This is a genomic window from Micromonospora sp. NPDC005206, assembly GCF_040608175.1.
GTDB lineage: Bacteria > Actinomycetota > Actinomycetes > Mycobacteriales > Micromonosporaceae > Micromonospora.
The window spans coordinates 284419-398139 of the sequence record NZ_JBEXHU010000001.1; the positions used below are offsets into that span (position 1 = coordinate 284419).

Annotated in this window: 108 protein-coding genes and 6 pseudogenes (2 of these 114 cut by a window edge); 55 read left to right on the forward strand and 59 right to left on the reverse strand. The window is 72.0% G+C overall.

The window, feature by feature from the left end:
* A protein-coding gene (locus ABZU69_RS01320) for an FAD-dependent oxidoreductase (RefSeq protein WP_354962421.1) crosses the window boundary here: on the forward strand, nt 1-165 show its end. Its footprint begins 1230 nt before the window's first position; 165 of the gene's 1395 nt are visible here — the last part of the coding sequence; its start codon lies off the left edge, out of view; it ends in the stop codon at nt 163-165.
* On the opposite strand, the gene ABZU69_RS01325 is transcribed toward ABZU69_RS01320, so the two are convergent.
* The 3 genes from ABZU69_RS01325 to ABZU69_RS01335 are packed head-to-tail and all read right to left on the reverse strand — an operon-like array spanning nt 162 to nt 2813.
* The gene (locus tag ABZU69_RS01325) at nt 162-938 is read right to left on the reverse strand and encodes a nucleotidyltransferase domain-containing protein (RefSeq protein ID WP_354962422.1); all 777 of its coding nucleotides are present in this window, start codon (nt 936-938) and stop codon (nt 162-164) included. The genes ABZU69_RS01320 and ABZU69_RS01325 overlap by 4 nt on opposite strands.
* 55 nt (nt 939-993) lie before the next feature.
* The gene (locus ABZU69_RS01330; RefSeq protein ID WP_354962423.1) at nt 994-2334 is read right to left on the reverse strand and encodes a hypothetical protein; all 1341 of its coding nucleotides are present in this window, start codon (nt 2332-2334) and stop codon (nt 994-996) included.
* Nucleotides 2335-2339: 5 nt separating this feature from the next.
* A complete protein-coding gene (locus ABZU69_RS01335; RefSeq protein ID WP_354962424.1) occupies nt 2340-2813 on the reverse strand; it encodes a hypothetical protein in 474 nt (157 codons plus the stop codon).
* A gap of 101 nt (nt 2814-2914) precedes the next feature.
* Between ABZU69_RS01335 and ABZU69_RS01340 the strand changes: the two genes are divergently transcribed.
* Together ABZU69_RS01340 and ABZU69_RS01345 are read left to right on the forward strand one after the other, a co-directional pair.
* On the forward strand, nt 2915-3766 hold the full coding sequence (locus ABZU69_RS01340; RefSeq protein ID WP_354962425.1) for a copper resistance protein CopC: 852 nt from the start codon (nt 2915-2917) through the stop codon (nt 3764-3766).
* A gap of 80 nt (nt 3767-3846) precedes the next feature.
* Nucleotides 3847-5976 (forward strand): ricin-type beta-trefoil lectin domain protein, encoded by a 2130-nt coding sequence (locus ABZU69_RS01345; RefSeq protein ID WP_354962426.1) that lies wholly within the window; start codon nt 3847-3849, stop codon nt 5974-5976.
* Nucleotides 5977-6053: 77 nt separating this feature from the next.
* Here the strand turns inward: ABZU69_RS01345 and ABZU69_RS01350 are convergent, their stop codons facing one another.
* The gene (locus ABZU69_RS01350) at nt 6054-6440 is read right to left on the reverse strand and encodes a DUF2267 domain-containing protein (protein ID WP_354962427.1); all 387 of its coding nucleotides are present in this window, start codon (nt 6438-6440) and stop codon (nt 6054-6056) included.
* A gap of 170 nt (nt 6441-6610) precedes the next feature.
* On the opposite strand from ABZU69_RS01350, the gene ABZU69_RS01355 reads away from it, so the two are divergent.
* The 3 genes from ABZU69_RS01355 to ABZU69_RS01365 all read left to right on the forward strand — a co-directional run bounded on the left by ABZU69_RS01355 (nt 6611) and on the right by ABZU69_RS01365 (nt 8794).
* A complete protein-coding gene (locus ABZU69_RS01355) occupies nt 6611-7417 on the forward strand; it encodes an SAM-dependent methyltransferase (RefSeq protein WP_354962428.1) in 807 nt (268 codons plus the stop codon).
* Between the two features lie 173 nt (nt 7418-7590).
* Nucleotides 7591-7923 carry a nuclear transport factor 2 family protein gene (locus ABZU69_RS01360; protein WP_354962429.1) on the forward strand — a complete coding sequence of 111 codons (333 nt, stop codon included), beginning with the start codon at nt 7591-7593 and terminating at the stop codon, nt 7921-7923.
* Nucleotides 7924-7957: 34 nt separating this feature from the next.
* Nucleotides 7958-8794 (forward strand): oxidoreductase, encoded by an 837-nt coding sequence (locus tag ABZU69_RS01365; protein ID WP_354962430.1) that lies wholly within the window; start codon nt 7958-7960, stop codon nt 8792-8794.
* Between the two features lie 96 nt (nt 8795-8890).
* Here the strand turns inward: ABZU69_RS01365 and ABZU69_RS01370 are convergent, their stop codons facing one another.
* The gene (locus ABZU69_RS01370; protein ID WP_354962590.1) at nt 8891-10441 is read right to left on the reverse strand and encodes a molybdopterin-dependent oxidoreductase; all 1551 of its coding nucleotides are present in this window, start codon (nt 10439-10441) and stop codon (nt 8891-8893) included.
* A gap of 30 nt (nt 10442-10471) precedes the next feature.
* The gene (locus ABZU69_RS01375) at nt 10472-11107 is read right to left on the reverse strand and encodes a fasciclin domain-containing protein (RefSeq protein WP_354962431.1); all 636 of its coding nucleotides are present in this window, start codon (nt 11105-11107) and stop codon (nt 10472-10474) included.
* Nucleotides 11108-11304: 197 nt separating this feature from the next.
* On the opposite strand from ABZU69_RS01375, the gene ABZU69_RS01380 reads away from it, so the two are divergent.
* Nucleotides 11305-11637, forward strand: a complete 333-nt coding sequence (locus ABZU69_RS01380; RefSeq protein ID WP_354962432.1) for an STAS domain-containing protein — start codon at nt 11305-11307, stop codon at nt 11635-11637.
* Nucleotides 11638-11666: 29 nt separating this feature from the next.
* The gene (locus ABZU69_RS01385; RefSeq protein ID WP_354962433.1) at nt 11667-12065 is read left to right on the forward strand and encodes an ATP-binding protein; all 399 of its coding nucleotides are present in this window, start codon (nt 11667-11669) and stop codon (nt 12063-12065) included.
* A 10-nt stretch (nt 12066-12075) separates the two neighbouring features.
* Here ABZU69_RS01385 and ABZU69_RS01390 read toward each other — a convergent pair whose 3' ends face one another.
* Both ABZU69_RS01390 and ABZU69_RS01395 read right to left on the reverse strand, forming a co-directional pair.
* Nucleotides 12076-12618 (reverse strand): PP2C family protein-serine/threonine phosphatase, encoded by a 543-nt coding sequence (locus tag ABZU69_RS01390; protein WP_354962434.1) that lies wholly within the window; start codon nt 12616-12618, stop codon nt 12076-12078.
* A 37-nt stretch (nt 12619-12655) separates the two neighbouring features.
* On the reverse strand, nt 12656-13621 hold the full coding sequence (locus ABZU69_RS01395) for a hypothetical protein (protein WP_354962435.1): 966 nt from the start codon (nt 13619-13621) through the stop codon (nt 12656-12658).
* 158 nt (nt 13622-13779) lie between these two features.
* Between ABZU69_RS01395 and ABZU69_RS01400 the strand changes: the two genes are divergently transcribed.
* Entirely contained in the window at nt 13780-14184 is a 405-nt protein-coding gene (locus ABZU69_RS01400; RefSeq protein WP_354962436.1) for a nuclear transport factor 2 family protein, read from the forward strand.
* Nucleotides 14185-14217: 33 nt separating this feature from the next.
* Here the strand turns inward: ABZU69_RS01400 and ABZU69_RS01405 are convergent, their stop codons facing one another.
* From ABZU69_RS01405 to ABZU69_RS01455, 11 genes are all read right to left on the reverse strand, one after another.
* Nucleotides 14218-14754 (reverse strand): SUKH-4 family immunity protein, encoded by a 537-nt coding sequence (locus tag ABZU69_RS01405; protein WP_354962437.1) that lies wholly within the window; start codon nt 14752-14754, stop codon nt 14218-14220.
* Nucleotides 14751-15311, reverse strand: coding sequence for an SUKH-4 family immunity protein (locus ABZU69_RS01410; RefSeq protein WP_354962438.1), 561 nt, complete (start codon nt 15309-15311; stop codon nt 14751-14753). The genes ABZU69_RS01405 and ABZU69_RS01410 overlap by 4 nt, the downstream gene beginning before the upstream one ends.
* On the reverse strand, nt 15308-15838 hold the full coding sequence (locus ABZU69_RS01415; protein ID WP_354962439.1) for an endonuclease: 531 nt from the start codon (nt 15836-15838) through the stop codon (nt 15308-15310). The genes ABZU69_RS01410 and ABZU69_RS01415 overlap by 4 nt, the downstream gene beginning before the upstream one ends.
* A complete protein-coding gene (locus ABZU69_RS01420; RefSeq protein ID WP_354962440.1) occupies nt 15831-16325 on the reverse strand; it encodes a hypothetical protein in 495 nt (164 codons plus the stop codon). Before ABZU69_RS01420 ends, ABZU69_RS01415 begins: the two co-directional genes overlap by 8 nt.
* Nucleotides 16326-16329: 4 nt before the next feature.
* Complete coding sequence (locus ABZU69_RS01425; RefSeq protein ID WP_354962441.1) at nt 16330-16659, reverse strand: hypothetical protein; 330 nt, start codon at nt 16657-16659, stop codon at nt 16330-16332.
* Nucleotides 16656-17078, reverse strand: coding sequence for a YbaB/EbfC family nucleoid-associated protein (locus ABZU69_RS01430; RefSeq protein ID WP_354962442.1), 423 nt, complete (start codon nt 17076-17078; stop codon nt 16656-16658). The genes ABZU69_RS01425 and ABZU69_RS01430 overlap by 4 nt, the downstream gene beginning before the upstream one ends.
* Before the next feature lie 30 nt (nt 17079-17108).
* Complete coding sequence (locus ABZU69_RS01435; RefSeq protein ID WP_354962591.1) at nt 17109-17915, reverse strand: nucleotidyltransferase domain-containing protein; 807 nt, start codon at nt 17913-17915, stop codon at nt 17109-17111.
* 20 nt (nt 17916-17935) lie between these two features.
* Nucleotides 17936-18634: a nucleotidyltransferase domain-containing protein gene (locus tag ABZU69_RS01440; RefSeq protein ID WP_354962443.1), complete on the reverse strand. Its 699-nt coding sequence runs from the start codon at nt 18632-18634 to the stop codon at nt 17936-17938.
* Nucleotides 18635-18729: 95 nt separating this feature from the next.
* Nucleotides 18730-19200: a molybdenum cofactor biosysynthesis protein gene (locus tag ABZU69_RS01445; RefSeq protein WP_354962444.1), complete on the reverse strand. Its 471-nt coding sequence runs from the start codon at nt 19198-19200 to the stop codon at nt 18730-18732.
* 124 nt (nt 19201-19324) lie between these two features.
* Nucleotides 19325-21430, reverse strand: coding sequence for a PQQ-dependent sugar dehydrogenase (locus ABZU69_RS01450; RefSeq protein ID WP_354962445.1), 2106 nt, complete (start codon nt 21428-21430; stop codon nt 19325-19327).
* 37 nt (nt 21431-21467) lie between these two features.
* Nucleotides 21468-22424, reverse strand: a complete 957-nt coding sequence (locus tag ABZU69_RS01455; RefSeq protein WP_354962446.1) for a LamG-like jellyroll fold domain-containing protein — start codon at nt 22422-22424, stop codon at nt 21468-21470.
* Nucleotides 22425-22555: 131 nt separating this feature from the next.
* Between ABZU69_RS01455 and ABZU69_RS01460 the strand changes: the two genes are divergently transcribed.
* The 3 genes and pseudogenes from ABZU69_RS01460 to ABZU69_RS01470 form a co-directional block, all read left to right on the forward strand.
* Nucleotides 22556-23590 carry a LacI family DNA-binding transcriptional regulator gene (locus tag ABZU69_RS01460; RefSeq protein ID WP_354962447.1) on the forward strand — a complete coding sequence of 345 codons (1035 nt, stop codon included), beginning with the start codon at nt 22556-22558 and terminating at the stop codon, nt 23588-23590.
* A gap of 63 nt (nt 23591-23653) precedes the next feature.
* A complete protein-coding gene (locus ABZU69_RS01465; RefSeq protein WP_354962448.1) occupies nt 23654-24058 on the forward strand; it encodes a hypothetical protein in 405 nt (134 codons plus the stop codon).
* Nucleotides 24059-24074: 16 nt separating this feature from the next.
* A pseudogene (locus ABZU69_RS01470) lies at nt 24075-24920 on the forward strand (methyltransferase); the annotation flags it as partial.
* A 99-nt stretch (nt 24921-25019) separates the two neighbouring features.
* On the opposite strand, the gene ABZU69_RS01475 reads toward ABZU69_RS01470, so the two are convergent.
* Entirely contained in the window at nt 25020-25871 is an 852-nt protein-coding gene (locus ABZU69_RS01475) for an alpha/beta hydrolase (RefSeq protein ID WP_354962449.1), read from the reverse strand.
* Nucleotides 25872-25995: 124 nt separating this feature from the next.
* Between ABZU69_RS01475 and ABZU69_RS01480 the strand changes: the two genes are divergently transcribed.
* Complete coding sequence (locus ABZU69_RS01480; RefSeq protein ID WP_354962450.1) at nt 25996-26862, forward strand: metallophosphoesterase; 867 nt, start codon at nt 25996-25998, stop codon at nt 26860-26862.
* 45 nt (nt 26863-26907) lie between these two features.
* Here the strand turns inward: ABZU69_RS01480 and ABZU69_RS01485 are convergent, their stop codons facing one another.
* Together ABZU69_RS01485 and ABZU69_RS01490 are read right to left on the reverse strand one after the other, a co-directional pair.
* On the reverse strand, nt 26908-29295 hold the full coding sequence (locus ABZU69_RS01485) for a discoidin domain-containing protein (RefSeq protein ID WP_354962451.1): 2388 nt from the start codon (nt 29293-29295) through the stop codon (nt 26908-26910).
* A 201-nt stretch (nt 29296-29496) separates the two neighbouring features.
* On the reverse strand, nt 29497-31371 hold the full coding sequence (locus ABZU69_RS01490; protein ID WP_354962452.1) for an adenylyl cyclase: 1875 nt from the start codon (nt 31369-31371) through the stop codon (nt 29497-29499).
* A gap of 205 nt (nt 31372-31576) precedes the next feature.
* On the opposite strand from ABZU69_RS01490, the gene ABZU69_RS01495 reads away from it, so the two are divergent.
* On the forward strand, nt 31577-32026 hold the full coding sequence (locus ABZU69_RS01495; RefSeq protein WP_354962453.1) for a hypothetical protein: 450 nt from the start codon (nt 31577-31579) through the stop codon (nt 32024-32026).
* A 10-nt stretch (nt 32027-32036) separates the two neighbouring features.
* On the opposite strand, the gene ABZU69_RS01500 is transcribed toward ABZU69_RS01495, so the two are convergent.
* Nucleotides 32037-32792 carry an alpha/beta fold hydrolase gene (locus ABZU69_RS01500; RefSeq protein WP_354962454.1) on the reverse strand — a complete coding sequence of 252 codons (756 nt, stop codon included), beginning with the start codon at nt 32790-32792 and terminating at the stop codon, nt 32037-32039.
* Nucleotides 32793-32858: 66 nt separating this feature from the next.
* Between ABZU69_RS01500 and ABZU69_RS01505 the strand changes: the two genes are divergently transcribed.
* Nucleotides 32859-35900, forward strand: a complete 3042-nt coding sequence (locus ABZU69_RS01505) for a BTAD domain-containing putative transcriptional regulator (protein ID WP_354962455.1) — start codon at nt 32859-32861, stop codon at nt 35898-35900.
* Nucleotides 35901-35907: 7 nt separating this feature from the next.
* Here ABZU69_RS01505 and ABZU69_RS01510 read toward each other — a convergent pair whose 3' ends face one another.
* The 5 genes from ABZU69_RS01510 to ABZU69_RS01530 form a co-directional block, all read right to left on the reverse strand.
* Nucleotides 35908-36462 (reverse strand): dihydrofolate reductase family protein, encoded by a 555-nt coding sequence (locus ABZU69_RS01510; RefSeq protein ID WP_354962456.1) that lies wholly within the window; start codon nt 36460-36462, stop codon nt 35908-35910.
* Between the two features lie 125 nt (nt 36463-36587).
* Complete coding sequence (locus ABZU69_RS01515; RefSeq protein ID WP_354962457.1) at nt 36588-37130, reverse strand: hypothetical protein; 543 nt, start codon at nt 37128-37130, stop codon at nt 36588-36590.
* 83 nt (nt 37131-37213) lie between these two features.
* Entirely contained in the window at nt 37214-38578 is a 1365-nt protein-coding gene (locus ABZU69_RS01520) for a cellulase family glycosylhydrolase (protein WP_354962458.1), read from the reverse strand.
* Nucleotides 38579-38700: 122 nt separating this feature from the next.
* Entirely contained in the window at nt 38701-39564 is an 864-nt protein-coding gene (locus ABZU69_RS01525) for a hypothetical protein (RefSeq protein WP_354962459.1), read from the reverse strand.
* 102 nt (nt 39565-39666) lie between these two features.
* A complete protein-coding gene (locus tag ABZU69_RS01530; RefSeq protein ID WP_354962460.1) occupies nt 39667-40428 on the reverse strand; it encodes a maleylpyruvate isomerase family mycothiol-dependent enzyme in 762 nt (253 codons plus the stop codon).
* A gap of 85 nt (nt 40429-40513) precedes the next feature.
* Between ABZU69_RS01530 and ABZU69_RS01535 the strand changes: the two genes are divergently transcribed.
* Nucleotides 40514-41491: an aldo/keto reductase gene (locus ABZU69_RS01535; protein ID WP_354962461.1), complete on the forward strand. Its 978-nt coding sequence runs from the start codon at nt 40514-40516 to the stop codon at nt 41489-41491.
* 46 nt (nt 41492-41537) lie between these two features.
* Here the strand turns inward: ABZU69_RS01535 and ABZU69_RS01540 are convergent, their stop codons facing one another.
* From ABZU69_RS01540 to ABZU69_RS01550, 3 genes are read right to left on the reverse strand one after another with little or no spacing between them, the layout of a single operon-like run.
* Nucleotides 41538-42281 (reverse strand): DUF2071 domain-containing protein, encoded by a 744-nt coding sequence (locus ABZU69_RS01540; protein ID WP_354962462.1) that lies wholly within the window; start codon nt 42279-42281, stop codon nt 41538-41540.
* A 19-nt stretch (nt 42282-42300) separates the two neighbouring features.
* Nucleotides 42301-43461: a winged helix DNA-binding domain-containing protein gene (locus tag ABZU69_RS01545; protein ID WP_354962463.1), complete on the reverse strand. Its 1161-nt coding sequence runs from the start codon at nt 43459-43461 to the stop codon at nt 42301-42303.
* Nucleotides 43458-44591, reverse strand: coding sequence for an epoxide hydrolase (locus ABZU69_RS01550; RefSeq protein WP_354962464.1), 1134 nt, complete (start codon nt 44589-44591; stop codon nt 43458-43460). The genes ABZU69_RS01545 and ABZU69_RS01550 overlap by 4 nt, the downstream gene beginning before the upstream one ends.
* 62 nt (nt 44592-44653) lie before the next feature.
* On the opposite strand from ABZU69_RS01550, the gene ABZU69_RS01555 reads away from it, so the two are divergent.
* From ABZU69_RS01555 to ABZU69_RS01570, 4 genes are all read left to right on the forward strand, one after another.
* The gene (locus ABZU69_RS01555; RefSeq protein ID WP_354962465.1) at nt 44654-45622 is read left to right on the forward strand and encodes a YafY family protein; all 969 of its coding nucleotides are present in this window, start codon (nt 44654-44656) and stop codon (nt 45620-45622) included.
* A gap of 96 nt (nt 45623-45718) precedes the next feature.
* Nucleotides 45719-46642, forward strand: a complete 924-nt coding sequence (locus ABZU69_RS01560) for a sigma-70 family RNA polymerase sigma factor (RefSeq protein ID WP_354962466.1) — start codon at nt 45719-45721, stop codon at nt 46640-46642.
* A gap of 113 nt (nt 46643-46755) precedes the next feature.
* Nucleotides 46756-47640: an alpha/beta hydrolase gene (locus ABZU69_RS01565; protein ID WP_354962467.1), complete on the forward strand. Its 885-nt coding sequence runs from the start codon at nt 46756-46758 to the stop codon at nt 47638-47640.
* 120 nt (nt 47641-47760) lie between these two features.
* Complete coding sequence (locus ABZU69_RS01570) at nt 47761-48222, forward strand: DUF5709 domain-containing protein (protein WP_354962468.1); 462 nt, start codon at nt 47761-47763, stop codon at nt 48220-48222.
* A gap of 57 nt (nt 48223-48279) precedes the next feature.
* Here ABZU69_RS01570 and ABZU69_RS01575 read toward each other — a convergent pair whose 3' ends face one another.
* The 3 genes from ABZU69_RS01575 to ABZU69_RS01585 all read right to left on the reverse strand — a co-directional run bounded on the left by ABZU69_RS01575 (nt 48280) and on the right by ABZU69_RS01585 (nt 52403).
* Complete coding sequence (locus ABZU69_RS01575; RefSeq protein WP_354962469.1) at nt 48280-49860, reverse strand: DHA2 family efflux MFS transporter permease subunit; 1581 nt, start codon at nt 49858-49860, stop codon at nt 48280-48282.
* 299 nt (nt 49861-50159) lie between these two features.
* Nucleotides 50160-50963, reverse strand: coding sequence for an IclR family transcriptional regulator C-terminal domain-containing protein (locus tag ABZU69_RS01580; RefSeq protein ID WP_354962470.1), 804 nt, complete (start codon nt 50961-50963; stop codon nt 50160-50162).
* Nucleotides 50964-50966: 3 nt separating this feature from the next.
* Nucleotides 50967-52403: an amidohydrolase family protein gene (locus ABZU69_RS01585; protein WP_354962471.1), complete on the reverse strand. Its 1437-nt coding sequence runs from the start codon at nt 52401-52403 to the stop codon at nt 50967-50969.
* A 198-nt stretch (nt 52404-52601) separates the two neighbouring features.
* Between ABZU69_RS01585 and ABZU69_RS01590 the strand changes: the two genes are divergently transcribed.
* The 7 genes from ABZU69_RS01590 to ABZU69_RS01620 all read left to right on the forward strand — a co-directional run bounded on the left by ABZU69_RS01590 (nt 52602) and on the right by ABZU69_RS01620 (nt 59347).
* On the forward strand, nt 52602-53738 hold the full coding sequence (locus tag ABZU69_RS01590) for a CoA transferase (protein ID WP_354962472.1): 1137 nt from the start codon (nt 52602-52604) through the stop codon (nt 53736-53738).
* The gene (locus tag ABZU69_RS01595) at nt 53723-54493 is read left to right on the forward strand and encodes a citryl-CoA lyase (RefSeq protein ID WP_354962473.1); all 771 of its coding nucleotides are present in this window, start codon (nt 53723-53725) and stop codon (nt 54491-54493) included. The genes ABZU69_RS01590 and ABZU69_RS01595 overlap by 16 nt, the downstream gene beginning before the upstream one ends.
* A gap of 31 nt (nt 54494-54524) precedes the next feature.
* Complete coding sequence (locus tag ABZU69_RS01600; RefSeq protein WP_354962474.1) at nt 54525-55391, forward strand: extradiol ring-cleavage dioxygenase; 867 nt, start codon at nt 54525-54527, stop codon at nt 55389-55391.
* Nucleotides 55388-55750, forward strand: a complete 363-nt coding sequence (locus tag ABZU69_RS01605) for a hypothetical protein (protein ID WP_354962475.1) — start codon at nt 55388-55390, stop codon at nt 55748-55750. The genes ABZU69_RS01600 and ABZU69_RS01605 overlap by 4 nt, the downstream gene beginning before the upstream one ends.
* Complete coding sequence (locus ABZU69_RS01610) at nt 55747-56712, forward strand: zinc-binding dehydrogenase (RefSeq protein ID WP_354962476.1); 966 nt, start codon at nt 55747-55749, stop codon at nt 56710-56712. Before ABZU69_RS01605 ends, ABZU69_RS01610 begins: the two co-directional genes overlap by 4 nt.
* A gap of 84 nt (nt 56713-56796) precedes the next feature.
* The gene (locus tag ABZU69_RS01615; RefSeq protein ID WP_354962477.1) at nt 56797-58221 is read left to right on the forward strand and encodes an aldehyde dehydrogenase family protein; all 1425 of its coding nucleotides are present in this window, start codon (nt 56797-56799) and stop codon (nt 58219-58221) included.
* Nucleotides 58222-58513: 292 nt separating this feature from the next.
* On the forward strand, nt 58514-59347 hold the full coding sequence (locus ABZU69_RS01620; protein ID WP_354962478.1) for a helix-turn-helix transcriptional regulator: 834 nt from the start codon (nt 58514-58516) through the stop codon (nt 59345-59347).
* A gap of 6 nt (nt 59348-59353) precedes the next feature.
* Here ABZU69_RS01620 and ABZU69_RS01625 read toward each other — a convergent pair whose 3' ends face one another.
* Both ABZU69_RS01625 and ABZU69_RS01630 read right to left on the reverse strand, forming a co-directional pair.
* Nucleotides 59354-60175, reverse strand: a complete 822-nt coding sequence (locus ABZU69_RS01625; protein ID WP_354962479.1) for an alpha/beta hydrolase — start codon at nt 60173-60175, stop codon at nt 59354-59356.
* A 117-nt stretch (nt 60176-60292) separates the two neighbouring features.
* Complete coding sequence (locus tag ABZU69_RS01630; protein WP_354962480.1) at nt 60293-61150, reverse strand: AraC family transcriptional regulator; 858 nt, start codon at nt 61148-61150, stop codon at nt 60293-60295.
* Nucleotides 61151-61200: 50 nt separating this feature from the next.
* Here ABZU69_RS01630 and ABZU69_RS01635 point away from each other — a divergent pair, with 50 nt between their 5' ends.
* On the forward strand, nt 61201-61623 hold the full coding sequence (locus ABZU69_RS01635; RefSeq protein ID WP_354962481.1) for a DUF2000 domain-containing protein: 423 nt from the start codon (nt 61201-61203) through the stop codon (nt 61621-61623).
* Nucleotides 61624-61675: 52 nt separating this feature from the next.
* Here the strand turns inward: ABZU69_RS01635 and ABZU69_RS01640 are convergent, their stop codons facing one another.
* Both ABZU69_RS01640 and ABZU69_RS01645 read right to left on the reverse strand, forming a co-directional pair.
* Entirely contained in the window at nt 61676-64195 is a 2520-nt protein-coding gene (locus ABZU69_RS01640; protein ID WP_354962482.1) for an FtsX-like permease family protein, read from the reverse strand.
* 8 nt (nt 64196-64203) lie between these two features.
* Complete coding sequence (locus tag ABZU69_RS01645; RefSeq protein WP_354962483.1) at nt 64204-64962, reverse strand: ABC transporter ATP-binding protein; 759 nt, start codon at nt 64960-64962, stop codon at nt 64204-64206.
* A 146-nt stretch (nt 64963-65108) separates the two neighbouring features.
* Here ABZU69_RS01645 and ABZU69_RS01650 point away from each other — a divergent pair, with 146 nt between their 5' ends.
* From ABZU69_RS01650 to ABZU69_RS01665, 4 genes are read left to right on the forward strand one after another with little or no spacing between them, the layout of a single operon-like run.
* Nucleotides 65109-66308 carry a histidine kinase gene (locus tag ABZU69_RS01650; RefSeq protein WP_354962484.1) on the forward strand — a complete coding sequence of 400 codons (1200 nt, stop codon included), beginning with the start codon at nt 65109-65111 and terminating at the stop codon, nt 66306-66308.
* Nucleotides 66305-66943 (forward strand): response regulator transcription factor, encoded by a 639-nt coding sequence (locus ABZU69_RS01655; RefSeq protein WP_354962485.1) that lies wholly within the window; start codon nt 66305-66307, stop codon nt 66941-66943. The genes ABZU69_RS01650 and ABZU69_RS01655 overlap by 4 nt, the downstream gene beginning before the upstream one ends.
* 43 nt (nt 66944-66986) lie before the next feature.
* Complete coding sequence (sthA, locus tag ABZU69_RS01660) at nt 66987-68390, forward strand: Si-specific NAD(P)(+) transhydrogenase (protein WP_354962486.1); 1404 nt, start codon at nt 66987-66989, stop codon at nt 68388-68390.
* A gap of 23 nt (nt 68391-68413) precedes the next feature.
* The gene (locus tag ABZU69_RS01665; protein WP_354962487.1) at nt 68414-68974 is read left to right on the forward strand and encodes a hypothetical protein; all 561 of its coding nucleotides are present in this window, start codon (nt 68414-68416) and stop codon (nt 68972-68974) included.
* On the opposite strand, the gene ABZU69_RS01670 is transcribed toward ABZU69_RS01665, so the two are convergent.
* Nucleotides 68930-69322: an MmcQ/YjbR family DNA-binding protein gene (locus ABZU69_RS01670; protein ID WP_354962488.1), complete on the reverse strand. Its 393-nt coding sequence runs from the start codon at nt 69320-69322 to the stop codon at nt 68930-68932. The two genes, ABZU69_RS01665 and ABZU69_RS01670, sit on opposite strands and share 45 nt — an antisense overlap.
* 200 nt (nt 69323-69522) lie before the next feature.
* Between ABZU69_RS01670 and ABZU69_RS01675 the strand changes: the two genes are divergently transcribed.
* From ABZU69_RS01675 to ABZU69_RS01725, 11 genes and pseudogenes are all read left to right on the forward strand, one after another.
* Complete coding sequence (locus ABZU69_RS01675) at nt 69523-69903, forward strand: YciI family protein (RefSeq protein ID WP_354962489.1); 381 nt, start codon at nt 69523-69525, stop codon at nt 69901-69903.
* A 55-nt stretch (nt 69904-69958) separates the two neighbouring features.
* A complete protein-coding gene (locus ABZU69_RS01680; protein WP_354962490.1) occupies nt 69959-71203 on the forward strand; it encodes a DUF6596 domain-containing protein in 1245 nt (414 codons plus the stop codon).
* 91 nt (nt 71204-71294) lie between these two features.
* Nucleotides 71295-72290 carry a WGR domain-containing protein gene (locus ABZU69_RS01685; protein ID WP_354962491.1) on the forward strand — a complete coding sequence of 332 codons (996 nt, stop codon included), beginning with the start codon at nt 71295-71297 and terminating at the stop codon, nt 72288-72290.
* Between the two features lie 136 nt (nt 72291-72426).
* Nucleotides 72427-72966 carry a GNAT family protein gene (locus ABZU69_RS01690; RefSeq protein WP_354962492.1) on the forward strand — a complete coding sequence of 180 codons (540 nt, stop codon included), beginning with the start codon at nt 72427-72429 and terminating at the stop codon, nt 72964-72966.
* Between the two features lie 439 nt (nt 72967-73405).
* Complete coding sequence (locus ABZU69_RS01695) at nt 73406-74080, forward strand: uridylate kinase (RefSeq protein ID WP_354962493.1); 675 nt, start codon at nt 73406-73408, stop codon at nt 74078-74080.
* Between the two features lie 140 nt (nt 74081-74220).
* A pseudogene (locus ABZU69_RS01700) lies at nt 74221-74373 on the forward strand (GNAT family N-acetyltransferase); the annotation flags it as partial.
* A 63-nt stretch (nt 74374-74436) separates the two neighbouring features.
* A complete protein-coding gene (locus ABZU69_RS01705) occupies nt 74437-74892 on the forward strand; it encodes an NUDIX domain-containing protein (RefSeq protein WP_354962592.1) in 456 nt (151 codons plus the stop codon).
* 516 nt (nt 74893-75408) lie between these two features.
* The gene (locus tag ABZU69_RS01710; protein WP_354962494.1) at nt 75409-78159 is read left to right on the forward strand and encodes an AAA family ATPase; all 2751 of its coding nucleotides are present in this window, start codon (nt 75409-75411) and stop codon (nt 78157-78159) included.
* A gap of 47 nt (nt 78160-78206) precedes the next feature.
* On the forward strand, nt 78207-78467 hold the full coding sequence (locus ABZU69_RS01715; RefSeq protein WP_354962495.1) for a hypothetical protein: 261 nt from the start codon (nt 78207-78209) through the stop codon (nt 78465-78467).
* 14 nt (nt 78468-78481) lie between these two features.
* Complete coding sequence (locus tag ABZU69_RS01720) at nt 78482-79048, forward strand: hypothetical protein (RefSeq protein WP_354962496.1); 567 nt, start codon at nt 78482-78484, stop codon at nt 79046-79048.
* A gap of 17 nt (nt 79049-79065) precedes the next feature.
* Nucleotides 79066-80502: a hypothetical protein gene (locus ABZU69_RS01725; protein WP_354962497.1), complete on the forward strand. Its 1437-nt coding sequence runs from the start codon at nt 79066-79068 to the stop codon at nt 80500-80502.
* A gap of 55 nt (nt 80503-80557) precedes the next feature.
* On the opposite strand, the pseudogene ABZU69_RS01730 reads toward ABZU69_RS01725, so the two are convergent.
* The 13 genes and pseudogenes from ABZU69_RS01730 to ABZU69_RS01790 form a co-directional block, all read right to left on the reverse strand.
* Nucleotides 80558-81861 (reverse strand): annotated as a pseudogene (locus tag ABZU69_RS01730) (endo-1,4-beta-xylanase).
* 119 nt (nt 81862-81980) lie between these two features.
* Entirely contained in the window at nt 81981-83294 is a 1314-nt protein-coding gene (locus ABZU69_RS01735; protein ID WP_354962498.1) for a PHB depolymerase family esterase, read from the reverse strand.
* Nucleotides 83295-83539: 245 nt separating this feature from the next.
* Nucleotides 83540-85624 carry an alpha-glucuronidase gene (locus ABZU69_RS01740; RefSeq protein ID WP_354962499.1) on the reverse strand — a complete coding sequence of 695 codons (2085 nt, stop codon included), beginning with the start codon at nt 85622-85624 and terminating at the stop codon, nt 83540-83542.
* On the reverse strand, nt 85621-85794 hold the full coding sequence (locus ABZU69_RS01745; protein ID WP_354962500.1) for a Beta-galactosidase C-terminal domain: 174 nt from the start codon (nt 85792-85794) through the stop codon (nt 85621-85623). The genes ABZU69_RS01740 and ABZU69_RS01745 overlap by 4 nt, the downstream gene beginning before the upstream one ends.
* A 10-nt stretch (nt 85795-85804) precedes the next feature.
* Nucleotides 85805-86059, reverse strand: a pseudogene (locus ABZU69_RS01750) (AAA family ATPase); the annotation flags it as partial.
* Nucleotides 86060-86123: 64 nt separating this feature from the next.
* Nucleotides 86124-86759 (reverse strand): TetR/AcrR family transcriptional regulator, encoded by a 636-nt coding sequence (locus tag ABZU69_RS01755; RefSeq protein WP_354962501.1) that lies wholly within the window; start codon nt 86757-86759, stop codon nt 86124-86126.
* A gap of 61 nt (nt 86760-86820) precedes the next feature.
* Entirely contained in the window at nt 86821-87588 is a 768-nt protein-coding gene (locus ABZU69_RS01760; RefSeq protein WP_354962502.1) for an SDR family oxidoreductase, read from the reverse strand.
* Between the two features lie 198 nt (nt 87589-87786).
* Nucleotides 87787-89073, reverse strand: a complete 1287-nt coding sequence (locus tag ABZU69_RS01765) for an ABC transporter substrate-binding protein (RefSeq protein ID WP_354962503.1) — start codon at nt 89071-89073, stop codon at nt 87787-87789.
* An 84-nt stretch (nt 89074-89157) separates the two neighbouring features.
* Entirely contained in the window at nt 89158-90270 is a 1113-nt protein-coding gene (locus tag ABZU69_RS01770) for a branched-chain amino acid ABC transporter permease (protein WP_354962504.1), read from the reverse strand.
* Nucleotides 90267-91145 (reverse strand): branched-chain amino acid ABC transporter permease, encoded by an 879-nt coding sequence (locus ABZU69_RS01775; protein WP_354962505.1) that lies wholly within the window; start codon nt 91143-91145, stop codon nt 90267-90269. The genes ABZU69_RS01770 and ABZU69_RS01775 overlap by 4 nt, the downstream gene beginning before the upstream one ends.
* A gap of 30 nt (nt 91146-91175) precedes the next feature.
* Entirely contained in the window at nt 91176-91883 is a 708-nt protein-coding gene (locus ABZU69_RS01780; RefSeq protein ID WP_354962593.1) for an ABC transporter ATP-binding protein, read from the reverse strand.
* Between the two features lie 71 nt (nt 91884-91954).
* Nucleotides 91955-92740 carry an ATP-binding cassette domain-containing protein gene (locus tag ABZU69_RS01785; RefSeq protein ID WP_354962506.1) on the reverse strand — a complete coding sequence of 262 codons (786 nt, stop codon included), beginning with the start codon at nt 92738-92740 and terminating at the stop codon, nt 91955-91957.
* A 139-nt stretch (nt 92741-92879) separates the two neighbouring features.
* Nucleotides 92880-93573, reverse strand: a pseudogene (locus ABZU69_RS01790) (alpha/beta hydrolase).
* Here ABZU69_RS01790 and ABZU69_RS01795 point away from each other — a divergent pair.
* On the forward strand, nt 93533-93796 hold the full coding sequence (locus ABZU69_RS01795; protein ID WP_354962595.1) for a hypothetical protein: 264 nt from the start codon (nt 93533-93535) through the stop codon (nt 93794-93796). The pseudogene ABZU69_RS01790 and the gene ABZU69_RS01795 overlap by 41 nt on opposite strands.
* A gap of 192 nt (nt 93797-93988) precedes the next feature.
* Nucleotides 93989-95119, forward strand: a pseudogene (locus ABZU69_RS01800) (catalase); the annotation flags it as partial.
* Between the two features lie 119 nt (nt 95120-95238).
* Here the strand turns inward: ABZU69_RS01800 and ABZU69_RS01805 are convergent.
* Nucleotides 95239-96114, reverse strand: a complete 876-nt coding sequence (locus ABZU69_RS01805; RefSeq protein WP_354962507.1) for an LLM class F420-dependent oxidoreductase — start codon at nt 96112-96114, stop codon at nt 95239-95241.
* A 187-nt stretch (nt 96115-96301) separates the two neighbouring features.
* Between ABZU69_RS01805 and ABZU69_RS01810 the strand changes: the two genes are divergently transcribed.
* Genes ABZU69_RS01810 through ABZU69_RS01820 form a run of 3 tightly spaced genes read left to right on the forward strand, consistent with a single transcriptional unit; the run spans nt 96302 to nt 99611 of the window.
* A complete protein-coding gene (locus ABZU69_RS01810) occupies nt 96302-97453 on the forward strand; it encodes an acyltransferase (protein ID WP_354962508.1) in 1152 nt (383 codons plus the stop codon).
* Nucleotides 97450-98592: an alanine racemase gene (gene alr, locus ABZU69_RS01815; protein WP_354962509.1), complete on the forward strand. Its 1143-nt coding sequence runs from the start codon at nt 97450-97452 to the stop codon at nt 98590-98592. The genes ABZU69_RS01810 and alr overlap by 4 nt, the downstream gene beginning before the upstream one ends.
* Nucleotides 98589-99611, forward strand: a complete 1023-nt coding sequence (locus ABZU69_RS01820; RefSeq protein ID WP_354962510.1) for a D-alanine--D-alanine ligase family protein — start codon at nt 98589-98591, stop codon at nt 99609-99611. The genes alr and ABZU69_RS01820 overlap by 4 nt, the downstream gene beginning before the upstream one ends.
* A 16-nt stretch (nt 99612-99627) precedes the next feature.
* Here the strand turns inward: ABZU69_RS01820 and ABZU69_RS01825 are convergent, their stop codons facing one another.
* The 4 genes from ABZU69_RS01825 to ABZU69_RS01840 all read right to left on the reverse strand — a co-directional run bounded on the left by ABZU69_RS01825 (nt 99628) and on the right by ABZU69_RS01840 (nt 103355).
* Entirely contained in the window at nt 99628-100137 is a 510-nt protein-coding gene (locus ABZU69_RS01825; RefSeq protein WP_354962511.1) for a hypothetical protein, read from the reverse strand.
* The gene (locus tag ABZU69_RS01830) at nt 100134-101600 is read right to left on the reverse strand and encodes a HAMP domain-containing sensor histidine kinase (protein WP_354962512.1); all 1467 of its coding nucleotides are present in this window, start codon (nt 101598-101600) and stop codon (nt 100134-100136) included. Before ABZU69_RS01830 ends, ABZU69_RS01825 begins: the two co-directional genes overlap by 4 nt.
* The gene (locus tag ABZU69_RS01835) at nt 101597-102292 is read right to left on the reverse strand and encodes a response regulator transcription factor (protein ID WP_354962513.1); all 696 of its coding nucleotides are present in this window, start codon (nt 102290-102292) and stop codon (nt 101597-101599) included. The genes ABZU69_RS01830 and ABZU69_RS01835 overlap by 4 nt, the downstream gene beginning before the upstream one ends.
* A gap of 61 nt (nt 102293-102353) precedes the next feature.
* On the reverse strand, nt 102354-103355 hold the full coding sequence (locus ABZU69_RS01840; protein ID WP_354962514.1) for a phosphatase PAP2 family protein: 1002 nt from the start codon (nt 103353-103355) through the stop codon (nt 102354-102356).
* Nucleotides 103356-103703: 348 nt separating this feature from the next.
* On the opposite strand from ABZU69_RS01840, the gene ABZU69_RS01845 reads away from it, so the two are divergent.
* On the forward strand, nt 103704-104219 hold the full coding sequence (locus ABZU69_RS01845; protein ID WP_354962515.1) for a winged helix-turn-helix domain-containing protein: 516 nt from the start codon (nt 103704-103706) through the stop codon (nt 104217-104219).
* 74 nt (nt 104220-104293) lie between these two features.
* On the opposite strand, the gene ABZU69_RS01850 is transcribed toward ABZU69_RS01845, so the two are convergent.
* Nucleotides 104294-108664, reverse strand: coding sequence for a S8 family serine peptidase (locus tag ABZU69_RS01850; RefSeq protein ID WP_354962516.1), 4371 nt, complete (start codon nt 108662-108664; stop codon nt 104294-104296).
* 324 nt (nt 108665-108988) lie between these two features.
* Between ABZU69_RS01850 and ABZU69_RS01855 the strand changes: the two genes are divergently transcribed.
* Nucleotides 108989-109540: a winged helix-turn-helix domain-containing protein gene (locus ABZU69_RS01855; RefSeq protein WP_354962517.1), complete on the forward strand. Its 552-nt coding sequence runs from the start codon at nt 108989-108991 to the stop codon at nt 109538-109540.
* Between the two features lie 51 nt (nt 109541-109591).
* Here ABZU69_RS01855 and ABZU69_RS01860 read toward each other — a convergent pair whose 3' ends face one another.
* Entirely contained in the window at nt 109592-110488 is an 897-nt protein-coding gene (locus ABZU69_RS01860) for a diiron oxygenase (RefSeq protein WP_354962518.1), read from the reverse strand.
* A 48-nt stretch (nt 110489-110536) separates the two neighbouring features.
* On the opposite strand from ABZU69_RS01860, the gene ABZU69_RS01865 reads away from it, so the two are divergent.
* From ABZU69_RS01865 to ABZU69_RS01885, 5 genes are all read left to right on the forward strand, one after another.
* Nucleotides 110537-111265 (forward strand): TetR/AcrR family transcriptional regulator, encoded by a 729-nt coding sequence (locus ABZU69_RS01865; RefSeq protein WP_354962519.1) that lies wholly within the window; start codon nt 110537-110539, stop codon nt 111263-111265.
* A 40-nt stretch (nt 111266-111305) separates the two neighbouring features.
* Nucleotides 111306-111668 (forward strand): DUF4873 domain-containing protein, encoded by a 363-nt coding sequence (locus ABZU69_RS01870; protein ID WP_354962520.1) that lies wholly within the window; start codon nt 111306-111308, stop codon nt 111666-111668.
* Complete coding sequence (locus tag ABZU69_RS01875; protein WP_354962521.1) at nt 111634-112476, forward strand: alpha/beta fold hydrolase; 843 nt, start codon at nt 111634-111636, stop codon at nt 112474-112476. Before ABZU69_RS01870 ends, ABZU69_RS01875 begins: the two co-directional genes overlap by 35 nt.
* 40 nt (nt 112477-112516) lie before the next feature.
* The gene (locus tag ABZU69_RS01880) at nt 112517-113134 is read left to right on the forward strand and encodes a TetR family transcriptional regulator (RefSeq protein WP_354962522.1); all 618 of its coding nucleotides are present in this window, start codon (nt 112517-112519) and stop codon (nt 113132-113134) included.
* Between the two features lie 70 nt (nt 113135-113204).
* Nucleotides 113205-113721 carry the 5' portion of an MDR family MFS transporter gene (locus ABZU69_RS01885; protein WP_354962523.1) on the forward strand. It continues 1061 nt past the right edge of the window, so the window shows 517 of its 1578 coding nt (coding positions 1-517); its start codon is at nt 113205-113207; its stop codon lies beyond the right edge, outside the window.

Consider the following 113721-nt stretch of genomic DNA (forward strand, 5'->3'; position numbering starts at 1 on the left):
GCGCTGCTCGGCGCCGAGGCGGGTGAGGTGATCACCTCGGTGCAGCTGGCCATGCTCGCCGGGATGCCGTGGACCGCCCTGCGGGACGCAGTCATCACCCACCCGACCATGACCGAGGGGCTCAACCTGCTCTTCGCCTCGCTCCAACCCCGCCCGGTCCGCTAGTCGGGCTGGCCGGCGATCTCGGCGCGGACCCGGTGCTGGAAGGCGCGCGCCTGGGCGCCGGTGGGCGGCGGCCCCCCGTGCCGCGCGGCGACGGCCCGGCCGATCACCTCGGCCGGGTCGCCGGCGTCGATCAGCCGCTGCCCGGCCGCCACCTTGGACAGCCAGACGCCGTCGCGGTGCCGCACCAGGGACCGGCAGGCGCCGAGCACCGCGTCCTCCGCGCCGGGCGCGGGTCGGTCGTCCGGCGGCGTGGGCAGCGCCAGCCACCACGACAGCGCCTCGATCAGCAGGCGGCGCAGGTCGGCAGGGGCCAGATCGGCGAAGACCTCCCCCGCCGGCGGCCCGAGCAGCGGCAGCCCGCTCTGGTGCAGGATGCTGCGGTCCAACCCGTACCAGAACCGGCCGTCGGTCGCCGGGCGGTCGGCGGGGTCGAGGGTGCACCGGAACGGCATCCCGGAGCCGGTGTTCAGCTCGACCTCGAAGCCGGGCTCGGGGCTGCCGGAGGCGGCCACCTCCCGCCGGTAGGCGACCAGCTCCAGCCCGCGCGTCGGGCAGGGCAGCGCCTCGTGCCGCAGACGCGCCACCAGCGCCCGCTTGTCGGCCTCGGTCAACGGCCCGGCGCAGAGCAGCGCCACGTCCACGTCGCTGCGGCCGGCCTGGTACGCGCCGAGCCCCACCGAGCCGGCCCCGTACGCGCCCACCAGGTCGTCGCCGAATACGTCGCGGGCGGCGTCGACCAACTCGTCGAGATAGCGCCGAAGATCGGAATCCACGCCCCATCCTCACCCGGTGGCCCGTGGCACCTCCGATCTGGGTCCCGGGTTGGCCCTAGCCGGCGTAGAGCAGCAGCAGGCCGGCGACGGTGTAGGCGACCATCAGCGCCAGTAGCGGGAGCTGGCCGGCCACGGCCCGGGCCCGGGGGAACAGGTACAGGGCGCGGTCGTGGGCGAGCAGCGTGCCGAGCAGGTGCCCGAGGATGATGACGGTGATCTGGAGGGTGGCCACCCCGGACGGGGTGACCAGACCGGTGTGCGGTTCCCAGTCGGCGGTGCCCAGCCAGTTCGCGCCGGTGTCCAGGGGGTCGGAGAGCAGCGCGACGGTGCGCTGGCCTTCCAGGATCAGCAGCGAGTAGTAGTGGGCCACGAGGTAGCCCACCGCGATCGGCACGATCGAGTGGGCGAGTTCGCCGGGCAGCCCGGGGGCGTCGGCGGGCCCGGCGCGGCCGATCCGGGTCGCCGCCCCGGTGGCGGCGAGGTACGCCGCGGCGACGGCGGCGATGACCAGGAGCAGCCCGGCGCTGCCGGTGACCGCCGGGGGCAGGCCGTTCTCCTGGGTGAAGCGCAGCCAGGCCGGCGCGTTGGAGAGGCTGTCGAACATGGTCGAGCCGAGCAGCACGATCACGACGGCGACCAGCCCGGGGCGGGGCCGCAGCCCGGCGATCCCGTCGAGCGGGTTGCGCCACACCAGCACGCCGTCCGCCGCCCGGCCGACCGGCGCGAGGTGGCCGACGAGCCCGCTGTACACCTCGAACGGGTCGGCCCGGTCGAACCAGCCCGCGCCGAACAGCGCCGCCCCGGCCAGCATGACCACGGCGTACCCGCCGAGCCAGGCGGTGATGACCGGCAGCGTGGCCCGGTCAGGTGCGACCAGCTCCAGCCAGACGAACCCGAACAGGGCGACGGCCGCTGGCCAGAGCCCCAGGCCGACCGGCAGCTCGCGGAGGCCACGCTCCGGGTCCCGGCGTGCCGCCAGCGCGGCGAGCAGATGAACGGTGCGCAGCGGGTTGACGGCCCGCCAGACGGGGCCGAGCAGCAGCGACACGGGCACCAGCCCGACCCAGAGCAGCACGTAGAGCGCCCCCGTCGTCGGGTTGTCCGGGGTGTCCGGCCCGGCCAGCAGGCCCACGCAGAACCAGCCGGCGGCGAGCAGACCCAGCCCGCGCAGTGCCCACCGGAACGCGGGCGCGTCGACGAGCCGGGCCAGCGGCTCCGGCACCGGCCGTCCGCCGGTCGCGTCCCGGTCGAGCCGCGGCTCGCGCCACAGCAGGCCCAGCGCGAGGAACGTGACGACCAGGGCCAGGGCCGCGGCGACGACGAGCTGCGGCAGCGTGATCGGCAGGTCCTGGCGGCCACCGACGCCGTGCGCCAGCACCACCGGGGCGCCGGTCATGGTGCTCAGCGGACGACGAGCTGGAACAGCACCAGCTCGGTCTCGTGCGTCTCCACCTCGAACAGCCCGGTCTTCTCGGCGCGGAACTCCACCGAACCGGGCGTGCCGGCCGGCAGCCGGGCGCCCAGGTCGTAGCCGTGCACGTGCAGCTCGTCGGAGACGTCCGAGGTGACCGTGATCCGGACCAGCTCGCCCTTACCCACGGTGACCCGCCCGGTGGGCGGGTCGACCCGCCGCTTCGCGATCGTCACGGTGATCTGCCGGTCCACCGCCGGTGTGCTGGCGCTGGCGCTGGGTGTCGGACTGCCCGACGAGGTCGGCGCCGTCGTGGCGCTGGGCGGCACGGCGGCCGTCGCCGGCGTCGAGGGGGTGGCCACGGACGGGTCGTCGTCCCGCCCGCAACCGGTGGCGAGCAGGGCGGTGACGAGGACGACGGTGAGGACGACGGGAACGCGGGAACCGGGGGCACGGACGAACACGGGCGGACTCCGAACGACGCGGGGGACGGGTGTCGAACTGATCGTCGGGGAGGAGAACTCTACGTCTTGTTCGGCGGCGGGGAAATGACCATGATGAACGGATGCGATCGAGGCTGGTCACTGCCCGTCACCTCTGGAGCCGAGCGGCGGCGGCGCTGGCCGCGACCCTGGCGGTGTCGCTGCTGCTGCCCGCCGCTCCGGCGTCCGCGCACGGCCAGTTGGCGACGTCCACCCCGTTGACCGGCACCGTGGTCCGCGAGCCGCTGACACAGCTGGGGTTGTACTTCACCGAGAAGCCGGCCTCCAACGCCCACTTCACCGTCACCGGGCCGAACGGGTCCCGGGTGGACAGCGGCTGGTCCTACGGCGAGCCGAAGCGGCTGGACAAGCCGGTTCAGGAGTACTTCATGGTCAACGGCGTCTTCGAGCCGCGGTTGTACCACACCGGTTTCCCCGCCATGGTGTCCGTCGCGCACTGGCCGGCGAAGGGGCGGTACACGGCGAGTTATCTCTCCGTCGCCTCCGACGGCGAGGCGGTGCGTGGCACCGTCACCTTCAACTACCAGGGGGCCAGTACGGCGGCGCCGGCCGGATGGACGCCACCCACGGACGGGCCGGCGCCGGCCCTGCTCGCCCTGGTCGAGGGCAACCCGTCGGCGAGCCCCGGCGTGGCCGGCGCGAGCGCCGACGCGGGCGCGACCGCCGCCCCGGCGAGCGCGCCGAGCGGCGCCACGGAGGAGACGCGAGGCGGCGGGTGGCCACCCTGGCTGGTACCGGCCTTGATCGTCGTGGTGGTCGCCGCCGTCGTGCTGGTGGCGGCCCGCCGCCGGCCCGCCGCGCGTGGCACGTCCACCTCGACCCGCCGGACCACCGGTCCGGCCCGCAGATCCGGTACCGCGGCCCGCAAACCCGGCAACCGGGGCGGTGGTCCAGCCCGGCGCGGACGGCGGTAGGCCGGGCACCTTCGCACCGGGCATTCCGCTACACGCTGACCAACCTGCGGCCCACCGGCTTCCAGCCGAAGGTCACCGGAATGGACTGGCTGGCCGACGGCCGATTCGTCATCTCCACCTGGGGCGGCAGCGACCAGTCCGGCACCTCCCAGGACGGCGAGGTCTGGATCATGGGCAACACCGGCGGCGCGACCGGGCCGGGCACCGTGACCACCAAGAAGATCGCCGGCGGCCTCAAGGAACCGATGGGACTCAAGATCGTCGACGGGGTGGTCTACGTCTCGGAGAAGCAACGGCTGACCCGGCTGGTGGACACCACCGGCGACGAGGTGGCCGACCAGCTCCAGACGGTCGCCACCTGGCCGTACGGCGGGAACTTCCACGAGTTCGCGTTCGGCCTGCTCTACCAGGACGGATTCTTCTACCTGAACCTGTCGGTGTCGATCAACTCCGGCGGCGCCACCACCAACCCGCAGCCGGCCGCCAACCGCGGCACCACCCTCAAGGTCAACAAGGACACCGGCGCGGTCAGCCACGTCGCCGGCGGGCTGCGGACCCCGCACGGCATCGGCTGGGGCCCGGAGGGCGGCATCTTCGTCACCGACAACCAGGGCGGCTGGCTGCCCTCGTCCAAGCTGGTGCACATCAAGCAGGGCCGGTTCTTCAACCACTACCTGAACCCGGCCGGCCCGTTCGACGCCAACCCGGTCACCCCGCCGGTGCTCTGGATGCCGCAGAACGAGATCTCCAACTCGCCCAGCACGCCGCTGTACCTCACCAGCGGCCGGTACGCCGGTCAGTTCGTCATCGGCGACGTGACCTACGGCGGCCTGCAGAGGGCCAGTGTGGAGAAGGTCAACGGCGAGTACCAGGGCGCCCTGTTCCGGCTCACCCAGGGCCTGGAGGCGGGCGTCTCCGAGGTCAACGTCGGCCCGGACGGCGCGATCTACGTGGGTGGGCTCGGCGCGGGCGGCAACTGGGGCCAGACCGGCAAGCTGTCGTACGGCCTGCAGAAGCTGACCCCGACCAGCACCACCACCTTCGAGATGCTGGCCATGCGGGCCACCACCGCCGGGTTCGAGGTGGAGTACACCCAGCCGGTCTCCGCGGAGACCGCCGCCAACCTGGCCGCGCACTACAAGATCAAGCAGTGGCGGTACCAGCCGACGGCCAGCTACGGCGGCCCGAAGATCGACGAGGAGACGCTGACCGTCACCTCGGCGACCCTGTCGACGGACGGGAAGAAGGTCACCCTCGCGGTCAACGGGCGCAAGGCCGGCCACGTCGTCCACCTGCGCTCGCCACGCCCGTTCACCTCGACCAGCGGGCAGTCGCTGTGGAGCACCGAGGCGTGGTACACGCTCAACGCCATCCCGGGCGTCACCCCGCCGCCGACCGGCGGGATCAACCTGGCGCTCAACAAGCCGGCCACCGCGGACAGCTCCTGCTCGGCGACCGAGGGCCCGGCCAAGGCCGTCAACGGCAGCGTCGCCGGCGGCAACGGCGACAAGTGGTGCTCGAAGGGCACGGCGAAGTACCTCCAGGTGGACCTCGGTGCCAGCTACGCGGTGAACCGGGTGGTGGTCAAGCATGCCGGCGCCGGCGGCGAGAACACCGCCTGGAACACCCGGGACTTCACGGTCGCCTCCAGTGCCGACGGCACCGCCTGGACGACCCGGGCCACGGTCACCGGCAACACGGCGAGCACCACCACGCACGACGTCACCGCGCCCGGAACACGCTACGTGCGGTTGGCCATCACCGCGCCGACCAGCACCGGCGATCCGGCCGCGCGGATCTACGAGCTGGAGGTGTACGCGGGCACCGCTGGCGGGTCGGGCCGCATCACCGGCGTCGGCGGCAAGTGCCTGGACGTGGACAACGCGGGCACCGCCGACGGCACCAAGGTGCAGCTCTGGACCTGCAACGGCACCGGCGCCCAGTCGTGGAGCCGCGTCGGGGACACCTACCGGGCCCTGGGCAAGTGCCTGGACGTGGACAACGCCGGCACCGCCGACGGCACCAAGGTGCAGCTCTGGACCTGCAACGGCACCGGTTCCCAGGTGTGGCAGCCGGAGCCGGACGGGTCGATCCGCAACCCGCAGTCGGGCAAGGTGCTGGAGGCCGCCGGCGCCGGCACCGCCGACGGCACCCAGATCCAGATCGGCACGTACGCGGGCGGCGCCCACCAGAGGTGGGTGGTCAGCTGACGCTGGACGTGGGGCGGGGTCTGACCGGCAACCCGGTCAGGCGCCGCCCCAGGCCCCTCGTACGGCCGCGGCGTCGGTCAGGGGCCCTGCGGCAGCGGCTGGGCCAGCTCCTTCAGATCCGCCGGGAGCTGGGACAGCGCGTCCTCGAACTCCCGGTGGCCGACCACCCGGTGCATGGTCTGGAGCACGGCCCGGGAGCCCCGCTCCGCGGTGGGTCGGTCGGTCCCCGCGCGCTCGGCGACACGCCGCAGGAACTCGTCGTAGCCGAACACCTCGGGCGCCTCGGCGACCTTCACCAGCAGCGGGCTCAACTCTGTGGCCAGGTGGGGTGCCAGCGTGGCCGCCTCGCCGCCGCTGAGCCGCTCGGTGAGGGTACGCAGAACCGCCTCGGTCAGCGGTCGCGCCTGCTCGGGCGGGACACCCGCCCGTGCCGCAACCTTGTCGACGAACGCCAGCTCAGCCATGCCCCCGCCCTTCGTTCCGGAGATGCATGGCTACCCGGGCCGACCGACGGCAAACCCGGGACCGGTCCCGGTGCGATCCGACGGCAGGGGTGTCCGTTTTGCGGACGGGAGCGCTGTGCGAGCATGAGTGTCCTCTGTGTCTTCCCCCACCCCTCAGCGGAAGGACGCCCGTGGCAGAAACCGCCCCTGACCCGGCCACCGACGGCACCAAGATCGACACGAGCGTCCCGCACTCCGCCCGGATCTGGAACTACTGGCTCGGTGGCAAGGACAACTTCGAGGTCGACCGGCTGGCCGGCGAGCAGGTCCGCGAACTCTTTCCCGCGATGATCGAGACGGCACGCGAATCCCGCGCGTTCCTGTCCCGCGCGGTGCGCTTCCTCGCCGGCGAGGCCGGGATCCGGCAGTTCCTCGACGTCGGCACCGGGCTGCCCACCGCCGACAACACCCACCAGGTTGCCCAGCGGGTCAACCCGCAGAGCCGGGTCGTCTACGTCGACAACGACCCGATGGTGCTGGCACACGCGCGAGCGCTGCTGGTCGGCAGCCCGGACGGGCTGACCCGGTACATCCACGCCGACCTGCGTGACCCGCAGGCGGTGCTCCGGCAGGCCGACGAGCACCTCGACCTCAGCCAGCCCGTCGCGGTCCTGCTGTTCGGGGTGCTGGGCCACGTCGGCGACGACGACGAGGCGGTCGCCATCATCCGCGCCCTGCTCGACGCGGTCCCGTCCGGCAGCTATCTGGCGCTGTCCGACGGCACCGACACCAGCGCGGCGGTCGTCGAGTCGCACCGGCAGTACAACGAGAGTGGCGCGCTGCCGTACCACCTGCGCAGCCCGGAGCGGATCGCCCGGTTCTTCGACGGCCTGGAACTGGTCGAGCCCGGCCTGGTGCGGTTCACCCACTGGCGGCCCGAGCAGGATGGCCCGCCGGCGGACCTGGACGGCTACTGCGCCGTCGGCCGCAAGCCCTGACCCGCGCCGACCCTGAGCGGTGTCCGGCGGGCGGGCTGCCGCCGGACACCCGCGACGATGGGTCGACGACGGGTTCTGTCGGTTGGTCCGCGAAGCACCGGCACCGTCTCGTACCGTGAGGTCGGACGGGGAATCCGGCTGCCCGAGGGCGGCCCGCGCCGCAGGAGGAGCCGATGGGAGTCGACCTGCCCGAGGTGATCGACCGGTACTTCCGGGCCGTCGGCGACGGTGACCTGGAGGCCTTCGTCGCCTGCTTCGCGGACACCGCGAGCGTGGCCGACGAGGACCGGGTGCACGAGGGACGGGCCGCGATCCGCGCCTGGCGGCAGCGGACGATGGCGACCTACTCGTACACCGCGGAGCCGGTGACCGTCACGCCGCAGGCGGGCGACTCGTACCTGGTCCTCGCCCGGGTGTCGGGCAGCTTTCCCGGCAGCCCGGTCGAGCTACGGTACCGGTTCACGCTGCGCGACGACCTGATCGGTGCCCTGAACATCCGCCCGTAGCGACCGTCTGATTGAGCCGGCAGGAGGAGACGACGTGCCGCGTGTCTGGCTCATCACCGGCAGTTCCCGGGGTCTCGGCCGGTCGCTCGCCGAGGCGGTGCTGGCCGACGGCGACCGGCTGGTCGCCACCGCCCGCGATCCGGCGCAGCTCGGCGACCTGGCCGACCGGCACGGCGACCAGATCCGGACGGTGGCCCTCGACGTCACCGACCCCGCCGCCGCCCGCACCGCCGTGCACAGCGCTGTGGACGCGTTCGGGAGCCTGGACATCCTCGTCAACAACGCCGGGTACGCCGACGTCGCCGCGATCGAGGACATGCCGGAGGACGACTTCCGGGCCCAGATCGAGGCCAACTTCTACGGGGTGGTCAACCTGACCCGCGCCGCCCTGCCGGTGATGCGCGAGCAGGGGCGCGGGCACATCGTCCAGGTCTCCAGCGTCGGCGGGCGGGTCGGCGGGCCCGGGCTGGGCGCGTACCAGCCCGCCAAGTGGGCGGTCGGCGGCTTCTCGGAGGTGCTTGCCAAGGAGGTCGCGCCGTTCGGGATCCGCGTCACCACCGTCGAGCCGGGCGGGCTGCGGACCGAATGGGCCGGCTCCTCGATGCGCACGCTGCCGATCAGCGAACCGTACCGGCCGGTCATCGAGCCGGTCGTCGAGCGGCTGCGCCAGGCCAGCGGCAGCCAGCCGGGCGATCCCGTCCGGGCCGCCCAGGCGATCATCCGCATCACCCGGGTCGACGACCCGCCCGCGCGGTTGCTGCTCGGCGCCGACGCCGTGGCGGTCGCCTCGGCGGCCGCCGAGTCCCTCGCCGCGTCCGACGCGCGGTGGCGCGAGCTGAGCGAGTCGATCGTCTTCGACCCGGCTCCGTGACCCTGCCCGACCCGGCGACGGCGACGCGGTGGGCACGATCGCCGCCGACTCTGCCGATGCCTGGCTCTGGCCGGGTCACCGGGGCGGGGCGACGGCTCAGGTGACCGTGACGGTGACGCTGTGCCAGCCGGTGGCCCCGTCCGGAAAGGGCGTGGCGCGGGCCTCGGTCTGCATCGCCCCGATGCCGTCGACGGCGCGGACCCGGACGGTGTGGCTGCCCGGTCGGGCGTCCCACCGGTAGGTCCACTGCCGCCACAGGTCCGCCGACGGGCCCGCGCCGAGCCGGGCCGGCTGCCAGCGGCCGTCGTCGACCTGGACCTCGACCGCGCTGATGCCGCGCCGCTGCGCCCAGGCGACACCGGCGATCATCAGCGGGCCGGCCGGGCGACGCGCGAACGGCTTCGGGGTGTCGATGCGCGAGGCCGTCTTCACCGGCGCGTCGGCGGCCCACCCGCGCCGCACCCAATACGGGTCGACCTCGTCGAACGTGGTCACCCGCAGCTCGGTGAGCCACTTGCAGGCGCCGACGTAGCCGTACAGGCCGGGCACGAGCATCCGGACCGGGAAGCCGTGCTCCACCGGCAGGGGCTCACTGTTCATGGCGACGACCAGCATGGCGTCGCGGCCGTCGAGGATCGCGGTCAGCGGGGTGCCGATCGTCATGCCGTCGACCGAGCGGCTGAGCAGCTGGTCCTGCCCAGGCCGCAGGCCGGCCTCGCGCAGCAGCGGGGCGAGCGGCACTCCCGTCCACCGGGCGGTGCCCACGTACGGGCCGCCGACCTCGTTGGACACGCAGTTGAGGGTGATGTCGCGCTCGACCAGGTCGCGGGCGAGCAGGTCGGCGAAGCTCCAGGTGCGGGGCCGCTCGACCGCGCCGGCGAGCCGCAGCCGCCAGGTGTCGACGTCGATCTGCGGGACGGTGAGCGCGGTGTCCACCCGGTAGAAGTCGCGGTTGGCGGTAACGAACGCCGGACCGCCCTCAACCGCGACATCGGGTGGCAGTGGCGGGGCCGGGGTGGCCGGGGGCGGGATGCGTACCGCCGACCGGGACCGTGTGCCGGCGGCCCGGCGCCCGCCGACGGCCTGCCCGCCGGTGGTCGCCGCCACGGCGGTGAGGGTGGCGGCGGCGGCGGTGGTGAGGAACTGCCGGCGGTTGAGTAAGTGGGGCCGTCCGGAGGCGACGGCTGGCCCGGGTCGGGCGTCGCGCAGCAGCGCGAGCAGGGCACCCGCGCCGGCGGCGACGCCGACGAGGGCGGGGACGGCGTCCGCCACGGTCGCGGCGGGGCGGGCGAGTACGGCGGCGACGAGGACAGCGCCCAGCCCGACGAGGCCGGTCAGACCGGCTCCGGTCCGGCGGATCGCGGCGATGCCGAGCACGACCGCGACCAGCACCAGGACGGCGAGCACACCACCGAGTAGGACGATCTTGTCGGCGGTGCCGAAGGTGCGGATGGCGAACGCCTTGACCGGCTGGGGTGCCAGGTCGATGGCGGTGGCGCCGACGGCGAGGACCGGATCTCCCACCGGGTCGGTGAGCGCGGCGGCGAGGTGGGCGACGCCCAGCGTGACGGCGGCGGTGAGCAGGCCGACGAGGGCGCCGGTGCGGTTGGGGCGCGGGACGGGGGGCCGCCCCGGCCGGGGGTCCACCGGCCGAGGCGTGGTCGTGGTCGGCACGGTTCAGCTCTTCGGCATCAGCACGGTGTCCACGATGTAGACGGTGGCGTTGGCGGTGGAGACGTTGCCGCAGACCACCATCGAGGCGCCGTCGACCGTGAACGAGTTACCGCTGCCGGTCACCGTGATCTCGTCGCCCTGGAGGGTCTTGTGCGTGCCGGCCAGGGTGTCCGGGGAGAGGTGGGTCGGCACCACGTGGTGGGTGAGGACCTTCTTCAGCATGGCGTCGTCGGCGAGGACCTTGCCGAGGTCCGCCTTGGGGATCTTGGCGAACGCGTCGTTGGTCGGCGCGAACACCGTCACCCCCTGCGCACCGTTGAGCGAGTCCACCAGATTCGCCTTCTGCACGGCGGAGACCAGGGTGGACAGCAGCGGGTTACCGGAGGCGGCGGTGGCCACCGGCACCTTCGCCATGGCCTGGCAGCTGCCCGCGTCGGCGGGATCGGTCGGCACCACGGCGCAGCCCGGCCCGAACTGCGCGGTCATCATCGACGAAGTAGCCGACGGCATCGGTGCGTCGGCCGAGGCGCTGGCAGCGGTCCCGCCGCTGGCGGTGCTGTCGGTGTCGCTGTCGCCGCAGCCGGCGGCGAGGGTCAGGATGGCGATCGCGCCGATGGTGACGAACAGACGCCGGTTCATTCGAACTCCTCAGGTAGGTGACCGCGGTGGTGCTCGTACCGGTGATTCGGTGCGGTCGAGCCGGCGGATGGGTCGGATCGTCGACAAGCTGACGGCACGCCCCCGATCGCCGCCGAACGGAGGACACGGCCGGCAGGCTGGTGGGTGACATGATGTGCCGACAACGGCTGTCACGACGAGGAAGGTGCTGCTGCCCGATGGCGCACTTCGAGGCCCGGACGTCCACGGCGCCCGGCCAGATCGTCGTCACGCTGTCCGGCGAGTGCGACCTGGCCACCCGGGAGGAGCTGACCACCGTGCTGTCCGCGGCGGTCCGCGGCGCGCCCGTGGTCGTGGTCGACGTGGGCGGGTTGCGCTTCCTCGACCCCAGCGGCCTGCACGGTCTGGTGACCGCCCACCAGACCGCCCGCGCCGCCGGTCGGCGGTTGTACGCCGTCAACGCCAGCGGGCCGGTCGCCGCCGTGCTGGACATCACCGGCGTCGGCACCCTGCTGCAACCGCCCGCCGACGACCCGCGGCTGGCGGGCTGATGGCGGCCGGCCGGAGGGAGACCCGGATCGTGGCCGAGCAGTCGGTGTCCACCCGCGCCCCGGACACGATGGCGTACCAGGTGGCGACCGACCTGCGAGCGCTGCGCGCGTTCGTCTGCACCGCGGCCCTGGCCCGGGGCCTGCCCCCGCACCGGGTGGAGCTGCTGATGTTGGCCGTCAGTGAGCTCGCCACCAACACGTTGCAGCACACCACCGGCGGCGGCCGGGTCCGGGTGTGGGCCGAGGCGGACCAGTTGTTCTGCGACGTCATCGACCAGGGGCCGCCGGTGCGCGCGTTCGGCCGGGACATGCCGCCGGCCGACGCGGTACGGGGGCGGGGGCGGGCGATCGTCGAGCAGGTCTGCGACGAGGTCGCCGTGCTGACCGAGCCGGAGGGAACGGTGGTGCGGCTCCGGCTGGGCCTGTGAGCCGGGCGGCTCAGGGCAGCACGCGTACGGCCAGCGCGCAGGTGTCGTCGTCCGGGCTGGGCTGGTGCAGCAGGTCGCGCAGACGGCCGAGGGTCTGCTCCCCCGGCTCGGCGGAGAGCGCCGAGAGCACCGACCGCACCTGTTCCAGCCGGTCCTCCTCGGGCGCGCGCCGCTCCACCAGCCCGTCGGTGTAGAACAGCACCAGGTCGCCCGGACGCAGTCGCGGGGTGAGCACCGGGTACACCGAGTCGTCGGCGGCGCCGAGCAGCAGGCCCGGCGGCCGGTCCAGCGGGCCGGTCCCGCCGTCGCGGGACAGCAGTGGCGCCAGGTGCCCGGCGCGTCCCCAGCAGAGCAACCGAGTCACCGGGTCGTAGACCGCGACCACCGCGGTCCCGGTGATCGCGAGCTGACCGCAGAGTCGGTTGAGGTGCCCGAGCAGCACCGCCGAGTCCCGGATGCCGATCGACAGCCAGGCCACCAGCGCGAAGCGCAGATGGGCCATCCCGCTGGCGGCGCTGAGGCCGTGGCCCGCCACGTCACCGACCGCGAGCACGACCGACCCGTCCGGCAGGGTCTACGCGTGGTACCAGTCACCGCCCACCCGCACCGCGCTCTCCGCCGGCAGGTAGTTGACCATCGCCTCCAGGCCGGCCAGCGGAAACGGCTCGCGGGGCACCGGCTGGATCAGGTTCTGCAACTGACCGGCCAGCCGGTGCTCGGCCAGCGCCGTCATCTCCCGGGTGCGCAACTGGTCGCTGAGCTGCTCGATGGCGGTCCGCGAGTCCACCCTGGCCGTCACGTCCTGGCACCACGGCGTGGATCTTCAACGGTGTGCCGTCCGCGTCCCGCGAAACGTCGGACAGAATCCGTAGGTACTTCACCAAGCCCGCCGCCCGGAACCGGACCGTCACGTCCGAGGAGGCTCCACTGTCCAGCGTCTGCCAGGCCGCCTCGCGCAGCATGTGGTCGTCCGGCAGCAGGGCGGCCGACTGCTCGGCTCGCGACAGCGGGCCCAGCGCCGGGTCACGCTCGAAGATCCGGTACATCCCGGGTGACCACTGGCTGACCCCGCTCGCCAGGTCGTACTCCGCCCAGCCGAGGCTGCCCAGCAACTCGGTGCGCTCCAGTCGACGCAGGTCCTCGTCGAGCCGTTGCCAGGTCACCAGCAGGCCGCCCAACACCCGGTGCACGTGCACGTCGAACAGCGAGTCGGCGACGACGCCGCTGCGCTTCTCCACGTACCGGAAGTCGGCCAGCCGGCCGGGCGCCCCGGTGGCCAGCACGTCGAGGTACAGCCGCCAGAGCGGACCGTCGACCATGCTGGGGTACAGCTCGGTGAGCCGCGCGCCCACCCGGTCGGTCCCCCGGCCGTAGATGTCGTGGCCGTCGCCGCTGGTGGCCGCGATCCGGAAGTCCGCGACCGCCCGACCGTCGTCCGGCACCGGCAGCAGCCACGTGCAGCCGGCCGGAACGACCGCCAGGATCTCCCGCACGACCTCCTCGACCGGCCGCGCCGCCCCGGCGGCGTGCGTGGCACGCCCGCCCTGGTCCGCCATGCCAGCAGCCTAGCCACCGGCCGCCCCGCGGCCCACAGCCACCGCGTTCATGCGACGCGCGTCCGCCGCCGGACGCGACCCGCCGCCGGCCGATCCGCACCCGTTCGGACCGCGCCGGCTGCCACAATGCGGACAGCCCCGGTGGACGGTGGCGCCGGGTGAACCCCGATCAGGAGGACGGCACCATGCCGGACAGCGAACGCGAGGCGGAACTGCTCGATGCCGAGCGCACCCTGCAGGCGGCGCAGCGGGCCGGCGACGTGGCGGCCCTCGACCAGTTGCTCGTCGACGAGCTGATCGCCATCGGCCCGGAGGGCGGCAGGCACACCAAACGGGACGACCTGACCGCGCACCGGGACCGGACCTCGGTCATCGAGGAACTCGTCGAGGAGGAGCTGGAGCTGCTCGTCGCCGGGACGACCGGCGTGACGTTCTTCCTCGGCCGGGTGGCTGGAGTGTTCGACGGCACGCCGTTCGCGGCTCGCCTGCGGTACACCCGTACCTGGATCCATGACGACGCGCACGGTTGGCGGGTGCTCGCCGCGCACATCAGCCCGGTCTGACCCGCAGGCCGGGTGACCGCTGGCGCGACCAGCTCAGGTGGTGGACTCCAGCTCGTCGAACGCCAGGGTCCACCAGGACTCCGGCTCGGCGAACGCCGTCGGGTCGACCTCCCGCAGGCCGGCGCGAATCCGTGCGGCGCGGGCCGCCCGCTCCCGCCCGCCCGGGTCGGTGGCGATGAGCTGGCCCAGCCGGTACAGGAACTCCACGAACGCGGCGAAGCTGCTGTTGACCGTCTCCAGGTTCGGCGTCTGGAGATCCAGCAGCAGCACCTCGCCGGTCGCCGCGTCCAGGCAGAACAGCAGCATCGGGTCCTCGGGCGAACTGCCCAGCACGATGTACGCGCGCGGCGCCTCGTCGCCCACCTCGATGCGCAGGGTGGAGAAGAGCTCCACGTCGGGCGCCGACACGTCGACCGTGAACAGGATGGGCACCTCGACCGGCAGGGCGCCGTACGGCGGGAACACCTCCGGCCCCAACGGGCCGAGGATCGCCTCGAAGCGCTGGTCCGGGAAGTAGATGACGCCCCGCTCGCCCCACAGCGCGACCAACTCCTCGCGGGTGACGGTCACCGCCCGTCCCTCGCGTCGGCGTCGTCGTCCGGCTCGTCGTCGTCCTCGTCGTCGAGCAGGCCCTGCTGGTCGAGGAAGGCGTGCCACTGGTCGTCGGCGGGGGTCAGGTCGGCGTAGCCCGGGCCGAGCAGGTAGTAGTGCACGAAGGAATCCAGGTCGGGGGCGAGCTCCTCGAAGGCGTCCGCCATGAACCACTCGGTGCCGGTCGGCGGGAAGTACCAGATGGCGCCGGTGCCCCGGTCCATGAAGATCGGCTCGTCGCTGCGGGTGCCGATCACCAGCCAGCCCGCCCGGTCCTCCGGGATGGCGGAGAAGTCCGGCGCGTAGTCCAGGTGGTACTGGATGCCGGTGAGGGTGGACGTGGACGCCAGCTCGATCCGGCCGGCGCGCAGCCCGTCGGCCACCAGCAGGAGATCCCGCAGGTCGGCCGGGAGGTCCGCCGGCACGGCGTCGGTGGCCGCGCCGTCGCCGAACTGGGCATACCCCAGGCTCGCCGGCTGGTCCTCGGCCAGGTCGGCCCGCAGCTCCTCGATGAGCTGGTGCAGCTCGGGGGTCAATCCACCACCTCTATTCGGATCGGGGTCCCGTCCGGCAAGGTCTGGATCTGCCCCCAGATCTGCGAACCGATGTCCGTGTTGGTTCTACCATGCAGCAACTTGAGGTTGTCGACGGTGTCCGGGCCGCCGAGCTGGAGTTCCCATACGTGGTCCGGGTGGTAGCTGCTGAGGCGTTGGCTGAGCCGGTTGGCCAGATCCTTGTCGTGCGGCCAGTACTTGTCCCAGATCTTCTGGCGGATCCGCTCCTTGTAGCCGTCGGTGAGGCTCTTGTCCCGCTCGACGGGGTTGGTGGCCTTGTAGAGCTTGCCCTCGTCGCTGAGCTTCTTCAGCGCCGCCATCTTGCGCCGGAACTGCGAGGTCGCGTGGAAGTCCTTGCGCTGGACCCGGATCACCTTCGTCGGCAGGCTGTGATCCGGCCCGGTGACCCGGACGATGGGCTTCTCCAGCTTCTCGACCGCCTTGCGGACGATCTTGCCGGCCGCCGGCTTCGCGGCGACGCCGCGCGCCTTCCTCGGCTTGCTAGGCATCGAGCAGCTGCCCGATGACCTGGTCGATCAGCAGACCCACGATCTCCCGGGTGATCATCTGGAAGATCGGGATCTCGGCCAGCGAGGCGCCGAAAGTGGCCACCGCGGTCACGATCGCCTGCGCCACCTGAAACGCGAGGATGGCCAGCTGCACGATCAGCTGGATCTTCAACGCCAGGACGATCACCGCACAGACGATCAGGCCGGCGCCGAGGATGACGGCCGCCTGGGCGCCGTCCCGGAGCACCAGCGGACCGTGCTGCTCACCGGTCCACCAGCCCTGGAACGCCTGCACCGCCGGGCCGACGTTCTGCGACCACACCTGGGCCGCGCCGGCGTCCGCCTCGCCGGCCGTGGCGCCGATCCGACCGGCGAACTCGATCCAGGCCTGGCCCATCTCGAAGAGCTTCTCCTCGTCGCCCTCCGGCCAGGTGTAGCCGATCCAGCCGAGCGCGGTGACCAGCTCACCAGGCAGCTGCAGACCCATCGCGCTACCCCAGCCCGCCGGCCAGCGAGCGCATCGTGCCCGCGCCGTCCTCGTCGACCCGGTCGTACGCGTCGGCCATGGAGCTCAGGTCGCCACCGGCCGAACCGATCTCCTCCACCGCGAGCCCGAGGCAGTCGAAGACGTACGCGGCGACCTCGGTGTAGGCCACCCCGATCAGCGAGCCAATGTCGTCGGCGCCCCAGGGCTGGCCGTGACCGGCCATCTGCGCCTCGAAGCCGTCCAACTCGTCGAGGAAGCGGCCCGCGAGGTCGGAGACCGTCGTGCCGGCGTCGCGCAGCGTCTGCGGCTCCACCTCGAACCCGTTGCCGCTCATCGCGGGCCACCTCGGGCCAGCCGGTCCTGCGCCTCGGTCAGTGCCGCCAGGAACGACCCGAGCCGCGGCACCGCGGTGTCCCGGACCTCCGCCAACTGCTCCCGCAGCTGCGACAGGTCACCGGCCTGCGGCGGGGTCGTGGCGCCCCGCATGGCGTCGATCGCCGCGTTGACGGCCGTGGTGATGTGCTCGGTCAGCTCCTCCGAACCGAGCCGCATCAGCCGGGGCTCCACCCAGAGCGACCGCAACCGCCCGTCCGGGCCCAGCTCGGCGCGGACCTGACCGTCCGCGGCCTCGCCGGCCGGCGGCTCGGCCGGCTCCCCGTCGGCGCCGGCGGCCGGTGCGCTGACCGCCCCCAACGCCTGCATCGTCGCGTCCAACATGCGGGTGAAATCGCCACTGACCGGATCCGCCGCCATCTGCCCTCCCCAAGGCCGAACGGGCCGAGCCTAACGGACGGGTACCACGACTTCACCACGCCCAGCCGGCGTTCGAACACCGTCCCGCGTGGACGGCAGTCGGGCCGCGACCACGAGGTCGTTGAGCTCAACCGACCCGGCGGGCTGTTCGGGCAGCCTACTGTCGTGCTGTGCCTGGTCGAGCCGGGCGGCCAACTCGGCCAGGTCGCGGTCGAGGGTCGCGCCCGGGACGAGGTCGTCCAGTACGCCGTGCTCGGCGGCCCGCTTCGCGGCGATCAGGTCGGGCAGGTAGGCCGGCGCGGGTTCGGTGTCGAGCAGGGCCGGCAGGTTCGCCTGCATCCGGCCGGTACGCAGCAGGTGAACGCCGGTGAGCAGCGACCGGAAGGTGTACAGCAGCGGCTTGAGTTCACCGGTGGCATCGAACAGCCGCCGCTGGCCCGCGGCGAAGCCACGGTAGTGATGACCGTGGTGCCGGGTCACCGTGAGCGGCGCCAGCTCGATCAGCGCCGCGTGCACCGCCGTGGTGTGCACCACCAGGGGTGACAGCAACTGTTCGAGCACGTAGCCGTTCCGACGCAGCATCAGCCGTACGAACTTGCGCAGGTCGTGCGTGACCAGGTCCAGCTCCACCCCGTCGCGGTCGGTCATGACCGTGCGGGTCTCCGCCGGCTCCGCCAGCCCGATCACCTGCTCGACGGGCAGCAGGTGCGCGCCGCGCAGGTCGACGTCGGAGTCGGTGGACGGGAACCCGTACAGGTGGGCGCCGGAGACGGTGGCGAAGACCAGCGGGTGCGGCTGCTCGGCGACGATGCCCGCCAGGTCGACGCCGGCCGGCAGGCCAGCGCCCTCCCACGCGGTCACGACGGGCACCGCACGGAGCGGTCGCGGACCGAGATCAGCCACTGCTCGACCCGCGCCTCGTCGGGCCGGTCGGGCAGCGGACTGGTGGCCAGGTCCGCCGTCAACCGGGCGACCAGCCGGTCCCGCCAGGCGACGATGTCCTCCCAGGGCACCTCACCGGCCTTCACCGCCAGCAGTCGGTCCCGGTCGGCGCCGACGTCCAGCACCAACCGCCCGGTGCGGACCAGGTGACCGCCGGCGGCCAGCAGCCGGATCAGATGCATCACGTGCCGCCAGGTCGGGGTGCCGGAGCGGGCGATGCCGCGCTCGGCCTTGCCGAACTGTGCGGTGGCGTAGCGCAGGTAGGTGTCCGCCACCCGCCGGGACAGGAACGCCGGCGCGAGCGCCCGCAGTTCCTCGCCCACCGGGGTGCACGTCTCGACCAGCGGGGAGTGCAGCACCTCCAGGACGGTGGGGTTCGCCGCCAGCCCGAGCACGCAGACCCGCTCCACCTCCCAGCGCATCTGCTCCGGCAGCGGGCCGTCGTGGTGCCACGCTGGCTTGCGTAGACCCCAGAACGCCGAGGCGGGCAGGGCGTACACCCCGCGTCGGTCGGTGTCCGAGGCGGCGCCGGACAGGCCGAACGCGCGGGAGCCGACGACCACCTGCAGGATCGTCCGGTCGTCGACCAGTTGATCCGTCAGCGCGTGCTCCATCGCCGCCTCCCCCGAGCGTCGGGTCGGCGGCTCCGGCCGGTCGACATCCGGTGCACACCATGCCTGTTTCGCGGCGCGCCGTCGAGCCCGTTTCGTCAACTCACGGTGGCGTCGACCGGGCCGACGCGCAGCACGCCGTCGTTGAGCGGGGTGCAGCGGATGCCTCCGGTGGTGCGCAGCGCCTTCCACGTACCCGGGCCGACCGTGACGTCCATCCAGGCGCAGGGGCGGGCGGCCCGGTTCACCCGCAGGCTGACCGGGCCGTCGCCGGAGTCCAGCACCAGCACCTTGCCGATCAGCTCGTCCACCGCGATGCCGGTGGTGAGGACGTTGCGGCGGACCTCCGCCAACCCGATGCCGGCTGGCAGTGACTCCTGGGCGATCACCGTCACGCTGGCGTCGCGGTGTGCGGGCTGGCCGAAGTACCGGTCGCCGACGATGCCGAGACCGGCCCGGATACGCACCACGTCGACCAGCTCACCGGGCGGGGCCGGAACCGGGCCGTCGGCGGGCCGGCCCAGGAAGCGGTGCACGGGCGAGGCCAGCAACTCGACGATCTGCGGCATGGCACGGATTCTACGAACCGGATGACCCCCTCCGGGCCGGCTCTGCGTTCCCGGCCGGCGGGCGATTCGCGCATCCGGCAGCCAGTGGGGACGGCGGTGATCGTGCCGCCGGCCCCACCGGTGCTCAGGCCGGCGTGCCGGTGACGGTCAGGTTGCGCAGTCGGCCCACGTTGTCGAACGAGCCGAAGCCCACCCGCCCGGAGCCGAACGTGCTGTCCTTCGCGGTCATCAGCGGGTCCCGTCGCCCGTCGACGTAGACCGCGATCTCGCCGGTCGCCGGCAGGTGCACGACCCGTACGCGGTGCCAGTCGGCGTCGGTGATCGCCGGGTTGGCGCCGCGCGACCGGCCGTTCCACTGGTGGTCGATGCGTTCCCGGTCGGCGTTGTCGACCTTGAAGATGCCGTTGTGCGGGTAGATCGTGTTGTCGGTGGAGAGGTGGGCGTAGTAGAACTCCGTGTCCGAGCGCCAGCCGAAGACGATGATCACGTCCCGGTTGGTGACCTCCACCGGCGTGTCGAGCCGTACCCGCGCCTCGACCTCGACCGACGACCAGGCCGGTCCGGCGGTCAGGACGGCGTACTCGAACGGCCGGCGCGGGCCCGGCCGGCTGACCCCGGCCTCGGCGAGGATGACCTGGTCGTGGGTGAACTGCCACTTGGCCGGGGTGACCGGCGCCCAGTTCGATGCTCCCGCGGTGCGCCGCAGGGTGGTGTTCCCGACGTCTCCGCTGGCGAAGACCCGGGTGCCGGTGACCTTCCAGATCTTCCCGTTGGCCTTGGCGAGCACGTAGAGCTCACCGGCGGCGTCGGTGCCGAAGCGCAGGTCGACGCGGTTGGGATCGCCGGGCGCGCCGGGCCCAGAGAGGTCCCGCATACGGACCGGGGTTCCCTCGGCGTCGAAGAGGGCGAGCTGGTGGATCGGGGCCAGGCCCCGCCCGCGGCGCATCTCGTTCGCCTCGGTGTAGAGCACCCGACCGTCGACCAGGTCACCGAACACGTACTTGCCGCGCAGCGCCGGCACCGCGCGTCCCCGGTAGACGAACCCGCCGGCCACCGCGACGCCGACGTCCGCGGTGCAGTTCCAGTCCGCGGCGGGGTCGTGGTCGTACGCGGCGACGGGGTACGTGTATCCGTACCGGTCGTCGTCGGCGGGCAGCGGGAAGAGCCGGTCGCAGGGATTGGTGGCCGCCTTGTCGAAGACGAAGGATCCTTCGCGCTCGCTCCAGCCGAAGTTGTCGCCGGCGCGGACCTCGTAGATCGCCTCGATGGCGTGTTCACCGATGTGCCCGAGGTACATGCGGCCGGTCGCGCGGTCCCAGCTGAAGCGGTGCGGGTCGCGGAAGCCCAGGGCGTAGATCTCGCCGAGCGCGCCGGCGCGGCCGACGAACGGGTTCCTGGGTGGGATGCCGTAGCGCCCGTTGGCGGCGTTGGTGCCCCGGGGGTCGATCCGCAGCAGCTTGCCGTGCGGCATGCCCAGGTTCTGCGGGTCGGTGTTGCGCACGCCCAGACCGCCGTCGCCGACCGCCAGGTACAGCAGGCCGTAGTCGGGATCGTGGCGCTTCGCGGTGGGATTGAAGTTGATTTCCTGGATGCCGTGCACCTGGCCGCCGAACCCGATGCGCAGGACCTCCCGGCGGGTGCCGGCGAACGTGTCGGCGCTCGGGTCGGTCGCCGTCCACTCGGTGATGACACCGTGGTAGATCGTGCCGGCCTGGGCGTAGTCCGGCGTGGTGGTCGTCGCCGACGCCTGCTCGGTGTGGATGGTGTAGAACCGGCCGTTGGCGCCGAACTCGGGGTGGAAGGCGACGTACCCGAAGCCCTGGCCCAGGCCGCGGCCGGAGAAGAACTGCGGCGCGAAGGTCGCCGCCACGTCGAGGTAGACGTGCGGCACGCCATCTTCGACCAGGTAGAGGCTGCCGTTCAGGTCGGGCACCGCGCGCCGGCCGGAGCCGTCGGGCACCTCCATGATGGTGTTGATCCGGGCGGTACGCATGAGCCGCTGATCGGTCGGTGCCGGGTTCGGCTGCGACTGCGGGAAGCTGGCGTACTCGCTGAGGACCAGCCCGAGCCGGGACTGGATCGGCATCTCGGGGACCGGGTCGTACACCGCGGCGGCCGCGGCCCGGGCGGGCGTCGCGAGCACGGTGGACAGGATCAGCACCACGGCGGTGAGGCCGGCCGTCAACACGGACCTGCGGATACCGTGGGCGCTGTCGTGGAGGATGAGCACGCGTGTCTCCTTCTCGGTGGGACGGTGCCGAGGGTGGTCAGCGGGCCAGGTGGCGGTACTGCCTCCGCACATCGCTCGCGGAGACCACGCTGTCGAGGAACATCAGGCCGTCCATGCGGCAGTCACACGGGTTCCGCTCCACCGTGTCCTGGGGGAAGCTTCCGCCGATCTTGATGCCCCGGGGGTCGGACGCGGTGGTCACGTGCGGGCCCGGCCCGGACACGAGCCACGGGTCGTCGGTGCGGGTGTAGAAGCCGCTGACCGGTTCGCCGTTGCGGTAGAGGGCAAGGGCGCCGGTGCCGAAGTCGAAGGTGGCGGCGAGGTGCACCCACTCCCCCGCCGGCAGCAGGTCACGCCAGTCCTGGCTCGCCGCGAACGTCTGCGAGTTGCCGCCGTCGAGGCGCCGGCCGAGCGCGACGAGGCGCAGCTCACCGTCGACGTCGATCAGCTCGAGCAGGGCCCGGACGCCGTGGCCGTCGGAGTCGCCGGTCAGCACCCCGGCCAGGCCGATGGCGTTGTACCGGTCGTTCGGGTCGGCGGTGGTGGAGTTGGGCAGGGGGTTGTCCATCTCCAGCTTGAACCAGCCCATCACGGTGGTGCCCGCGGTCGCGCTGAAGGCGCGGAGGGTGCGCACCCCGCTGGCTGACCAGGTGCCGGCCTTCCAGTCGTCGTTGCCGGCCACCGCCGGGTCGACCTGCCGGGTCCGCACCGCGTTGCCGCTGCCCCGGTAGGCGTGGTCCCGTACCCGCATGGCGGCGCCGCCGTTGACCAGCTCGATCTCGGTGCCGGAGCGGCCCTGGTCGCGCTCCAGCGCGGCGTCGCCCGGCACCGGGTGGTCGAAGTCGTAGGCGGCGACCAGGTGCGCTCGCAGGGCGGGGTGGACGTCGGACGGGCGATGCCGGTCCGCCTGCGCCGGGGGCGCCCCCGCTCCGGTGAGCGCGCCGATCGCCAGGAGGGAGACGGTGGCGACGGCCGCTCGTCTGGCCCTGGACATCGGTTCACCTCATTTCACGGCACGCCGGTGCCGGGTACGTAAGCGCTTACGTAAGCGCTTACGTACCCTAGGCTTCGATCAGCGTCACTGGCAATAGATCGGGTGACATGGATGTTTCCGGGGAGTCGCGGATGCCCAGGGCTGGCCAGCGGCCGCGCCTCGTCGACGTGGCCGATCGCGCCGACGTCTCGCTGGCGACCGCCTCCCGGGCCCTCGCCGGCCGCGACGGCGTCAGCGCCGAGGTGGCCGACCGGGTCCGTCGGGTCGCCCGCGAGCTGGGGTACGTCGCCAACCCGTACGCCCGCACGCTCGCCGGCGGCGCCAGCTCCACCGTGGGCCTGATCGTCCACCAGGTCGACGACCCCTACTTCTCCGAGATCGCCGGCGGGGTCATCCAGCTCGCCGCCGAGCAGGGGCTGCTGGTGCAGATCTGTCAGTCCGGCCGGGACCCCGACTACGAGCTGCAACAACTCCGCCACCTCATCGCCCAGCGGGTCGGCATCATCCTGATCAGCGGTTCGGGGTACGACGACCCCCGGGTGGAGGCCGAGGCCAGGGCCGAGCTGGCGGCGTTCCAGGACCACGGCGGCCGGGTGGCCGCGATCGGGCGGCACGCGCTCGGCGTCGACGCCGTCCTGCCCGACAACGAGGCCGGCGGCAACGCGCTCGCCCACCACCTGATAGATCTCGGCCACCGGCGGATCACGGTCGCCGCGGGCAGCGCCGGTCTCACCACGGTCGCCGACCGGCTCGCCGGCGTCTCGTCGGCACTGCGGCAGCGCGGGCTGACCCCGGCCGACCTCGCCGTCGTGCACGGCGACTTCACCCGGGGCGGCGGGCGGGCGGTCACCGAGCAGATCCTGAACGAACACCCGGAGACGACCGCGATCATCGCGCTCAACGACGCGATGGCGATGGGGGTGCTGTCGGCGCTGCGGTCCCGCCGCGTCCCGGTCCCCGGGCGGATGTCGGTCGTCGGCTTCGACGACGTCTCCGTGGCGGCCGACCTCGCGCCCAGCCTCACCACCATCCGGCTGCCGATGACCGAGATGGGTCGTACCGCGCTCAGCCTGGCGCTCAAGCCCCGCTCGACGCGTCCCCGGCGGCGCTCCACCGGGCACCTGCTGGTCGTCCGCGACTCGACCGGTCCCGCCCCGACGCTGTGAGGCGGCGGGGCACGCTCGGTCGGAGTCTGTTCGAACCGCGCCACCGCAGGGGATGATCTCCGGATGACAGCGACGAGGGGTACACAACCACTGCGCGGGGCTCTGTTCCTGGCGGCGGCCACGGTCGGGGTGTGGTTGCTCTGGCTGGGCTGGGACACCGAGTACGACGTCGACCCGCAGACCGGTTCGCGCAGCGGCCCGTACGAGGCGTGGCAGGTGATCGGCTGCGTGCTGACGCTCGCGCTGCTCGCCGTGCTCGCCGGCACGCGGCTGAGCCCGTGGCTGGTGGCGCCGGTGATGACGGTGGCCTTCACGGCGGCCTGGTCGTGGGGGGCGTTGTCGTCCGACGACAGCGGGTTGTGGGCCGTCGGGGCGGTCCTGGTGCTGGTCGGGATGGCGATCGGCAGCACGGCGGTGAGCCTCGGCGCACGCTGGGCCAGTCGGCGGCTGGCCCGCCGACCCAGCTAGCCGGCGCCGACGTGCGCTGGCCGCGACCGCCTCGCTCGGCCTGCTGGAGAAGGCCGGCGACGGCTACCGCAACTCGGCGCTGGCCGAGCAGTTCCTGGTCAAGGGTGGCCCGTACTACTTCGGAGCCCAGGTCCGCTACTCCGACCTGCGTACCTACCTGCCCTGGCACCGCATCGGGGAGGCGCTGCGCACCGACCGGCCACTGACCTGGGACCCGCAGGCCCAGCAGTCGATGTTCGACACCACCGACCCGGAGATGCTGGCGCAGTTCTGGGACGCCATGTACTCCACGTCCAGCTTCACCGCCGGTGCGCTGGCCGACGCGTACGACTTCTCCGCGCACCGCCGGCTGCTCGACGTCGGCGGCGGTGCCGGAGCGTTCCCGATCGAGTTCTGCCGCCGCCTGCCGGGACTGCGGGCGACCATCCTGGACCTGCCGCACGTCTGCGCGCGGGCCGAGGAGCGGATCGCCGCGGCCGGCCTGACCGGGCGGATCGACACGCTGCCCGGCGACTTCCTCGCCGACCCGGCGCTGCCGGGCGGGCACGACGTCATCCTGCTCAGCATGATCCTGCACGACTGGGACGAACCGACGAATCGCGCGTTGCTGGCCCGGTGCCACGCGGCGCTCCCGCCCGGTGGGACGGTCGTCATCTGCGAGCTGCTGCTCAACGATGAGCGCACCGGGCCGCCGGAAGCCGCTCTGATGGGCATGAACATGCTGGTCGAGACCGAGGGCGGCCGGAACTACTCGGGCGCCGAGTACGTCGCCTGGCTCGCCGACGCCGGCTTCGTGGACGTCCACACGGTGCCGTTCGACGCCCCGGGCGCCAACGGCGCGGTGGTGGCCCGCCGGCCCTGACCGTCGACGCCGCCCGGCCCACGCGAGCCCGAGGGCCTGCGTGGGCCGGGTGTGGCGGCGGGACCGCCGCGCTGGCGTCCGATCAGATGCCGGTACGGATCAGGCCCGAGCCTTGGCCGGCTGCTTGATGAAGTTCAACACCGCCTTGTTGATGTCGTCGGCGTGTGTCCACGGGATGCCGTGCGGCGCGCCCTTGAGCGTGATGAGCTGACCGGTCGGCAGCATCGGCCCGAGCCGCTGGCCGGTCACCGGGAAGGGCAGCACGTTGTCCTTGTCGCCCTGGATGATCAGGACCGGCACGTCGATCTTCGGCAGGTCGGGCCGGAAGTCCTCCTGCCAGGCGGTTACGGAGTCGTGGGTGGCCTTGCCGGAGGCCATCGTGCCGATCTGCCAGTGCGCGTGGTACGCCTCCTCGCTGACCAGCTTGCCCTTGTTCTCGCTGTAGTTGAAGAACGCGTCGCAAAACTGGGTCAGGTAGGCGAAGCGGTCCTTGATGATGGCCTGCTGGAAACCCTGGAAGAGGCTCCTCTCGACGCCCTCCGGGTTGTCCTGGGCCTTGGCCAGCATCGGTTGCAGCGGGCTGAGCAGCACCGCCTTGCTCACCCGCTGCGAGCCGTAGTTGCCCAGGTAGCGGACCACCTCACCGGTGCCCATCGAGTGACCCACCAGGATCGCGTCGCGCAGGTCCAGTTCGTTCATCAGGATGTCGAGGTCCGCGGCGAACGTGTTGTAGTCGTACCCGAACGCCGGCTGGGCGGAGTTGCCGTTGCCGCGACGGTCGTAGGTGATCGTCCGGTATCCGGCGTTGAGCAGCGCCGTGGTCTCCTTCTCCCAGGTCGCCCCGTTGAACGGGAAGCCGTGGATCAGGACCACCGGCTGACCGGATCCGTGGTCCTCGTAGTACAGGTCGATGGGCGCGGAGTTCTCCGTACCCACGGTGATGAAAGGCATGTTCTTCTCCTGCTCCGGTTCGGGCTGTCGGACGTCAGCGCTTTCCCGCCGGATCGCCGGATATGCCGGCCCACCTGCCAGCCGCGTCCCCAACCTCTCTGGACAGAACACCTAGTCTCGGGGCGTGAGCCTTCCGCCCCGGCTGCGGGCCGTCAGCGACCTGCACATCGGCTATCCCGAGAACCGCTCGTTCGTGCGGGAGTTGCGCCCGGGCAACGACGGTGACTGGCTGCTCGTCGCCGGCGACGTGGCCGAGCGGTACGCCGACATCGAGTGGGCGCTCGGGCTGCTCAGCAGCCGGTTCGCGCGGGTGCTCTGGGCGCCGGGCAACCACGAACTGTGGACACCGCCCGACGACCCGGTGCGGCTGCGCGGCGAGGAGCGCTACCGCGAGCTGGTGCGGCTGTGTCGGCGGCTGGGGGTCGTCACGCCGGAGGATCCGTACCCGGTGTGGGAAGGCGAGGGTGGTCCGGCCACGGTCGCCCCGCTCTTCGTGCTGTACGACTACACGTTCCGGGTGCCCGAGGCGAGCACCAAGCAGCAGTCGCTGGACCTGGCGTACGAGGCCGGGGTGGTGTGCACCGACGAGGCCCTGCTGCACCCCGACCCCTACCCGAGCCGGGAGGCGTGGTGCGAGGCCCGGGTCACCGAGACCGAGCGCCGGCTGGCCGAGCGCGACCCGGACCTGCCGACCGTGCTGGTCAACCACTATCCACTGGTGCGCGCACCCACCGACGTCCTGTGGTATCCGCAGTTCGCCCAGTGGTGTGGCACCGTGCGGACCCGGGACTGGCACCTGCGCTTCGGTGCGGCCACCGTGGTCTACGGGCACCTGCACATTCCTCGTACGACGTTCCATGACGGGGTGCGCTTCGAGGAGGTTTCCCTCGGCTACCCGCGCGAGTGGCGACGGCGCGGGCCGGTGCCGGACCCGGTACGCACCATCCATCCGGCGGACGACCTGCGCCGGATGCAGCAGCCGACGGGCTGACACGGGGGCGGCCACCCGTCCTCTCCGATGGCCGCCCGCTCGCGGTCAGCTCGCGTACACCTCCAGCGCCGCCAGTTGCCCCGCCGGCCAGCCGGTGTTGCCGGTGACGGTGATCCGCAGGTAGCGGGTCTGCGCGGCGGTGAACGTGAGGGTCACCTGGTTGCCGGTGGCCGGGTTGAACGTGCGCCCGGCGGCAGCGACCAGCGTGCCGAAGCTGGTCCCGTCGGCGCTGCCCTGCACCGCGAGGGTCTGCGTCCGGGTCGCCCAGGCCGCCGCCGGCGGCAGTTTGAGCACCACCCGCCCGACGGTGCGCGATGCGCCCAGGTCGACCTGCACCCACTGTGGAAAGGCGCTGTTGACGCTCTCCCAGTAGCTGTTCGGGTCGCCGTCGACCACGTTGCCTGACCCGTAGCTCTGGGTGTGGCTGCTCTCGGCGGTGGGTCGGCCACGGGCGAGGTCCGCGTTGGCCGGCGCGTCCGTGGTGACCGTGACGGCGTTCGACGGCGCGGAGGTGTTGCCCGCGGTGTCCCGCGCCGTGACGGTGAAGCTGTAACCGGTGGTCGGGCTGAGCCCGTTCACGGTCGCCGTGGTGCCCGTGACGGTGGCGACGACCGTGCCGCCCTGGCGCACCTGGTAACCGCTGACCCCGGCGTCGTCGGTGGACGCCGTCCAGGCCAGCGACACGCTGGTCGCCGTCCGGCCGGTCACGGTGAGCCCGGTCGGCGCGGTGGGCGGGGTGTCCGGCGTGCCGGTCGCGGCGTACACCTCGACCTGGGCGAGCTGCCCGGCCGGCCAGCCGGTGTTGCCGCCGATGCTGAGCCGGACGTACCGGGCGGCGGTGGCCGGCAGCGTACGGGTGACGCTGTTGCCGGTCGCCGGGTCGAAGGTGAAGCCGGCGGCCGGGGCGATGGTGCCGAAGGAGTTGCCGTCGACGCTGCCCAGCACGGTGATGGTCTGGGTACGCTCCCCCCAGCCGGCGGGCAGCCGCACCACGAGCCGTCCGACCTGGTGACTGGCGCCGAGGTCGACCTGCCACCACTGCGGGAAGGCGCCGTTGCCGCTCTCCCAGTAGCTGCCGGCGTCGGAGTCCACCGCGTTCGACGCCGGGTACGGGCCGTTCTGGCTGCTCGCCGAGGTGGGTCGGCCGGCGGCCAGGTTTCCACCGGTCGGCGGGGGCCCACCGACCATCGGTGGCGTGGGACGCACCGGGGTGAGGGCGAGCTGCCCCTTGAGCATCCGACCGCCGTCGGCGGTGATCCGCAGGTAGTAGTCGGAGGAGCAAGCCACTCCGTCCTCGTCCAGGGCCCGGATGTTCGCGCCGGCCGGGGTGGTGGCCTGGGTCTCGGACGTCTTGGCGATCTGGTTGCCCTCGTTGTATTCGTCGAACATGGACACGTAGAGCCCCTGCGAGCCGAGTCGGACCATGTTGTAGATGTGCCGCCAGTAGAAGTCGCCGTGGCGGCGATGCCCCCCGGCGAGGTCACCGGGCATCACGCAGGGCTGGTAGTCGATGCCGCGCGCCGCGCAGTCGGCCAGGTCCGGAATGTTGACGTTGTTGTAGTACGAGTCGAGGCCCTCCAGGGTGGTGGTCCGGTAGACCATCCACGGCGAGATCATGTTGAACGCGTGGTAGACGTCGAGAAAGCCGGGGCGGGAGTCCTCGATCCCCTGTCGCCACCAGGTCGGCACCCCACCGATGACGTAACAGCCCTGCGCCTTGAACCAGTTGACGACCTCGAGGCAGGGCGCCGGCGCGAAGGGCCGGCTGGGTTCGCTGAAGCCGAAGCCCCAGATGCAGACGACCGGCTTGCCGTTCTGCCGGGCGTACGCGCTGGACACGGTGTGCGCGGACATCTTCGTCGTCCAGTCGGTCTTCAGCTCCGACTGCATGTTCAGCCAGTCGGTGACGTCGTACATGATGTAGAACTTGCGGCCGTGGCGCTCGGCGGCGGAACGCACCTTCTGCGTCGTCGCGTCGCGGGTCGGCCCCTCGTCGTCGAACGGGTTGAACCGCTGCAACGCGGCGGTGTCACAGCCGTACTCCTGCATCCAGCGGAAGTGGGTGTCCACGGTCTGCTGGTCGTACGAGGAGAAGAGGGTGGCCGGCGACCCGTTGCCGAGGTTGGGGTAGGCGGTGGGGTATGTGTGCGTGTACTCGCGGGTGTCCGGCCAGGACACGATGGTGGTGTTGCCGGGCGAGGGCGGCTGGAACCGGTCGCGGCTCCAGTGCCACCAGCCGCCGATCGGCGCCGAGTCGCCGGGGCAGCTGAACCAGCCCTGGTAGCCGACCGTCACCTTGCCGACCACGTCCCCGGGGGGACTCGCGGCGCGGGCCGGGCCGGTGCCGGTGGCGAGCAGTTCGGTGGTGGAGGCGGCGGCGAGGGCGGACCCTGCCAGCACCGATGTGACGAACCTGCGGCGGGAGACCGCCATGACGACCACTCCTTCGGGACGGAAGGCATTGACGGTCATCGTGGCAGTAGCGGTCGCCAGCCCGCAAGACTTCGACTGATCGATGAAATTGTCCGCCAACGAATCGCAAGTAACTGAGTGCCGAGAAGTTGCGGAACACCAGGAGACGGCGGGGGCCGGAGCCGCGCTGGCTCCGGCCCCCGTTCGGTACGCCCGGGATACCTACGGAGTCGGGTACTGCGTGACGTAGACCGGTGCGCCGACCTTGGTCATGTCGGCCGCGTCACCGACGCCGTTGACCACGTGGTCGATCGTGCCGGCGCTGAGGTTGACGGTCATGATGTGGTGCAGCCGTACCCCCGGAGTGACCGGGACCTCGAAGCCGTTCTCGGTGTGGATCGACGGATTGTTCTGGTTGAAGACGTAGACCCCGCCGCCGTACAGGGTGTGGTGCCGCACCCGGTCACCGACCTTGTAGCCGGCCCAACCCTCGACGGCACCGTGCATCCAGTCGGCCTGCGTCGGCGGGTCGTACGGCAGCTCGTTCTGGTAGAGGATCGTCGTGCCGTGCTCGCCGTTCCAGACGGTGTTGTACCGCTGGAAGTGCTCGACGAACAGGCCGGTCGCGGTCACGTGGTCGCCGTTGATGACCGCGCCGTAGCGACCGGTGTTGGTCCGCCAGCGGTCCGTGTCGCCGTTGACGCCCTCGGTGAAGCCCTCGACGCCGTGGTCGCCGCGCCACACCCAGGTGTGGTCGATGAGCACGTTGTCGCTGTTGACCTCCAGCGCCGTGTTCGTCCGGCCGATGTGCGGGCCGCCGACCCGGAAGTACACGTCGGACAGCGTGGTCGGGTTGCCCGGCGTGCTGACGTTGCGGCCGTGCTGCTGACCCACCCGTAGCAGGACCGGCGACTCGACCCGGCCGGCGTCGATCGTGACGCCGGCGACGACGACACCGGGGACACCGGCGACGTCCAGCGGGATGGCGCCGTTCACCGCGGTGAGCGTGGCGTGCCCGATGCCGAGCACCACCGTGTTGGCGCGCCGGACCTCGATGCTGCGCGCGATGTCGTACGTGCCCGGGGTGAGCAGCAGGTGCTTGCCGCGCGCGAGCTGGCTGTTGATGACGTGCACCGGGTCGGACGGCTTGGCGATGAAGAAGTCACCGATTCCGATGGTCCGCCCCGGCGTCAGGCCGTCGGCCCAGGAGACCCCCCGGCTGTCGTGCTGCGCGGCGGGCACGCGGACGTTGTAGCGGCCCTTGCCGTCGACAAAGAGGTAGGGCTTCTCCCGGCTCAGCGGGGTGGTCTCCAGCGTCGTGTAGGGCGGGTCCGGGAAGGAGGCGTCGTCCGGCGCGCCCTCGACGCCCGCGAAGACCTGGTTCCACACCGCGTTGGACCAGCTGCCGACCTCGCTGTTGCGGGTCAGCCACTGCTGCTGCGAGCCGTTGGTGGTGGCCGGCAGCCGGGAGTCGGCGATGAACCCGCCGCTGGCGTACTGCGGGCCCGCGGTGCAGTAGTCCATCAGGGACAGGCCACCGCCGCTGATGTTCAGGCGGCGCATCGACACCGCCTGGGACACCGCCCAGAAGTTCGCCGAGGACCGGCAGCCGTCCTGGCCGGCCGCGTTGATGGTGAGCGAGAGGTTGGACAGGGTGCGCCAGAAGTTGACCAACGCGAGGCAGTTGCCGGCGCCGCCGTCGGCCAGGCAACGGTTGTACACCTCGATCTTGCCGTTGACGGTGACGTCGGTGGGCGAGGCGCCCAGGCCGGACACCTCGGTGTAGTAGCCGACCTTGGCCTGCAACGGCTGCTCGGCCGTCCCGTAGGTGCCCGGTTTGAACAGGTAGGCGTGCCGCGCGGCGCCCATCTCATTGTCGACCTGCCGGGCGTGCGCCGCGTCCAGCGTCTGCTGGATCTCGCTGACCGGCATACTGGGGTCGAAGATCGTGACGTTGGGCCCGAAGTCCGGGGCGCCGTGCGTCGGCCGGCCGGCGGCAGCGGCGGTGCTGGTCGCCGTGACCGCGGTGATCAGCACGACCGCGAGAAAGAGGGTGCGACCAATTCGCCGGCGCACCCGTCGGGGCTGGGTTGTCATGCGGTTCGTCCTCTCCGTGGCCGGACCGTACCTCCGGCACAGCTGGGGGCGGTGAGAGCGCTCTCTGGGCCCTCCGACCGAAGGTTGAGCCGAGTCGAAGGGATAGGCATGTTTCTACCTGGTAAATCGGCCGCACGCTATGACCACGGACGGCGAACTTCGGTCTGGGCGGGCGAGAATGGACGGTGCAGCGGGGGAGGTGCTGATGCGGATCGACTCATTGCCCTACGTGGACGAGCACGCCACGGTCATCGCGGCGGAGACCGTCGAGGTCTGGCCCCACCTGGCGGACATCGTCGAAGGGTCCTTCTCCCGGCCCGGCATGGCCGGCTACGCGCGCCTGGTGGGTGCCGCCGACCCGGACACATCCGGGCCACGGCCGCTCGCCGAAGGCTCGACGTTCCCCGGCTTCCGGGTGGTCACCGCGATCCCCGGTCGGGAACTGGCTCTGCGCGGCAGCCATCGGTTCTCAACCTACGCGCTGATCTTCCGCCTCGAGCCCATCGGTCGGGGCCGGTCACAGCTGCGGGCCGAGACGCGAGCCGCCTTCCCCGGCCTGGCCGGCGGCCTGTACCGACAACTCCTCCTGAGATCGGGCGGCCATGTGATCGGCATGCGGCGCATGCTCGCGGCGGTCCGCCGCAGAGCCGAATAGGGGGCATCGGCTAGACGTCGTCCAGGAACTCGTCGATCATCGGGGCCAGCCAGCAGGCGCGCTGCGGGATCGACGTGTGGGTGGTGCCGGGCAGGATGGCCAACCGGCAGGCCGGCAGACCGGTCAGGTCGCCGGGCACCGCGCCGCCGAGCAGTCGGAACATCCGCACCGCGTGCTCGGGCTGGACGATGTCCGCGTCGGCCAGCACGATCATGGTCGGCGCGGCCAGCTCGGCGATCCGCTCCGGGGCCCACTGCGGCAGGTTCGCGTCCAGCACCGTCATCTTCGTGACCAGATTGGCCCAGCCCGCCGGGTCCGGCGCAGTCCGCAGGTACTCCTCGTGGAACTCCGAGCCGTGCAGGTGCTCCGGTCGCAGGTCCTGGATCCCGTCGAGCAGCCCGGGATGCAGGCCCGCGTCGTCGAAACTCACCGAGGCGAGCACCAACCGGCCGACCCGGGCCGCGTGGTCGGTGCCCAGGCGCAGGGCCACCGCCGCGCCCATGCTCCAGCCGAACACGTCCGCCCGCGCGATGCCGAGCCGGTCCAGCAACTCGACCACGTCGGCGGCGAAGTGCTCCACGGTCAGCGGACGGTCGACATCCGGCGTGTGACCGTGTGCCTGCAACTCGACCGCGATCACCCGCCGGGTCTTCGCCAGGAGCGGCAGGATCGCGCCGAACGAGGTGCCGATGCCGGAGAGCGCACCGTGGATCAGCACCAGCGGGCGGCCATCGCCGCTGCCGTGCTCTTCGTGGTGGATGTCCATGCCCACACGATGCGCCGGAGCGCTTACGGTCGGCTTCAGGTGGCCTTACCGCGGCTAGGGCCTAGGATGACCGCCGTGCAGTTCGGGGTGCTCGGACCACTCGCCGTCACCACGGACGCCGGCGAGCCGGTGGTGGTGCCCGGCACCAAGGTCCGGGCGCTGCTGGCCGACCTGCTGACCAACCGCAACCAGGTGGTTTCGGCGGACCGCCTCATCGACGACCTGTGGGGCGACGACGCGCCCGCCAATCCCGCTGGCGCCCTCCAGGTGCGGGTGTCGCAGTTGCGCAAGGCGCTCAACGACGCCGAGCCGGGTGCCCGCGAGATGATCGAGTCCCGGCCGCCCGGGTACCTGCTGCGGGCCGGCGCGGTCGACGCCGACCGGTTCGCCGAACTGGCCCGGTGCACCGACGTCGAGCGGCTGACCGAGGCCCTCGCGCTCTGGCGCGGCGAGGCGTACGCCGACATGGCCGACGCCGGGTTCGTCCACGCGGAGGCGACCCGGCTCGCGGAGCAGCGCCTCACCGTGCACGAGCGGCTGGCCGAGGCTCGGGTGCTCCGGGGCGAGCACCTCCTCGTCGCGGCCGATCTGGCGGAGCTGGTCGCCCGGCACCCGCTGCGCGAGGGCCTGCGAGCGGTGCAGCTCCGCGCCCTGTACGCGGCCGGCCGCCAGTCCGAAGCGCTGGACAGCTACGCCGAGCTGCGCGACCGGCTCGCCGACGAGCTGGGTCTCGACCCCGGGCCGGAGCTGGTCGCCCTGCACCGCAGGATCCTCGAACAGGACGCCGGTCTCAGCCCGCCACCGAAGGCCGCGATCATCCGCAACAGCCTGCCGGCGCAGCTGGACGAGCTGGTCGGGCGGGCCGAGGCGCTGGCCGAGCTGCGGGCCCTGCTGCCGCGGCAGCGGCTGGTCACGCTGGTCGGCCCGGGCGGCGTCGGCAAGACCCGGCTGGCCACCGAGGCGGCCCGTACACAGGCCCTTCCGGACGGTGTGCACCTGGTCGAGCTGGCGCCGCTGCCCGCCGGTGACCCACGCATCGCCGAGCAGATACTGGGCGCGCTGGACACCCGCGAGACCGCCGGTACGAGCCTGTCCCCCGCCGACCGGCTCACCGCCGCGCTGCGACACCGACACCTGCTGCTGGTGCTGGACAACTGCGAACACGTGATCGAGCCGGTCGCCGACCTGGTGGCCCGGGTCCTGCGCGACGCGCCCGAGGTGAGCGTGCTCGCCACCAGCCGGGAGCCGCTCGGCCTCACCGGGGAACTGCTCTGGGAGGTACCCCCGCTGTCCGTGCCGGAGGACGGCGACCTGGATGCGGTCCGGCGCTCGGCGGCGGCCCGGTTGTTCGCCGCCCGCGCCACCGCGCAGCAGCGCGGCTTCCGCCTCGACGACCGGACCGCTCCCGCGGTGGCCCAGCTCTGCCGCCGCCTTGACGGCCTGCCACTGGCGCTGGAATTGGCGGCGACCCGGGTCCGCGCGCTCGGTGTGCACGGCGTGGTGGACCGGCTGGACGACCGGTTCCGGCTGCTCACCACCCAGCAACGGGACGTGCCGCCGCGACAGCGGACGCTCACCGCGGTGATCGGCTGGAGCTGGGACCTGCTCGACGAGGGCGAACGGGCGGTGCTCGCCGGGCTCGCGGTGTTCAATGACGGCTGCACCCCGGAGGCCGCCGAGCGGGTCTGCCACACCGATCTGGACACGCTGGCCCGGCTGGTGGACCGGTCGCTGGTGGTGCTCGACGACGCCGGCGTCGTGCCGCGCTACCGGCTGCTCGAATCGGTCGCCGCGTTCTGCCTGGACCGCCTGACCGACGCCGACGAGGTACGCGCGCGGCACGCCGCGTACTACACCGAGCTGGCCGAACGCGCCGACCCGCAGCTGCGCGGCGCCGACCAGCAACGGTGGCTGGCGCTGCTCGACGCGGAGGCGGCGAACCTGCGATCGGCGCTGGCCCACGGCGGCGGGCTGCGACTGGCGATCGCGTTGAGCTGGTACTGGTATCTGCGCGGCCGGCTCACCGAGGCGCGGCGGGCGCTGGCGGTGCCGGGTGACCCGACGCAGGAGTCCCGCGCCGCGCCCTGGCGCGTCGGTTTCGCGCTGGTGCAGGGCGACCCGATCGACCCGGCCGGTGTCCGCGCCGCGCTGGCCGGTGACCCGGACGGCCGCGGTGCCTGGTTCGCGGCCCACGCGGTGCTCGGCCACAGCGACCTGGCCCTGGCGTCGGAGCTGCTACCCGCTGCCTCCGCCGATCCGTGGACCGAGGCCGCGGTGCTCAGCTCCCGGGCGATGATCGCGCACGCCAACGGGGACCAGGTCACGCTGGAGTACACCGCAACCCGTAGCGCCGCGCTGTTCGCGGACCTCGGTGACCGGTGGGGCCGGCTCCAGGCGACCGAGTGGGTGGGTGGGCTGGCTGACATGCGCGGTGAGCACGAGCGCGCCGCCACCCTGCACCAGGAGGGGCTGCGCTGGGCCGAGGAGCTGGCGCTGTGGCCGCAGGTGTGCGCCGAGCTGTCGTGGCTGGCCTGGCTCGCGGTGCAGACCCGCGACTACGCGCAGGGCCGGGAGCTGGCCGAGCGCGCGTACCAGCTGGCGGTGGAGCAGGCCATGCCCAGTGCGCTGGTCTTCGCGGAGATGAGCCTCGGGCTGGCCGCCCGCCGCGACGGCAAGCTCGACGTGGCCGTCGCCCACCTCACGCACCTCGCCGAGCAGGGTCGCGCGGAGATCCAGCCCGCGCTCTACCTGCCGATGATCCTGGTCGAGCTGGGCTACGCGGTCGAGCAGGCCGGTGACCCGGATGCGGCGCTGGCCCTGCACATCGAGGCGTTCGAGGCCGCCGAGGCGATAGGGACCTCACGGGACGCGGTCACCCCGCTGGAGGGGATGGCGTCGGCGGTGCGCTCCCCCGAGGTCGCCGCCCGACTCCTGGGCGCGGCGGCGGCCGCCCGGGTCGCCGCGCAGGCCCCGGCCGCCCCGGCGGAACGCGACGACACCGACCGGGTGAGCGTCCGCGTTCTGGCCGCCCTGGGGCGGGAACGCTTCGACGCGCTGGTCGCCGAGGGCGCGAAGCTGAGCCCGGGCCAGGCCCGGGCTCAGCTCTGATCAGTGGTCAGCTGGCCGTCTTCGGCCGGTACGAGGCGATGATCACGCCGTTCTTGTGCACCCGGGTGTCGATCAGCTCGAACGACGCCTTGACGTCCGTCAGCGGCGTCGTCAGGCTCGGGCCGCCCTCCAGCACGGGGTGGATCCAGAACCGGACCTCGTCCACCAGGCCCGCCCGGACCAGCTGCGCGGTGACCGAGCCGTACCCGTACTGGATGATGTCCTTGCCCTCCTGGGCCTTGAGCTTGGTGACCGCCTCGACCAGGTCGCCCTGGAGCACCTCCGTGTTGTTCCAGGTGGGGTTGGTCAGGGTGGTCGAGGCGACGTACTTCTTGACGTTGTTGAAGTACGCCGCGCCGGTGCTCGGGTCGTTCTCGTCCATGCTCGGCCAGGCGACGGACATGCCGTCGTAGGTGGCCCGGCCCATCAGCATCGCGTCCGCGGCGTTGGTCTGTTCGCCGGCGAGGCTGGCGGCCTCCTCTTCGAAGTACGGCGAGGTCCACATGGGGTTCTCGATGACGCCGTCGAGGGTGATGTAGGTCGAGTTGATGAGCTTGCGCATCGGGGGTCTCCTGGTTGTCGGCGGTGCTCTCGGTGACACCCAGAACTCTGTCGGGTCCCGCTTACGATTCGCTTCAGGTGCCCTTACCCGCGTCCGTAACCGTGTCGGTCCAGGAAGCGCGTCGGTCAGATCGGCTGCTCCGGGTCGGTCAGCGGGATGGGCAGCGCCTGCGCGTCCGCCGTGCCGCCACCGATGGAGTGCGCCGGCGGGGGGCGGTCGCCGGTCCGGCTGTGCAGCCGACCCCGCCCCGCCGGCCCGGCGCGCCGGGTCACCTCGCAGGTCACCATCCGCACCGGCGGTGGCGGCGCGGTGAAACGGCCGACGCCCCAGCGCACCCAGATCGGGATGCGGCCGGCGGCCGCCTCCGCCCGCAGCTTCTGCACCGTCCGCGCCCGGTCGGTGTGGTCGACCTCCACGACCACCGGCGGGCCGCCGGGGCGGGCGCACGCCACGTCGAGGACCGAGTGTCGCTGCTCCAGCGGCGGTGGCAACGGCAGGACACTGGGTGCCCGCCGGTAGACCCGCCAGCCCTGAGCCTCGGCCCACCCCACCACCGAGTCGATCACCCGTGCGGTGACCTCGTCGGCGTCCAGGTCGACGAAGGTCAGGTCGTCCAGCCAGCGGCCCAGGTCGGCGGCCAGCCGCTCACCCTCCGCCGTGACCTCCACCGGCGCAGGATAACGCCTTCGCCGCCGCTGGTCGCAGTCGCGGCGCGGGCCCAGCTCCCGGTCGGAGCTGGGCCCGAACGTCGTCATCTCATGTTGGCGACCACGAACGGCGCGTGGCCGTGCAGGTAGTTGTTCCACCCGCCGGTCACCGGCGCGCCGGCGCTGAGCAGGTTGGTGGTGTCGGTGCCGACGTCGAGCTTCCACGCGGTCCAGGAGATGCCGTTCGCCTTCATCCAGTCCACCCAGGTCTGCGCCTCGGGAAGGCAGGCCCGGCCGTCGAGGCCTCCGTCGGCGTGACTGGCACCCCACTCGGTGACGAACAGCGCCAGACCGGCCCGGATCGCCGCGTCGCCCTTCGCGCGCAGCGACGCGCCGTGGGTGCACGAGTAGAAGTGCAGCGTGTACATCAGGTTGGTGCCGGCGACCGGGCTGGCCGCTGCCGCATCCACATCCTGCGACCACGTCGGGGTGCCCAGCACGACGATGTTGTCCGGGTCGGCGGCGCGGATCGCGGCCACCACAGCCTGGTGGTACGGCTTGATGACGCCCGTCCAGCTCACCTGGAGCGGCTCGTTCCACGGCTCCCAGATGACGTTGGGCAGGTTGCCGTAGCGGCGCGCCAGGTCGGCGAAGAACGCGACCGCCTCGGACTGATTGTGCTGCGCCTCGTGCGCGTGCCAGTCGACAATCACGTACACGCCGGCGCTGACGGCGTTGTTGATGATCGTCTCGACCTGCGTACGGGCCTTGACCGGGTCACTCAGGTACGCGCCCGCCGGCTCCACGCCCATCGCCGCGCGGATCACCTGGAGGTTCCAGTTGTCCCGCATCCAGGTCAGCGCGGACAGGTTCTCGGCGTAGGGGGCCGTCTCCCAGTTGAGCCACATGCTGCTGATGCCGCGCAGCTGCACCCGCGCGCCGTTCCTGTCGCACATTCCGGTGCCGCAGACCCGCAGCTGCCCGTACCGCTCGACGGGGGTGCCGGGGGTCGGCGGCGGAACGGTCGGGGTGGGCGTCGGTGTGGGCGTCGGGGTCGTCGGGGTGGGCGTCGGGGCCGGCCCGCCCGCGCAGGACGCGCCGTTCACCGTGCAGTTGACCGGGGTGCCGGAGCCGGCGACGAGGAAGCCGAACGAGGTCGAGGCGCCGGCGGCGAGGGTCCCGTTCCAGGAGAGGTTGATGAACGTGTAGTGGCCACCGGCGGTGGCCTGCTGCGCGTTCCACGACTGGCTGATGCTCGACCCGGACGGCAGGTCGAACTCGACCCGCCAACTGGTGATCTGTGCGGAGGTGTTGTTGGTGACGGTGACCTGGCCCTGATAGCCGCTGCCCCAGTTGTTCGTCACGGAGAACACGGCGGTCGCCGCGCTGGCCGGTGTGGCGGTGATCGCCACCGCACCGGCGAGCAGGCCGGCGACGGCCAGGGCCGTGACAAGTCTCAGTGTGCGCATGCTGAACCCGCTTCGGTCGATCGACTGTGATGGCCTGAGGCGGGGCGGCGCCTGGGCGCACAGTATCGATCAATGACGATGCATGGCAAGGCGGGGCGAGCGGATTCCCGCTGGCCGGGAGGTCAGCGCCGCCGCCATCCCCAGCGGCGCGAGGCGGTCGCGCCCGACGCCGACCTCTCCCGGGCCACCATCTCGGCCGCCACACGCAGGGCCTGGGCGGGCTGCGCGCCGGCCGGCCCCAGCAGCTCCACCAGCCGATTGCCGAGGCCCAGCACCATCGCGGCGCGGTCGAAATCCCGGATCAGCGCCAGGCACTGCGCGTACACCCCGTACGTGTTGGCCATCTCCCACAGGCTCAGCGGGCGGAGCGGATCGAGCAGCCCCTGACGCAGCTCGCAGGCCCGGGACGCGGCCAGCGCCGCCTCCCGGACGGAGTCGTCCGAGGCGGGTCGCGTGACCGACCGGTGCAGCAGGGCGACGGCCTGGTTGTGGTAGGCGGTGCCCATCGCCTCCCTGGTCCGGGGGCCGGCGGCCGGCGGCGATGCGACGGTGCGCAGACCCACGGACACGGCCCGCTCCACCAGCTCCAGCCGGGTGACGGGCTGACCGGCGGCGAACGCGACCTCCGCCAGGTCGACCAGTGCGGTGATCAGCTCCGCGAGCGCCTCGTCCCGCGCCGGAGCGGTCACGTCGCCACCCTCGGCCGTCACCGCGTCATGCACCCGCTCGAAGAGGGCGACCGCCGCACCGCCGGGCGCCATCCCGTCCGCGGCCCTGCCATGAGCGGACAGCAGCATCCCACGCCGCCACAGCGCCCGGGCCAGCTGCTGCTGGTCGCGACGGTCGACCCGGCCCGAGCCCTGCGCGGCCTGCCGGTAGGCGTCGATCACCCGCACCCAGAGTCGGTCCGCCTCCGCCCAGGTGTCCTGCCGCGTCGACGCCTCCCGCGCCCCTTCGAACAGCCGTTCCCGCTCGTCCGGTCCCATCTCCCGCACCGCCCTCCGCGCTGGCCACCAGCGACACCGCCGACAAAGGCAGTGAACACCATCGATTCTATGGTGGTCGCGGCGCGGAGCCGCCGGCACAGCTCACTGGGTCGCGGTGACGATGCAGCGGCGCATCGGCGTCAACGCCTCGACCGGACCCTCGACGGTGACGCCGCCCGGCTCACCGGTCAGGTTCCGGCCCCACGCCCAGCGCAGCATCGCCGCCGGCGGGCCGGTCACCGTCACGTCGGCGGCGTCGGCCACGCCGTCGGTCACGCGGAACAGCCCCGGCTCGGTACGCACCGTCCACGCCGCGCCATCGGTACGGATCGCGCACGTCCAGCTCGGCGAATCGGCCAGGATCTTGTTGAAGTCGTCGGCCCACTCGGCCGCCGAATACTCCACGAACACCTTGAGCAGCTCGTCGACGCCGTCGACGGCGAGGTCGTCCGGGACGGGCGCGACCGGGACACCGACGCCCAACTCGGCGTCGATGCGGTGGATGACGGTCTCCTGCGCCATCCGCCGTATCCAGAAGCCCACGGTCTGGCCCGGCGCGTACCAGGAGCCGGCCGGGTCCTTCGGGTCGTGGGCCGCGAACTCGGCCAGCAACCCGGCGTACGTCCGGTCGAGCAACGCCAGCGGCTCCTCGCTCGCCAGCTCCGCCGGCGGCCAGGGCTCGGGCTCGGCGCCGTCGCGGATGGCCAGGGTCTTGTGGAGATAGACCTCGCCAACGTGGCGGGTCAGGTCGGCGACACTCCAGCCGGGGCAGCTGGGCACCGCTGCCCTGAGGTTGGTCGGTGCGACAGCCCGCAACCGGGCGAAGTCGTCCCCGAGGCAGTCGAGGAATCGGGAGAGCTCCATGCGGACAGTCGACCACAGGTCGACGGTCGCCGGGGGTGCCGCAACGCGTTCGCCGAACGCCGGAGCCCGCCGTAGCGTGGGGCGCATGAGAACCACCACGCTGGGCAGTACGGGTCCCGAGGTCGGCGTCATCGGGCTCGGGTGCATGGGCATGAGCCACGGATACGACATCACCGGCCCCCGCGACGACGAGACGTCGATCTCGGTCATCCATCAGGCGCTCGACCTGGGAGCCACCCTGATCGACACGTCGGACGTGTACGGGCCGTACACCAATGAGGAGCTGGTCGGCCGGGCCCTGGCCGGCGGCCACCGGGAGCAGGCGGTCCTGGCGACCAAGGTGGGGCTGGTGGTCACGTCCCCGACCGGCGGCCCCGGCAACTCGCCGGTCCTCGGCAACAACGGGCGCCCCGAGCACATCCGCGCGGCGATCGACGACAGCCTGCGCCGGCTCGGCACCGACCACGTCGACCTCTACCAGCTGCACCGGGTCGACCCCGAGGTGCCCATCGAGGAGTCCTGGGGCGCGATGGCGGAGGTCATCGCGGCGGGCAAGGCGCGGCAGATCGGTCTGTCCGAGGTGACGGTGGCCCAGATCGTGCGGGCCCAGGCGGTGCACCCGGTGGCGTCGGTGCAGTCCGAGCTGTCACTGTGGACCCGCGACCCGTTGACCGAGGTGCTGCCGTACTGCGCCGAGCAGGGCATCGCCTTCCTGCCGTTCTCCCCGCTGGGCCGGGGCTTCCTCGCCGGCCGGTTCACCTCGTTCGACGATCTGCCCACCGACGACTTCCGGCGTGGCCTGCCGCGCTTCCAGCAGGACGCGCTGCGCGCCAACCTCGCCATCGTCGGCCGGGTCCGCGAGATCGCCGACCGGGCCGCCGTCAGCCCCGCACAGGTCGCGCTCGCGTGGGTGGTCGCCCAGGGTGACCAGGTCATTCCGATCCCCGGCACCAAGACCCCGAAGTACCTGGTGGACAACTGCGCGGCGGGCGACGTGCGGCTCAGCGCCGAGAATCTGGCCGACCTCGACGCCCTGCCCGCGCCCGAGGGCGGTCGCTACTGACGCTCGACGCACCACCGCGACCGGCCCGGCGACCCGTACCAGCGGGTCAGCCGGGCCGGCGCACGGTGACCGGCGGACCGAAGCGCACCCCGACCCCGGGGGAATACAGCACGCTGACCGGCGGCCCGGTCGGCGCCGGCAGCCCCGCGGCGGCGATCAGCTCGTCGTCCAGGTGCAGCAGCTCGGCACGGTGCAGCGGCCAGCGCGGGTGCCAGTTCGGCAGGTGCCGCGTGCGCCCGTACGCCCGGGTGTGCAGCCCCCAGCGGGCGGTGACGAAGTGCTCCAGCGGGGTCGGGTCGGCGATCCGCTCCCCCACCCGGACCACCATGCGGCTCGTCGCGCCGGCCGGGCCCGGCCAGCGACGCCGGCACCGGTAGGTGAGCCGGTCGCCGTCGCGGTCCAACCGCATCGACGACCAGAGGTACGGCAGCCGCAGCGTCGCACGGGCGACGAGCACCGGCACCAGCCGGGACGCGTCGAGCGACCGGAACACCACGGCGCGCCGGCCGGTGCCGTCGACCGAGTAGAGCCGGACGTTGGTCTCCCAGAAGGTGCCGAAGTAGGGCACCCCCGGCCCGCGGCCGAGGCCCAGCCCGACCATCCGGAAGCCGATCAGCCCGACGTGACTGACCCCGTCCAGGGTGTCCGGGCGGGTCCCGGCCGGCAGCAGCGGCGCGACGAGGTCCGGTGCGACAGGCCAGTGCAGGAAGGTCAGATCCTGCCAACGCTGCCGCAGCATCGCCCAGGGGAACGCGCGCCGGGGCGCGGCGTCGACGGGCTCGATGTCCACACCCCCATCCTGCCCCGGCTCACGCGTGCGGACCGACCTGCACCGGGCCGATGGTCAGCGATGCTGTTCCTTCCAGGACCTGACCGACCCGCTCGACCTGCTCCTCCAACGCCCGCCGCCGACCGGCGCCGAGTGCCATCAACGGCTCGACCGTCACGTGGATCGTGCGACCGCAGCGACGCTGGTGCCACACCCCGGCGACCGTTCCGTCGACCAGCAGCACCGGGTAGTTGCCGGCCTGCCCACGGGCCAGCGCCCGGTCGGCGGCAGCCCCGGGGAAGAGCAGGTCACGCGGGTGGCAGCCGACCGTATACGCGTCGAAGTAGGGCAGCAGGCGCACCCCCGACGGCCCGTCGTCCGGGAAGTCGGTGTCGCCGGCCGCCACCCACGCCCGCGTGCCCTCCACCGTGACGGGTGCCAGGTCCAGCGACTCGAACAGCGTCGCCGCCCAGGTCGCGGGTACCGACAGCCACCGGGCGAACTGCGCCGGGGTGGCCGGCCCGTACGCGTACAGGTAGCTCCGGACGAGGGCGGCCAGCGCGGCCGTGCCGTCCATCGGCGCGAACCCGGGCAGCCAGCGGGTTGGGCTGGTGTGGGTGGTGGAGCGGCCCCGGTTCGGGCCGAAGCAGATCACGCCGCCCCGGGTGGCGGCCGTCATCGCGGAGATCCAGCGCGGCCATTTGTCCTGGAACGCGTCCATGACCCGCTCGCCGGCCCAGGGGCCGGTGCGGGCGACCACCTGCTCCGTCAGCTCGTCGGTGGTCAGCTCGGCCTCGGCCAGCGCGTCCGCGAGGGCCGCGAGGACCTGCTCGGTCTGCGCCGGGGTCAGCAGGTCGCGGCCCTGCTCCCACGACGGGACCGGCAGCGCGGAGAGCGCGCCCGTCCACATCGGCAGGTCGGCGGTGGCGAGCAGGTGCACGGTGCCGCGCGGCCCGCGGCTCTTGACCAGGATCCGGTCCGTCCACAGCGCCTGGCGCACCAGCGCACGGGTGGCGCCCGGGACCCGCAGCCCGACGGACAGTTCGGCGGCGGAGGCGACCTGGGCGTGCGCGCCGCACATCGCGGACACCACGGCGGCGACGGTGTCGGCCTCCGGGGCGGAACCCGTCGCGGTCGGCGCGGAGAGCCCGTGCCGGTCCATGCGCCGGGCGCACACCTGACCCCAGCTCAGGTTGATCACCGCAGGCTCCCGAAGAACGCGCGGATGTCCGCCGCGTGCGCCAGCGGCTCATCCATCGCCACGAAGTGGCTACCCGGGTTGCCCTCCGGCCAGTGGACGATCGCGTTGTCCCGCTCGGCGAGGCGCCGCATCAGCGCGGACCCTCCGCCGTACACGCCGGACGGCACCCGCCGCTGCCCCTTCGGCCAGGCGAAACCGCCGTCGTCCGCGATCGTGACGCGCTCGTACATCGGCCACGAGGACGATCCCGACGTGCCGGTGAACCAGTACAGGCTCACGTTGGTGAGCAGGTGGTCCCGGTCGATGGCCTGCTCCGGCGTCGGCACCGTCATGGTGAACTCCTTGAACTTGTGCATCATCCAGGCCAGCAGCCCGACCGGCGAGTCGTTCCAGGCGTACGAGAGGGTCATCGGCGCGGCCCGCAGCAGCGCGTGATGGTCCACGCCGCCGCTCATCCACTGCTGCATCTGCTCCCACTCGGCGCGTTCCGCCTCGGTCATGCCCGGCACGTCGGCGGCGGTCGGGAAGCCGAACCCTCCGTCGATGTGTACGCCCACCACCTGCTCGGGCGCCACGGTCGCCACCTCCGGCGCGACGTACGCGCCGAGGTCGCCGCCCTGGGTGCCGTACCGGTCGTAGCCGAGGCGACGCATCAGCTCGGCCCACATCCGGGCGACCCGGTTGACCGTGAACCCGGCCGGTGGCGCCTGCGAGAAGCCGTAGCCGGGCACCGACGGCACCACCACGTGAAGGGCCTGCCCGGGGTCCCCACCGTGGGCGCGCGGATTGGTCAGCGGGCCGATCAACTCGGTGAACTCGACCACCGAGTTCGGCCAGCCGTGCGTCAGCAGCAACGGCAGCGCGTCCGGCTCCGGCGAGCGTACGTGCAGCAGGTGCACCTCCAGCCCGTCGATCTCGGTGACGAACTGCGGGAACTCGTTCAACCGCGCCTCGTGCAGCCGCCAGTCGTAGCCGGTCGCCCAGTGGTCGGCCATCTCGCGCAGGTAGTCCACCGGCACTCCGCGCGTCCAGTCGGCGCCGGGCAACGAGCGGGGCCACCGGGTCCGCGAGAGCCGGTCACGCAGGTCGTCGAGCTCCGATTGCGGGATGTCGATGCGAAATGGCGTCATGTCGGCCACGCTACGACCTATATAGGTCAGGTCCTGTCACACATCGCTGGCATTCTGGAGCCATGTCCGACACCCCCGCCCGGCTGCTGAATCTGCTCTCTCTGCTGCAGACCCCGCGCGAGTGGCCCGGCAACGAGCTGGCCACCCGGCTCGGCGTCAGCCTGCGCACCGTCCGCCGGGACGTGGAACGGCTGCGCGACCTGGGCTATCCGGTGCGGGCGACGATGGGCGCGATCGGCGGATACCGCCTCGTCGCCGGCAAGGCGATGCCGCCGCTGCTGTTGGACGACGAGGAGGCGGTGGCGATCGCGGTCGGTCTTCGTACCGCCGCCGGTCATGCGGTGGCCGGGATCGAGGAGGCCTCGGTGCGAGCGCTGGCGAAGCTGGAACAGGTGCTGCCCGCCCGGCTGCGCCACCGGCTCGGCGCGCTGGGTGCCGCCACCGAACCGCTGCTCACCTGGGGCGGGCCGACGGTCGACCCCGAGCAGCTGACCGCGCTGGCCGCCGCCGTCACCAACCGCGAGCAGCTCCGGTTCACCTACCGGCGGCGCGACGGCGCGGCCGGCGAGCGGCTGGTCGAGCCCTACAAGCTGGTGTCGGCGGGCCGCCGGTGGTATCTGGTGGGATACGACAACGACCGGGGCGACTGGCGGATCTTCCGGGTGGACCGGATGGGCGAGCTGCGATCCACCCGGACCCGTGTCGCACCTCGTTCGCTGCCGGCCCCCGACGCAGCGGCGTTCGTGACGGAGAAGCTGCTCGAACTGACCCCGGTCTACCGGGCGGTGGTGACCCTGCACGCACCGGTGGAGCGGATGACCGGCCCGCTCGGTGGCGCCTCGGTCGACCTGGAGCCGATCGACGCCACCTCCTGCCGGTTGCGCAGTCACGCCGACACCCTGGAGTGGCTGGCGTGGCGCCTGCTGACCCTCGGCTGCGATTTCGAGGTGCACGAGCCGCCGGAGCTGATCGCGTACCTCCGCGAGATCGGCGCGCGGGCCACCCGGGCTGCCGGCCCGACAACCGGGTAGGCAGCGCGGGCGGTGGCACGACCGCCCGGCCTAGGCTCGAACGGCCGATGGCGTGGCCGAAACGACTGAAAGGCCACATAGTGGGGGGAAGCGGGCGTGACGCGTGGTGACGCGGAGCTGGTCCTGCTCGCGCAGGCGGGCGACGCGGCGGCGCTCGGTGTGCTGCTGGCCCGGCACGAGGCAGAGATGCGGGCGGTCGCGCTGAGCCTGCTCGGCTACGGTCCGGACGCCGAGGACGCGGTCCAGGACGCGATGGTGGTGGCGTTGCGCCGCATCGGCGAGGTTCGCGACCCGGCCTCGATCGGCCCGTGGCTGCGGGCCATCGTCCGTAACAACAGTCGGACGACCCTGCGCCGGCCCCGGCCCGTCCCGGTCGCCGAACCCGAGTGGTTCGCGCAGCCGGCCACCACCCCCACCCCCGAGGAGGCGCTGGACCGGGGCGCGCTGCGTGACTGGGTGTGGCACGCCATCGGGGCGCTGTCCGAGCCCGACCGGCTGGTGACCCTGCTGCGGTACTTCAGCGACGCCTCCTCGTACGAGCAGATCGCCGCCGTCTGCGGCGTGCCGGTCGGCACCGTCCGCAGCCGGCTCAGCCACGCCCGCCGCGCCCTCGCCGGCGGCCTGCGGGCGTCGGCGGCCGCGGCGCACGTCGACGTCACCGCGTCCAGCGACGCCCGGTGGCGCGAGGGCCGCGACATGATCACGACGGCGATGCGCGGTGACTTCGACCGGGTGGTGCGCGAGAGCTGGTGGCCGGACGCGGAGATGCTCGCGCCGGGTGGCCTGCGCGGCGGCACCGACCTGGCGGTCCAGGGCATGACGAAGGACCTGACGAACGGGGTACGACAGCGGCTGCGCAACGTCGTGGCCAGCGGTGACGTGCTGATCTGGGAAACCGACCTGATCAGCCCGCCCGACGACCCGGAGCACTGCCCGCCCGGGGCGCTGTGGATGCAGGTGCTGCGCGAGGGCCGGGTACGCCAACTCACCCTCTTCCACCCCGTCCCCGCGCTGGTCTGAAAAAACTTTCCCGACCGAGCGAACTTTCCCCTCGGCCCGCGCATCTGGTCCGCGTCATGCACCAGTTGCCGTGTCGGCGGACGCCGCGCGGGTCTCGGATCGGGAGATAGTTCATGGGTTCCACCCGCCACGACGTCAGCGCCCTCACACCCGGTGCCCACACGTTCACCGTCGACGGCGTTCGGCAGGTCTACCACGTCGCCGGCGCCGGCCCGGTGTGCGTGGCGCACTCCGGCGGCCCGGGCATCGAGTGGACGTACCTGCGGACGCCCAGCCTTGAGGCGCACTTCACCATGGTCTACGTCGAGCCGGTGGGCACGGGCGCGTCGGGACAGCTCGACAACCCCGACGATTACCGTCTCGACACGTATGTCCGGTTCCTGCACGCCGTCGTCGAGCACCTCGGCGAACCCAGGGTCTACCTCCTCGGGCACTCGCACGGCGGTTTCGTCGCCCAGCGGTACGCGCTCACCCACCAGGACCGGATCGCCGGCCTCGCACTGTACGACACCTCACCCGTCACCGGCGCCGAGTTCTGGGCCGAGGCCATGGCCAGCCTCGCCGCCTACCCGCAGCGGCACCCGGACCGGCCGGAGGCGACGGCGGTCCCGGCCGCCTTCGCGCAGATCGGCGGCGCGACGGACGACGAGTCGTTGGGGGCCGCGCTGCGCGCCGCCCTGCCGGTGTACTTCGCGGACTTCTGGGGTCGACGGGACGAGTTCGCCCCGTTTCAGACGGCCGTCCGGATCTGGTCGACGCCGGCCGACGCGCAGGACCCCACGCCCTTCGACGTGCGGGACAACCTCGGTGAGATCACCGTGCCCGTCGTGGTGATCGTCGGGACGTACGACTTCATCTGCGGCCCCCGCTGGGCCGAGCAGCTGCACGCGGGGCTTCCGGACTCGCGGCTGGTGACGCTGGAGCGAAGCGGGCACTTCGCGCACATCGAGCAGCCGGTGGAGTTCACCGACGCCGTGGCGGAGCTGCTGAAGCGGTGACCCACCCCGGCACAGCGCGTCCCGAGGTCGTTCGTCACAGCGGGCAGGCCTCGGCGTACAGGCGCGTTGCACGGTCATAGGCTGAGCACTTTGCTGCACCGTGACAAAGAGGAGACCGCCGTGAGCCAGACCGAACGGATGGATTCCGTCGACGAGTGGAACGTGGCCGAGGACGACGGGGTCCTGGACGCCTCCGACACCCTCGACGACGACCGGGTCGGCGACCCCCTCGACACCGGCATCATCGCCGAGGACCACTGGACGGCGGCGAACCGGTTCGGCACCACGCCGGCCGAGGAGCGGGCGGGCGAGTCTCTGGCGCAGCTCCTCGCCGAGGAGGAACCGGACACCGACCCGTACGCGGAGAGCGTCGACGACGAGGATGAGCTGACCCGGCGGGGATACGAGCGCGAGGCGCGGGCGGGGCGGCTCGTCGCCGACGACGAGGGGCTCAGCGAGGACGACGAGGCCGAGTCGGTGGCGTGGGACGTCGGGATCGATGGAGGCGCCGCCAGCGCCGAGGAGGCTGCGATCCACCTGGTCGAGGACCCGAACGGGCCCGGGGACGGCCCGCTTCGCTGAACGCCGCGCCGCCGCGCTCGGCACCACGAGGGGTGCCGAGCGCGGCGAGCGGGTCGCTCAGTGGATGACGACGGGGGCCTTGGCCAGCTCACCCTGGTCGTCGAGCGGCTGCGCCGGCTTCCGCCGGCGTGGCAGCAGGGCAGCCGGGATGAAGGTGAGCAGCACCAGCGCGAACGCCACCCAGAACGTGGTGGCGAACGACTTGGCGGCGAAGTCGAGCCCGCGCTCGATGAGCGACGGGTCCACCGGCGTCTGCTGGAGCAGCTCCGGCCGCTGCTGGGCGGCGATGGCCAGCCCGGCCTCGGTGACCGGCTTGCCGCTCGGGTCGACCAGGCCGGGGATCGGCCGGGAGCCGTTCAGCTCGTTGGTGAGGATCACCGACATCACCGCGGCGCCGATCGACCCGCCGATCTGCTGGAGGATGTTGACCAGCGTGGAGCCGCGCGCCACGTCGTGGGCCTGCAACGTCCGCAGCGCCGACGTCATGATCGGCATCATCGTGCCGCCCATGCCCAGGCCCATCACGAACAAGGACCCGCCGAGCAGCCAGTACGAGGTCTGCGGGTCGACCTGGGTGAAGCTGAAGAACCCGACGACGATGAGCGCCAGCGCGAACGGGACCGTGCGACCGATGGGCACCCGGTCGGCCAGCGTGCCGGCGATCGGCATGGTGATCATCGCGCCGATGCCCTGCGGCGCCATCAGCAGACCGGCGGCCAGCGTCGACTCGCCGCGCACCTGAAGGAAGTAGCTCGGGAACAGCAGGCCGGCGCCCATGAACGCGATGATGAACACGAACAGCGTCACCGAGGCGATGGTCAGGTTGCGGTTGGTGAACAGCCGCAGGTCGAGCAGCGGGTGCCGAGGCTTGAAGGAGTAGAGCACGAACGCCACCACCAGCGCGGCGCCGACCAGCATTGGCGCCCACACCTTGGTCTCGGCGAAGGTGCCCGTCTCCGGCAGTGACGAGACGCCGTAGAGGAACAGCGCGAGCCCCGGTGAGAGCATCAGCATGCCGATGAAGTCGAACGACTCCGACGGCTCGGGCGCGTCCTTCGGAAGCGCCATCTGCGCGTAGACCAGCGCGACCACGCCGATCGGCAGGTTGATCAGGAAGATCCAGTGCCAGCTCGCGGTGTCGATCAGCCAGCCACCCAGGATCGGGCCGCCGATCGGCCCGAGCAGCATCGGGACGCCGAGGACCGCCATCAACCGGCCGATCCGGTGCGGACCGGCGGCCCGGGTCATGATGGTCATGCCCAGCGGCATGAGCATGCCGCCGCCGAGGCCCTGCAGGACGCGGTAACCGATGAGCTCGCCGATCGTGTCGGCCGTGGCGCAGAGCCCGGACCCGATCGTGAACAGGGCCAGCGCCACCATGTAGAGGCGTTTGGTGCCGAACCGGTCGGCTGCCCACCCGCTCAGCGGGATCACCGTGGCCAGGGCGAGGGTGTAGGCGGTCATCGTCCACGCGACACGGGCGTAGGACGCGTCGAACTCGCTCTGGAACGTCGGCAGCGCGACGCTGACCACCGTCACGTCGAGGATCGACATGATCGCGCCGAGGACGACGACGCCCGCCACCTTGAGCACCGCGGCGTCGAGTTTGTCCGATGTCGCGACAGATTGCTGGGTCACAAACTCTCCTGAAGTCGGTTGAACCGGCGAATGGTGGGCGGTGGCGGCGGTGCCGCGCCTACCAGGCGCAGGACGCGACGTACCGAGGCGACGACGCGCGCAGGCAGACTATCTGTCCCCTGTGACGGTCCGCCGCCGGATTTCGTGACCGCGCGGCGGCGCATCCGTTCGGCCGTCCGATTGCAGCCGGTTGTCGGGGTGTCGATCAGCCAGCCGAAACGGCCGAGCCCGCCGTCGACGCGGTCCGCCCCGGCCGGCGCCGAGCGGGTCCCACAAGGGGCGGCCGGGGAGGTGGACCTTCAGGCGGTGGACACCGGCACCGCGGCGGTCAGCGCCCAGTCGTGCCCGATGTCGGCGGCCGCGCGCAACAACCGCGGCAGGTGGTCGTCGACCAGCGTCTCCAACGACGTCTCCGCGGCGTGCACGGTGACGTTGATCGCGGCGATGACCCGACCGTCGCCGTCGCGGACCCCGGTGGCGACGGACCGGATCCCCGGAGCGAGATCCTGGTCGGCGAGCGCCCAACCCTTCGCACGCACCTCGCGCAGCACGGCGTCCAACTCACCGGGCGAGGGCTGCCAGCGGGGCGTGATCCCGGAGCGGGTCGGCTCGGCGAGCACGGCGGCCAGCGTCTCCGGCGGCAGCCCCGCGAGCAGCACCTTGCCCATCGACGTCGCGGGGGCCGGGAAGCGGGTGCCGATGGTCACGGCGAGCGTGACGATCTTCGGTACGGCGACGCGGGCGACGTAGACGATGTCGCTGCCGTCGAGCTGGGCCATCGAGGTGGACTCGTTCGTCTGCGCGACGAGCTTCTCCATGTGCGGGCGGGCGACGTCCCACATGTTCAGCGCGTTGACGTACGCCATCCCCAGTTCCAGGACGCGCGGGGTGAGGGCGTGGCCACGGCCGACCGCGCGGACGTAGCCCAGCGACTCGAGTGTGATGAGGATGCGCCGGACCGTGGGCCGGGCCAGGCCGGTGGCGGCGGCGATCTCACTGAGCGTCATCGACGGGCAGGCCGGACGGAAGGAGCGCAGGACGTCGAGACCCCGGGCGAGAGCCTCGATGAAGTCGGGCCCGGCGCCCCTTCCGGTGTCACTCATGTCCTAATGCTTCCACTGCGCCGAGCCGGCGTCCCACTCGGTGTACTGGTACGGGTTCTCCAGGATCGCGGTCTCCGGGACGTCCGGGTTCATGCCCCGCAGCCACGCCTCCTCCCCCATGGTCTCGCGGAGGTGGTCGATCGTGGCCGCCACCCTGGCCCGCGCGGCGGCGAGGTCGACGTCGACCAGCCGGGCGTCCCGCTTCACGACCCGGCCGCCCACCAGCACGGTGTGCACGTCGCCGCGCTGGGCCTGGAAGACGACGTGACCGTGCGGGTTGAGGATCGGGAACATCACCGGCGAGGCGTCGTTCTTGATCAGGACGATGTCGGCCTGCCGGCCGGGGGTGAGGGCGCCGATCGTGGAGTCCATGCCGAGGGCGCGGGCGCCGCCCCGGGTGGCCCACTCGACGACCTGCTCGGCCCGCAGGTGGCAGTGGGTGATGGTGTCCTGCTTGGCGTGCGCCTCCAGGTGCTCGCGGGAGCGGTCGGCGCCGAGCGTGGTCCGCATCGCCGAGAAGAGATCGCCGCTCCACCAGACGCTGGTGTCCATGGAAAGCGACACCGGGATGTCGTGGTGGCGCAGTTGCCAGGTGGGCGGGTAACCCTGCCCGGCGCTCTGCTCACTCTCGGTGGAGACGGAGACGGAGCCGCCGGTGGCGGCGATCCGGTTGTACGAGTCGTGGGTGAGCGTCGCCGCGTGCACGTAGACGGTCGAGGGGTTCATGAAGCCGTGCTCGTGCATCAGCCGGATGCCGTCGTCGTTGGTGGCGCCCCAGACGCCGGCGTGGGTGGTCACCGCGGCACCCAGTTCCCGGGCCACCTCGAAGGCGGCGCGCTCGGGGAAGGCGGGATCGCCGGTGACGTCGAACGCCATCTGGAAACCGGCCAGCTTGCCGCCGTCGATCCGGCGCCGGTGGAAGTCGCGGAACTCCGGCGAGGTGGCCCACTCCCACGGGCCCTGCTGGATGTTGCCGTAGGCGAGCACGAACCGTCCGTCGACCGCCTCGAGGGCGTCGACGGCCGCGTCGGCGTGATCAGGTGTCTGGAGGCCGTGCGACCAGTCGACGGTGGTGGTGACGCCCGCGTCGACCGCTTCGATCGCGGCGAGCAGGTTGCCCGCGTACACGTCCTCGGGCCGGAACAGCTTGCCGGATTCCAGGTAGTACCAGACGAAGTACTGCGTCAGGGTCCAGTCGGCGCCGTACCCGCGCATGGCGGTCTGCCACATGTGCCGGTGGGTGTCGACCATTCCCGGCATGAGGATGCCGCCGGCGGCGTCGATCTCCAGGGCGTCGTCGGGAGCGGTGAGGCCGACGCCCACCTCCGCGATCCGGTCGCCGATGACCAGCACGTCGGCGCCCGGCAGCACCGTGTGTGCGTCGTCCATGGTGAGAACCAGGCCGTTGCGGAAGACCACCGGCCGGGAGGTTGCGCTCATCGCCACCCATTCCTTTCCGGGTACGAGGGGTTCCGGACCGTTGTCCGCTGTGCGGCCAGCCCCGAGTGGCGCCAGTGTGGTCCCGGTCACGAAGTCGTGTCAAGGACCCGTTTCGGTACGATGAGCTGACCGTTGACAGCTCCCAGCCGGTGACGCAAGCTATTTCTGCGGACAGGTGTCCGCAGAACGGGCGGAAACATGGTGCAGCATTCGACGGGGCCACTAGCCGGCCTGCTCGTCGCGGACTTCTCCCGGATCCTCGCCGGGCCGTACGCCACGATGCTCCTGGCCGACCTGGGCGCCCAGGTGATCAAGGTGGAGAGCCCCGGTGGCGACGACACCCGCACCTGGATGCCACCCACCCGCGACGGCGTCTCGACGTACTACCTCGGCATCAACCGCAACAAGCGGTCGATCGCCCTCGACCTGAAGAAGCCGGACGACCTGGCGGCCGCGCAGGAACTCGCCCGCCGCGCCGACGTGATGATCGAGAATTTCCGGCCCGGCGGCCTGGCCCGCTTCGGCCTGGACTACGACACCGTCACCGCCGGCAACGAGAAGGTCGTGTACGCGAGCATCAGCGGTTTCGGCACCGGCGCCGGAGCGGACTTCCCCGGCTACGACCTGATGGTGCAGGCGATCTCGGGCCTGATGAGTCTCACCGGCGACCCGGACGGCCCGCCGTACCGGGCCGGCATCTCCGTGTTCGACGTGATGGCCGGGCTGCACGCGAGCATCGGCATCCTCGCCGCGCTGCACCACCGTGGCGCGACCGGCAAGGGGCAGCACGTCGAGGTCAACCTGCTCAGCTCCGCGCTGTCCGGCCTGGTCAACCACTCCAGCGGCTACGTCGCCGATGGCACCGTCCCGTTCCGGATGGGCAACGCGCACCCGAGCCTCTTCCCGTACGAGCCGTTGCCCACGGCGGACGGCGAGCTGATCGTCATCGCCGGCAACGACGGGCAGTTCCGCAAGCTCTGCCAGGTACTCGACCTGCCCGACCTGCCCGACGACCCGCGCTTCGGGCGCAACCAGGATCGCACCGCCAACCGCGAACAGCTGCGACCCCTGCTCGTCGAACGACTCGCCAAGCGGACCAAGGACGAGTGGTTCCGCGACCTGCTCGCCGCGGGCGTACCGTGCGCACCGATCAACACCATCGACGGCGGCGTGGCGCTCGCCCAGGAGCTGGGGCTCGACCCGGTGGTGGCCGTCGGCGACGTGCCGGGGGTCCGCAACCCCATCACCTTCTCCGACACCCCCGCCCGGTACGAGCTGCCGCCGCCCGGGCTCGACGAACACGGCGAGGAGATCCGCGCGTGGCTGAAGAGCTGAGCTTCCCGACCGGGATCGGCACGTCCGACCCGACCACCATCTCGCTGCTCGGGCAGGACCTGGCCGCCGACCTGATGGGCCAGGTCGGCTTCGGCGAGCTGGCGTACTGGCTGGTCGCCGGCCGCCGGCCCACCCGGGGCGAGGTGCGGGTCTTCGAGGCGGTACTGGTGGCGCTCGCCGACCACGGCTTCACCCCGACGGCGATCGCCGCCCGACTCACCTACCTGTCCGCCCCGGAGTCGCTTCAGGGCGCGCTCGCCGCCGGCCTGCTCGGTGGCGGCTCGCGCTTCCTCGGCGTCACCGAGGACTGTGGACGCTTCCTCGCCGACACGCTCGCGCAGGCAGGAGAGGTGACCGATTACGACGCCGTGGCGCTCGACGCCGTCACCCGTGCCCGGCAGGAGCGCCGGCTGGTCCCGGGGCTCGGGCACCCCGTGCACAAGGAGCAGGACCCGCGCACCCCCGTCCTGATCCGGATCGCCACCGAGGAGGGTCTGCACGGCCCGCACCTGCGACTGTTCGAGGCAATCGGACGGGTCCACCCGCAGGTGCTCGGCCGGACCCTGCCGCTCAACGGCGCCGGGGTCTGCGGCGCGGCGCTCGCCGACCTCGGGCTCCCCGTCGAGATGTTGCGCGGGTTCGCCCTGCTGGCCCGCGCGGCCGGGCTGCTCGGGCACCTCGCTGAGGAGCGGCGCCGACCGCTCGGCATGGACATCTACCGCACCGTCGACCGCAACGCCGTGTACGAACCCTGATCCCCCTTTTCAGCCCCCGAGAGGAGTGGGAATGGCCTCCATCGTCGCGGTCATCGCCTCCACCCATCACCCCTTCTACTACCGCGCCAGCACGGCCACGGGCGAGGATCGGCCACCGTTCGCCGACGAGTGGACCAGCAAGATCCTGGCCTTCCGGGAGACGCTGACCCGGGCCCGGCCCGACGTGCTGGTGATGGTCGGCTCCGACCACTTCCACCAGCTCTGGCTGGACAACATGCCGCAGTTCCTGGTCGGCAAGGCGCCCTTCTACGACGCCAACTGGTACAACGAGGAGCGTGAGTTCGGCCTGCCCCGCATGCTGCTGAAGGGTCAGGAGGACCTGTCCGCGCATGTGCTGCGGGCGGGGCTCGACGCCGGCTTCGACCTCGCGTTCAGCAACGAGCTGCGCATCGACCACAGCATCACCTGCCCGATCATCACGCTGCGGCCCGAGGCCGACCTGCCGATCGTGCCGATCTACACGAACATCTTCGCGCCGCCGCTGCCGCAGCCGAAGCGCTTCGTCCAGCTCGGCGAGGCGATCCGGGAGATCGTCGAGTCGTGGCCGTCGCACCTGCGGGTCGCCGTCATCGGCACCGGCCACCTCTCGCTCGAGCTCGGTGGGCCCCGGCAGTTCGGCCCGCACGGCCCGGACCCGGAGTTCGACCAGCGGGCCGTCGAGTGGATCGCCAACGGCGACCTGGACGGGTGCCTGCGCGAGGTCACGCTGGACAGCCTGCACTCACCGGGCAACGCCACCCACGGCTTCATGGACTTCATGCTCATGATGGGCGTGGCCGGTGCCGGCGTGAAGGCCGACTACGTCGACACCCTCGACCTGTTCCACACCATGGAGGCGTACTTCACCTGGTACCCGAACGGAGCGCCGGCGGCATGAGCAAGTACCTGCTGAACAAGTTCCTCTACACCGTCGACCGCGATCCGGAGCTGGTCGAGCGCTACCGGAGCGAGCCGCGCGAGCTGGTCGCCTGGTGGGAGGCTGAACGCGCCAACGCGGTGCTCAACTGCCACGGCGGGGAGGCGAGCACCTGGCTGCGCTTCGACGACGTCGAGCGCGAGGCGCTGGCCGCCCACGACCACGTGAAGCTGTTCGAGCTGGGCGCCCACCCGTTCCTGACGCTGACCCTCTTCATCGCCGTCTTCGAGCGGGACAACACCGAGCCGCTGGAGTACCAGAAGTCCTACGGCGCGCGGCTGGCTCACTTCGCGATGCCCTACCCGGACATCGCGACGTGATCCGCGCGGCCCAGCTCACCGCCTGCGGCACTCCGCCGACGGTCTCCGAGCGGCCGGCCCCCGTGCCGGCCGACGGCGAGGTGGTGGTCACCGTCGAGGCGGTGCCGATCACCCCGCTCGACGTGCTCTGCGCCACCGGCACCAGCTACTTCGGCACGCCGGCGACGCCGTACGTGCCGGGCGTGCAGGGTGTCGGCCGGCTCGCCGACGGCACCCCCGTCTGGTTCGGGACCTCGGCCGGCATGCGGCCCGGAGTCGACGGCAGCATGGCGACCACGGTCGCGGTGCCCACCGCCGACGTGGTGGCGCTGCCGCCCGACGTACCGCTGACCCTGCTCGCCGCCCTGGGCCTCTCCGCGGTCGCCGCGCACGCGGCCCTGACCCGCGCCGGCGGCCTGGTGGCCGGCGAGCAGGTCATCGTGCTCGGCGCCGGCGGCGTGGTCGGCCAGGCGGCCGTGCAGCTGGCCCTGCTCGGCGGGGCGCGGCGTGTGATCGCGGTGGCCCGCTCCGCTTCGGCGCGGGCCCGCGCCGAGGAGCTCGGGGCGGCGGCCGCCCTCCCGCTGCTGCCGGATGACGACGTCGCGTCGATGGCCGACCGACTGCGCGACGCCGCCAACGGTCCGATCGATCTCGTCCTCGATCCGGTCTTCGGCGTTCCGGCCGCGGCGGCGCTGCGGGTGCTGCGCCCGGGTGGCCGCCTGGTCAACCTGGGCAGCGCCGCGGGCGCCACCGCGCCGATCGAGTCCGCCGTGTTGCGCAGTGGCTCCTTGCGCATGATCGGCTACACCAACAACGGGTTGTCGACCGAGCAGCGGGCGGCGTCGCTGGCCGTGGTGGCCGGGCACGCGGCCGCCGGTCGGCTCACCGTCGACCATGAGATCGTGCCGTTCGCCTCGGTCGCGGACGCCTGGTCCCGGCAGGACAACGGCACCGCGGCCGGCCGCGTCGTCCTCGCGCTCTGACCAGGCCCGGCCCCAGCCAGGGATCGCGAAACCCTGGATAGACCGCACCTGGTTGGGGCTCGGCGCCGGTGCCACGGTCGGTGCATGACACCTTCCACCCACACCGTCACCGGCCACTGGATCGGTGGCGAGATCGTCGCCGGCTCGGCCGGCACCCTTCCCGTCGTGAACCCGGCGACCGGTGACATCGTCGCCGAGACGCCGGCCGGCACCGCCGCCGACGTCGACCGGGCCGTCGCCACCGCCCGGGCGGCCTTCCCCGCCTGGGCGGCGACCACCCCGCAGCACCGGGCGGATGTGCTGCGCCGCCTCGGCGCGGGCCTCGCCGCCCGGCAGGAGGAGATCGCCGGGGCGATCACCGCCGAGATGGGCTCCCCGATCGGCATGTCCCGGACCGCCCAGGTCGCCTTCCCCGCCGCCGTGATCGAATCGGTCGCCGGCCTCGCCGACGACTTCGCCTGGACCGAGGAGGTCGGCAACTCGCTGATCGTCCGCGAGCCGATCGGCGTGGTCGGCGCGATCACGCCGTGGAACTTCCCGCTGCAGCAGATCGTCTCCAAGCTGGCGCCGGCGCTGCTCGCGGGAAACACGATGGTGTTCAAGCCGTCCGAGAACGCCCCGCTGACCGCGCGGATCCTCGCCGAGGTCGCCGCCGAGGCCGGCGTACCGGCGGGCGTGTTCAACGTGGTGTACGGCACCGGCGCGGTCGTCGGCGAGGCCATCTCCGCCCACCCGGACATCGACATGATCTCCTTCACCGGCTCCACCCGGGCCGGGCAGCGAATCGGGGCGGTGGCCGCGGCGACCGTGAAGCGGGTCGCGCTGGAGTTGGGCGGCAAGGGCGCGAACATCATCCTCGACGACGCCGACCTGCCGAAGGCGGTCACCGCCGGGGTGATGATGTCCTTCGCCAACGGCGGCCAGGTCTGCGGCGCATGGCCGCGGATGCTGGTGCCCGCCTCCCGGCAGGACGAGGTCGTGTCGCTCGCCGTCGAGGCGGCGAAGCAGTTCACCGTCGGCGACCCCGCCGACGAGGCGACCCGGATCGGCCCGATGGCCTCGGAGGCCCACCGGCAGAAGGTCGTCGGGTACATCGAGCGGGGGGTCGCCGACGGCGCCCGGCTCGTGTTCGGTGGCCCAGGTCGGCCGGAGGGCCTGGCGAAGGGCGCCTACGTGCAGCCGACGATCTTCGCGGACGTCGACCCGAACTCCGCGATCGCCCAGGAGGAGATCTTCGGCCCGGTGCTGACGATCATCCCGTACGCCGACGAGGATGAGGCCGTAACCATCGCCAACGGCACGCTGTACGGCCTGACCAGCGGCGTCTTCGGCGAGCCGGAGCACGCCCTCGCGGTCGCGAAGCGGCTGCACGTGGGCCAGGTCGACGTGAACGGCGGTCACTGGAACCCGCTCGCCCCCTTCGGCGGCTACAAGCGGTCCGGCAACGGCCGCGAGTTCGGCCGCTTCGGCCTGGAGGAGTTCCTGGAGACCAAGTCCATCCAGCGCTGATCGCGCCCGGCGTCCCGGCCCGCGCCGTCGGGCCGGGGCTGTCCCGCGCCGTCGGGGCCGGGCCGCCCGGTCCCGCCCTCCGCGCGCTTTTTGCTCTGCTTCAACCGGCGCAACACCGGTTGTCCGGATAGCGGACGTCTGGTGTTGCGTGGGGTGAAGCACAGCAAAGGACTGATGCAAGGCCGCCGCCCCCGGCATCCTCGGGGCGCCGGAGCGGAACACCCCGCCCCGGTTCGCCTGTTGCAGTCACTGTGCCGGTCCCCCACCGGCACCCACCGATCGAGGAGCCACCGTGGACCGCGCCCAACTCGCCAGCTTCCTGCGTACCCGACGCGAGGCGCTCCAGCCCGAGGAGTTGGGGCTGCCCCGGGGCCGGCGCCGGCGGACCGGAGGGCTACGACGCGAGGAAGTCGCCGCACTGAGCGGAATGTCCACCGACTACTACAGCCGGCTGGAGCAGCAGCGGGGGCCACACCCCTCGGAGCAGATGCTCGCCGCCCTTGCCCGTGGCCTGCGACTCTCCCTGGCCGAGCGGGACCACCTGTTCCAGCTCGCCGGTCACGCCGTCCCGCACCGTACGGTCCGGGCCGACCACGTCAACCCGGGCATGATGCGGATCCTCGACCGGCTGCACGACACCCCCGCCCAGGTGGTGAACCACCTCGGCGAGACCCTGGCGCAGACCGTGCCGGCGATCGCGCTGCTCGGCGACGAGACCCGGCACACCGGGCTGGCGCGCAGCCTGCACCACCGCTGGTTCACCGACCCGCAGACCCGGCAGCTACACCCGGCGGAGGACCACCAGACGCAGAGCCGGCTCCTCGTGGCGCACCTGCACGCGGCGTACACCCGCGACGGCCGGGGCTCGCGGGCGGCGACGATCGTCGACTCCCTGCTGGCCACGAGCCCGGAGTTCGCCCAGCTGTGGCGGGAGCACCCGGTGCAGGCCGGCTACTGCCCTCCGAAGCGCTTCGTCCACCCGGAGGTGGGGCCGCTGGAGCTGCACTGCCAGACGCTGGTGGATCCCGACCAGTCCCAGACGCTGCTGGTCTTCACCGCCGTGCCCGGGTCGGAGAGCGACGAGAAGCTGCGGCTGCTCACCGTCATCGGCGCCCAGCTCGTCTGACCCCGGTCAGCTCCGCAGGAACGCGAGCAGATCCTTGTTGACCTGGTCCTGGATCGTCGCCGTCATGCCGTGCGGTGCGCCCGGGTAGTAGATCTCCTTGGCATTCGCGACGAGCTTCGCGGTCTTGTGCGCCGAGTCCTTCACGGGCACGATCTGGTCGTCCTCGCCGTGCATCACCAGCGTCGGGATGTCGAACTTCGCCAGGTCGTCCCGGAAGTCCGTCTCGGAGAACGCCTTGATGCTCTCGTAGGCGTTCCACATGCCGGACTGCATGCTCCACAGCCAGAACTGGTCGAGGATCCCCTTCGACACCTTCGCACCCGGCCGGTTGGCGCCGTAGAACATCTGCGCCAGGTCCTGGTAGAACTGCGACCGGTCGGCGAAGAGCTGGGCCCGCAGGTCGTCGAAGACGCTGATCGGCAGCCCCTCCGGGTTGTCCGCGCTCTGCACCATGATCGGCGGTACGGCGGACATGAGCACGGCCTTGGCGACCCGCTCCGTCCCGTGCCGGCCGATGTAGCGGGCCACCTCTCCCCCGCCGGTGGAATGACCGACCAGGGTGGCGTCCCGCAGGTCCAGTGCCTCGATGACGGCGGCCAGGTCGTCGGCGTACCCGTTCATGTCGTTGCCGCTGCGGGCCTGGCTCGACCGGCCGTGCCCGCGACGGTCGTGCGCGACCACCCGGAACCCGTTCTGGACGAGGAAGAGCATCTGCCCGTCCCAGGCGTCGGCGCTCAACGGCCAGCCGTGGGAGAAGGTGACGACAGGCCCCTCGCCCCAGTCCTTGTAGTAGAGCTTGGTGCCGTCCTTGGCCTTGACGTAGCTCATGCCGATGCCTCCTGGTCGCGGGTCGGGAATCGGACGGACGGGCCACGGCGGGCACCCCGTGCCGGCGCCGTACCTGCGGACACCATTGAACGGGTCCGGGACGGTCCTCCCCCGATGCTAGGTGCGGCCGGCGGGCGGGACGGCCGCTTCGCCCGAACGCGGTCCGTGCCAGCGCTGCGCGGCCGGGTAGCGGGCCGGGCTGACGCCCAGGTGACGCCGGAAGTGGCGGGTCAGATGAGCCTGGTCGAAGAACCCCGCCGCGGCGGCGACCTCGGCGGGACGCCGCCCCTCGAGGAGCAGGCGACGCGCGAGCTCGACCCGGCGACCGGTCAGGTACGAGTGCGGCGGCAGCCCGTGCACGTGGGTGAACGCCCGGACCAGATGGGTCGGGTGGGCGTGCAGCAGGGCGGCGGCCTCCCGCAGCGGGACGCCCTCGACGGTGCGGGCGTCCAGCAGCTCACGCAGTTGGACGGCGAGGCCGCGCGCGGCCGGCTGGACGCTGGCTCGGGCCGGCTGCCTGAGCTGCTGGCGGAGCCGGTCCAGGATGAGCGCGAGCTGGCTGTCGGCCTCGAACTCGTCGCCGGGTACGGCGAGCACCTGATGCAGGTGGTGGATCCGGTGCCGCAGTCGCGGATCGGCCAGGTTCGGCTGGTCGACCGCGCGGCCGACCAGCTCCGCACCGAGCGTCGAGGTGTCGAGATACAGGACCCGCTTGCGGAAGCCGTGCGGCGTGGCGGCGCGGCCGTCGTGCGGTACGTACGGCGGCAGCAGGGTGACGGACGTCCGCAGCGCGCCGTGCCGGTGCCGGTCGAGGTCGAACCGGACCGCGCCATCGTCGACGATCAGCAGCGTCCACGCGTCGTGGGTGTGCGGCGGGTACGCGTGATCCACGAAGTGGGCGTGGAAGACCTCGGCGACCCCGGCTACCGAGGGTCGCCACGCGCTGACGTGCGAGCCCGCTGGCCGGGTGACCACGCTAAGAACGTACAAGACCTGCCGGTACCGGTTCGGGCAGGTTCGACGCCATGTCCGAACCGATCCGCTTTCCCACCAAGATTGCCGTGCTGCTCCGCAACGACCTGGCGGGCTGGCAACAGCTGAACGTCACCGCCTTCCTGATCAGCGGCGTCGCGAACGCCGAGCCGGAGTTGCTCGGCGAGGAGTACCGCGACGCGGACGGCACCACGTACCTGCCGATGTTCCGCCAGCCGGTGCTGGTCTTCGCTGGCGACCGGGCCGTGCTGGCCGGCGCGCACTCGCGTGCGCTCAGCCGTGGGTTACGCCTCTCGATCTTCACGCAGGAGCTGTTCGCCACCGGTAACGACCGGGACAACCGGGCCGCCGTGCGGGCGGCGGGTCGGGAGAAGATCGACCTCGTGGGGTTGGCGCTGCACGCCCCGCGCAACGTGGTGGACAAGGTGCTCAAGGGTGCCACCATGCATCCCTGACCGGGTCGCCGCGGGTCGGCGCCGGGCTTCCGGCGCCGACCCGCGGCGGTGCTCAGCCATCGGCCCCCAGCGCCACCACCGGGCTGACCCGCGACGCCCGCCGGGCCGGCAGTACCCCGGCCAACGCGGTCAGGACGATCAGCGCCACGAAGAGCCCGACCAGCGGCAGCACCGGCACGGTCAGCGGCGCGTTGATTCCGAGGGTCTGGACCGCCAACCAGGCGTACGGGACGCCGAGCAGCAGACCGATGGTCGCACCGATCACCCCGTAGAGGCCGGACTCGACGGTCAGCATCGTGCGCAGGCCGGGCCGGGACAGGCCGATCGCCCGAAGCAACCCGGACTCGCGTACCCGCTCCACCACCGAGAGCGCGGTCGTGGAGCCGACGCCGACGACCGCGATCAGCACGGTCAGGCCGACCAGGCCGACCGCGATCCAGACCAGGGTGCTCACCACCTCGTCGTTGCGGTCCCGTTCGTCGGCGAGCACCGCGAGGCCCACCCCCTCGCTGCCCCCGATCGCCTGCCGCAGCGCCCGCACGCCGGCGGTGCGGCCGTCCTCGCCGGAGCCGGCCGCGTCGGCCAGCAGACCGGTGTACGCCGTCGGCACGCCGAGCCGGTCCAGGTCAGCCCGGTCGGTGAGGATGCCCGCGTGCAGCGGGCCGTCGCCGGGCAGGACCGCGGCCACCCGCACGTCGACCCTGCGCGCGGCGATGGCGAGCGTGACGGCGTCGCCGGCCCGAAGACCGGCGTTCCCGGCGACCCAGCTGTTCAGCACGATCCGGCCGGGGCCGCGGTCGGCCAGCGTGCCCTCCGCCACGTCCAGATCGCCGGTGCTCGGCAACACCGCCAGGTCCAGGTCGTTCGTCGGGTACCCGAACTCGGCGTCGCCGAGCCTGTCGGCACCGCGCATCAGCGTGACGTCGTCGATGCGCCGGTAGGGCACCACTCGGGACAGCGCGCCCCGCGCTGCCTCGGCCCGGGTCACGACAGCGGCCGGCAGTGTCCCACCGTTGCTGGTGACCTCGAAGTCGCTCGGTGCCGAGAGCGCCATCTCGCGCTCGGCGAGCACCTGCAGCGACGCGCCGCCGATGACCACCCCGGAGATCAGGGTCACGCCGAGCGCGACCACGACGGAGACCGCTGCCGCCCGGCGCGGCGCCCCGCCGATCCCGCCGACCGACATCCGCCCGAGCGACCCGAGCTGGCGCAGCGGCCAACCCACCACGGCCAGCACCGGACGCACCAGCAGCGGCCCGAGCGCGACCAACGCGAAGAACGCCAGCGCACCGGACCCGACCAGCAGGAGCAGCGGCTCCGTCGGGTCGTACGACCGCTGCTCCGGCTCCGGCAACTGGCTGATCGTCGCGACAGCGGCCAGGGCCGCGCCGGCGACCAGGAGCAACCCGAACACCAGGCGCAGTACGCCGATGCCGCGCCGACCGGCGGTGGTGCTCGCCGTGCGCAGTGCCTCCAGGGGGGAGACGCGGGCGGCCGAGAGTGCCGGCGCCAGAACGGCCAGCACGGTGATCACGACGGCGCCGATCACCACCGCGACCGCCGCCGCCAGTGGCAGGCCCGGCGACGAGACCGCGTGGCCGGTGGAGCGCAGGACCGCCGGCAGCGCGTACCCGAGGGCGAGGGCGCTGGCGACGCCGACGACGCCGGCGACGAACCCGGTCAGGGCTCCCTCGGCGGTCAACGCCCCGACCAGGGTGCCCCGGTTCGCGCCGACCGCGCGCAGCAGCGCCAGCTGCCGCATCCGCTGGGCGAAGACGATGCGGAAGGTCGAGGTGACCACCAGCGCGGCCGCGACGACCGCGATCGAGACGAACATGCCGACCAGGATGAAGAGCCTCCCGATCTCCTGGGCCGCCGCGTCGGCCTCCGCCTGGCGTACCTCCGCGCCGGAGCGGACCGGCTGGCCTGCCGCGACCACCTCGGTCACCCGTTGACGGACGGCCTCCGACTCGCCCGGGGCCGCCCGCACATCGACGCGCTCCACGGTCGTCAGGTGCGCCCAGGAGATCACGAGACGGTCCGGGGCGTACGCGTCGGAGCCGGCGTCGACTGCGGTTTCGACCACGCCGGTCACGGTGAGCCGGGTCGGCGTGGTGAGTTCACCGGCCGTGCCGTTGGTCGTGCTGCCGACCCGGAGCCCGAGCCGCTCGGCGGTACGCGGGGTGATCGCGATCTCGCCGGGGCCCTCGGGATAGCTGCCCTCGACCACCTGGACCGTGGCCAGCGGGCCGGTGCCGGGGTCGGCCTGCAGGTTGAGGTATCCCTCGCCGAGGGAGACCCCGATCGCCACCCGGCCCACCGCCTCGGCCACACCGGGCACGGCGCGAACGTGCTGCAGGTCCGTCACGGTGGGTGGCGGCTGCTCGGAGTCGCCGATCACCAGGTCGGTGGCGGCCGGGGTGCCGCTGAGGTTGTCCCGCACGGTCCGTTCGGTGATCTGCTGCACCAGCACGGTGCCGAAGACGACGAACGACGCGACCAGGATCGCCAGCCCGGTCAGGACCAGCCGGCCGGGGCGCCGGGCCGCGGCGCTCGTCTGGGTACGCAGCACCGTCGCCCTCACGCGCCGGCCGCCAGATCACGCAGCGCGTCGGTGACCGACATCTGGTCCGGCTTGTCGATCTCCCCGGCGACCCGGCCGTCGGCGAGCAGCACCACCCGGTCGGCGTACGCGGCGGCGATCGGGTCGTGGGTGACCATGACGACGGTCTGGCCGAGGTCGCGTACCGAGTCGCGCAGGATGGTGAGCACCTCCGCGCCGGAGCGGGAGTCGAGGTTGCCGGTCGGCTCGTCGGCGAAGACCACCTCGGGGCGCGCCACCAGCGCCCGGGCCAGCGCGACCCGCTGCTGCTGGCCGCCGGAGAGCTCGCTGGGGCGGTGCCGGAGCCGCTGGCCGAGCCCCAGCACGCCGACCAGGTGTGCGAAGAGTTCCGCGTCGGGCTGCCGGCCGGCGAGATCCAGCGGCAGGGTGATGTTCTGCGCGGCGGTGAGCTGCGGCAGCAGGTTGAAGGACTGGAAGACGAACCCGATCCGCTCGCGGCGTACCCGGGTCAGTGTCCGGTCCGACTGGCCCGTCAGCTCCGTCCCGCCGAGCAGGACCCGGCCCGAGGTGGCCGTGTCGAGGCCGGCCAGGCAGTGCATCAGGGTCGACTTGCCGGACCCGGACGAGCCCATGATCGCGGTGAACTCGGCCCGGCTGAAGCCGACCGAGACCCCGTCCAGGGCCCGGACCGCGGTGTCCCCGCTGCCGTACACCTTCACCAGGTCGACCGCGGCGACCGCGGCGTGGCTGGTCTCCGGCGGGGCATGCGTCGTCATTGTTCCTCCAGTGGCTGCGATGTGACGTGGGAAGCGTCGCCGCCGCCGGACGGTGGGCGCATCGGCCCGGGGTGAGGTATCGACCGCGCCGGGTCTGTCTTTCGGCTGATCTGGCAGCCCCACCTGGCTGGCTACGCTGGGTCACCATGAGCACGCCGGACCTTCGACGTCTGTCGGTACGCCTGGCCCAGGCTGCCGGCCTGTTGGCCATTGGCCTGCTCACTCTCTTCGACCTGCGGTTCAGCGCGTCCGGGAGCATGAGCACGGGCGCTGTCCTGCTCCTGCTGGTGCGGCTGGGGCTGGCGGTGGCGACGGTGCCCCTCTGGCTGCCGGTGCACCGTCCGAATTCCCGCCGACTGCCGCTGGCCGCGCTGGCGCTCGCCACCGCCTCACTTGCCGTGACCGCGGGGATCCGGGTCGTCGCCCATAACAGCTACGTGCTCGGCGGCAGCTGGGGGCTCGCCGAGTCGGCCGGGCTGCTCGGGGTCGTTTTCGTGGTGACCCGCTGGGGCGCGCCCCGGCTCGCCCCGTGGGCGGCGGTGGCCGCCGGACTGGCCGTCGCCGCGGTGCCGCTGCGCACCGGCACCGACAGCCTGCTCGTGATCTTCGGTCTGCTTCAGGTGCTCGCCGCGGCCGGCGCCGCCGGGGTGGGGCTCTACCTGCGGATCATCGCCGCCGGTCGGGAGCGGGCGATCGCGCTGGTCCGGGCCGAGCAGCGCGCCGAGTTCGCCCGTGACCTGCACGACTTCATCGCCCACCACGTGACCGGCATCGTGGTGCAGGCGCAGGGTGCCCGGTTCGTCGCCGAGCAGGACCCGCAGCGGGTGATCGTCGCCCTGGAGCAGATCGAGCGGGCCGGCGCGGAGACGATGGCGTCGATGCGGCGGATGGTGGGGATCCTGCGCAACCCGGACGCCCCGCCGGACGCCCCGCTGGCCCCGCTGGCCGGTGTGGCGGACCTGGCGCCGCTGCTGACGGGGTTCAACGGCACGGCGAGCGCACCGGCCCGGCTACACGTCGACGGCGACCTGGACGGGCTGCCGGTGGAGGTCTCGACCTCGGCGTACCGGATGGTGATGGAGGGGCTGACCAACACCCGTCAGCACGCGCCGGACGCCCGGTCCGTGGACGTGGCGGTGCGACGTACCCCCGACTGGTTGCTGGTCCGGGTGGCCGACGACGGCGCGTCGGCGCGCACCACGCCGACCCGGGGACACGGCTTCGGCCTGATCGGCCTCACCGAACGGGTACGCGCCCTCGGCGGCACGATCTCCGCCGGGCCTGGCGTCACCGGCGGCTGGGTGCTCGATGCGGCGTTCCCGCTGCGCACGGCGGTGAGCCGATGATCCGGGTGCTGATCGCCGACGACCAGGCGATGGTCCGCACCGGCTTCGGCATGATCATCGGGGCACAGCCGGACATGGAGGTGATCGGCGAGGCCGCCGACGGGGTCGTCGCCGTCGAGCTGGCCCGGCGACTCCGCCCGGACGTGGTGCTGCTGGACATCCGGATGCCCCGCCTCGACGGCCTCGAAGCACTGCGGCTGCTGGCCGGGCCGGGCGTCGCCGACCCGGTCCGGGTGGTCGTGGTGACGACCTTCGACCTGGACGAGTACGTGCACACTGCGCTCTCCAACGGCGCCTGCGGTTTCCTGCTCAAGGACTCCGGCCCGGCGCTGCTGGTGGAAGCGGTCCGCGCGGCCGTCTCCGGTGACGCGCTGATCAGCCCGTCGATCACGGTACGACTGCTGGAGCACCTCAGCTCACCCGCTCCGGCGCGCGACGACGCCGGCCTGTCCCCGCGGGAACTCGACGTCGTGAAGCTCGTCGCCCGGGGCCTGACCAATGCCGAGATCGCCACGCAGCTCTTCATCGCCGTCGGCACGGTCAAGACCCACCTGGCCAGCGTGCAGATGAAGCTCAAGGCCCGCAACCGGGTCGAGATCGCCGCCTGGGCCTGGGAACGCCGCCTGCTCGGCTGATCGGGTCTGGCGCGGGTGCCGACATCTTGCGACGCTAACGGTTGTGTATGACTACGACCTGGTGGTGCTGGGCTCCGGACCCAGCGGGCAGAAGGCCGCGATCGCCGCCGCCAAGCTCGGCAGGCGGGTCGGCATCGTGGACCGCCGCGACATGATCGGTGGGGTGTGCATCAATACCGGCACCGTCCCGTCCAAGACTCTGCGCGAGGCTGTGCTCTATCTGACCGGGCTCAGCCAGCGGGACCTCTACGGCAGCAGCTACCGGGTCAAGGAGGAGATCACGGTCAGCGACCTGGCCGCCCGGACCCAGCACGTGATCACCCGGCAGACCGACGTCATCCGCAACCAGCTCGCCCGCAACCGGGTCGCGATGATCACCGGCACCGGCAGGTTCGCGGACGCGCACTCGATCTGGGTCGACGGCGGCTCCGGCCGCGAGTCCAGGGTGACGTTCGACAAAATCATCATCGCGGCGGGCACCCGCCCGGCCCGCCCGGACAGCGTCGACTTCGACGACCGGACCATCGTGGACTCCGACGGCGTCATCAACCTCCAGGCCGTACCCCGCAGCATGGTCGTGGTCGGCGCCGGTGTCATCGGAATGGAGTACGCGTCCATGTTCGCCGCCCTCGGCACCAAGGTGACCGTGGTGGAACGCCGGGACCGGATGCTCGAATTCTGCGACGAGGAGATCGTCGAGTCGCTCAAGTACCACCTGCGCGACCTGTCCGTGGCGTTCCGCTTCGGCGAGGAGGTCGCCGCCGTCGAGAAACACCAGACTGCGGCGCTGTGCATCCTGAAGAGCGGCAAGAAGATCGTCGCGGACACGGTCATGTACTCGGCCGGCCGGCAGGGCCAGACCGACGACCTCGCTCTGGAGGCAGCCGGGCTGGAGGCGGACCGGCGCGGCCGGATCAAGGTGGACGCCAACTACCGCACCTCGGTGGAGAACATCTACGCGGTGGGTGACGTGATCGGCTTCCCGGCCCTCGCGTCCACGTCGATGGAGCAGGGCCGGCTGGCCGCGCAGCACGCCTGCGGCGAGCCGATCCGGGAGATGCACGGCCTCCAGCCGATCGGCATCTACACGATTCCGGAGATCAGCTTCGTGGGGCAGACCGAGGCGCAGCTGACCGACACGTCGACGCCGTTCGAGGTGGGCATCGCGCGCTACCGCGAGCTGGCTCGCGGCCAGATCGTGGGTGACTCGTACGGGATGCTGAAGCTGCTCGTCTCACCTGACGACGGCCGGCTGCTCGGCGTGCACGTGTTCGGGACGGCCGCCACCGAGATCGTCCACATCGGGCAGGCCGTGATCGGCTGCGGCGGCACGATCGACTACCTGGTCGACGCGGTGTTCAACTACCCGACGCTGGCCGAGGCGTACAAGGTGGCCGCCCTGGACGCGTCCAACAAGATCCGCAACATCACCCGCATCGACGGCTGAACCCCTCCAGGTCGGGAGAAGGCATGGATGCAAGCTCAATCATCGCGGCTTGCGCGACGACGATCGCTATCGCTTCCCTGGTGGTGTCGATCGGGGAGATGAGGGCGACGCGGCGACACAACTGGCAGTCCGTCCGACCTTTGTTGGGCTTCGATTGCCTACGACACGATGGACAAACGGCAGGCATCAAAATCACCAATGCCGGCCTCGGGCCAGCCATCATCAAGACCACCATGCTGTTCCTTGACGGCGAAGCCGTCGGCCCATGGGAGAAGCACGTCGTCGACCCCCTGCGCGGCACCTTCCCGCTCTGGCCGCACTTCGTGTCACTCCGTCCCGGCAGGCACATCCCGGTCGGTCACGAGATGATGATCTTTGCTCTTGAGGCGTATGGCCCCACGCGAGACGCCGATTTCTGGACGGCGGTGACGCAGCGAATCACAATTCGGGTGCAGTATGAGTCGCTCTACGGCACGGAACACGAATCCTGGTTCGAGGGGTCGTGGGCCCACGGCGCCACTGAGATCACGCACACCGCATCACGGTCGGGAACGCCGGGAGTCGAGCACGGCAACCCTGCGTAGCCCGGCCGTACGTCGGTAGCTGGCGTCGAGTAACTCGTCGACTTCGTCCCAGTCGGTGTCTCCGGTCAGGTCTACCCCGATCCACCCGTAGGGACCCAGGTAGGCCGGCACGAAGCAGCGCTCCTCGTCCAACAGCGCCACTCGCTCGTCGGGATCAACCAGCACGAGCAACGAATGTTCATGCTGCCGATGGACCCCGTCGACTTTCACCGATCCCCCGTAGTAGGCGAAGACCTTGGTGGTGAAGAAGGCGGGATGGCCGTGGGAGATCTTCTCGGCCGCGTCGGGGAAGGCCAGGGCGAGCGCCCGCAGCCGGCTCAGGAGTGGGTCTGCCTCGTCAAACATCATGGGGTGCGGCATATCGGAAGGTAAACACACGGTGGACCGCAGTGGTGTCCTGCTGCCAGGGCTGCCTTGAAGATGAGTTTCCGGGATGGTGTCGTATCGAGGCGCAGCCGTTCGTGGAACCAGTGGTGCGGCGGCCGGCTGGGCCGACGGACACGAGGAGTCGGGAAAGGCCCTCGTCCGGGGACTGAGAGGAGACGACCATGACGGAGTACCTGATCACCTTCAACGACGAGTGGGTGCCCGACCACACGGCGGAGGAGATACGCGAGAAGGGCACGGCCTCCCGGGCCGTGATTGAGGAAATGCAGGCCGAGGGTGTCCTGATCTTCAGCAACGGCGGGCTCGACCGGTCCACCGCGGTGTGCAGTGTCGAGCGGGTTGACGGCAAGCCCGTCTTCACCGACGGCCCGTACGTCGAGACCAAGGAGCACCTCGGCGGCTTCGCCGTCGTGGACGTGCCCGACGACGCGGCGGCGCGATACTGGGCCGGCCGGCTCGCGACCGTGCTCGACTGGCCGCAGGAGGTGCACCGGTTCCGAGGTCCCGGGGAGGCCCGGCGTGACGGCTCCGGGAAGGAGTGAACGCGGCGCCCAGGCACCTGCTGTCCGAGAAATCCGTCCGAGCGCTGCCGGAGCCGTGACCGATCCCACCGTCGAGCAGGCGATCACCCGTGTCCACCACGAGGAGTGGGCGCGGGTGGTCGCCGGCCTCGCGCGCCGTTTCGGCGACCTCGACGTCGCCGAGGAAGCGACGGCTGAGGCGTTCGTAGCGGCGGCGGAGCGGTGGCCGCGTGACGGTGTACCGCCCAGTCCCGGCGGTTGGCTCGCCACCACCGCGATCCGCAAGGCGATCGATCGGCTCCGTCGCGAATCGCAGCGCGACGCCAAGCACGAGGCGGCCCGGATCGTTTACGACGACACCCCTCATGAGCCCACCGGCCCGGTCGAGGACGACCGGCTCAGACTGGTCTTCACCTGCTGCCACCCTGCGCTCGCGTTGGAGGCCCGGGTGGCGCTCACCCTGCGCCTGCTCGGCGGCCTCACCGTCCCCGAGATCGCCCGCGCCTTTCTGGTTCAGGAGACCACGATGGCGCGACGGATCACCCGCGCCAAGGCAAAGATCAAGGCGGCACACATTCCCTACCGGGTGCCCAGGGACGACGACATCCGCGAGCGGCTCGCCGGTGTGCTCGCGGTCGTCTACCTCGTCTTCAACGAGGGCTATCTCGCCACCGAGGGGGAAGAGCCGGTGCGCGTCGACCTCACCGACGAGGCGATCCGCCTTGGCCGCCTGCTCCGAACTCTCCTGCCGGACGACGGCGAGGTAGCCGGCCTGCTTGCCCTGATGCTCCTCACCGACGCCCGGCGGCCGGCGCGCGTGTCCCGCACCGGGGAACTGGTGACCCTCGACGAGCAGGATCGCGGCGCATGGGACCGCACCCTCATCGCCGAGGGCAGAGCCTTGATCCGCGAGCGGGTCGAGGCTGTGGCGGCCGGCGGTGACCCACCCGGGCGCTACCAACTGCAGGCCGCGATCAACGTGGTCCACATGGATGTCCCATCCGCCCGAGACACCGACTGGTCCACCATCGTCGCCCTCTACGGCCGCATGATGCTGCTCGACCCCTCGCCGATCGTGCGGCTCAACCGGGCGGTCGCGGTCGCCGAGGTCGACGGACCCGAGGTCGGGCTCGCCGAGATCGACCGTCTCGCCGAGATCCTCGACGGCTATCACGCCTTCCACGCCGCGCGCGCCGACCTGCTGCGGCGACTCGGGCGCGGCGGCGAGTCGCGGGCGGCGTACGACCGGGCCATCGGTCTCGCCGGCAACCCCGCCGAGCGGGCCTACCTCACCCGCCGCCGCGACCAACTCGCCAGCTGACCGACACGTGGAGCCAGCCCGTTCCAGCACCGGTTCGCGGGATGAGCGTGCGTCGTTGGTAGGGTCGCCGCGGCAGGAAGGTGGGCGTTGGGTGGGCCATTGGCGGCGGTTCGAGCGGGTCCAAGGCGGCGCCTGTGAGTTCTGGCAGATTCGTCAGGAAGGCATCCGCTGCTTCATAAGTTGGGGCCGTGACGGTAGCCGTCGTGGCGGGTCGACGACCGTGGCATTGCTGGATGAGCGTCACGCGAAGTCGCACGTCGAGAAGAAGATCAGGGGGCAGCTTCGCAAGGGCTTCCTCGAGGTAGCCGGCCTACCCGCACCGATCGGCGACCCGGACGCGCTCGTGGTAGGGACTATCGCCGACGCGGTAGCAAAGCGGGCTTACGGGCTTCCGCGACCGCAGTATCGGCCCGTGGAGGAATTCCGTGACGTGGTTTGCCACGCACAGATCTATCCGAAGTCTCCAGGTAAAGGGTTCTACCGCTACCTGATCTTGCGTGACCAGGGCCGCAGTGCTCTCGCGTTCAACGTCCACGAATCGTCGCATCGACCGGAGTCCGTCGCGGAGTTCCTGGAGACGGTCGTCACCGTTCGCGACCTTCCCTTCGATGGGCAATCGCACCACAAGATCGCCCTGTCGCGCCCGGCAGGGCCGTTCAGCCACGCGCTGCTGTGCTCGCCCGCGCTGGGCCAAGCCGCCGTCGCTCACCCGACGATCGCAGCCAAGGTGGCCACCGTCTTTCCGATCTACGACTGCGAGATCGGCGACGCCGATGCGGAGGCCTTCGTCGACGCCCGGATCCACGGGCACGGGGCGCTGCCCTACAGCGACTGGGCGCGTCGACCGCATCCGGTCGTCGACCTGCGCTTCGACATCCAAGGCCCCTACCCCGAGCGCGATCGCGCGTTCAAGGTGTACCCACGCCCCCGCCTGGACACCCTGCTGCCCAAGCTCGCGGCAGCCGCATCTGACAGCTGGCTGGAACTCCGGTCCTTCCGCGGCGAGGTCCGTCGGCTGACCCCAACCAATCTCGCTGCCCTCGGCGACCTGCACCAATTCCTGCTCGACTCCCACCCTGCGGTATAGCTGCTCGGCGGGATAAGCAACGCACTCATCTCGTCATATTGGTACGCCGCGGCTCGGAGACCAGCACCCTCGCGCGGTCCGGGTGCCCCGGTCTAACCCGGTCGTGGATCTCCATGCCGGCTGTTAGCGTCGCGGCATGTTCGCCACCGACCGGGTCCGACTGCGCCCGCCCACGCCCGACGACGCGCCGAACATGTTCCGCCTGTACGGTGATCCCGAGTTGCACCTGATCACAGACGGCGAGCCGTTCCTGCCGCGCCACGTCGGCCAGGTCCGGGCCCGGCTGGAGAAGCAGGTCACCGAGCCGCCCGACGGCCAGACCACGGTGTCGCTGCTGGCCGAAACCGTGGCCGACGGCACTTTCCTCGGTGGCAGCGTGCTGTGGGGGATCAACGCGTTCAATCAGTACGCCCACCTCGGCATCTCGCTGCTACCTGAGGCGCGTGGCCAGGGGTACGGGACCGAGGTGATCCGGCTGCTCTGCCGGTACGGCTTCCGCAACCGCAACCTACGCCGTCTGGAATTGGAGACGCTGGCCAGCAACACGGCCATGCGGCGGACCGCGGAGACGTGCGGCTTCACGCACGAAGGCACCCAGCGGGAGCGCGAGTACGACGGCGACGGCTTCGTAGACATGGTGATCTACGGTCTACTCCGACGCGACTGGACGCCGTAGCCGGCCGGTGCGGCGGCGTCCGGTCGTGATCGGACGGCTCAGGCGTCCGAGGCACGTCGGGACTGCCGTCCACCCGGGAGCGATTCGCATCTTCCTCGGGGCCCTGGCTACACCACATAGAGCACATTGCGCTCATCGACGCGCTCATGCGTCGGGCGCCACCACACGTCCATCCGCGGCGAGGCGACGTCCACCCGTTGCCGTGCCATGCGCACGGTCGCCGGTATGAGCTGTCACGCTGTACTGAGCGACCAGCGCCCGCCGTCGTCAGCGTCGAGGATGACGAAGCCGCGGCATGACAGTCCGTTTGCGCCGCGACCGAAGCCACTTCCGCATTGGGGCAATCCCGCTGGCTCGGGGAGTGGCGGGCGCGAAGGGGCTGTCAGACATAAGGTCGGCCCGACACGGCGACCTTCGCCAGACCAGGACGGGGCAGGACATGGACCAAGGCACCCGCGACGAGGTGCTCGGCCGCCTGGCTGAGGCAGTCGGGTCCGTCACAGCCGCACACCCGACGCGGGTTGCCATCGACGGACCGCCCGCCGCAGGCAAGACCACCCTCGCCGACGAGCTGGCCGTCGTCTTGCGCACACAGGGCCACGACGTCATCCGCGCGACGATCGACGATTTCCTCTTCCCCCGGACACAGCGCTATCCGCGCGGTGAGTACTCGGCCGAAGGCTGCTACTTCGACGCCCACGACTACGAGGCGCTGAACCGGGTTCTGCTCGATCCGCTCGGCCCGGGCGGAGATCGGCGTTTCCAATCCGCGGTCTACAACCACACGGCGGATACCGCGTTGTCCCCGCCGGTCACGACTGCGCCCGCCGACGCCGTGCTGGTCTTCGACGGCGTCTTCCTCATGCGCCCGGAACTGATTGATCGGTGGGACCTGCGCATCTTCGTGTCGACCGCGCTCGAGAAGACCGTGGATCGTGCCGTGACCCGAGAGCGCCGGGTGTCATCTCGGGCCGACGTCGAACGGCGCTGGCGCGAGCGATACATCCCCTCCCAACAGCTCTACTACGCTACGGTCCGCCCAACCGATCACGTCGACGTCATCGTGCACAACGACGAGCCCCAGCAGCCGGCCTGGGAAACCCGAACACACTGACCGCGCTCAGTTCGGCACGACCGGGTGCGGGCTTGGTGCAGTTATGGCGACGGCTGCGTAGCGTATGGTCTGCGGCCAATGTGGGTGCCGACCCTGACAGCTGCGAACTCGGTGGCGTGAACACTGGGCCAGGCGTGAGGATGCCTCCATGGCCTACAAAGCCGAATCACCGTGGGCGCGGGCTGGCACGTGCCGTTGCCTCCGTCGCAGCCGCGGACGGTTTGGCGAACCATCTGCTGCCGCAGTGGCGGGCTCGACCGGAACCGTCGCGCCGAGTGGCGCGGGCGCTGGGATTCCGCCAGCGCGTGCCCTCTGGCTGGAGCGAGCTTGTCCTATCCCTGTGCTCTAATCCCGTCATGCATGTCGTCGTCTGCGGCGCACTCGTGGAGAACGGCGCGGTCCTGCTGGTACACCGCAGCCCGACCCGCCGGGCATACCCGGATCTCTGGGATCTGCCCGGGGGGCACGTCGAAGCGGGTGAGTCGGAACTACAGGCCCTCGCGCGTGAGATGCACGAGGAGCTAGGGGTTCACATTGTGGCGGAGTCCTCGTCACGGTTGGGCGACCTGCATGCCGGCAGTGGCGAGGACGCCGTCCACGTGGGCGTCTGGCAAATCAGAGACTGGGTCGGCTCTCCCACCAACCGTGCACCTGAGGAGCATGACGACATCGCATGGGTCGGGATCGGCGAGCTGGGCGGCCTTCCCCTCGTGTTTGGCGCCCTGCCGGCATTGCTTCGTTCCCTGCCTGAGCCTGACCGGCTGCCTCGTCGCGACGAAGCACGGACAACCGCATCGCCGAGCGGCCCGTAGATCCATCGCTGCTCGGCACTTCCGTCCGGTTGAATCCCCTGCATCCGGTCATCGACAGATCCGGTTGTCGGCGCTAGCCCGCTTCGGCGACGGTCCGTGACGCGCTCCGGTGGCTGCCGGCGTGCGGAGGAAGAGCTCATCCCGAACGAACACGCGAGTCTCAATGCCGACACCGACGTGGGTCTACGGCCGTCCGGGCTGGGGGCGGCGTTCGGCGCGCGTCGCGCCCGAGACGGGGACGGGGACGTACGGTCACGGGCCCACATCTGGGGCAGCTCGACAGGCACGAACCAGCACAGCCCTGAGCGTCCCGCACGGCCGACCCGATCCAAGGTGCTGCCGCCGGGCGCAGCCAACCGCGGCACGGACGCCGCAGGCCAGGCACGCTGAAATGGCACGGCACACCGGTGCTGGGCGGACGGCACCGTACGCCTGCTCAACGGCCCGACCGACGAGCCAGCCCGGTCACCCGTTGGCGGGATGGTCCGTCGACCTGCTCGATGCCAGAATTCCCGCATGCGACGCGCCATCGTCGGGCGGGACGAGGTGTTCGACCAGGCCTGGCGCCTCCTGAGCCAGCCTGGGCCGGTGCTGTTGGAAGGGCCTGCCGGCATCGGCAAGACCGAGCTGTGGCGGGCGCTGGTCGCGCACGCGACGCAGGCCGGGTGGCTGGTGTTGAGCTGCGCGCCCACCGAGGCCGAATCCGAGTTCCCGTACGCGGCCCTGGCCGACCTGCTCCGCCCGCTCGCCGACCGGGTCGCCGAGCTGCCCCGGCCACAGCGGATCGCCGCCGAGGTGGTGCTCCTCTCCGGCGACGCCCACGAGGCGGTCGACGTACGGGTGGTCGGGGCGGCCACCCGCTCGTTGCTGGAGGCCGCGACGGCGGCGAGCACCCATCCGACGGTGCTCCTCGCGGTCGACGACGCGCCCTGGCTGGACCGGCCCAGCGAACGCGCGCTGCGGTACGCCCTGCGCCGGGTGACCGGCCTGGCGACCCTGCTGAGCCGCCGACGTGGCCAGGGCACACCCGACGACGTACCGCTCGGTCTCGATGCGGGTCACGTCGGCGGCCCGGTCGGACGGGTCGAGGTGCCTCCCCTGGACGTCGGCGCGCTACACCACGTCCTGCGCGGGCAGCTCGGGGTCACGCTCAGCCGGCCTATGCTCGTGCGGGTGGCACGGGAGGCCGAGGGCAATCCGCTGCTGGCCATCGAGGTGGTCCGCGCCGTGCAACGCCTCCCGCGCCAGCCCGCACCCGGCGACGACCTGCCGGTGGCCGCGTCCATGCACCACCTGCTCGCGGACGTCCTCGCCGGGCTGCCCCTGGCCAGCCGCACCGCGGTGCGGCTCGCCGCGCTGCTGACCGTGCCCACCCTGGCCGACCTGGCGGCGGCGGGGGTGTCCACCGCCGAGCTGGACGCGCCCGAGGAGGCCGGGCTGATCGTGGTGACGCCGAACGGCGTGCGGTTCACCCACCCGGTGTACGCGGCGGCCGTCCGGGCCAGTATCCCGCCCGGGGTCCGCCGCCGCCTGCACCGCCAGCTCGCCGACCTGCTCGCCGATCCGGACGAGCGGGCCCGGCACCTCGCGCTCTGCGCGACGGACCCGGACCCGGTGGTCGCGGACACCCTCGCCGCCGCGGCCGAACGCTGGCACAGCCGGGGCGCGCCCGACCTCGCCGCCGATCTGCACGACCGCGCGGGCCAACTCACCCCGGTCGACGACCGGCCACGCCTGGGCCGGCGGCGACTGGCCGCGGCCCGCTGCCGGTTCGACAGCGGCGACTTCCCGGCGGCCCGGGAGGCGGCCGAGGCGGTCGCGGCCGAGTTCACCGGCGAGGTACGGGCGGAGTCGCTCCTGCTGCGGGCCGTCGTCGCCTGGTCCGCCGGTGAGGCCAGCCGGGTCGCGGTGGACAACGGCACCCGGGCGTTGGCGGCGGCTCCGGCCGGCTCGGCCCTGGCCGGCCGCATCCATGCCCACCTTGCCGTCTTTCAGGACCACACCGAGTCGGCCCGGAAGCACGCCGAGGCGGCCGCCGCACTGCTGGACGGACGCGACGACGAACACGACCTGCTCGCCGCCGCCCTGGTCCTGCTCTTCTTCCAGGAGGTACGGCTCGGACGGCCACCGCGTACCGACCTGCTGGACCGGGCCCTCACCCTGGAGGGCGACGAACCGGCGTGGCTGGCGAGCACGGTGCCCGCGATCTGGTGGAAGTCGATCGACGACGCGCAGCGGGCCCGACTGCGGCTGCACCGGATGCTGGGCCGCGCCGAGGCGAGGGGCGACGAGCCGCTGCAACACGAGCTGCTCTCCCACCTCGGCGAGGCCGAGTTGCTGGCCGGGCGGTGGGAAGACGCCGAACGGCACATCAGCGCGGCCCGGGAGCTGGGTGACCAGCTCGGCACGGGCCTGGTCGGTGAGGCCTGGCTTGCCGCGCTGCTCGACGCGCACCGGGGCCGGCTGGCCGACGCGAGCCGGGTGGCCGAGTCCGGCCTGCGGCTCGCCGACGAACTGGACGACGACTGGTGCCGACGGATCCACCAGCAGTTGGCCGGATTCGTGGCGCTCTCCGCCGGCCGGATGGCGGAGGCGGCCGCCGCGTACACCGGCCTGGCCGCGACGATCGACGCGAACGGGCTGGTGGAGCCGCTGGCCATGCGGTTCGAGCCGGACTGGATCGAGGCGTGCGTCGGGGTGGGCGACCTCGACCTGGCGGCGACCGTGCTGGCCCGGCTGACCGCCCGACACCGTCGGTTGCCGCGTCCCTGGACGATGTTGGGCGCTGCTCGGGCCCGCGCGCTGCTGGACAGCGCCACCGGTGTCGACCCCGGCGCGGCGCTCGACGCGCTGACGGCGGCACGGGACGCCGTACCGCCGGAGGTGTTGCCGTTGGACCGCGCCCGCTGCCTGTTCGTGGCCGGCATCGTGCATCGCCGGGCCCGCCGCAAGCTGCCGGCCCGGCAGGCGCTGGAGGCGGCGGTCGCGGAGTTCACCGTGATCGGCGCGGCCGCGTTCGCGGATCGCGCCCGCGCCGAGTTGGCCCGCGTCGGTGGACGCCCGCCGACGCCCCGGCACCTCACCCCCACCGAGGAACGGGTGGCCCAGCTCGCCGCCCGCGGGCGGACCAACCGGGCCATCGCCGACGAGCTGTTCGTCAGCCCGAAGACCGTCGAGGCGAACCTCGCTCGGATCTACCGCAAGCTCGGCATCTCCACCCGGGCGGAGCTGGGTGCCGCGATGACCAGGGCCGACGCGCAAGCATAGGGAAACGCCCGATTGCTCGCCGCCCGCGGCGACCTAGCCTCGGGTTCATGGCCGGCTACCTGTTCGCACTCGAGCAGTACGACTGCTCCCCCAGCGCGGGCGGGACGGTGCCGGTGTTCGGCACCCCGGACTGCCGGCTGGTCGCGGCCATCCGGTTGCCGACCGACGACGTCGTGATCGCGCTGGTCGAGGGGCCCGACGCGGAGGTGGTGGCCGCGGCCGCCGCGGCCGCCGCCTGGCGGATCGACCGGCTGATCCCGGCCCAGTGGCTCTTTCAACCGGGCCTCACCAACCCGGAACTCCCCTGAGTGGCGAAGGAAGCATGACTGTGCGCCGTCTGATCGCACCCCTGTGGTGTTCACTGCTGCTCCTGCCGCTGGTCGCCTGCGGCCCCGACGACGCCGGCGGCGCGGACCCAGCCGGCCCGGTGGCCGGTGCCGAGCCGAGCATCGCCACCACGGTCGACGGCGACCCGCCGGCCGCCACGCCGGACGAGGAGTCGCCCGCCGCGTCCACCGTCGACGCCTGCGCCCTCGTGTCCAAGAAGGACGCCGAGGAGCTGGCCGGCACCCCGTTGGACGACCCACTGGAGAAGCCGGCGCCAGACCGGGACACCTGCACCTACACCGGTCCGGTCAGCGGCCCGACCGCTCAGGTCGAGGTGTTCGTCGGCCCCGGCGCGAAGAAGTTCCTCGACATCGAGCGCGAACTCGGGCACGAACTGACCCCGGTCAGCGGCGCGGGCGATGAGGCGTACGCCGAGGACGGCACGGTCTTCTTCAGCAAGGGCGGGGTGTGGGTCTCCATCCGGCTGGTCCGCACCGACGACCCGGCGAAGTACCGCACCGCCCTGGCAGCCGTGGCCCGTACGGCCGCCGGCCGGCTCTGAGCTCGCGAGGAGGCGACATGCTGGCAGCGGGGTCCCGGGGTCGCCGGGCCATGACAGCGCTGGTCGCGGTGACGCTGTTGCTTCTCGCGGCCTGCGACCGGGGTGGGGCGGGCCCGACGTCACCGGTTCCACCGGCCGGGGGCAGTGGCGCAGACCAGCGGTACGGGGCGGCGCCCGCGCCGGATCGACACGTGACCTACCAGCCCGACGTGGTGTTCGTTGGCGGCGGGGGCGGGTCGGTGCGCGGGCTCTCCGACGACGCACTCACCTGGCGCATCGACCCCGACGCCAGCGGCGCCGACCGGCTCGCCCGGGGGAAGATCATGTTCCTCACCGGGCGGTCGGTCGGGCGGGTGCTCGACGTCCGCCGCGACGGGAACGATCTGGCGGTGACCCTGGGGCCGGTGGACATCACCCAGGTGATCCGCGACGGCACCTTCGCCACCGACGGTCCGGTCTCCCTGGAGAATCCGATCCGCTACGACGCCGGCACGCCGTTCTGGGCCGAGTACGACGCCGAGGCCGGAGCCGGCAGCGGCGGCGGCGGATCGATGACGCCGGTCGTCGGCGTGCCCTTCGCCGTGGCACCGGCGACCGCGGCCGATGCACGAGGGATCGCCGGGTTTCCGGTCACCCCGATCTGCTGCGCGAACGGGGTCGGCGCACATTTCAGCTACAACGGCGGCGGGATCCGCATCACCGGTACGGTCACCCTGCTGATGAAGAGCCCGTCGGCCCGGTTCCACCTGGAGATCCGGGGTGGCACGGTCCGTCGGGCGGAACTGCGGATCGACGGCATGTCCGGGCTGCGGATCGAGATCGCAGGCGCCACCGACGCCGGGCACAACGTCAACAAGCGCATTCCGATCCCCCTGGACTTCAGCGTGCCGGTCGGTCAGATCCTCGGCGTTCCGTTCTCCATCACCGCCAACCAGCTCATCGGGGTGCAGACGGCGTTCAGTTCCAAGGACGGCAACATCAAGGCGGCCGGCGAGTGGTCGCTCGGCGGCTCAGTCGGGTTCGGCTACGCCGACGGCGCCTTCGGCGTCACGAAGCCGTGGAACCTCACCGTCCGCAACAGCATCACCGACTCGATCTACGGGCCATCAGTCGGCGTCAGCGGGATCATCGTCCACTACCAGGCCTTTTTCCGCGCCGGCCTGGGCGTCTTCGGGTTCACCGCCGGGCTGTACGCGACGGTCACCGCCTCGGTGGGGTTGACCGTCGGCTCCGCCCTGGGCGCGCCGATCGAGCTGTGCCGCAGCACCCAGCTCGGCGTGTTCCTGGAGTACGGCGTCGGCTACAGCATCCCAGCCGGCCTGGTGAAGGCGGTCAACACCTTCCTGAGGCTGTTCAACGCCGGCTCGATCGAGGAGAAGGCGGGTATCGGTCGGGTGGACAACGTGTTCAACAAGCTGGACGTCCAGCCGAACGTGAAGATCTGCCGAACCTGACCGCCCTGGCCGGTGTGGAGGATTCGGGGCCATCCTCCACACCGGCCGGTGTGCGTCAGCCCGCGGCGCAGGCCGGGGTCAGGCCGCCGGCGGTGCCGTTGGCCTGGAATCCGAACTCGGTGGACTGCCCGGCGCTGACCCGGCCGTTGTAGGCCACATTCGTCCAGCGCGTCGTTCCGGCGTCAGCGCTGCGGTTGGCGTTCCGGGCGTTGGTGACCGTCGCGCCCGACGGCAACGTGATCGTCACCGCCCAGGAGCTGATCGCCGCTGATCCGGCCGTCACCCGCACCGTCGCCACGAAGCCACCCGTCCACTGGTTCACCGCCACCGTCGCGGTGCAGCCACCGGGTCCCGGGGGCGGAGTCGTCGGGGGCGGAGTCGTCGGCGGCGGAGTGGTCGGCGGCGGGGTGGTCGGCGGCGGGTCGTCCCGTTGTTCAGCGCGGCGAGTACCGCGTCGTACGCCGGCTTCTTGGCGCCGCCGCTGGTGAACAGCAGCGGGGTCTGCGAGGCCCGCCACGAGTCGCTGTCCCGGATGCCCCAGACGGTGATGCCGTTACAGCGGGTCACGGCGAGGCAGTCCTGCACGACGCTGCGGTACGTGGCCGCCGACGCCCCCTCGATGTCCAGCTCGGTGATCTGCACATCGACGCCGAGCGCCGCGAAGCTGGACAGCGTGGTGCGGTAGTTGCCGGGGTACGGCGAGCCGCTGTTGAAGTGCGACTGGAGACCGACGCAGTCGATGGGTACGCCACGCTGCTTGAAGTCGCGCACCATCGTGTACACGGCCTGGGTCTTGGCGTGTGACCAGTCGTCGGTGTTGTAGTCGTTGTAGCAGAGCTTCGCGCCGGGGTCGGCCGCCCGGGCGGCCCGGAAGGCCGCCTCGATCCAGTCGTTGCCGGTCCGCTGGAGGTTGGAGTCCCGCCGGGCGCCGGAGCCACCGTCGGCGAACGCCTCGTTCACCACGTCCCACGCGACGACCTGTCCCCGGAAGTGCGTCGCCACCTGCGTGACGTGGTTGAGCATCGCCTGGCGCAGCGCGGTGCCGCTCATGTTCTGCATCCAGCCGGGCTGCTGCGAGTGCCAGGCCAGGGCGTGACCACGCACCTGCATCCCGCGGGTGCGCGCGTGGTTGACGATCTGGTCCGCCGCGCCGTAGCTGAACTGGCCCTGCTGCGGCTCGGTGGCGTCGATCTTCATCTCGTTCTCGGGCGTCACCGAGTTGAACTCGCGGTTCAGGATCGTCGTGTAGGCGCTGTCGTTCAGCTTGTTGGCGGCCACCGCGGCGCCGAAATACCGACCCTGCTCGGCGGCGGACGCACCGAGCGTGGTGCCGGCGGCGGCGGGAGCAGCCAGGACCATCGCCACGCCGGCGGCGAGGGCGCTCACCCCGGTCAGCGCGAGGGCGGCTCTCGATACCGCCTTCCATTGCGCGTTTCTCATCGTGCAACTCCAATCGATGGTGGTGGTGTCCCGAGGGGTCAGGCCACCGAGCAGGCGATGCCGTTCAGAGCGAAGGACGAGGGCTTACCGGTGCCGCCCTCGTGGGTGGCCTGAAAGCCGATGTCGACCGACGCGTTCGGGGCGATGGCGGCGTTGTAGGAGACGTTGCGGGCGGTCACCGCACCGCTCGTCATGGAGTACTGCGCGTTCCAGCCGTTGGTGATGCGCTGGCCGGTGGGCAGCGCGAACGTCAGGGCCCATCCGTTCACCGCCGTCGCACCGGTGTTGGTGATGGTCACGCTGGCGGTGAGGCCGGTGTTCCAGGCGTTGACCGCGTACCCGATCCGGCAACCACCGCCGGTCGGCGGCGGAGTGGTCGGGGGCGGGGTCGTCGGCGGCGGGGGGGTCGTCGGTGGCGGGGTGGTGGGCGGGGTGCCGGTGTCCAGCCCGAAGAAGCGGATCACCTGCGCCGCGTCGACCGGCAGGTTGTGCGAGACGCCCTGCATGCTGATCGCCTCGACCGGGGCCGTTCCGCCACTGCTCCCGTAGCGGGTGCGGGTGTAGCCGGACTGCGGCGAGTCGGTGTACGTCGGGGTCTGGCTCAGCCCGTGCACGTTGGTCCACTGTTTGACCTGCTCGCCGAAGTTCGGGTAGCGCAGCGTCTCGTCGTTGGTGCCGTGCCAGATCTGCATGCGTGGGCGACGACCCGTGTAACCGGGATAGGCCTCGCGGACCAGATCACCCCACTGCTGCGGGGTTCTGATGAGCTGTCCGTTCGCGCACTCGCTGTTCCACTCCGAGCCGCCCCCGGTGGCGAAGCAGCCGAACGGCACCCCGGCGAAGGACGCGCCGGCCGCGAACACGTCCGGGTAGTCGCCCAGCAGGACGTTCGTCATCATGGCCCCGGACGAGGTGCCGGTGGCGAAGATCCGCGCCGGGTCGGCGGCGTACCGCTGCCGTACGTAGTCGACCATCGACATGAGCCCGACGGGGTCGCTGCCGCCGCCCCGGCGCAGCGCCTGCGGTGAGGACACGTCCCAGCACAGGCTGCTGCGGGTCACCGACGGGTAGATCACGATGAACCCGTACCGGTCGGCGAGGGACGCGTACTGGGTGCCGGAGTGGTACGCCGGACCGGATCCGGTGCAGTAGTGCAGGGCGAGCAGGACCGCCGGCCGGGTGGCCACCCGGTCCGGGACGTACAGGTGCATCCGGAGATTGGTGGGGTTGGTGCCGAAGCCGGTCACCTGGGTCAGCGTCGCCGCCGACGCCGGCGCGGCGAACGTCAACGCGGCGGCGGCCAGTGTGACCACGGCCGTGACGACGCCGAGCGTTCTTGTTTTCAGTGTCATCGTTCGCGATTCCTCAGCAGAATGGCGCATGGAAGGGGAGTAAGTCGAGGACTGCCCTTCGCCCGACCCTGACCGCGGCTCGCGTGACCTTGTCAGCTTCAATCGAGAGAAGTCGATTGTCAAGACTTCCGGAAGCCTTTCGGTGGTCGGGGCCGGCTGTGACCTGTGCATCGACGGGCACCGACCGAACCATCGACGGACCTGCCCGGCGAGGTGTTATCGGGATGCTTCCGGAAGCCGCGGGGTCAGTGGATGCGACGCCCGCGCGCGTCCGGCACGCCGGACTTGCGGAAGAAGTAGGTGTTGATCTGATCCCGCCACTCGGTGGCGCTGCGCACCTGCTCGTCGAGGCGTTGCTCCACCCGCTCGTACACGGCGGGGTCGATCAACCCCTTCAACGTCCGCCACCGCCCCCGCATCGCCGCCACCTCCTCGACGCCCGCGAAGTGGGTGTCGTAGATGTGCTGGATGACCGTGGAACCGTTGTGCAGGAGGTGCCCGTACGGGACGTGGTGGAAGAAGAGCAGCAGCTCGTCCGGGCACCGCTCGGTCGACTCGAACACCTGGGGCCAGTACGGCGGGTACTGACCGGCGAAGCCGGTGCCCGACGCGCGGCTGCGGTCCACACCCACGCCATCGCGATCCGCGAAGTGGTACGTGCCCCACCGGGTGTACTCGTACCCGTCCACGTCGGGGCCGTAGTGGTCACCGGGATGAACCATGAAGCCGACGCCCAGCGGGGCGGTGTACCGCTCATAGGTACGCCAGGAGTCGTCCATGACCTCGTGCAGCGTCCGCCCGACCAGCTCCGGGTCGGCCATCGCGGACGGCGGGAAGGTCAGCGCGATCCACTCGTCGAGGACCGCCCGGGGATCCAGCCGGGGATCCCGGGCGAGCCGGCCGACGGTGTACAGGTTCGCCTGCGCCAGCGGGTGCCCGGTCCAGAAGAGGTCGTCGCCGACGTTGGCGACCGCGACCAGGCCACCACCCTCGCCCGCCTCCCCCGCGGCCACGTCGGCGACTGTCCGCCCGCCCGGACCCCACGGCGCGAACCGCAACACCTCGCTCCACCACGGGCCGAGGTGGCAGACGTGGCGCTGCTGGCCGGTGTACTCCTGGGTGACCTGCAACTCCACCGCCAGCCGGGTGGCCGGCATCGCGGCGAGCACCGGGGAGACCGGCTCGCGTGCCTGGAAGTCCACCGGACCGAACTTCACCTGCAGGACCACGTTGGCAGCGAACCGCCCGTCGAGCGGGACGAAGTGGTCGTACGCGGCACGCGCCCGGTCGGTGGACCGGTCCCGCCAATCCTGGTGATGGTTGTAGACGAACGCCCGCCAGTGCACCACTCCCCCGTGCGGGGCGAGGGCCTCGGCGAGCAGGTTCGCCCCGTCGGCGTGGTCGCGCCCGTAGGTGAACGGGCCGGGTTGCCCCTCGGAGTCGGCCTTCACCACGTAGCCGCCGAAGTCCGGGATGCGCTCGTACACCTGCCGTGTCGTCACGGCCCACCAGGCCCGTACCGCCTCGTCCCTCGGGTCGGCGTTCGCCAGGCCGCCCAGGACCACCGGCGCGGCGAAGGTGACCGACAGGTGCACCCGGATGCCGTACGGGCGCAGCACGTCCGCGATCTCAGCCACGTCGCCGAGCCGGTCGGTGAGCAGCCGCGCCTCGGTCCGGCCCACGTTGACGTTGTTCACCGAGATCGCGTTGATGCCGCAGGCGGCCAGCAGCCGCGCGTACTCCCGGACCCGGGCCAGGTCGCCGCGCGACCGTCCGCCCCGCCAGAAGATCGAGCCGCCGGCGTACCCCCGCTCCACCTGGCCCATCACCGGGTGCACGGCCACGTTGTCCCAGTGGTTCAGCATCCGCCGGCGCAGGGCGGGCCGGTGCCGTTCCGCCTGGCGGGTGGTGTCGAACGCCGCCGCGCCGAGCCGGACCAGGTGGAACAGCCCGTACAGCAGGCCGGCGGGCGCGTCGGCCAGCACGGCGGTCACGTCGCCCGCCCGGGCCAGCACGAACCCCTCGGCACCGAGCACCGCGTCGTTGCCCGCCTTCGCCAGCGCCGCCTCCCCCGCTGCCCGCGCCGCCTCCACCGCCGCGCTCGGCAACTCGTCGGCGCCGCGGAGCGCGAGCACCAGATCGACGTCCACGTCCCAGGGCGGGGAATGCCACATCCGCCCGCCGTACCGGGCGCAGGCGCGGGCGACCTCGTCGAGCACGGTGTCGACGAGCATCCCGTCGCCGTGCACCAGCACGCGGCGCGAGCCGAGCGCCCGGAACGCCTCCGGCGGGAGCCAGGCGGCGTGCACCCGCGCTTCGTCGGCGCTCACCGGTCCTCCCGCAGCACCACGACCCCGTACGCCGGCAGCCGCAGCGGCTGCCCGGTCTCCGCCCGGTCACCGGTGAGCAGGTCGACGCCGCCGGCCCGGGCGGTGACCTCGACCGGCTCGGTGCGGTGGTTGAGCAGGAACAGCAGCCGCGTCGGGCAGGGCGGTGGCACGGCCGAGCACCGGATCGAGCAGGCGTTGCAGGCCGGCGTACGGCAGCGCGGCCTCCTCGGCCAGGCCGGTCGCAGCCAGCACGGTGCAGTGCTCGGCGGACCGGTGGGCGTAGTCGACCAGCGCGGTGCGGCCCGACCCCGGCTCGCCGCGCAGCAGCAGGGCGCCACCGCCGTCGGTCACGCCGTCGAGCAGGTTCCGGACAGCCCGGCACTCGTCGTCCCGGCCGCGCAGCACGGTTATTTGCACTCTTAATGCAGTAACCATGCATTCAGTGTCACCTATTGGTAACCGGATGGAAAGAGGCGGGCGGTATCGTCCGGGGCCGGCGTCAGCCGGCCGTCACCTCGGCCAGCAGCGCGCCCACGGTGCGGGCCATCACCCCACGGGCCTGGTCCACGCCCAACCCCAGGCCGTCGCGCAGCATCGACCAGGCCGGCCACATGCTCGCCGCCACCAGCGCGTTCAGCAGCTGCTCCCGGCCCCGCCCGGCCTGCGCCAGCTCGGCGGCGAAGAGCTGCTCGACCTCGTCCCGGACCCGGTCGATGTGCTTGAGGCGGTTGCGGTGCAACTGGTCGGAGACCGGCTCGCGCATCTGCGCGGCCCGCGCCGAAGGCGCGATGAGCTGGAGCAGCCGGGCCCGTTGCCGGCAGTACGCGTCGACCCGCTTCGCCAGCGGCAGCCCGGCTGAGACCGGCCGGTAGGCCGCGTCCTGCTGGCGGAGCACCTCCGCGCCGCTCGCCTCGAAGAGCGTCTCCATGTCCTTGAAGTTGGTCCAGAGGGTCCGCAGCGAGATGCCGGCCCGCTCGGCGATGCGCTCCCCGGTCGGCCGGAAGTCCCCCTCGGAGATGAGCGCCAGGTGCGCCTCGACGATGGCCACACGGGTGCGCTCGGCCCGGGCGGTCCGCCCGTCGACCCGGCCCGCGACCTCGACCTCGCCCATCCGCCCCCGCCCCTTCACCGCCATGACGTCCCCCGACGCACCGCCGAGTCTAGACAGGCGGTGATCATCGGCACCCGGGCCGCCGTCATCCGGCGCGGCCGGTCAGCGTGACCCCGCCGTCGCAGACGATGGTCTGCCCGGTGATCCAGGCGGCGTCGGCGGAGGCCAGGAAGGCGACCGCGCCGGACACGTCCTGCGGCAGGCCGAGCCGCCCGAGCGGGTACCGTGCGGCGACCTCGTCCTCGCGGCCCTCGTACAGCGCGGCGGCGAAGCGGGTCTTCACCACCCCGGGGGCGACGGCGTTGACCCGGACGGTCGGCCCCAGCTCCGCGGCGAGGCTCGCGGTGAGGTGGTTGAGCGCCGCCTTGCTCACCCCGTAGAAGGCGATGCCGGGCGACGGACCGAGGCCGGCGATCGACGAGACGTTGACCACGCAGCCACCCCGGTCGGTCATGCCGGCGGCGCACACCTCCTGCACCCAGCCGAGCGCGGCGACCAGGTTGACGTCGAGGATCTTGCGCGCGGCCGCCAGGTCCAGCCCCAGCAGCGGGCCGTGCACCGGGTTGATGCCGGTGTTGTTGACCAGGAGGTCCACCGGCCCGAACGCCGCGGTGACCTCTCCCACCGCCGCGGCCCGGTGCGCGGCGTCGTCGGCCCGACCGGGCACGGCCACGGCGTACGCCGGGCCGCCGAGGGTGGCGACCGCGTCGGCCAGCGCCTCCGGCCGTCGGGCGGTCAGACCCACGCGCGCGCCCTCGGCCACCAGCCGTTGGGCGATGGCCAGGCCGATCCCTCGACTCGCACCGGTGACGATGGCGACCTGACCCACGAGCCGACCTGAATCTGCATTCACGGTGCAGATACTAGGAGCAGCGATCGGTGTCGGTCAACGTCGGGGCGGCAGCGTCGACTCTCGGGCAGCCCGCACTCGCCAACTGCCGGCCGGCGGCGATCAGATGCGGTCACGGCGTCCGGGCAGCCGGACGACCGGGCGTGGTCACGGCGGTGTGCCGCGCGACCACACCCGGTCGACTGCCGGGCGTACGGGTCGTCAGGAGACGGTCGGCACCCCGTTCGCCGGCGGCGCCACCGGGGTGGCGGTGTACTCCTTGACCGGCCCGTCCGCCTCGTCCGTCTCATACGCCGGCCCGAAGTAGCTCTGCACTCCCCCGCTCACCCGGCTCAGCCGCTGCCCGCCGTAACCGGAGTGGTCGGTCGCCGAGAAGCGCAGCGGCACCAGCCCGGGGCCCTGGAACCCGCCCTTCTGCACGGCCTCGAGCACCTTCTCCCGGGTGAGGTCCTTGCCCGCGGCCAACAGCGCCTGCACGAAGAGATAGCCGACCGACATGCCGTAAACGATGTTGCCGTCGAACGGCGCGTCCCCGTTGTGCGACTTGTTGATCCTCGTGTAGAGCTGGATCCACGGGTTCGCGGTGTCGTTCTGCATCGGCAGGTAGTTGGTGCCGACCACGCCCTCCAGCAGCGGCGCGGCGGCTCCGAGCTGCTTGGCCAGGGTCGGTTGATCGGCGCCGACGTTGGAGACCAGCCACTGCGTCTTGAAGCCCAGCCGCGCGGCGGTGCCGATGGAGAGCGCGGTGAAGCCGGGCACGGTGGCAAGCACGACGACCCGGCATCCGGCCGCCTTGAACGCGCCGATCTGCGGCGCCACGTTGGTGTTGCTGGTGACGTAGGTCTGCTTCACCGCCACGCCCCCAGCGCCGAGCACCTTCTCCACGCCGGCCAGGCTGTCGCGGCCGAAGTCGTCGTCCTGGCCGAGGAAGCAGAGTTTCTGGCCGGCCAGGTTCGCCTTGGCGTAGTTGGCGAGGATCTTGCCCTCGACCGTGTAGTCCGGGTTGAAGCCGAACGTGCCGGGATACTTGTCCGGCTGGTCCCAGCTGCGGCTGCCGGAGGCGACGAAGAGATCGGGCACCCGGTTGCTCTTGAGGAAGTCGAGCACGCCGGTGTGCGTCGGCGTGCCGAGGCCGTTGAGGATGGCGAAGACCTTGTCCTGCAGGACGAGCTGACGAACCACCTGCTGCGTGTTCGCCGGGTTGTAGCCGTCGTCCATGATCTTGTAGGTGATCTTTCGACCGTGCACGCCGCCGTTGGCGTTGACGTAGTCGAAGTACGCCTTCGTGGCCGGGGCGATCTTCGAGTACCCGGCCGAGGCCGGTCCGGTGAGCGGCATGTGGGTGCCAACGACGATCTCGGTGTCGGTGACGCCCGGCACCGGTCCCCCGCCGGGACCGGAACCGTCGTCGCCGCTGCAACCGACGGTGGTGATCAGCAAGGCGATGGTGCTGGCGATCGCAAGACCGCGTCGTGCCGTACGGTGCATGGGAAACACCGACCTTTCTCGGTCCGGTTCTCAATCGAACTTCGGTGGTGGTGGGGCGCCCGGCCGAGGCCGGACAGGGACAGCTCAGGAAGGCCGGGCCGGCCACCGGGCCAGCAGTGCCCGGCCGAGACGCGACAGCAGACCCTGCACGCCGCCGGGTGCGGCGATCATGACGACGATCAGGGTCACTCCGAAGATCGCCAGCGGGAGGTTGCCCTCCAGCCGCTGCGCCACCGCGGGCGAGAGTGTGAACAGCTCGGTCACGGAGTGGGTGAGATCGGGCAGGGCGACGAGCAGGACGGCGCCCCACAGTGCACCGGTGAGGCGGCCCAGACCGCCGATCACCACGGCCATCAGCAGGAAGAGCGACAGGGTCAGCGAGAACGCGCCGGGCGAGACGCTCTGCGCGAGCACCGCCAGCAGGGCACCGCCGAGGCCGGCGGTGGCGGCGCTGACCACGAACGCGAGGACCTGGGTGCGGGCCACGTGGATGCCGGCGAGACGGGCGGCCACCTCGTCGTCGCGGACCGCCCGGAAGGTGCGCCCGAAACGACTCCGGATGAGATTGGCCAGCAGCAACAGGGCCAGCAGGGTGGCCGCGCCGGCCAGCCAGAGCTGCCACCGCTCATAGGGGAAGAAGGGGCCGAGCGACACCGGCGGCGGCTCCACCGGCACCGACAGCCCCTGCTCACCGTTGAAGACGCCGTCGAAGGTGACGGCGAGCGCCGGGACGACGACGGCCACGGCGAGGGTGACCCCGGCCAGGTAGGGGCCGCGCAGCCGGGCCGCGGCGACGCCGACCACCGCGCCGACAACGACCGTGCTGAGGATCGCCGCACCGAGCGAGAGCGGCAGCAGCCAACCACCCGTCATCCCCCGATCGGCGAACGCGTTCTGGCAGAAGGCCACGGTGTACGCGCCGGTCGCCATCAACGCGCCGTGCCCGAGCGAGAGCTGGCCGTTGAGCCCGGTGAGGAGGGTCAGCCCGGCGGTGGCGCAGAGGTAGGCCGCCACGGTGGCGAGCTGGAAGTTGCGGAACGGCTCGACGGCGTAGCTGACCCCGACCAGCAGCAGCCCGGCGGCGAGCGTGAAGGCGAGGTGGCGCAGCAGGGTGGAGCCGCGTCGCCGGTCGACCGGACGCTCGCCGGCGTCGGCCAGCGCCCGCTTGCGCGGCAGGGCCGCCCGGGTGGCGCTCACACCCGCCTCGCCGCGACCGGGGCGAACAGCCCACCGGGCCGGACCAGCAGCACCGCCAGCAGCAGGACCAGCACCGCCAGCGGGGTGAGGTCGCTGCCGGCATAGCCGCTGACATAGGAGAGCAGCAGCCCCACCACGAGGCCGCCGACGACCGCCCCTGGTGGACTGTCCAGGCCGCCGACCACCGCCGCGGTGAACGCCGAGACGAAGACCAGGTCCATCGCGTGCGGGTGCAGCCCGAGCTCGGTGGGGATGACCAGCATCGCGGCCAGCGCGCCCACGCCGGAGGCGAGCGCCCAGCCGAGGGTCAGCATGCCGCCGACGTTGACCCCGAGCAGGCGGGAAACCTCGGGAGCGAAGGCCGCCGCGCGCATCCGCAGCCCGACCGGGGTCCGGGCGAACATCCAGGCCAGCGCGCAGACCACCACCCCGATCGTCGCGAAGACGAACAGGTCGTACGGCGAGAGCACGGCGACCCCGCCCAGGCTGAGAGCGGACCGGCTGAACGGCGCCTCGGCCGGCCGGAACTCACTGCCGTACACCATGCCCAGGACGGCCTGGATCAGCAGCACCAGCCCGAGCGCGACGATCACCGGGTTGAGCGGTGACGTGTGGTCGACGAAGCGCATCACGGCGCGGTCGACCAGCGCGCCGAGCAGCAGCCCGGCGACGATCGCGACCACGAAACCCAGCCAGTACGACCCGGTATGCGCGGACACGGTGTAGGCGACGTACGCGGCGGCGACGGCCATCGCCCCCTGGGCGAAGTTGACGACCCGCGCCGCCCGCCAGATGAGCACCAGGGCCAGCGCGAACGCGGCGTACACCGCGCCCCGGGACAGGCCGTCGACGGTGAGGAAGACGAAGCGGTCCAACAGTCCTCCCTCCTGGGGACGAGGTGATGGTCAGAAACCGAGGTACGCGTGCCGTAGGTCGGTGTCGTCGCGGAGCGTGGCGGCCGGGGCGGCGGTCACCACCCGGCCGAGGGACATCACCACGCCCTGGTCGGCGACGGCGAGCGCGCTGCGCACGTTCTGCTCGACCAGCAGCACGGTCAGGCCGGTCTGGTCGCGCAGTTGACGCAGCAGAGCCATCGTCCGGGCGACCACCCGAGGCGCCAGGCCGAGCGACGGCTCGTCGAGCAGCAGCAGGCTGGGCCGGCCGACCAGCGCCCGACCGAGCGCGAGCATCTGCCGTTCCCCACCGGAGAGCTGGTGGCCGAGGTGCCGACGGCGCCGGGCCAGCGGCTCGAAGAGCTGATAGACCTCGTCGAGAGCGCGGCCGGCGTCGGCCCGGTCGCGGCGCCACAGCCCGCCGAGCCGCAGGTTCTCGTCGACGGTGAGTTCGCTGATCACGCCCCGCCCCTCCGGCACGTGCGCCATGCCGCGCCGGGCGAGCTGCTCCACGGGCGTGCCGCGCAGGTCCTCCCCGGCGAGGACGACCTGCCCGGATGTCGGACGGATCATGCCGGAGAGCGCGCGCAGCAGGGTGGTCTTGCCGGCGCCGTTCGCCCCGACGACCGCGGCGATCGTGCCGGCCGGAACGGTGAGATCGACCGCCTGCAGCACGGGCGCGGCACCGTAGCCGGCCACCAACCCGCGCACCACGAGCAGGTCGGAGGCACTCCCCGCACCGTCTTTCGTTCGCGACTGCGGGGCTCGCAAACCCGGCTCACTCCTCGCGCTCACGTGGTGACCTCGTCGACGGCGGCTCCGAGATAGGCGTCGGTGACCGCCGGGTCGTCGCGGATCTCGTCGGGTGTGCCGGCGGCGATCACCCGGCCGAAGTCCAGCACCACGATCTCGTCGCAGACGGCCATCACCAGGTCCATGTGGTGCTCGACCAGCAGCACCGCGCAGGGGTCGGCGTCCCGCCGGGGCAGCTGCCGGACCAGCTCCGCCAGCTCGGTGATGTCGTCGGGCCCGAGGCCACCGGCGGGTTCGTCGAGCAGAAGCAGCCGGGGTCGGGCGGCGAGCGCGCGGGCCAGGGCGACCCGCTGGCGTACGGCGAAGGGCAGCGTGGTCGGCGCGGCGTCGGCGTGCCCGGCGATGCCCAGGCCGTCCAGGATGTCCAGGGCGTGCTGGCGCAGCCGCCGCTCGTCGCGGTCGCTGCTGGGCAGGCCGAGCAGCGCCGGGACGAAACCGGCCCGCGCGGTGTGCGAGGCGCCGGTCATCACGTTCTCCAGCACGGTGAGCCCGGCGAAGAGGCCGGTTCCCTGCAGGGTCCGGGCGATGCCGAGCCGGGTCAGCCGGTGCGGCCGTGGCCGCAGCGGTCGGCCGTCGAGGGTGAGCGATCCCGTCTCCGGCGCGACGAAGCCGCAGATCACGTTGAACAGCGTGGTCTTGCCGGCGCCGTTGGGCCCGATGACGCCCACCACCTGGTTGGGTGCCACCCGCAGCGAGACGTCGTCGAGGGCGGTGAGGCCGCCGAAACGTACGCCGATGTGGTGCAGTTCGAGACCGCGATCCATCACCCATCCCTCTGTTGTGGCGGGTGTTATTTACACTCGCAGTGTACGTTTCTCGGGTACCGCGTCAAGACCTTCAATGCCCCCTGTCGCCGGCACGCGGACGGGGCGGCCGCCACCGGCGACCGCCCCGGGATCGCGATCAGGAACTGGGGCAGGTGTTGCGGTACTCCTGGATCTGCGAGCCGCTCGGGCCGGGGCAGAGGAACTGCTCGTAGCGGGTGTCGTTGTCGACGAACCGCTTCAGCCAGGCGACCATCTGCCGTGCGGTCGGGGTGTTCACCGTCTGCGGGAAGAAGTGGCTCGCCCCGTTCAGCTCCAGGTACGCCTTCTCGGCGGACGCCGGGATGCTGTTGTAGAAGGGCTCCGAGTGCGACGAGACCGGCGCGACGGTGTCGCTCTCGCCGCCGATGATCAGCGTGGGCACCCGGAGCTCGGACCAGCTCTTGTCGGTGTTCCACGGCGAGCGGCACCGCGGCCTGCAGCGACGGCCGTGCCGACGCCGCCTCCAGGCTCCCGCCGCCGCCCATCGAGTGGCCGGCCACCGCGAGTCGACTGCTGTCGATCCGGGTACGCACCGAGCTGCGCTCGACCAGGTAGTCCAACGCGGCGAGCAGTTGCCGGCCGCGGCTGTCCGGCTGGTCCAGCCGGGTGTTGGTCTCGATGCCGATCACCACGAAGCCGTGCGAGGCGAGCCGTGGCCCGAGCCAGCTGATGCTGGACCACGCGGCGGTGAAGCCCGGCGAGATCGCGATGGCGCCGAAGGTGCCCTCGCTGGTGCTGGTCGGATAGTAGATGACGCCGCCGCCGAAGCCGGTCATGCTCAGCGAGGACACGTTCTGCGAGGACGTGGCGAACGGACCGCGGCTGGCCTCCAGGATCGCGGTGGTCGGGGCCGGGCCCCGCTCGTACGGGTTCTCCGCCGCCTGCACGGCGCCGGAGGGTCCGGCCAGGACGCCGCCGGCGACCAGGGCGGCGGCCAGCGCGAGCCGAACGGCTCGGACGGCCATGGAACGGGGACGGGTGGTGGTTGGTGACGACACGTCGGGCACTCCCTAGAGTCGAGGGATATCGACGTGCGTCAGTTTTGGCGTCACCACCCGGTCCCCGCATCGGTGAAATCACCAGTCCCGGCGGTGGGCCCGCCAGCGAGCCCGGCGCGACCACCGCGACGCCGTGCTCACCGTCGGCGTCCGCACCCGGGTGACCGGGGTGCGGACATTCGCGGCGTTTTGACCACCTGACCTGGGGCTTAACCGGACGCCGACGATCTTCTTCGCGGAGACCGAGCAGGTCGCCTTCCACCTCGGCCACCTCCCGCCGGGCATCGACGTCACGAACGACCCGCTGCTGCAGGGCCGGCTGTTCTCGTACGTCGACACGCAGCTCACCCGGCTGGGCGGGCCCAACTTCCCCCAGGTCCCGATCAATCGTCCGCACGCCGCGGTCAACGACATGTTGCGCGACGGCTTCCACCAGCACGCCGTCCACGCGGGGGTCGCGCCGTACCGGCCGAACTCACTCGACGGCGGCAACCCCTTCCCCGCGGGCGACGAGGACCACGCGTTCCTCGACGTGCCGGTGCGGGTCGCGGAGGCACCGAAGGTCCGCGCGAACCCCGTCTCGTTCGACGACCACTTCAGCCAGGCACGCCTGTTCTGGCTGAGCATGTCGCCGGTGGAGAAGGAGCACATCATCCGCGCCTACACCTTCGAGCTCGGCAAGTGCTACCACCAGGCGATCAAGGAACGTCAGCTCCGGTGCCTCGCCAACATCGATCCGGTGCTGTGCGCGCAGGTCGCCACCGGTCTGGGCCTGCCCGCGCCGGCGCCGACCGTGCCGCTCGCCGACGTCGCCCCGAGCCCCGCGCTGTCGCAGGTCGGCGGGGAGTGGCCGGCCGACGGCCGCACGATCGGAATCGTCGTCGACCCCGACACCGACCTCGACGGTGTCGACCAGGTATGCGAAGCCGTCTTCGCGGCCGGGATGGTGCCGCTCCTCGTCGCCCCGCACGGTGGCACGGTGGGTCACCTGCCCGTCCAGCGCACCTTCGCCACAGGTCGATCTGTCGAGTTCGACGCGCTCCTGCTGGCCGGCGCACCGGTGCCCGCCCCGGATGCGCTTCCCGCCCGCGACGAGAGGGCGGGTACGACGGACCGAGCCTCCGTGGACCCCCGCGTGCTGCTCCTCGTTCAGGAGTGCTGGCGGCACGCCAAGGCGGTCGGCGCCTGGGACGGCGGCGTCAGCGTGTTGGAGCAGGCGGGCGTGACCGGCACTCCCGGCGTCGTCTCGGCCGGCTCCGGAGTCGAGGCCCTGACCGCGGTGCAGCGGTTGATGGCTGCGCACCGGGTGTGGGAACGGTTCCCCGCCTCGGTCGCCTGACACGACAAAGCACTGCCGAGGGCTGTCCTCCGGTTCTCCAGGAGGTCAGCTCTCGGCAGCACGGTTCACCCGGCGTTGTCGGGGCTTCTGTTCACAGTGCCCGTGCCAGCGCAACGGCGTCAGCCGATGTCGGCCAGCCGGGGCAGCACCTCGTCGCCGAGCCGTTGGGCGAACTCCACCGGGTGGCGATCTGGCGTGACCTGCACCTCGCTGACGCCGAGCGCGGCGTACGAGGACACCTCGGCGAGGAACGCGTCGACGTCGGCCAGGGGCGGCCGGTGGGCGACGACCGTCTTCTCGATGGTGTCGTAGTCGCGGCCCTCCGCGGCGCAGTGCCCCCGCAGCACGTCCAGCTTCCGCGCCACGTCGTCGGCGCCGGCGGCCGTGCCGAACAGGTTGCAGGCGTCGGCGTACCGGGCGACCAGGAGCAGGGTCTTCTTCTCGCCGCCGCCGCCGATCATGATGGGCGGGTGCGGACGGCTCAACGGCTGCGGCGAGTTGATCGTCTCGGCGAGCTGGTAGTGCCGCCCCGCGAACGGCCCGTTGTCGTCACTCCACATCTGCTGGACGATGCGCAGCGTCTCCTCCAGCCGCTCGAACCGCTCGGCCACCGGCACCACGGGCACGCCCAACCCGCGCTGCTCCCGCTCGTACCAGGACGCGCCGATGCCCAGCCGGGCCCGGCCGCCGGAGAGCACGTCGAGCGTCGTCACGGTCTTGGCGAGCAGCCCCGGGTACCGGTACATCACGCCGGTGACCAGCACGCCCAGCGTCATCCGCTGGGTCTTGGCCGCGACGAAGCCCAGCGTGGTGTACGCCTCCAGCATCGGCTCCTCGGCCGGGGCCACGGCCTCCATCTGGAAGAAGTGGTCCATGACCGTGAAGGACGCGACGCCGGCCTGCTCGGCGGTGGTCGCCGCCTCGGTCAGGGTCGGTGCGATCGCCCCCGCCTCGGCCGGGGTCGAGTAACTCCAGTAGTGCAGTCCGAGTTTCATGCCTCGCGACACCTCCGGAACCAAGCCTAGTGGTCCTGGACGCCAGCGACGGGCCTGTTGATCGACAACGGCGGCGAGTCCGCCCCCGCGGGCAGCGGATCGCGACGGACGCCAGCGGCGGGTTCCATTACCGGTTCATGACAGTTCGCGGATCACTCCGGGATATCCGGCTGACACCTTCGGTCGGGTGATCCGACAGCCGACATCCACCGACGCCCGGCCCCCCGAGCACGAGCCCGACGTGACGCACGTCCGGTTCCGTCACCGGAGGCACCGGACGCTGTCCGGCCCCGCAGCGGGACGGCCACGCCGAGCGGAGTGGGCCGACGCCGCGAAGGGCGTCTGCATCATCCTGGTCGTCCTGTGGCACGTCGTCGTCAAGGACTACCTGCAGATCGACTGGCACATCGGCGTACCGGTGCCGGGCCTGTGGGGGGCGCTGGGTGAGCAGTTCCTGCCGCTGCGGATGCCGCTGTTCTTCACCATCTCCGGCGTCTTCGCGGCGAACGCCGTCCAGCGGCCCTGGCGGGTCGTCGCCCGCGGCCGGATCGCGGGGTTCCTCTACCTGTACGCCGTCTGGCTGCTGATCCACACCGCGGTCCTCGCCGCGGCCCCGGACTTCCCGACCGACCGGGCCACGTCCGCCCTCGGTCTGCTGGAACAGCTCACCATCACGCCCTCCAACCTCTGGTACCTGTACGCCCTGGCGCTCTACTTCACGCTCGCCAAGGCTGTTCGCCGGGTCTCCCGCGTGCTGGTTCTGGCGCCCGCCGCGGTGCTGTCCGCCGTCGCCGCCGCCGGGCTGCTCGACACGCCGGGCAACCGCGCCGGCCTGTACCAGAACCTGGTCTTCTTTCTCGCCGGCCTGTACCTGCGACCGCAGATCGAACGGTGGGCGGCCACCGCCACCGGGCGCCGACTCGCGGTGACCTCGGGCGCGTACGTCCTCGTGCTCGCCGCGATGGCGGCGGTCGGCGCGCAGCAGTGGTTCGGCGTGTGGCCGGTGGTCTCCGTCGTGGCGGTCGCCTTCGGCGTCACCGCCGCCGCCCGGCTGGGCCGCTGGCCGGCCGTCAGCAACCGGCTCGCCACCCTCGGCCGCATCACCCTGCCCATCTACGTCATCCACATGCCGGTGCTGGCGCTGCTGCACCGGCTGCTGCTCGGGCCGATCTCCGGGCTGGACCAGGTCGGTCAGGGACTGCTCGTGCTCGGGTACCCGGTCCTGCTGACCGGGCTCGTGATCGGCGTGAGCCTGGCCGTCCACCGGGGGCTCCTGGCGCTGCACGCACGCTGGCTGTTCGCCCTTCCCGGCGTCCGGCGGGTGGAGGCGGCCGGATGAGCGCCCTCGGCGAGGCGGTGGTCGACCTCGACGCGATCGCCAGCAACGTACGGATGCTCGCGTCGGTCACCGGCACCGAGCTGATGGCCGTGGTGAAGGCGGACGGGTTCGGCCATGGGGCGGTGCCGGTCGCGCGGGCCGCGCTGCGTGCCGGCGCGAGCTGGCTGGGTGTGACCTCGGCGTCCGAGGCGCTGGCGCTGCGGTCGGCGGGCATCACCGCGCCCACGCTGAGCTGGCTGCACCGCCCCGACGACGACTTCGACCGGTTGATCGCCGCCGGCGTCGACGTCGGCGTGTCGACCACGATCCACCTGCACGCTGTCGCCGACGCCGCCCACCGACTCGGCGTGCCGGCGACGGTGCAGCTCAAGGCGGACACCGGGCTGTCCCGCAACGGCGCCGCGGGCGACGACTGGCCCGAGCTGGTCGGCTGGGCCCGCAAGTACGAGGTGGAGGGCGGGGTTCGGGTGCGCGGCGTGTGGTCACACCTGACCGACGCCGACGTACCGGGCAGCCCCGGGCTCGCCCGGCAGGTGGCGGTCTTCGATGAGGCGCTACGGGTCGCCCGGTCCGCCGGCCTCGACCCGGACCTGGTGCACCTGGCGAACTCGGCCGCCGCGCTGGCGGCGCCCCGGACCCGCTTCGACCTCTGCCGGATCGGGCTCGCGCTGTACGGCGTGGATCCGTTCGGCGGGACCGGGCCGGGCCAGGTCGGACTACGCGCCGCCATGACGCTGCGCACGACCGTGGTCAACGTGAAGCGGGTACCGGCCGGCACCGCGGTCTCCTACGGACCCGAGTACGTGACCGGCGCGCCGACCACCCTGGCCCTGCTGCCGCTCGGCTACGCAGACGGCCTGACCCGGGCCGCCGAGGGCCGCGCCGAGGTGTGGCTTGCCGGCCGGCGTCGCCCGATCGTCGGTCGCATCGCGATGGACCAGTGCGTCATCGACGCCGGCGACCTTCCCGTGGCCATCGGGGACCCGGTCGTGGTGTTCGGCCCCGACCGGGGCGACCACGCCCCACCGACGGTCGCCGAGTGGGCGCGGTGGGCCGGCACGAACCCGCACGAGATCCTGACCGGTGTCGGGGCCCGGGTGGCCCGCGACCACCTCCACGAAAGGGCGGCAACGTCATGACGATCCGACTGGCAGTGCTCTACGGCGGACAGAGCGGCGAGCACGAGGTGTCCCGCCGCTCGGCGGAGAGCATCCTCGCCGGCCTGGACCGGGAGAGGTACCGGGTCACCGAGGTGCTCATCGGTCGGGACGGCGGATGGCACGTCGACGGCCGTCCGATGCCACTCCCCCTGGCGCTGCGCGTGTTGCGCGCCCAGGACGTGGTGTTCCCGGCCCTGCACGGCCCGTACGGCGAGGACGGCACCGTCGCGTCGCTGCTGGAATGGCTCGGGGTGCCGTACGTCGGCAACGGTGTCTTCGCCAGCGCGGCCGGCATGGACAAGGGCGTCACCAAGAGACTGCTCGCCGCGGAGGGCCTGCGGGTCAGCCCCGGGGTGACCCTGCGTCCCGGCGAGGAGCTGTCCCCGGCCGAGCAGCGGAGGCTGGGCCTGCCGGTGTTCGTCAAGCCCGCCCGGGCCGGCTCCAGCCTGGGCGTGGTCAGGGTGACCGACTGGGCGGGACTTCCCGCCGCGCTGCGGCAGGCGCGGGAGATCGACCCGAAGGTGCTCGTCGAGCAGGGGGCGCGCGGACGGGAGATCGACGTGGCCGTCCTGCAGCATCCCGACGGCCGGGTGCAGGCCGGTCCGCCCCTGGAGATACGGGTGACCGGTGCCGGCTTCTTCGACTACGACGCGAAGTACGACGGCGGGGCGGTCTTCCAGATCCCCGCCGCGCTCGACCCGGCCACCACCCAGGTGCTCCAGGACCGCGCGATCCGCGCCTTCCACGCCCTCGACTGCCGCGGGCTGCTCCGCGTCGACTTCTTCCTACCCACGCAGGGGTTCGCCGAGCCGATCGTGAACGAGGTGAACACCTTTCCCGGATTCACCACCGCCTCGCAGTTCCCCCAGATCTGGCAGCAGGCCGGGATCGGGTTCGCCACCCTGCTCGACATCCTGATCTCCGGCGCGCTGGCCAACCAGGCTCGGATCCGGTCCGGTGGGTTGCCCCGGCCGGCACGGGCGGTGGACCTGGTCTGAGCGGCCGTCGCCCCGGTCACTTGATCGGACAGGGCCGGGGCGGCCGGGCGCCGTCCGGCCCGGCGATGGTGACCGGGGAGAAGCTGTTTCCCTGGCCGGTGAGCGCCACGGCACCGGCCAGGGTGCAGATGATCTGGTCGGCCGCGGCCGCCGACAGCGGCAGCACGGCACCCGTCATCGTCACCGTGACGCCGGATCCGTCGGCGTTCGACGTCACCGGGGAGGCCGGGACCAGGCCGGCCGGCACCTCGCTGACGAGGCCCTGACTCCGTTCCGACTCGTCCGGACCCGCCGCCAGCATGCCGAGCGTCTTCTCGGGCGACGAGGAGATGCTCCCCTTGGTCTCCCGGATGACCAGCGCGGGTCGTCCGTGCGAGAGCAGGTAGAGGTCGACGCCCCCGGCTGCGCCGGTGGTCGCGGAGCGGCCGGTGATGACGTCGCTGGGCCGGACCCCGCAGCCCATCACCAGCAGCGTGAGCAGGAGCCCGCCGGCGAGCAACGCCCGGCCCGCCCGGCGGCCGGTCACCGTACGCCTCCGGCGTCCGCCGCGTCCGTGGCCACGCGCGGCAGCCGGAGCGTGAACACCGCGCCGCCCGTCGGACCGTTGCCCGCGACGAGACTTCCGGGCTGCCCGGCGTGCTGGTGCAGGCGCGCGTTCTCCCACGCGATGGCGAGGCCGAGGCCGCTGCCCTCCGAGCGGGTCCGGGCGGTGTCCGCCTTGTAGAAGCGGTCGAAGACGTGCGGCAGCACCTCCGGGTCCAGGCCCGGCCCCTGGTCGCGGACCTCGATCGTGATCCAGTCCGGCTCGGCGCGCAGGCGCACGGACACCGGCTCGGCGCCGTGCCGGAACGCGTTGCCGACCAGGTTGGCGACGATGACGTCCAGCCGGCGGGGGTCCAGGCGGGCGAAGACTCCGGACGGCAGCTCCGCCCGCACCCGATCGGCCCAGCGCCGGACCCGGAGGGTCGCGGTCACCGCCGCGGCCACGTCGATGTCGTCGAGGGCGAGCCGCGCGGTGCCGGAGTCGAACCTGCTGACCTCGATGAGGTCGTTGACCAGCTGGGTGAGGTTCTGCGTCTCCTGACTGACGAGCCGGGCGGCCCGGCCGGCATCCCCGGGCAGCCGGTCCGCCTCCTCGTCGAGCACGTCGGTGACCGCCGTCATCGCGGCCAGTGGCGTGCGGAGCTCGTGCGACACGTCGGCCACGAAGCGTCGGGCGTCGGCCTCCATCCGCCGCAGCTCACCGACCTGCCGCTCCAGCGTCCCCGCGGTGTCGTTGAAGGTCCGCGCCACGTCGGCCAACTCGTCGACGCCCCGCACCGCCAGCCGGGTGGTCAGGTCGCCCTCACCGAGCCGGCGCGCCGCCCGGCCCAGCTCGCGGACCGGGCGCAGCACCCCCCGGGCGGCCAGCAGGGCCAGCAGGACCGCGAGGACCAGCGAGAGTCCGCCGGTCAGCCACGCCAGGGTGGCGAGCCGGTCGATGCTCCGCTGTTCGGAGGCGAGGCTGCGCACCGAGTAGACCTCCACGCCGGACGGCACGGGCGTGCGGTCGGGCCGGTCGATCTTCAGCTGGGTCCCGATGAGCAGCACGGGTTCTCCGCCTCGCGAGACGCGTTGCCAGGCGATGACGCCATCCCCGACCGCCTGCCGCAGCTCCGGGGTGAGCGGCTCGGGCACCTGAGCGCCCTGCGCCCGCATGTCACCGTAGAGGACCACCGCGTACCCCTCCCGGTCGGAGAGGAGCTGGGCCATCGTGTCGAGTTCCCCCTGGGACGGCGGGAGTCGGCGTACCGGGTAGGCCTGCCTGAGCTGATCGGTCAGCGACGCCACCGCGGCGTCCTGCGCCTGCTGGAGGATGACCGTCCGGGCCTGGAAGTAGCTTCCGCTGGCCACCACCGCCGTGGTGGTCACGCCCAGCAACGCGAAGGCCAGCAGCAGCCGGACCCGCAGGCCCGACGCTCGGCCACCGGTCCAGCGCCACGGCGTCACAGCGGCCCGAACCGGTACCCGAAACCGCGGACCGTCTGGATGAAGACCGGCGCCGACGAGTCGTCCTCGATCTTGGCGCGCAGCCTCTGCACGCAGGCGTCCACCAGCCGCGAGTCGCCGAGGTAACCGTGCTCCCACACGGCCTCCAGCAGTTGCTGACGGCTCAGCACCTGGCCCGGAGTCTGCGCGAGCTCGAGCAGCAGGCGCAGCTCCGTCGGGGCGAGGCTGACCGGCAGCCCTTCCTTGCTGACCACGAGCGCGGCCCGGTCGATGGTGAGGGCACCGTGCTGTTCCAGGCCGGACCGCTCGCCGCCGGTGCGCCGCGACTCGCCAGCGGTCCGCCGCAGCACCGCCCGGATCCGCGCCTCGAGCACCCGGGCCTGCACGGGCTTGACCACGTAGTCGTCGGCGCCGGCTTCCAGCCCCGCCACCACGTCCATGTCGTCGTTGCGGGCGGTGAGCATGATGATCGGAAGGTCGCCGAGCTGCCGGATTCGGCGACAGACCTCGAACCCGTCCATTCCGGGCAGCATGAGATCGAGGACCACGACGTCAGACGAGGCCACCCGCAGCCGCGCCAACCCCTGCTCACCGGTGGCCACGGCGTCGACGGTGTGGCCCTGTCGGGTGAGCGCCAGTTGCAACCCGTCGCGCACCGTCTGGTGGTCTTCGATCAGCAGGACCTGGGACATGTCGTCAAGTATCCCATCATGAATATATTTAGCGTTCGGTCGATGGCCGGGCGGTAGCGTCTCACCCCTGCGGGGCCCCGCCGTCCCGGCTGGTCGCCGTCGCGCGCCGCTGGGCGCGCTGCCACAGGCGGGGCGGGACGACGAACTCCGCCGACCGCACCAGGAACACCACCGAGCCCACCGCCACCATCGTCGCCGCGGTCTCCGCCACGATGGCGACCAGCAGCCCGGACTGCACCGATGCGGCCAGACCGGGCAGCACCACCAGAAGCACCCAGAGCAGCACGGCCAGCCCCACCGCTCCCCCGACCAGCCCGCGCCCCACCGCGCCGCCCGGTTCGCGGCGCGGACCGGCGCCCGGACCGGCGTCACCGCGCCGACCCGCCAACGCCGCCGCGGCCAGGCAGAACAGCGTCACACCCAGCAGGACGCCACCGAGAGCGTCACTGAACCGGTGCCAGCCAGCGATCATGGTGGCCGAGGCGATCACCGAGACACCTGCCGCGCCCGGCACCGCCAGCCAGCCTCGGGCCCACCCGGGCACGACCAGCATGAACGCCAGCAGCAGGGCCGTCGCGGCCGAGACGTGACCACTGGGGAAGCTGTTGTGGGTGCTGGAGCTGACGATCTGGAAGTCCGGGCGGGCAAGGGCCGACTTCGCCGCGCCGGCCACCACCACCGCGCAGAGGACCATGCCGACGCCCACCACTCCCGCCAGCAGCCGTCGGCAGAGCACTCCCACCAGCAGCACCGTGCCGAGCATGGCGGCCAGCAGCGTCGGGCTGCCGAAGGTGGCCAGCACCGTCCGGGCCGGACCCACCAGGACGGTCTGCTGCTCGTAGCCCCCGCCCCGCTCGGCACGCGGCAGGAGCAGACCGTCCAGCCACTGACCGGGGTGGGTGCGCACGAACACGGCGTAGGTGAGGCCCAGGGCGAGCAGGTGGCCGACGGCCGCCCCGAGCAGCAGCCGGCCCAGCGGCGCGGCTGCGCGGACATGTGGCAGCGGTGGCGCCGGCCGCGGGGCGGGCGCCGACCGTCCGATGTATGACGATCCGAGGGACATACCGGCCATCGTCGTGCCGCCAGATCCGGACGCCGTCCGCGGATTGTCTTCGTTCTGTCACAGTTCCCGGCCCGGGCCGGCGGAGAACGGGTGGACCGCGCCGGGCACGCCGACCGGCCAGCGGACGCCGCAACGCGTCGATTTCCCAAATTCACCAGCAAACCCGGCCAAGTCATCTCGAATGACTTATGCAAAGCGTGAAGGGTCATTCATATGCTTGCATGCAACTATGTTTTACCCTGCCGAGACGCAATACCACTAAGGTCAGGACGCCGATCAAGCAATGTTTCGGTCGGCGGTGCGAAAACCATCCGGAGCACGTTGGGGAACCGGAAGGGGTTGGGGAAAATGCAGGGGATTCCGGTCGCCTCCCTGGTCATCGGCATCGCGTCCTCGCCGGCCGAGCGCAGGCAACTGGCCCGGCTGCTTGGCGGGAGTGACGCCTTCCTGATCGTCTCGAATGTCGATCAGGCGCGGGAGTTTCTCGGGGTGGTCGAGATGCCGGCCGCCGCCACGGTGATACCCACCGCCCAGAGCGTGGTGCCCGACGTGGCGCAGAGCCCGCAGGCGCCGCCACCGCCGGACCTGGCCGTCGATTCCGACCGCCGGGTGCTGCGGTGGCGCGACCGGGAGATCGACCTGACCCGGTTGGAGCATGACGTCCTGCTCTGCCTGGTCGACGCGCCCGGGCAGGTCTGGACCTACGAGCGACTGCATCTCGAGGTCTGGGGCAACCGGCACCTCGGCCGCGGCTCGGACATCCACTCCGTGATCCGCCGGGTACGCCGCAAACTCGTCCGGCTCAACGCCGCGGCGACGATCCACGCGGTCCGCGGCGTCGGCTTCCGGCTCGCCCCGGTCTGACCGCCGACGAACATGGTCCGGCCCGCCTGGTCAGCGACCAGGCGGGCCGGATCTGTCACTTACCGGTCAGGCGTTCAGCACCGGATCGGCGACAACCCGAAGTTCTCCACCGTGGGCGTGGTGGTGTCGATCCTCGTCTGACGGGTCTGCGGCTTCCAGCCGTCCTTGGCGACGATCATCGTGAGCGGGTTGTTGCGACGGTCCACCCAGTAGGCGTACTTGCCCTGGGTGTCGGTGGCGAAGGTCCACGACATGGCCCACGAGTCGACCTGGACCACCGCGCCGGCAATCGGCGAGGTCGCACCCTGGCAGCTGGTCCCGGTCACCGTGCCCATGAGCTTGCCCCAGGTCTTCGGAGGCGTCGCGGTCATGGTCACCGCCACCGGCGCCACCGTGTACGGCGTGTTCTCCTTGATGCCGACCGAGCCGGAGTAGGTGCCCGGCTGGTCCACGTTCGCCGTCATCCCGACGGTGACCGTGACCTTCTGACCCGGCGTCAGGGTGACCGCCGACTTGTCGATCGTCATCCAGCTGACATCGGCCGCCGCCTCGGCGCAGCCCTCGAAGCCCGGCAGCACCTCGCTGTCCGGCGCCGCGCTGAAGCTGCCGGACGAGCCACCGATCTTGTAGAAGCCGCACGCCGCGCCACCGCGGTACCGCGCGGTGTTGGAGTTCGGCAGGTTGGACCACGAGCTGGTGCCCGGGTCGTAGGCGAAGCCGGCGTTGCTGATGGCCCCACCCTGCGAACCGCCGACGACGAGGAGCTTGCCGCTGGCGACAGCGAACGAGCTGGCCCAGTTGTCGACCGGCGCGTCGGCGATGGCGGTCCAGGTGTTGGCACCCGGGTCGAAGGAGTAGCTGGCCTTCTGCGCGGCGGCCCCGTCGTTGCCGCCGGTGCAGTAGATGGTGCCGTCGATCCCGCCGCAGGAGGCGAAGGCCACCGACTTCGGGTAGTTCGCCATCGTCTCCCAGGTGTTGCTGCCCGGGTCGTACCGGACGACGGTGTTCGACATCGGCGTACAGGCCGCCGTGGTGCAGCCACCGATGGCGTACAGCTTGCCGTCGACGACAGCCTGCCCGGCGGCAGCTCTCGGCGCCGGGTTGTCGGCCAGATCCGTCCAGGTGTTGGCCGCCGGGTCGTACGACCAGGTGGCCGCGTCCGGGCCGCCGTCCGCCCAGCCGCCGGTCGCGATGATCTTTCCGTCCACGACGCCCACCGCCAGGGCGTTGCGGGCGCCGGGCAGATCGGCGATCGCCGTCCAGGTCTGGGCAACCGCGTCGTAGGCGTAGTTCTTCGTGGTCGAGCTGGACCCGTCACCACCGCCGATCGAGTAGACCTTGCCGTCCAGCGTCACCACCCGGTTGTCCATGATGTTGGCCGGGTAGTCGGTGATGTCCGTCCACGGTGCGGCCTGCGGGGTGACCGCGGCGGGGACCGCCATGGCCGCCTTGCCGGACGCCTTGGCGGCGAACGACGTCGGGACGGTGAGCCGCTGCTCCGGTGCGCCGGTGGCTCCGAGCACCTGCTGCCTGGTCATCCGGGACCCGTCCGCCCGGAGGAGTTCGAACCCGTTGTCGCGCTCACTGAACTCGACCTCGACCGGCGCCCCGCCGGTGTTGGTCACCGTGAACGTCTTGCTGGCCTTGCCGTTGGGCATCTGCACCGTCGCGCTCACCTGGTCCGGCGCCACCGACAGCCGGCCGGCCGCGAGCTGGAAGTTCGCGGCGGTCGCCCAGTCGGCCTGGACGTCGACCTGCTTGCTCTGGCTGACGTAGTTGCCGGCCTTCGCGGTGAACTTGTGCGTGTCGGTCAGGGTCGAGTAGAGCCAGTAGAAGCCGTCGGGCAGCCCTGGGTCGTCCGGGGTCGCCACGGTGACGGCACTCTCGGCGGGCCGGTCGGCACTGGTGACGGTGGCGCCGTTGACGTAGCTGCTGTCGTTCTTGTCACGGACGTGACCGACGACCAGACCGCCGTCGACCGGCACGCAGGTGACCTGGCTGCCGATCAGTACGTTGTCGACCTCCCACCACCACTCGTACGAGGCGTCGTAGTAGTGGAACCGCACCTGGACCTGCGCCTTACCGGCCGCCTGCGGGATCGGGATCTCGGTGACCTTCGGACCCCGGACGTCCGTCTCCTGCCGGAGCACGTTGGTCCAGGTGGCACCGCCGTCGATGCTCAGATCGACATCGCCGGTGTCGTCGGCCAGTTGGTTGAGGTCCTGGTTGAACCGGATGACCGGGGCCGTGACGTCGGTCAGGTTGACCACCGGGCTGACCAGGGAGGTGTCCTGGCTCCCGCCGGCGCCGTACGCGTCGCTGTCGACCACCGCGAAGTTGCCGGTGCCACCGGTCAGGTTGCCGCGGTTGCCGTCGTCGGTGAACTTCCAGACCTGGCCGTTGCCCTTGTTGTCCACCACGGACCAGCCGGCCGGCACGGTGGCGCCGTCGAAGGTCTCGTACTCACCGTCGGAACCGAACGTGTAGCCGGGCGCCGTCGTGCAGGTGTTGGTGTTCACCGGCACCGCGACGTTGGCGGTCACGTTGCGCGAGCCGACCACCACCTCCTTGGTGACGGTCTGGTAGCCCGGGTACTGCGACTCGTACGTCAGGGTGTAGGTCTGCCCGGCCGGCAGCTTGATGCTGTAGCGGCCGTTCGCCGGCGTGGTGTAGTCGTACACGCCCGACACGCCGGTCACGGTGACCTTGGCGTACAGCGGCCAGCCGTGTCCGGAACCGTCGGTGACCGCTCCGGTGACGTTGACGCTCGCCACCGCCGTCAGCGCGACGTTGAGCGTCGTGGTCGCGCCGTCGGTGACGGTCGCCGGCTTGGTCGTGCTGCCGTACCCGAACGCCGCCACGGCGACCTGGTAGTCACCGACCGGAAGCGTGGTCGAGTACTTGCCGTCGGCGCCGGTGGACACCTCGCGGCCGGTCGGTCCGGTGAGCGTCAGGGTGGCACCGGCGATCGGGCTGCCGGTGGCCGCGTCGGTGACCGTGCCGGCCAGGGTGCCGGTGTCGCCGGTCGGGGCGGCGTTGAGCAGGGCGAGGGCGTCCAGTCGGCCTTCGCCGTAGACGTTGTTGTCCGCCGGGGTGCCACCGCACTGGTCGTCGGCCTTGTCGATCGCGGCGCCGTTGAGCAGCGCACGGGTCGCGTTGATGTCACCGACCAGCGACGGGGCCGCCGAGTACAGCAGGGCGATCGCGCCCGCGAGGTGCGGAGCGGCCATCGACGTGCCACTGATGCTGCCGTAGGCGTTGCCCGGAATGCTCGACCGGACGTTCACGCCCGGCGCCGAGATGTTGGGCTTGATCTCGCCGTTCTGTCCGACACCCCGGCCCGAGAAGCCAGCGACGTTGTTGTTGATGTCGTACGCGCCGGTCGAGTAGTTGCTGACGAGGCTGCCCGGCGAACCACTGGTCTGGCACGCCGGTCCGCTGTTGCCGTTGGACCAGACCCCGAAGATCCCGGAGGCGGCCCAGGCCAGCGTCACGTCCTCCATGAAGGGCTCGTTGGACGGGTTCTGGCTGCCCCACGAGTTGTTGATGATGTTCGGTCGCTTGCTCGCGTCCGCGTTCTGGCCGTTGAGGTCCATCGGCTCGAGCATCCACTGACCCGACTCGATCAGCGCCGCGTCGCTGGGGCAGCAGCCGTTCGCCGCGATCCACTTGACCCCGGGAGCGACACCGATCTGGTTCGCGCCGTCGGAGCCGGCCATGGTGCCCATCGTGTGCGTACCGTGGCCATTGCTGTCACAGGGCGCGGTCGCGCACGTCCCGGCGGCGTTGAACCAGTTGTAGTTGTGGTCGAACGTGCCGTCGCCGTTGTTGCCGCGGTAGGAGCCGACCAACGCCGGGTGGTCGAACTGGACCCCGGTGTCGATGTTCGCGATGGTGATGCCCTCGCCCGTGACGCCGTACTGGCTCCAGACGTCGTCGGCGTTGATGTTCGCGATGCCCCACTCGAGGGCGTTCACGGTCTTCTCGTCGGTGCCCTTGGTGACCTCGGGCACCTTGTAGGCGACCGGGGCGTAGAGACCCTCCACCTCCGAGTGGGCGGCGAACTTCTGCACCATCGCCAGTGAGCCGCTGCTCACCTTGATGGCGTTGGTCGCCCAGAAGGTCTGGTACTTGGTGCCCGATCCGTCGAGTTCGGCCCGGATCTTGCCCTGGCTGTCGGCGGCCGTCTTGCGCAGTGCCTCCGCGACCGCCGTGCCGCGCTTGGACCAGTCCTTGATGGCGCTGGCCTTGCTCAAGTCCGCCCGGTCCTTGAACCGGATCCAGAAGTCCCCTGCACTCTTGGCCTGGAGCTGCTTCGCGAGCTCCGGTCGGATCTTGTCCCCCGGAGCGGCGCCGGCCCCCGTCCCGCCGGGCGCCGCCTGCGCGCCCGAGCCGATACTGGCCAGACATGTCGCGGCGAGGATCATCGCCGCACCAGCGCTCACCACTGATCTGGCTGTGCGCCTCCATTGTGGACGTCTGAACATCGGTGCTGCGTCCCTCAGAACAACCCAGGGTGAAAAATGGGCCATGGTGAGGGTGCGGGAGATCCGCCTCGATGGAACCGAGCGGACGAACCCTTCATGCCTCCCCATACACCGCGCGGGTCACGCCGGTTGCCCGAGTGGACACTATGATCGAGAAGAACGGACGATCAAGAACTTGCCGTGAGCAACTTGTCGCTAACGGTTGCCAGGCTGGCGGCACGCTTGCCCAACACTGTCAGGACCATGACGCGAGGTGGGCAGGATGATGCCCATGGATCCCGGGTGGGTGCTGTGGCCGAGGACGACGAGGCGGCGTTGGACGGGTCCGAGCCGGTCGACGAGCCGTTCCCGCTGCTGATCGCGGTGACCTCGTCGCCGACCGAGCGGATCCGGCTCGCGGAGCAGCTCGAGGGCATCGCACCGCTGCTGCTGGTGGCCGACCTCGACGAGCTGCGCCGGCTGATCGCGACTCCACAGCAGCCCGCCGGCACACCGCCCCCGCCAGCGCCCGCCGTCGCGGCCGGCTCCGCCCTGGTCATCGACTCGCACCGGTCCACCGCCCGCTGTCAGGACCGCGAGGTCGACCTGACCCGACTCGAACACGACCTGCTGATCTGCCTGACCACCGTGCCGATTCGGGTCTGGAGCTACGCCGAGCTACACCGGTCGGTCTGGCGCGACGAAGGGCGCGAGCGCAAGGCGGACGTACAGTCGCTGGTGAAGCGGTTACGACGCAAGCTGCACGAGCTCGGCACCGGCGCCACGATCGAGGCCGTACGCGGCGTCGGGCTGCGGCTGACCGATCGCCAGGAGCCGCGGATCGGACGGGCCTGACGCGGCTGCCTGATGTGGGCAGCGCCCCGGTGACCATCGGGTGTCGATCGGTCAGATCAGCCCGGCGCGGGTCCACAGCAGACGGCCCGGCCCGGCCACCAGACCCACGCCCGCGAGATGGGTGTGCACCCGCTCCGCCGACCAGCGCAGGGTGGCGCGCCAGTGCGGGTTGGCGCGCGCGGCGGCCCGGCCGACCGCCGGTGGGATGCCCACCGCCGCGTACGCGTCGGGATGGACCAGGCGGTTGGCGATCGTGCCGGCGGCACGACCGACCAGCAGGCGGGCGTACGCCATGCCCACCGGGCCGGTGGCCGCGACCGCGGCGGCCAGTTCCTCGCGGGCGAACCGGACGTGTCTCGCCTCCTCCACCACGTGGATGCGCGAGACCATCCGGATGAGCAGCTGGAGCGACTCGTCGGCCATGATCTCGCGCTGGAACGCGTCGAGGATCTCCTCCGCGATGAGGATCGCGGCGTACATCCGGGGGCCGCTGGCGGTGGCCTTGAGGAAGCGCCCGAGGTGATGGTCCACCGTGCTCGCCCGGTAGACCGGGCAGCCCATCGCCTCGATCAGCCGGCCGAACATGATGGAGTGCCGGCACTCGTCGGCGACCTCGGTCAGCGCGTACTGGGCCTGCCGGCTGGTCGGGTCGGCGCCGTAGTACTCCCGGATCAGCATCTGCATGAGGATCGTCTCGAACCACAGCCCGGCGCTGGCCGCGCTGGCCACCTCGTGCTTGGTCAGCTCGACGCGCTGCTCCTCGCTGAGCTGCTCCCACAGCGGCGTGCCGTAGAGGCTGCTGCGGTGCGGCGGGAGCCAGTAGGCGCCCGGAGTGTGCGGAGCGTCCCAGTCGATCTCGACGACCGGGTCGTAGCTGGTGCGGAGCGAGGACGTGAGCAGTCGCTCGGCGACCGCGGTGCGCTCCGATTCCGCCGGTGTCGCGTCCATGGCCCCTCCATATTGACGTGACGTCAGGTAACTGTTACGAGTAGTAGCATGCAATCGCCGCTCAAAGATGTCAATGGACCCAATCCGGCAGCCCCGGCCGCCGACGAGGGCCGGAAGGCGAAGGGCAACGGCCGCCGGGACCGGTGGGCCGACCATCGTGAGCAACGACGGCGGGAACTGATCGGGGCCGCCGTGCAGGCGTTGCTGCGGTACGGGCCGGAGGTCGACATGGACCAGGTGGCCGCCACCGCGGGCGTCAGCAAGCCGGTCCTCTACCGCTACTTCGCCGACAAGTCGCAGCTCTGGATCGCGGTGAGCGAGGTGGTGGCCGCCCGGATCATCGACACCGTGGCGCCCGCCGTGGAGCAGGTCCGTGAGCAACGCGGCCTGGTGCAGGCGACGATCGACGCGTACCTGGGGGTGATCGAGGCGCAGCCCACGCTCTACCGGTTCCTGATGCACCAGTCCGGCCATCCCGGCATCCACCAGGTCGTCGCCGGGACCAGCCAGCAGGTCGCCGCCGGATTGGCTCGCGTGATCGGCGACCGGCTGCGCGCGCTGGGGCTGGACGCCGGCCCCGCCGAGCCGTGGGCGTACGGCCTGGTGGGCTTCGTGCAGGCGGTCGGCGACTGGTGGACCACGCACGGACAGCCGATCAGCCGGGCGGCCCTCACCGACTACCTGACCGCTCTGCTGTGGAACGGGATCGAGGGCGTACGGGCCAGCGCCGACCTGCCCCGCGAACTCACCCGCGCCCACGAACGGATCACGCCATGAGCGAGCGTCAGCGAGCGAATCATCAGCACCGGGTGGCGGCGTGAGTTACCACGGCCCGGCGAGCCTCGCGGGCACCACCGTCCGGGTGCACCTCAGCGGGCGGTGGGAGCCGGTCGACGGCCGCTACCACTGGGGTGGACGAATCGAGCCCGACCCGCAGGTGGCGCAGCTGCTGCGCTCCGGCCGGCGTGACGTCGAGCTGCGCATCGCCGACCGGGTCCGGCCCACCCGGCTGGCCGAGGTCGACCCGTGGGGCGGCGTACGGATCACCGGCGTGGGCGATCCACCCTGGCCACCGGCAGCCGAACCGGTTCCGTGCCCGAGCTACCGGAGAAGTGATGGAGCCAGACCTCCGTGGAAGGGTAGTCATGACAGTTCACTTTCGCCGCGCGGGCAGCGGTGAACCGCTCGTGCTCATCCACGGCATCGGTCACCGCCACCAGGCCTGGGAGCCGGTTTTCGACCTGCTCACCGCCCACCACGAGGTGATCGCGCTCGACCTGCCCGGCTTCGGGAACTCTCCGGTGCCCGACGCGGGCATGCCCGCCGACATGGCGGCCACCGTCGCCGGGATACTGCCGATCCTGACCGGGTGGGGGCTGGAGCGCCCGCACGTGGCCGGCTACAGCCTCGGTGGGGCGATCGGCCTGGAACTCGCCGCGACCGGGGCGGTCGCCTCGGCCACCGCCTTCTCCCCCGCCGGGTTCTTCACCACCGCTGAGCGCCGGCGGGCACTGGCCATCCTCACGATGTTGCGGGCCAATTCGTACCTGCCCACCCCGATCATGCGGGTCGCGTTGCGGTCGGCGTACCTGCGGGCGATGTGCTTCGCGCCGCTGGTGGCCCGCCCACGGCTGCTGGACGCCGACCGCGCGCTGGGCGACGCGCTCGCCCTGCGGCGTGGGCTCGGCTTCAGCGCCGTGGCCCGGGCCGCCCGCGACTACCGCTTCGACGGTCTCCGGCTGGCCGACGCGGCGGTGCCGGTGACCATCGGCTGGGGTGACTGCGACCGCATCTTCGGCGTACACCAGGCCGAGCGTGCCCGGGCCGGCCTGCCGGCGGCCCGGGTGGTGACGATGCCCGGCTGCGGGCACGTACCGATGAGCGACGACCCGGATCTGGTCGCCGCGCTCATCCTGGAGACCACCGGCGCCGTGCCCCGCACCGGTCGAGCGGATCGGGCGGGTCACGAACATCACTTCACAGAATAAAAACTTGCACGGTACGCAACTTGCCTTCTAGCCTCCCCGGGTGACCGATACCGACCAGGCCGCCACCGGGCGTCGCGACCGCAAGAAGCGGCAGACGCGGGCCGCGCTGACCGCCGCCGCGCTGCGCCTGGTCGCCGAACGGGGCCTGGAGCACGTGACGGTCGAGGAGATCAGCGAAGCCGCCGACGTCTCCTCGCGCACCTTCTTCAACTACTTCACCTGCAAGGACGAGGCGCTCACCGACGACCCGGCGCTCGACGGCACACCGGTGGTGGCGCGACTGGCCGCCGCCCCACCGCACGTGCCCGCGTTGCAGGCCGTTCGACTCGCCCTCGACGAGGCGATCGACACGATGCAGGCCGACCGGGAGTTGTGGCGGCTGCGGCTGGCCGTCATCACACAGAACCCCGCGCTGGTGCCCCGGCTGATGACCGGGAACATCGAGACCGAGCGGGGCATGGTCACCGCCCTCGCCGCCCGCCTCGGCGTCGACCCCGAGCACGGCCACCCGGCGCTGGTCACCGCGGTGGCCGGTGCCACCTTCCGCACCGCGATGCTGCGCTGGGCCGCCGACGACAGCCGGCCCCTGCGCGACTTCGTGGACGAGGCGTTCGCCACGGTCGCCGCCGGCCTGCCGGATCCACCACACCAGTCCTGACCACCAGTCCCCCGGTGCATCAGGTTCCGGGGGCAGCCACTCCGATCAAGACCCCGAAAAGGGAGCGTCAATGACCACCACCGCCCCGCCCGCTGACGTTGCCGACGTCGGCACGCGCATGTCGCGTCGGGAGGTTCTCCAGGCCCTCTCCGGCCTGATGGTCGGCATGTTCGTGTCCATCCTCGCCTCCACGGTGGTGGCGAACGCCTTGCCGCGGATCATCGCCGACCTGAACGGCAGCCAGACCGTCTACACCTGGATCGTCACCAGCGAACTGCTCGCCATGACGGCGACGGTGCCGCTGTGGGGCAAGATGGCCGACCTCTACAGCAAGAAACTGCTGATCCAACTGTCGCTGGGGCTGTTCGTGGTGGGTTCGCTGATCGCGGGCTTCACGCCGAACGTCGAGGTGCTGCTGATCAGCCGGGTCGTGCAGGGCATCGGCGCCGGCGGCATGACGGCGCTGGCCACGATCGTCATGGCGGCGATGATCCCGCCGCGCGAGCTGGGCCGCTACGCCGGTATCTTCGGCGCGGTCTTCGGTGTCGGCACCATCGCCGGTCCGCTGATCGGCGGTCTGCTCGTCG

Bases quoted from the DNA above. Each gene is read 5' to 3' on its own strand.
- ABZU69_RS01330 (WP_354962423.1), bottom strand. From the start codon at position 2,334: ATGACCGGCGCCCCGGTGGTGCTGGCGCACGGCGTCGGTGGCCGCCAG.
- ABZU69_RS01340 (WP_354962425.1), top strand. From the start codon at position 2,915: ATGCGATCGAGGCTGGTCACTGCCCGTCACCTCTGGAGCCGAGCGGCG.
- ABZU69_RS01345 (WP_354962426.1), top strand. From the start codon at position 3,847: ATGGACTGGCTGGCCGACGGCCGATTCGTCATCTCCACCTGGGGCGGC.
- ABZU69_RS01350 (WP_354962427.1), bottom strand. From the start codon at position 6,440: ATGGCTGAGCTGGCGTTCGTCGACAAGGTTGCGGCACGGGCGGGTGTC.
- ABZU69_RS01360 (WP_354962429.1), top strand. From the start codon at position 7,591: ATGGGAGTCGACCTGCCCGAGGTGATCGACCGGTACTTCCGGGCCGTC.
- ABZU69_RS01375 (WP_354962431.1), bottom strand. From the start codon at position 11,107: ATGAACCGGCGTCTGTTCGTCACCATCGGCGCGATCGCCATCCTGACC.
- ABZU69_RS01380 (WP_354962432.1), top strand. From the start codon at position 11,305: ATGGCGCACTTCGAGGCCCGGACGTCCACGGCGCCCGGCCAGATCGTC.
- ABZU69_RS01395 (WP_354962435.1), bottom strand. From the start codon at position 13,621: ATGGCGGACCAGGGCGGGCGTGCCACGCACGCCGCCGGGGCGGCGCGG.
- ABZU69_RS01415 (WP_354962439.1), bottom strand. From the start codon at position 15,838: ATGCCTAGCAAGCCGAGGAAGGCGCGCGGCGTCGCCGCGAAGCCGGCG.
- ABZU69_RS01420 (WP_354962440.1), bottom strand. From the start codon at position 16,325: ATGGGTCTGCAGCTGCCTGGTGAGCTGGTCACCGCGCTCGGCTGGATC.
- ABZU69_RS01425 (WP_354962441.1), bottom strand. From the start codon at position 16,659: ATGAGCGGCAACGGGTTCGAGGTGGAGCCGCAGACGCTGCGCGACGCC.
- ABZU69_RS01430 (WP_354962442.1), bottom strand. From the start codon at position 17,078: ATGGCGGCGGATCCGGTCAGTGGCGATTTCACCCGCATGTTGGACGCG.
- ABZU69_RS01440 (WP_354962443.1), bottom strand. From the start codon at position 18,634: ATGGAGCACGCGCTGACGGATCAACTGGTCGACGACCGGACGATCCTG.
- ABZU69_RS01445 (WP_354962444.1), bottom strand. From the start codon at position 19,200: ATGCCGCAGATCGTCGAGTTGCTGGCCTCGCCCGTGCACCGCTTCCTG.
- ABZU69_RS01455 (WP_354962446.1), bottom strand. From the start codon at position 22,424: ATGTCCAGGGCCAGACGAGCGGCCGTCGCCACCGTCTCCCTCCTGGCG.
- ABZU69_RS01460 (WP_354962447.1), top strand. From the start codon at position 22,556: ATGCCCAGGGCTGGCCAGCGGCCGCGCCTCGTCGACGTGGCCGATCGC.
- ABZU69_RS01465 (WP_354962448.1), top strand. From the start codon at position 23,654: ATGACAGCGACGAGGGGTACACAACCACTGCGCGGGGCTCTGTTCCTG.
- ABZU69_RS01475 (WP_354962449.1), bottom strand. From the start codon at position 25,871: ATGCCTTTCATCACCGTGGGTACGGAGAACTCCGCGCCCATCGACCTG.
- ABZU69_RS01485 (WP_354962451.1), bottom strand. From the start codon at position 29,295: ATGGCGGTCTCCCGCCGCAGGTTCGTCACATCGGTGCTGGCAGGGTCC.
- ABZU69_RS01490 (WP_354962452.1), bottom strand. From the start codon at position 31,371: ATGACAACCCAGCCCCGACGGGTGCGCCGGCGAATTGGTCGCACCCTC.
- ABZU69_RS01495 (WP_354962453.1), top strand. From the start codon at position 31,577: ATGCGGATCGACTCATTGCCCTACGTGGACGAGCACGCCACGGTCATC.
- ABZU69_RS01500 (WP_354962454.1), bottom strand. From the start codon at position 32,792: ATGGACATCCACCACGAAGAGCACGGCAGCGGCGATGGCCGCCCGCTG.
- ABZU69_RS01505 (WP_354962455.1), top strand. From the start codon at position 32,859: ATGACCGCCGTGCAGTTCGGGGTGCTCGGACCACTCGCCGTCACCACG.
- ABZU69_RS01510 (WP_354962456.1), bottom strand. From the start codon at position 36,462: ATGCGCAAGCTCATCAACTCGACCTACATCACCCTCGACGGCGTCATC.
- ABZU69_RS01520 (WP_354962458.1), bottom strand. From the start codon at position 38,578: ATGCGCACACTGAGACTTGTCACGGCCCTGGCCGTCGCCGGCCTGCTC.
- ABZU69_RS01525 (WP_354962459.1), bottom strand. From the start codon at position 39,564: ATGGGACCGGACGAGCGGGAACGGCTGTTCGAAGGGGCGCGGGAGGCG.
- ABZU69_RS01530 (WP_354962460.1), bottom strand. From the start codon at position 40,428: ATGGAGCTCTCCCGATTCCTCGACTGCCTCGGGGACGACTTCGCCCGG.
- ABZU69_RS01535 (WP_354962461.1), top strand. From the start codon at position 40,514: ATGAGAACCACCACGCTGGGCAGTACGGGTCCCGAGGTCGGCGTCATC.
- ABZU69_RS01550 (WP_354962464.1), bottom strand. From the start codon at position 44,591: ATGACGCCATTTCGCATCGACATCCCGCAATCGGAGCTCGACGACCTG.
- ABZU69_RS01555 (WP_354962465.1), top strand. From the start codon at position 44,654: ATGTCCGACACCCCCGCCCGGCTGCTGAATCTGCTCTCTCTGCTGCAG.
- ABZU69_RS01565 (WP_354962467.1), top strand. From the start codon at position 46,756: ATGGGTTCCACCCGCCACGACGTCAGCGCCCTCACACCCGGTGCCCAC.
- ABZU69_RS01580 (WP_354962470.1), bottom strand. From the start codon at position 50,963: ATGAGTGACACCGGAAGGGGCGCCGGGCCCGACTTCATCGAGGCTCTC.
- ABZU69_RS01585 (WP_354962471.1), bottom strand. From the start codon at position 52,403: ATGAGCGCAACCTCCCGGCCGGTGGTCTTCCGCAACGGCCTGGTTCTC.
- ABZU69_RS01590 (WP_354962472.1), top strand. From the start codon at position 52,602: ATGGTGCAGCATTCGACGGGGCCACTAGCCGGCCTGCTCGTCGCGGAC.
- ABZU69_RS01600 (WP_354962474.1), top strand. From the start codon at position 54,525: ATGGCCTCCATCGTCGCGGTCATCGCCTCCACCCATCACCCCTTCTAC.
- ABZU69_RS01605 (WP_354962475.1), top strand. From the start codon at position 55,388: ATGAGCAAGTACCTGCTGAACAAGTTCCTCTACACCGTCGACCGCGAT.
- ABZU69_RS01615 (WP_354962477.1), top strand. From the start codon at position 56,797: ATGACACCTTCCACCCACACCGTCACCGGCCACTGGATCGGTGGCGAG.
- ABZU69_RS01625 (WP_354962479.1), bottom strand. From the start codon at position 60,175: ATGAGCTACGTCAAGGCCAAGGACGGCACCAAGCTCTACTACAAGGAC.
- ABZU69_RS01635 (WP_354962481.1), top strand. From the start codon at position 61,201: ATGTCCGAACCGATCCGCTTTCCCACCAAGATTGCCGTGCTGCTCCGC.
- ABZU69_RS01645 (WP_354962483.1), bottom strand. From the start codon at position 64,962: ATGACGACGCATGCCCCGCCGGAGACCAGCCACGCCGCGGTCGCCGCG.
- ABZU69_RS01650 (WP_354962484.1), top strand. From the start codon at position 65,109: ATGAGCACGCCGGACCTTCGACGTCTGTCGGTACGCCTGGCCCAGGCT.
- ABZU69_RS01655 (WP_354962485.1), top strand. From the start codon at position 66,305: ATGATCCGGGTGCTGATCGCCGACGACCAGGCGATGGTCCGCACCGGC.
- ABZU69_RS01665 (WP_354962487.1), top strand. From the start codon at position 68,414: ATGGATGCAAGCTCAATCATCGCGGCTTGCGCGACGACGATCGCTATC.
- ABZU69_RS01670 (WP_354962488.1), bottom strand. From the start codon at position 69,322: ATGATGTTTGACGAGGCAGACCCACTCCTGAGCCGGCTGCGGGCGCTC.
- ABZU69_RS01675 (WP_354962489.1), top strand. From the start codon at position 69,523: ATGACGGAGTACCTGATCACCTTCAACGACGAGTGGGTGCCCGACCAC.
- ABZU69_RS01690 (WP_354962492.1), top strand. From the start codon at position 72,427: ATGTTCGCCACCGACCGGGTCCGACTGCGCCCGCCCACGCCCGACGAC.
- ABZU69_RS01695 (WP_354962493.1), top strand. From the start codon at position 73,406: ATGGACCAAGGCACCCGCGACGAGGTGCTCGGCCGCCTGGCTGAGGCA.
- ABZU69_RS01705 (WP_354962592.1), top strand. From the start codon at position 74,437: ATGCATGTCGTCGTCTGCGGCGCACTCGTGGAGAACGGCGCGGTCCTG.
- ABZU69_RS01710 (WP_354962494.1), top strand. From the start codon at position 75,409: ATGCGACGCGCCATCGTCGGGCGGGACGAGGTGTTCGACCAGGCCTGG.
- ABZU69_RS01715 (WP_354962495.1), top strand. From the start codon at position 78,207: ATGGCCGGCTACCTGTTCGCACTCGAGCAGTACGACTGCTCCCCCAGC.
- ABZU69_RS01720 (WP_354962496.1), top strand. From the start codon at position 78,482: ATGACTGTGCGCCGTCTGATCGCACCCCTGTGGTGTTCACTGCTGCTC.
- ABZU69_RS01725 (WP_354962497.1), top strand. From the start codon at position 79,066: ATGCTGGCAGCGGGGTCCCGGGGTCGCCGGGCCATGACAGCGCTGGTC.
- ABZU69_RS01735 (WP_354962498.1), bottom strand. From the start codon at position 83,294: ATGACACTGAAAACAAGAACGCTCGGCGTCGTCACGGCCGTGGTCACA.
- ABZU69_RS01755 (WP_354962501.1), bottom strand. From the start codon at position 86,759: ATGGCGGTGAAGGGGCGGGGGCGGATGGGCGAGGTCGAGGTCGCGGGC.
- ABZU69_RS01765 (WP_354962503.1), bottom strand. From the start codon at position 89,073: ATGCACCGTACGGCACGACGCGGTCTTGCGATCGCCAGCACCATCGCC.
- ABZU69_RS01785 (WP_354962506.1), bottom strand. From the start codon at position 92,740: ATGGATCGCGGTCTCGAACTGCACCACATCGGCGTACGTTTCGGCGGC.
- ABZU69_RS01795 (WP_354962595.1), top strand. From the start codon at position 93,533: ATGACGCCGCCGCCGAAGCCGGTCATGCTCAGCGAGGACACGTTCTGC.
- ABZU69_RS01805 (WP_354962507.1), bottom strand. From the start codon at position 96,114: ATGAAACTCGGACTGCACTACTGGAGTTACTCGACCCCGGCCGAGGCG.
- alr (WP_354962509.1), top strand. From the start codon at position 97,450: ATGAGCGCCCTCGGCGAGGCGGTGGTCGACCTCGACGCGATCGCCAGC.
- ABZU69_RS01820 (WP_354962510.1), top strand. From the start codon at position 98,589: ATGACGATCCGACTGGCAGTGCTCTACGGCGGACAGAGCGGCGAGCAC.
- ABZU69_RS01835 (WP_354962513.1), bottom strand. From the start codon at position 102,292: ATGTCCCAGGTCCTGCTGATCGAAGACCACCAGACGGTGCGCGACGGG.
- ABZU69_RS01840 (WP_354962514.1), bottom strand. From the start codon at position 103,355: ATGTCCCTCGGATCGTCATACATCGGACGGTCGGCGCCCGCCCCGCGG.
- ABZU69_RS01845 (WP_354962515.1), top strand. From the start codon at position 103,704: ATGCAGGGGATTCCGGTCGCCTCCCTGGTCATCGGCATCGCGTCCTCG.
- ABZU69_RS01860 (WP_354962518.1), bottom strand. From the start codon at position 110,488: ATGGACGCGACACCGGCGGAATCGGAGCGCACCGCGGTCGCCGAGCGA.
- ABZU69_RS01865 (WP_354962519.1), top strand. From the start codon at position 110,537: ATGCAATCGCCGCTCAAAGATGTCAATGGACCCAATCCGGCAGCCCCG.
- ABZU69_RS01875 (WP_354962521.1), top strand. From the start codon at position 111,634: ATGACAGTTCACTTTCGCCGCGCGGGCAGCGGTGAACCGCTCGTGCTC.